Source organism: Sorangium sp. So ce394, from assembly GCF_051474665.1.
In the GTDB taxonomy this organism is placed as follows: domain Bacteria; phylum Myxococcota_A; class Polyangia; order Polyangiales; family Polyangiaceae; genus Sorangium; species Sorangium cellulosum_D.
In genome coordinates this window covers 11,434,663-11,550,005 of the sequence record NZ_CP150339.1, presented here as the reverse complement: position 1 = coordinate 11,550,005, position 115,343 = coordinate 11,434,663, and the positions used below count along the sequence as shown (strand labels likewise).

Annotated in this window: 88 protein-coding genes, 1 other RNA gene and 1 pseudogene (2 of these 90 only partly in view); 50 read left to right on the top strand and 40 right to left on the bottom strand. The window is 73.2% G+C overall.

The features are described 5' to 3' along the window. The 7 genes from WMF33_RS42715 to WMF33_RS42685 form a co-directional block, all read left to right on the top strand. Positions 1 to 1,022 carry the 3' portion of a hypothetical protein gene (locus WMF33_RS42715; RefSeq protein WP_437333968.1) on the top strand. The gene continues 391 nt to the left of window position 1, outside the view, so only the last 1,022 of its 1,413 coding nucleotides appear in the window; its start codon lies off the left edge, out of view; it ends in the stop codon at positions 1,020 to 1,022. Between the two features lie 211 nt (positions 1,023 to 1,233). Continuing rightward, complete coding sequence (locus WMF33_RS42710; protein WP_437333967.1) at positions 1,234 to 1,878, top strand: DUF2267 domain-containing protein; 645 nt, start codon at positions 1,234 to 1,236, stop codon at positions 1,876 to 1,878. Then, a complete protein-coding gene (locus WMF33_RS42705) occupies positions 1,878 to 2,648 on the top strand; it encodes a hypothetical protein (RefSeq protein WP_437333966.1) in 771 nt (256 codons plus the stop codon). The genes WMF33_RS42710 and WMF33_RS42705 overlap by 1 nt, the downstream gene beginning before the upstream one ends. Before the next feature lie 474 nt (positions 2,649 to 3,122). Further along, positions 3,123 to 4,148 (top strand): hypothetical protein, encoded by a 1,026-nt coding sequence (locus WMF33_RS42700; RefSeq protein WP_437333965.1) that lies wholly within the window; start codon positions 3,123 to 3,125, stop codon positions 4,146 to 4,148. 114 nt (positions 4,149 to 4,262) lie between these two features. Beyond that, positions 4,263 to 5,276, top strand: a complete 1,014-nt coding sequence (locus WMF33_RS42695) for an expansin EXLX1 family cellulose-binding protein (RefSeq protein ID WP_437333964.1) — start codon at positions 4,263 to 4,265, stop codon at positions 5,274 to 5,276. Positions 5,277 to 5,465: 189 nt separating this feature from the next. Next, positions 5,466 to 6,569, top strand: coding sequence for an alpha-hydroxy acid oxidase (locus WMF33_RS42690; protein WP_437333963.1), 1,104 nt, complete (start codon positions 5,466 to 5,468; stop codon positions 6,567 to 6,569). 258 nt (positions 6,570 to 6,827) lie between these two features. Continuing rightward, positions 6,828 to 7,742: a metallophosphoesterase gene (locus WMF33_RS42685; protein ID WP_061627196.1), complete on the top strand. Its 915-nt coding sequence runs from the start codon at positions 6,828 to 6,830 to the stop codon at positions 7,740 to 7,742. Between the two features lie 80 nt (positions 7,743 to 7,822). Here WMF33_RS42685 and WMF33_RS42680 read toward each other — a convergent pair whose 3' ends face one another. Both WMF33_RS42680 and WMF33_RS42675 read right to left on the bottom strand, forming a co-directional pair. Further along, positions 7,823 to 8,236 carry a hypothetical protein gene (locus WMF33_RS42680; RefSeq protein WP_437333962.1) on the bottom strand — a complete coding sequence of 138 codons (414 nt, stop codon included), beginning with the start codon at positions 8,234 to 8,236 and terminating at the stop codon, positions 7,823 to 7,825. 295 nt (positions 8,237 to 8,531) lie between these two features. Continuing rightward, positions 8,532 to 9,467 carry a Kazal-type serine protease inhibitor family protein gene (locus WMF33_RS42675; RefSeq protein ID WP_437333961.1) on the bottom strand — a complete coding sequence of 312 codons (936 nt, stop codon included), beginning with the start codon at positions 9,465 to 9,467 and terminating at the stop codon, positions 8,532 to 8,534. Positions 9,468 to 10,463: 996 nt separating this feature from the next. Here WMF33_RS42675 and WMF33_RS42670 point away from each other — a divergent pair. Then, a complete protein-coding gene (locus WMF33_RS42670) occupies positions 10,464 to 11,690 on the top strand; it encodes an ROK family protein (RefSeq protein WP_437333960.1) in 1,227 nt (408 codons plus the stop codon). Positions 11,691 to 11,860: 170 nt separating this feature from the next. Here the strand turns inward: WMF33_RS42670 and WMF33_RS42665 are convergent, their stop codons facing one another. Together WMF33_RS42665 and WMF33_RS42660 are read right to left on the bottom strand one after the other, a co-directional pair. After that, complete coding sequence (locus WMF33_RS42665; RefSeq protein WP_061627192.1) at positions 11,861 to 12,289, bottom strand: hypothetical protein; 429 nt, start codon at positions 12,287 to 12,289, stop codon at positions 11,861 to 11,863. Positions 12,290 to 12,306: 17 nt separating this feature from the next. Further along, positions 12,307 to 13,086, bottom strand: coding sequence for a helix-turn-helix domain-containing protein (locus tag WMF33_RS42660; RefSeq protein ID WP_437333959.1), 780 nt, complete (start codon positions 13,084 to 13,086; stop codon positions 12,307 to 12,309). A 371-nt stretch (positions 13,087 to 13,457) separates the two neighbouring features. Between WMF33_RS42660 and WMF33_RS42655 the strand changes: the two genes are divergently transcribed. The 3 genes from WMF33_RS42655 (at position 13,458) to WMF33_RS42645 (ending at position 16,279) form a co-directional block, all read left to right on the top strand. Beyond that, complete coding sequence (locus WMF33_RS42655; protein WP_437333958.1) at positions 13,458 to 14,477, top strand: hypothetical protein; 1,020 nt, start codon at positions 13,458 to 13,460, stop codon at positions 14,475 to 14,477. Between the two features lie 182 nt (positions 14,478 to 14,659). Continuing rightward, positions 14,660 to 14,839 (top strand): heavy-metal-associated domain-containing protein, encoded by a 180-nt coding sequence (locus WMF33_RS42650; protein ID WP_020740710.1) that lies wholly within the window; start codon positions 14,660 to 14,662, stop codon positions 14,837 to 14,839. 45 nt (positions 14,840 to 14,884) lie between these two features. Further along, on the top strand, positions 14,885 to 16,279 hold the full coding sequence (locus WMF33_RS42645) for a GH1 family beta-glucosidase (protein ID WP_437333957.1): 1,395 nt from the start codon (positions 14,885 to 14,887) through the stop codon (positions 16,277 to 16,279). 190 nt (positions 16,280 to 16,469) lie between these two features. Here the strand turns inward: WMF33_RS42645 and WMF33_RS42640 are convergent, their stop codons facing one another. Continuing rightward, the gene (locus tag WMF33_RS42640) at positions 16,470 to 16,778 is read right to left on the bottom strand and encodes a hypothetical protein (protein WP_061623993.1); all 309 of its coding nucleotides are present in this window, start codon (positions 16,776 to 16,778) and stop codon (positions 16,470 to 16,472) included. A gap of 199 nt (positions 16,779 to 16,977) precedes the next feature. Beyond that, on the bottom strand, positions 16,978 to 19,158 hold the full coding sequence (locus WMF33_RS42635) for a protein kinase domain-containing protein (RefSeq protein WP_437333956.1): 2,181 nt from the start codon (positions 19,156 to 19,158) through the stop codon (positions 16,978 to 16,980). 290 nt (positions 19,159 to 19,448) lie between these two features. On the opposite strand from WMF33_RS42635, the gene argS reads away from it, so the two are divergent. Next, entirely contained in the window at positions 19,449 to 21,182 is a 1,734-nt protein-coding gene (gene argS, locus WMF33_RS42630) for an arginine--tRNA ligase (RefSeq protein ID WP_437333955.1), read from the top strand. 683 nt (positions 21,183 to 21,865) lie between these two features. After that, the gene (locus WMF33_RS42625; RefSeq protein WP_437333954.1) at positions 21,866 to 23,098 is read left to right on the top strand and encodes a choice-of-anchor L domain-containing protein; all 1,233 of its coding nucleotides are present in this window, start codon (positions 21,866 to 21,868) and stop codon (positions 23,096 to 23,098) included. An 81-nt stretch (positions 23,099 to 23,179) separates the two neighbouring features. Here the strand turns inward: WMF33_RS42625 and WMF33_RS42620 are convergent, their stop codons facing one another. Further along, entirely contained in the window at positions 23,180 to 23,422 is a 243-nt protein-coding gene (locus WMF33_RS42620; RefSeq protein WP_061626082.1) for a hypothetical protein, read from the bottom strand. A 708-nt stretch (positions 23,423 to 24,130) separates the two neighbouring features. Beyond that, entirely contained in the window at positions 24,131 to 24,508 is a 378-nt protein-coding gene (locus tag WMF33_RS42615) for a hypothetical protein (protein ID WP_437333953.1), read from the bottom strand. Positions 24,509 to 24,776: 268 nt separating this feature from the next. Here WMF33_RS42615 and WMF33_RS42610 point away from each other — a divergent pair, with 268 nt between their 5' ends. The 3 genes from WMF33_RS42610 to WMF33_RS42600 all read left to right on the top strand — a co-directional run bounded on the left by WMF33_RS42610 (position 24,777) and on the right by WMF33_RS42600 (position 28,652). Continuing rightward, positions 24,777 to 26,603, top strand: a complete 1,827-nt coding sequence (locus tag WMF33_RS42610) for an ABC transporter ATP-binding protein (RefSeq protein WP_437333952.1) — start codon at positions 24,777 to 24,779, stop codon at positions 26,601 to 26,603. 56 nt (positions 26,604 to 26,659) lie between these two features. Next, positions 26,660 to 27,112, top strand: coding sequence for a helix-turn-helix domain-containing protein (locus tag WMF33_RS42605; protein ID WP_061623626.1), 453 nt, complete (start codon positions 26,660 to 26,662; stop codon positions 27,110 to 27,112). Positions 27,113 to 27,380: 268 nt separating this feature from the next. Beyond that, positions 27,381 to 28,652 carry a serine/threonine protein kinase gene (locus tag WMF33_RS42600; protein WP_437333951.1) on the top strand — a complete coding sequence of 424 codons (1,272 nt, stop codon included), beginning with the start codon at positions 27,381 to 27,383 and terminating at the stop codon, positions 28,650 to 28,652. 363 nt (positions 28,653 to 29,015) lie between these two features. On the opposite strand, the gene orn is transcribed toward WMF33_RS42600, so the two are convergent. Beyond that, the gene (gene orn, locus WMF33_RS42595) at positions 29,016 to 29,579 is read right to left on the bottom strand and encodes an oligoribonuclease (protein ID WP_437333950.1); all 564 of its coding nucleotides are present in this window, start codon (positions 29,577 to 29,579) and stop codon (positions 29,016 to 29,018) included. Positions 29,580 to 29,700: 121 nt separating this feature from the next. On the opposite strand from orn, the gene WMF33_RS42590 reads away from it, so the two are divergent. Together WMF33_RS42590 and WMF33_RS42585 are read left to right on the top strand one after the other, a co-directional pair. Continuing rightward, positions 29,701 to 30,933, top strand: a complete 1,233-nt coding sequence (locus tag WMF33_RS42590) for an acetyl-CoA C-acetyltransferase (protein ID WP_437333949.1) — start codon at positions 29,701 to 29,703, stop codon at positions 30,931 to 30,933. Beyond that, entirely contained in the window at positions 30,930 to 32,048 is a 1,119-nt protein-coding gene (locus tag WMF33_RS42585; RefSeq protein ID WP_437333948.1) for a cation diffusion facilitator family transporter, read from the top strand. The genes WMF33_RS42590 and WMF33_RS42585 overlap by 4 nt, the downstream gene beginning before the upstream one ends. Before the next feature lie 14 nt (positions 32,049 to 32,062). Here WMF33_RS42585 and WMF33_RS42580 read toward each other — a convergent pair whose 3' ends face one another. The 6 genes from WMF33_RS42580 to WMF33_RS42555 all read right to left on the bottom strand — a co-directional run bounded on the left by WMF33_RS42580 (position 32,063) and on the right by WMF33_RS42555 (position 40,119). Beyond that, entirely contained in the window at positions 32,063 to 33,577 is a 1,515-nt protein-coding gene (locus WMF33_RS42580) for a glycine betaine ABC transporter substrate-binding protein (protein WP_437333947.1), read from the bottom strand. Beyond that, positions 33,574 to 34,347 (bottom strand): ABC transporter ATP-binding protein, encoded by a 774-nt coding sequence (locus WMF33_RS42575; RefSeq protein WP_020740695.1) that lies wholly within the window; start codon positions 34,345 to 34,347, stop codon positions 33,574 to 33,576. The genes WMF33_RS42580 and WMF33_RS42575 overlap by 4 nt, the downstream gene beginning before the upstream one ends. Positions 34,348 to 34,417: 70 nt before the next feature. Beyond that, positions 34,418 to 35,992, bottom strand: coding sequence for a hypothetical protein (locus tag WMF33_RS42570; RefSeq protein ID WP_437333946.1), 1,575 nt, complete (start codon positions 35,990 to 35,992; stop codon positions 34,418 to 34,420). Continuing rightward, positions 35,950 to 36,333 (bottom strand): hypothetical protein, encoded by a 384-nt coding sequence (locus tag WMF33_RS42565; protein WP_061627831.1) that lies wholly within the window; start codon positions 36,331 to 36,333, stop codon positions 35,950 to 35,952. The genes WMF33_RS42570 and WMF33_RS42565 overlap by 43 nt, the downstream gene beginning before the upstream one ends. Beyond that, positions 36,333 to 38,804, bottom strand: a complete 2,472-nt coding sequence (locus WMF33_RS42560) for an Hsp70 family protein (protein ID WP_437333945.1) — start codon at positions 38,802 to 38,804, stop codon at positions 36,333 to 36,335. Before WMF33_RS42560 ends, WMF33_RS42565 begins: the two co-directional genes overlap by 1 nt. A 157-nt stretch (positions 38,805 to 38,961) precedes the next feature. Next, on the bottom strand, positions 38,962 to 40,119 hold the full coding sequence (locus tag WMF33_RS42555) for a CAP domain-containing protein (RefSeq protein ID WP_437333944.1): 1,158 nt from the start codon (positions 40,117 to 40,119) through the stop codon (positions 38,962 to 38,964). Between the two features lie 196 nt (positions 40,120 to 40,315). Here WMF33_RS42555 and WMF33_RS42550 point away from each other — a divergent pair, with 196 nt between their 5' ends. From WMF33_RS42550 to WMF33_RS42515, 8 genes are all read left to right on the top strand, one after another. Next, positions 40,316 to 41,791 carry an MlaD family protein gene (locus WMF33_RS42550; protein ID WP_061625132.1) on the top strand — a complete coding sequence of 492 codons (1,476 nt, stop codon included), beginning with the start codon at positions 40,316 to 40,318 and terminating at the stop codon, positions 41,789 to 41,791. Between the two features lie 90 nt (positions 41,792 to 41,881). Continuing rightward, on the top strand, positions 41,882 to 43,552 hold the full coding sequence (locus WMF33_RS42545; protein ID WP_437333943.1) for a multiheme c-type cytochrome: 1,671 nt from the start codon (positions 41,882 to 41,884) through the stop codon (positions 43,550 to 43,552). A gap of 188 nt (positions 43,553 to 43,740) precedes the next feature. Further along, the gene (locus tag WMF33_RS42540) at positions 43,741 to 44,646 is read left to right on the top strand and encodes an alpha/beta fold hydrolase (RefSeq protein WP_437333942.1); all 906 of its coding nucleotides are present in this window, start codon (positions 43,741 to 43,743) and stop codon (positions 44,644 to 44,646) included. Between the two features lie 321 nt (positions 44,647 to 44,967). Beyond that, complete coding sequence (locus WMF33_RS42535; RefSeq protein WP_437333941.1) at positions 44,968 to 45,564, top strand: RNA polymerase sigma factor; 597 nt, start codon at positions 44,968 to 44,970, stop codon at positions 45,562 to 45,564. A 2-nt stretch (positions 45,565 to 45,566) separates the two neighbouring features. Further along, positions 45,567 to 46,097 (top strand): hypothetical protein, encoded by a 531-nt coding sequence (locus tag WMF33_RS42530; RefSeq protein WP_437333940.1) that lies wholly within the window; start codon positions 45,567 to 45,569, stop codon positions 46,095 to 46,097. After that, a complete protein-coding gene (locus WMF33_RS42525) occupies positions 46,097 to 47,434 on the top strand; it encodes a hypothetical protein (RefSeq protein ID WP_437333939.1) in 1,338 nt (445 codons plus the stop codon). Before WMF33_RS42530 ends, WMF33_RS42525 begins: the two co-directional genes overlap by 1 nt. Positions 47,435 to 47,507: 73 nt before the next feature. Further along, a complete protein-coding gene (locus WMF33_RS42520) occupies positions 47,508 to 48,683 on the top strand; it encodes an ATP-binding protein (RefSeq protein WP_437333938.1) in 1,176 nt (391 codons plus the stop codon). Continuing rightward, positions 48,680 to 51,247, top strand: a complete 2,568-nt coding sequence (locus WMF33_RS42515; protein ID WP_437333937.1) for an NACHT domain-containing protein — start codon at positions 48,680 to 48,682, stop codon at positions 51,245 to 51,247. The genes WMF33_RS42520 and WMF33_RS42515 overlap by 4 nt, the downstream gene beginning before the upstream one ends. A gap of 13 nt (positions 51,248 to 51,260) precedes the next feature. Here the strand turns inward: WMF33_RS42515 and WMF33_RS42510 are convergent, their stop codons facing one another. The 3 genes from WMF33_RS42510 to WMF33_RS42500 all read right to left on the bottom strand — a co-directional run bounded on the left by WMF33_RS42510 (position 51,261) and on the right by WMF33_RS42500 (position 55,737). After that, positions 51,261 to 53,261 (bottom strand): hypothetical protein, encoded by a 2,001-nt coding sequence (locus tag WMF33_RS42510; protein WP_437333936.1) that lies wholly within the window; start codon positions 53,259 to 53,261, stop codon positions 51,261 to 51,263. Between the two features lie 185 nt (positions 53,262 to 53,446). Next, positions 53,447 to 54,061, bottom strand: coding sequence for a hypothetical protein (locus tag WMF33_RS42505; RefSeq protein WP_061621764.1), 615 nt, complete (start codon positions 54,059 to 54,061; stop codon positions 53,447 to 53,449). A gap of 71 nt (positions 54,062 to 54,132) precedes the next feature. Further along, on the bottom strand, positions 54,133 to 55,737 hold the full coding sequence (locus WMF33_RS42500) for an AMP-binding protein (protein ID WP_437333935.1): 1,605 nt from the start codon (positions 55,735 to 55,737) through the stop codon (positions 54,133 to 54,135). A 62-nt stretch (positions 55,738 to 55,799) separates the two neighbouring features. On the opposite strand from WMF33_RS42500, the gene WMF33_RS42495 reads away from it, so the two are divergent. Together WMF33_RS42495 and WMF33_RS42490 are read left to right on the top strand one after the other, a co-directional pair. Then, positions 55,800 to 56,579, top strand: a complete 780-nt coding sequence (locus WMF33_RS42495; protein ID WP_437333934.1) for a biopolymer transporter ExbD — start codon at positions 55,800 to 55,802, stop codon at positions 56,577 to 56,579. Between the two features lie 779 nt (positions 56,580 to 57,358). After that, positions 57,359 to 58,285, top strand: a complete 927-nt coding sequence (locus WMF33_RS42490) for a hypothetical protein (RefSeq protein WP_437333933.1) — start codon at positions 57,359 to 57,361, stop codon at positions 58,283 to 58,285. A gap of 91 nt (positions 58,286 to 58,376) precedes the next feature. On the opposite strand, the gene WMF33_RS42485 is transcribed toward WMF33_RS42490, so the two are convergent. The 10 genes from WMF33_RS42485 to WMF33_RS42440 form a co-directional block, all read right to left on the bottom strand. Next, entirely contained in the window at positions 58,377 to 58,946 is a 570-nt protein-coding gene (locus tag WMF33_RS42485) for a DUF2085 domain-containing protein (protein WP_061623273.1), read from the bottom strand. A gap of 1 nt (position 58,947) precedes the next feature. Then, positions 58,948 to 60,027 carry a uracil-DNA glycosylase gene (locus WMF33_RS42480; RefSeq protein ID WP_437333932.1) on the bottom strand — a complete coding sequence of 360 codons (1,080 nt, stop codon included), beginning with the start codon at positions 60,025 to 60,027 and terminating at the stop codon, positions 58,948 to 58,950. Between the two features lie 10 nt (positions 60,028 to 60,037). Next, a complete protein-coding gene (trxB, locus tag WMF33_RS42475; protein WP_020740678.1) occupies positions 60,038 to 60,997 on the bottom strand; it encodes a thioredoxin-disulfide reductase in 960 nt (319 codons plus the stop codon). Positions 60,998 to 61,139: 142 nt separating this feature from the next. Further along, on the bottom strand, positions 61,140 to 62,702 hold the full coding sequence (locus WMF33_RS42470) for an OmpP1/FadL family transporter (protein ID WP_437333931.1): 1,563 nt from the start codon (positions 62,700 to 62,702) through the stop codon (positions 61,140 to 61,142). 34 nt (positions 62,703 to 62,736) lie between these two features. Further along, positions 62,737 to 64,497 carry an MXAN_5187 family protein gene (locus WMF33_RS42465; protein WP_437333930.1) on the bottom strand — a complete coding sequence of 587 codons (1,761 nt, stop codon included), beginning with the start codon at positions 64,495 to 64,497 and terminating at the stop codon, positions 62,737 to 62,739. 3 nt (positions 64,498 to 64,500) lie between these two features. Continuing rightward, positions 64,501 to 65,343 carry a hypothetical protein gene (locus WMF33_RS42460; RefSeq protein WP_437333929.1) on the bottom strand — a complete coding sequence of 281 codons (843 nt, stop codon included), beginning with the start codon at positions 65,341 to 65,343 and terminating at the stop codon, positions 64,501 to 64,503. Positions 65,344 to 65,800: 457 nt separating this feature from the next. After that, a non-coding RNA gene (ssrS, locus tag WMF33_RS42455) (6S RNA) lies at positions 65,801 to 65,993 on the bottom strand. A 302-nt stretch (positions 65,994 to 66,295) separates the two neighbouring features. After that, entirely contained in the window at positions 66,296 to 67,153 is an 858-nt protein-coding gene (locus WMF33_RS42450; protein ID WP_437333928.1) for an inositol monophosphatase family protein, read from the bottom strand. Next, positions 67,150 to 68,637: a UDP-N-acetylmuramate--L-alanine ligase gene (locus tag WMF33_RS42445; RefSeq protein ID WP_437333927.1), complete on the bottom strand. Its 1,488-nt coding sequence runs from the start codon at positions 68,635 to 68,637 to the stop codon at positions 67,150 to 67,152. Before WMF33_RS42445 ends, WMF33_RS42450 begins: the two co-directional genes overlap by 4 nt. Positions 68,638 to 68,800: 163 nt before the next feature. Then, complete coding sequence (locus WMF33_RS42440; RefSeq protein ID WP_437333926.1) at positions 68,801 to 69,460, bottom strand: ComEA family DNA-binding protein; 660 nt, start codon at positions 69,458 to 69,460, stop codon at positions 68,801 to 68,803. A gap of 389 nt (positions 69,461 to 69,849) precedes the next feature. Here WMF33_RS42440 and WMF33_RS42435 point away from each other — a divergent pair, with 389 nt between their 5' ends. Then, positions 69,850 to 70,950: a DUF362 domain-containing protein gene (locus tag WMF33_RS42435; RefSeq protein WP_020740671.1), complete on the top strand. Its 1,101-nt coding sequence runs from the start codon at positions 69,850 to 69,852 to the stop codon at positions 70,948 to 70,950. Between the two features lie 190 nt (positions 70,951 to 71,140). Continuing rightward, the gene (locus WMF33_RS42430; protein ID WP_437333925.1) at positions 71,141 to 71,770 is read left to right on the top strand and encodes a hypothetical protein; all 630 of its coding nucleotides are present in this window, start codon (positions 71,141 to 71,143) and stop codon (positions 71,768 to 71,770) included. Positions 71,771 to 71,825: 55 nt separating this feature from the next. Here WMF33_RS42430 and WMF33_RS42425 read toward each other — a convergent pair whose 3' ends face one another. The 3 genes from WMF33_RS42425 to WMF33_RS42415 form a co-directional block, all read right to left on the bottom strand. Beyond that, positions 71,826 to 73,049, bottom strand: coding sequence for a serine/threonine-protein kinase (locus WMF33_RS42425; RefSeq protein WP_437333924.1), 1,224 nt, complete (start codon positions 73,047 to 73,049; stop codon positions 71,826 to 71,828). A 310-nt stretch (positions 73,050 to 73,359) separates the two neighbouring features. Next, the gene (locus tag WMF33_RS42420) at positions 73,360 to 75,087 is read right to left on the bottom strand and encodes an acyl-CoA dehydrogenase family protein (RefSeq protein ID WP_437333923.1); all 1,728 of its coding nucleotides are present in this window, start codon (positions 75,085 to 75,087) and stop codon (positions 73,360 to 73,362) included. Positions 75,088 to 75,143: 56 nt separating this feature from the next. After that, positions 75,144 to 77,000 carry an HDIG domain-containing metalloprotein gene (locus WMF33_RS42415; RefSeq protein WP_437333922.1) on the bottom strand — a complete coding sequence of 619 codons (1,857 nt, stop codon included), beginning with the start codon at positions 76,998 to 77,000 and terminating at the stop codon, positions 75,144 to 75,146. A gap of 357 nt (positions 77,001 to 77,357) precedes the next feature. Here WMF33_RS42415 and folP point away from each other — a divergent pair, with 357 nt between their 5' ends. From folP to WMF33_RS42400, 3 genes are read left to right on the top strand one after another with little or no spacing between them, the layout of a single operon-like run. Further along, complete coding sequence (gene folP, locus WMF33_RS42410; protein ID WP_437333921.1) at positions 77,358 to 78,332, top strand: dihydropteroate synthase; 975 nt, start codon at positions 77,358 to 77,360, stop codon at positions 78,330 to 78,332. Next, a complete protein-coding gene (gene cdaA, locus WMF33_RS42405) occupies positions 78,325 to 79,653 on the top strand; it encodes a diadenylate cyclase CdaA (protein ID WP_437333920.1) in 1,329 nt (442 codons plus the stop codon). Before folP ends, cdaA begins: the two co-directional genes overlap by 8 nt. Continuing rightward, the gene (locus WMF33_RS42400) at positions 79,650 to 80,588 is read left to right on the top strand and encodes a CdaR family protein (protein ID WP_437333919.1); all 939 of its coding nucleotides are present in this window, start codon (positions 79,650 to 79,652) and stop codon (positions 80,586 to 80,588) included. Before cdaA ends, WMF33_RS42400 begins: the two co-directional genes overlap by 4 nt. Here WMF33_RS42400 and WMF33_RS42395 read toward each other — a convergent pair. Continuing rightward, positions 80,572 to 81,657 (bottom strand): BMP family lipoprotein, encoded by a 1,086-nt coding sequence (locus WMF33_RS42395; protein ID WP_437333918.1) that lies wholly within the window; start codon positions 81,655 to 81,657, stop codon positions 80,572 to 80,574. The two genes, WMF33_RS42400 and WMF33_RS42395, sit on opposite strands and share 17 nt — an antisense overlap. Positions 81,658 to 81,692: 35 nt before the next feature. Then, positions 81,693 to 82,181 (bottom strand): nitrate reductase associated protein, encoded by a 489-nt coding sequence (locus tag WMF33_RS42390; RefSeq protein ID WP_020740663.1) that lies wholly within the window; start codon positions 82,179 to 82,181, stop codon positions 81,693 to 81,695. A 112-nt stretch (positions 82,182 to 82,293) separates the two neighbouring features. On the opposite strand from WMF33_RS42390, the gene WMF33_RS42385 reads away from it, so the two are divergent. From WMF33_RS42385 to WMF33_RS42375, 3 genes are all read left to right on the top strand, one after another. Beyond that, positions 82,294 to 82,998, top strand: a complete 705-nt coding sequence (locus tag WMF33_RS42385; protein ID WP_437333917.1) for a hypothetical protein — start codon at positions 82,294 to 82,296, stop codon at positions 82,996 to 82,998. Positions 82,999 to 83,917: 919 nt separating this feature from the next. Continuing rightward, positions 83,918 to 85,168: a serine hydrolase domain-containing protein gene (locus tag WMF33_RS42380; RefSeq protein ID WP_437333916.1), complete on the top strand. Its 1,251-nt coding sequence runs from the start codon at positions 83,918 to 83,920 to the stop codon at positions 85,166 to 85,168. Positions 85,169 to 86,256: 1,088 nt separating this feature from the next. Beyond that, entirely contained in the window at positions 86,257 to 87,582 is a 1,326-nt protein-coding gene (locus WMF33_RS42375; protein ID WP_437333915.1) for a carbohydrate porin, read from the top strand. Between the two features lie 90 nt (positions 87,583 to 87,672). Here the strand turns inward: WMF33_RS42375 and WMF33_RS42370 are convergent, their stop codons facing one another. Then, entirely contained in the window at positions 87,673 to 88,470 is a 798-nt protein-coding gene (locus WMF33_RS42370; RefSeq protein WP_061623802.1) for a UPF0158 family protein, read from the bottom strand. Positions 88,471 to 88,747: 277 nt separating this feature from the next. After that, positions 88,748 to 90,259 (bottom strand): glycerol kinase GlpK, encoded by a 1,512-nt coding sequence (gene glpK / locus WMF33_RS42365; RefSeq protein ID WP_437333914.1) that lies wholly within the window; start codon positions 90,257 to 90,259, stop codon positions 88,748 to 88,750. Between the two features lie 238 nt (positions 90,260 to 90,497). Here glpK and WMF33_RS42360 point away from each other — a divergent pair, with 238 nt between their 5' ends. The 10 genes from WMF33_RS42360 (at position 90,498) to WMF33_RS42315 (ending at position 105,202) form a co-directional block, all read left to right on the top strand. Then, positions 90,498 to 92,420, top strand: a complete 1,923-nt coding sequence (locus tag WMF33_RS42360; RefSeq protein ID WP_437333913.1) for an adenylate/guanylate cyclase domain-containing protein — start codon at positions 90,498 to 90,500, stop codon at positions 92,418 to 92,420. A gap of 143 nt (positions 92,421 to 92,563) precedes the next feature. Then, positions 92,564 to 93,517 carry an acetyl-CoA carboxylase carboxyltransferase subunit alpha gene (locus WMF33_RS42355; protein ID WP_437333912.1) on the top strand — a complete coding sequence of 318 codons (954 nt, stop codon included), beginning with the start codon at positions 92,564 to 92,566 and terminating at the stop codon, positions 93,515 to 93,517. 74 nt (positions 93,518 to 93,591) lie between these two features. Further along, complete coding sequence (locus WMF33_RS42350; protein WP_437333911.1) at positions 93,592 to 93,993, top strand: hypothetical protein; 402 nt, start codon at positions 93,592 to 93,594, stop codon at positions 93,991 to 93,993. After that, positions 93,990 to 95,003 carry a Gfo/Idh/MocA family protein gene (locus WMF33_RS42345; protein WP_437333910.1) on the top strand — a complete coding sequence of 338 codons (1,014 nt, stop codon included), beginning with the start codon at positions 93,990 to 93,992 and terminating at the stop codon, positions 95,001 to 95,003. The genes WMF33_RS42350 and WMF33_RS42345 overlap by 4 nt, the downstream gene beginning before the upstream one ends. A 213-nt stretch (positions 95,004 to 95,216) precedes the next feature. Beyond that, a complete protein-coding gene (locus WMF33_RS42340; RefSeq protein WP_437333909.1) occupies positions 95,217 to 95,573 on the top strand; it encodes a gamma-butyrobetaine hydroxylase-like domain-containing protein in 357 nt (118 codons plus the stop codon). Then, on the top strand, positions 95,570 to 96,355 hold the full coding sequence (gene yihA, locus WMF33_RS42335; protein WP_437333908.1) for a ribosome biogenesis GTP-binding protein YihA/YsxC: 786 nt from the start codon (positions 95,570 to 95,572) through the stop codon (positions 96,353 to 96,355). The genes WMF33_RS42340 and yihA overlap by 4 nt, the downstream gene beginning before the upstream one ends. A 210-nt stretch (positions 96,356 to 96,565) precedes the next feature. Beyond that, entirely contained in the window at positions 96,566 to 99,151 is a 2,586-nt protein-coding gene (locus WMF33_RS42330; protein ID WP_437333907.1) for an NADH-quinone oxidoreductase subunit L, read from the top strand. A 7-nt stretch (positions 99,152 to 99,158) separates the two neighbouring features. Next, positions 99,159 to 101,417 carry a complex I subunit 4 family protein gene (locus tag WMF33_RS42325; RefSeq protein ID WP_437333906.1) on the top strand — a complete coding sequence of 753 codons (2,259 nt, stop codon included), beginning with the start codon at positions 99,159 to 99,161 and terminating at the stop codon, positions 101,415 to 101,417. A gap of 3 nt (positions 101,418 to 101,420) precedes the next feature. Continuing rightward, positions 101,421 to 102,941 (top strand): NADH-quinone oxidoreductase subunit N, encoded by a 1,521-nt coding sequence (locus tag WMF33_RS42320; protein ID WP_437333905.1) that lies wholly within the window; start codon positions 101,421 to 101,423, stop codon positions 102,939 to 102,941. 110 nt (positions 102,942 to 103,051) lie between these two features. Continuing rightward, the gene (locus tag WMF33_RS42315; RefSeq protein ID WP_437333904.1) at positions 103,052 to 105,202 is read left to right on the top strand and encodes a beta-galactosidase; all 2,151 of its coding nucleotides are present in this window, start codon (positions 103,052 to 103,054) and stop codon (positions 105,200 to 105,202) included. 681 nt (positions 105,203 to 105,883) lie between these two features. Here the strand turns inward: WMF33_RS42315 and WMF33_RS42310 are convergent. From WMF33_RS42310 to WMF33_RS42300, 3 genes and pseudogenes are all read right to left on the bottom strand, one after another. Beyond that, positions 105,884 to 106,975, bottom strand: a pseudogene (locus WMF33_RS42310) (recombinase family protein); the annotation flags it as partial. A 296-nt stretch (positions 106,976 to 107,271) separates the two neighbouring features. After that, on the bottom strand, positions 107,272 to 107,619 hold the full coding sequence (locus WMF33_RS42305) for a four helix bundle protein (RefSeq protein WP_437333903.1): 348 nt from the start codon (positions 107,617 to 107,619) through the stop codon (positions 107,272 to 107,274). Between the two features lie 241 nt (positions 107,620 to 107,860). After that, positions 107,861 to 108,301 carry a TM2 domain-containing protein gene (locus WMF33_RS42300; RefSeq protein WP_437333902.1) on the bottom strand — a complete coding sequence of 147 codons (441 nt, stop codon included), beginning with the start codon at positions 108,299 to 108,301 and terminating at the stop codon, positions 107,861 to 107,863. Positions 108,302 to 108,839: 538 nt separating this feature from the next. On the opposite strand from WMF33_RS42300, the gene WMF33_RS42295 reads away from it, so the two are divergent. Then, positions 108,840 to 109,964, top strand: a complete 1,125-nt coding sequence (locus tag WMF33_RS42295; RefSeq protein ID WP_437333901.1) for an AI-2E family transporter — start codon at positions 108,840 to 108,842, stop codon at positions 109,962 to 109,964. 27 nt (positions 109,965 to 109,991) lie between these two features. Here WMF33_RS42295 and WMF33_RS42290 read toward each other — a convergent pair whose 3' ends face one another. Together WMF33_RS42290 and mrtC are read right to left on the bottom strand one after the other, a co-directional pair. Beyond that, positions 109,992 to 110,741 (bottom strand): HAD family hydrolase, encoded by a 750-nt coding sequence (locus WMF33_RS42290; protein ID WP_437333900.1) that lies wholly within the window; start codon positions 110,739 to 110,741, stop codon positions 109,992 to 109,994. Continuing rightward, positions 110,738 to 111,541 (bottom strand): myxosortase MrtC, encoded by an 804-nt coding sequence (gene mrtC, locus WMF33_RS42285; RefSeq protein WP_437333899.1) that lies wholly within the window; start codon positions 111,539 to 111,541, stop codon positions 110,738 to 110,740. The genes WMF33_RS42290 and mrtC overlap by 4 nt, the downstream gene beginning before the upstream one ends. A 189-nt stretch (positions 111,542 to 111,730) precedes the next feature. Here mrtC and WMF33_RS42280 point away from each other — a divergent pair, with 189 nt between their 5' ends. The 3 genes from WMF33_RS42280 to WMF33_RS42270 all read left to right on the top strand — a co-directional run. Further along, positions 111,731 to 113,227 carry an extensin family protein gene (locus WMF33_RS42280; protein ID WP_437333898.1) on the top strand — a complete coding sequence of 499 codons (1,497 nt, stop codon included), beginning with the start codon at positions 111,731 to 111,733 and terminating at the stop codon, positions 113,225 to 113,227. Positions 113,228 to 113,412: 185 nt separating this feature from the next. Beyond that, positions 113,413 to 114,414 (top strand): serine/threonine-protein kinase, encoded by a 1,002-nt coding sequence (locus WMF33_RS42275; protein WP_437333897.1) that lies wholly within the window; start codon positions 113,413 to 113,415, stop codon positions 114,412 to 114,414. Then, on the top strand, positions 114,411 to 115,343 hold the 5' portion of the coding sequence (locus tag WMF33_RS42270; protein WP_437333896.1) for a serine/threonine-protein kinase. It continues 549 nt past the right edge of the window; only the first 933 of its 1,482 coding nucleotides appear in the window; the start codon lies at positions 114,411 to 114,413; the stop codon falls past the right edge of the window. Before WMF33_RS42275 ends, WMF33_RS42270 begins: the two co-directional genes overlap by 4 nt.

Here is a 115,343-nt window from a genome sequence, read left to right as displayed (position 1 = left end):
CGCTCGACGTCGTCTTCAACCCGAGCGGCACGTCGGTCTACGTCAGCGGCGACGACGCCTCGCTGCGCGAGTACACGCTGGAGAGCGGCGAGATCATCCACAAGGCGTCGGTGCCGGCGCAGGGCGATCACATCCGGCTCCTGTTCGATCGCTACGTCGCGGTGCTGCGGCACGAGGATGCCGCGCGGATCCCGGTGATGGACACGACGGCGTGGGACCGCGATCCGGTGCTGCTCGACGTCGGCCGGACGCCGGGCGACATCGTGGCGCTCCCGGATGGCCGGACGGTGGTCGCGGCGACGACGGACACGAAGCGGGTGACGAAGTTCGAGCTGCCGACGGGGGTGCGGCTCGCGAACATCACGCTCCCGCACGCGACGGGGCAGCTGTTTTTGGTGCAGGCCGAGGGGCGCCCCTACATCGCGGCGCTCGGCGCGCTGACGCACGCCGGCCGCCCGGCGGGCGCCTGGATCGACCTGTTCGACCCGAGCGAGTCGCCGTTCGGCGCCACGCGGCGGAGCATCGCGGTCGGGCGCGAGCCGCGCGAGGGCGACATCACGCTGGACGGGGGCGCCGTGTTCTTCCCGGATCGGCTGTCCAACACGGCGATCCTGCTGAGCGTCGCCGGGGTGACCGAGACGCGGAAGGCGCCCGTCGGCGTCGGTCCGACGGCGGGCTTCCTGCTCCACGAGGATCGGTACGGCATCACGCTCAACGCCGACGCGCGGACGGCGAGCGTCATCGACCTCTCGACGATGGCGGTGAAGAGCACGCTGCAGCTCAGCGGGGTCCCGCGGACGGGGGTGACGTCGCCGGATCGGAAGACGCTCTTCGTGGCGCTCGGCGGGACGCAGTGGCCGCCGTCCGGCAGCGGGGTCGCGGTCATCGCGGGGGATCCGCCGAGGGTCGTCGCGTCGCTGCCCACCGGCAAGGGCGCGTGCGCGGTGGCGGTCTCGAAGGACGGCGCGCGGGCGGTGGTCGCGTCGTACTGGGACCGGTCGATCACGGTGCTCGAGCAGTAGGTCGGCCGGGCGCATCACGAGAGACGGAGGACGGTGTCTCCGTCCCAGCCGAGAGCCGCTCCAGATCCCGCTCCCGATCCGGAGCGCCGGCGAGCTGATGTGGATGTTCGGCTCGGGCTCAGCTCGCCGCTGCCCCTCCCGGGCTCGCGTCGGGGGACCAGTCCCGCCGTGGCACGGACATCACAAGATCACGCCACGAGGGAGGTGCATCATGGACTACGAGCGCTTCGTCGAGGAGGTGCAGCGCCGCGCCGGCTTCGAGGGCCGCGACGAGGCCGAGCGCGCGATCGCGGTGACCGCGCGGACGCTGGGCGAGCGGCTGCTGGAGCAGGAGGCGGTCGCGGTCGCGGGCGGGCTGCCGGGGCCGGTCGCCGCCGCGGTGCGCGGCGCGGCGTACCAGGGCGATTTCGATCGCGATGAGCTCTACGACCGGGTTGCCCGTCGCGAGGGCGCGCCGCGCCGCTTCGGCATGGAGCACGCCCAGGCCGTGTGCCAGGTGATCGGGGAGGCGCTGCCCGAGGCCGAGCGCCTGAGGCTCCAGCGGCACCTGCCGGACTGGGCGGACCTCTTCACGCCGCGCGCGGCCGGAGCGCCCCCGCCGCGGCCGGTGCACGCACCGGCGCCGCCGGAGGTCGGTCATGGCTCGACGCTCGCCACGGGAAGGCCCGGAAGCCGTCACCCCCTGAGCGAGGCGCACCCCGCGACGGCGCACGCGGGGTCGGTCGCCCGATCGGACGAGCCGCACGCGGAGACCAAGCTGTCGAGCAGCCGGGGGCTGACGCAGGAGCGCCTCGGGGACACGCTGGCGGAGGGGCGGCCCGGCCCCGAGCGTCCGGTCAGCGAGACGCAGCGCTGATGACCCCGCCTGGCTGGGAAACAGGCTTGTTGCTGTTGTGTTTCTCAATCCATCCAGATGTTCTCGAGTCCTCGGGTGAAAACCGAGCCCGGCTCGTCCGCGTCTGCCCATTCGATTTCATCATCCATGACTATCTCGGCGTCGATTCGCTCTTGAATGACGAGGACGTCGATGCGCCGCCGCAGCCGGCGGTGGACTTCCCTGCGCTGGTCGTCATCGGCCCGGGGCGCCCTGAGACGGTGCTCGACGCCTACCGCTGCGAGCCGGTGCAGCCAGGCGTCTACCGCGCCGTGCCGGGCCTTTCGATGCGCGTGGTGGTGCTCGCGGAGCTGCCCCGGACGCGGGCGACGCTGCTCCTGCGGCTGCTCGGCTCGGGCCGCCTCCTGCGCGAGGCGCTGGCCGATCTCGCGGCGCTGCCGGACGATGCCTGGGAGAAGAGCATCGTCAAGCCGCTGCTGGTACACTTCCGGCTCGGAGGACAGGAGCCGGCGACCGACAAGGAGGACGAGGTGAGCGCAGAGATCCGGGCGTGGTTCGAGGATTATGAGAGGAAGCTTCGCGCCGAGGAGCGGAAGGAAGGCCGCAACGAGGGCCGTGCCGAGGAAGCGGCGCGCGCCGTGCTGACGGCGCTCCGGGTTCGCGGCATCGCCGTGCCGGACGTGGCGCGGGAGCGCATCCTGGCCGAGAAGAATCCGGAGATCCTGGAACGGTGGCTGGAGCGTGCCATCGTCGCCGCGTCGCTCGCCGAGGTGCTCGACGACCTGAGCTGAGCGAAGTTGGCCAGGCAAGGGTCTCTTCGGAGATAGCTTCTGCATGCGCACAGGGAACGTCCTGGCCCTGCTCGGAGTCTGGCTGCGGCGATGAGCTGCCCGTCCCCGCGTTCGTGCGCAATCGTGTTGGCAGCGCTCGCCGCCTGTCGTGGTGGCTCGGGTGCGCCGGGCGCCGCGCCGGCGCCGGATGCGGGCGCTGCCGCCACATCGCCCTCCGTCGCGCCTACCGCGAGCGCGGCGTCCGCAGGGATCGCCGCGCCGCTGGACGCAGGGACGCCGGACGCCGCAGCCTCCGACGGAGCAGCCCCCGACGGAGCAGCCCCCGACGGAGCAGCCCCCGACGCCGCAGCACCGGACGCGGCAGCCGCAGCGCCCGGCGCGGGCTGCAAGCTCCGGCGCGGCCCCCTCTCGCTCTCGCTCCGCGGGCCGGCCCTGCTCTGGACCCCGGACGACGCGGCTCGCGCGGATTTCCGCGTGATCTTCAACCGCGACGGCGTGGCGCAGCACGTCGCGCCGGCGCTCGGCCCGCTCGCCGTGCCGGCGTCCAGCGGGCTCGCCGCCCCGGGCTCGCCGCCCCGGGAGGCCGCGCCCGACGCCGGCGCCGCTGACGCCGGCGCCGCCGGCGGAGAGCCGGCGCGCGCCTCCTGGCCGGCGTGCGCAGTGGCCTCGCGGTTCGTGTTCTGCATGGATCACGGCGGCACCATCCGGAGGACCCCGCTGTGGGGAGGCGAGGGGCCGCCCATCGGCGCCGGGCGCCGCGGCACCGGGATCTCCGCCATCCCGCTGCCCGGAGGGCACACGCTCCTCGCCTTCCTCTCGGACCGGAAGACGAGCGAGGGCGCCGTGACCCAGGCCTTCGCGGTGCTCGACGACAAGCCCGCCGTGCCGCTCTCCGAGGAGGGCAGCGGCGCCACCTTCGTCGCGCTGTCGCCGTGGAAGGGCGGCGCGCTCGCGATGTACATCGACGCGCGCTCGGCGTTGACGCCGGTGCACGCCCGCACGGTCGGGGTCACGCCGGAGGGCAAGCTCGAGCTCGGGCCCGACGCGGTGCTCTTCGTCGGCGACGCAGGCGAGTCGCGCATGGGCGGCGCGCTCGCGATCGGCGCCGACGGGCCGGCCTTCGCGCTCCTCCCGGCGTCCAAGGACATGTCGGCGTTCGGCATGGCGGCGATCCGCATCGACCAGGCGCCGCGCGACGACATGCCGGCCGTCTGGTCGCTCTACCCCAACGGGCTGAGCCCCGCGCCGATCGCGGCCACACAGGGCGTCTCGCCGATCCGCGTGGCCCGGGTCCGGCCGACCGCGCGCGAGCCCGGATCGCCGCACGCGCTCGAGCTCGGCCAGCTCGACGCCGAAGGGCGGTTTCAGCCGCGCTGCCTCGCGGTGGAGGGCAAATCGTTCAAGCACGTCGCCGTCGAGGCGGATCGCGACGGATCGCTGTGGATCGCATACACGACGGGCGCCGGCACCTTCATCGAGCAGCGCGCCGTGGGGCCGTGAAACCCGTAGCCGTATTTGCAGCGCCGACGCGCTGTTGCGCGATTGGCCCTCCTGGCGTAATCCAGTCGCGTTGATTCGCGGATCCACCCCTATCATAAACCTTAAGGAGCCTAGATGAAGCTGGATTACGTGCCCACGGGCATTTTATGGCCGCTCTTGTCGCTGATCGCGCTCGGCGTTGCGGGCTGCGGCGACGACGGGAATGGCGACGCTGGCGGTACGGAGAGCACCTCGACCGCGAGCGCCACCGGCGGGGAGGGCGGCGCGGGCGCGGCCGGCTCGGGGGGCGCGAGCGGCGCGACGACGGGCGCCGGCGCTGGCCCGGGCAGCTCCACGACGACCGGCGCCACCTCGACGAGCAGCGGCGATCCCAGCAACACGACCGCCGCCACCACCACCGCCACCACGGGCGCGGGCGGCGCGTCGGTGAGCTGCGACTATCCCGCGGAGCACGCGAACGGATCCATCACCTTCTACACGCTCGACATGGGCTCGACCGAGGTGAACTGCAGCTACCAGATCACGGGGCGGAACCCGGACGTCGTCGCGCACGTGCCGTTCGGCGGAGGCCAGTACTTCGCCGCCATGAACACCGAGGATTACAACAGCGCGGGGATGTGCGGCGCGTGCGTGGAGGTCTCCCGCGACGACGGCCGCAAGGTGCAGGCCATGGTCGTGGACCAGTGTCCGATCGCCACGAACCCGAAGTGCGTGAGGGGCCACATCGATCTCAGCAAGAACGCCTTTCTCAAGATCGGCGAAGAGCGCGAGGGGTACCTCGGGACCACCAACGGCGGCGCGGCGGGGAAGATCTCCTGGCGGTACATCCCGTGCCCGACGACGACCCCCGTCACCTTCCGCCTCAAGGACGCGACCAACAAGTACTGGAACGAGATCCTCGTCGAGGGGCACGCGCACCCGATCGAGAAGGTCGAGGTGGAGATCAACGGCACGTGGCAGACGGCCACGCGGCAGTCGTACAACTATTTCGTCGTCGGCGACGGGGACATGGGGAATGCGCCGTACCATGTCCGCGCCACCGACATCAACGGCTCCACCGTGGAAGCGATGCTCGAGCTCAAGGGCGGGGAACAGCCCGCGAGCGCTCAGTTCCCCGCCTGCAACTGACCGATCGCGCCGCCGGGCCGCCGCTCGAGGGCGGCCGCCCGGAGGCCCCGTGGTGGACGCGCCCCGCGTGCAGCGCGGCGTGGATCGCGTCGCGCAGCGCGTTCGCCTGTTCGTGCTTGAGCGTCGCTCCTGGTAAGGTGGCCGCCGCCCGCGGCCAGGATGCGTCGCCGCGCTTTTCAGGAGAACGCCGTGCAAGAGCCTCGCCCCGCCCCGTCGCTGCTCACCGTCGACGACTTCGAGCGCGCAGCGCGCGCCCGCCTGTCCAAGATGGCCTATGACTACTACCGATCCGGCGCCGACGAGGGCAGGACGCTCCGGGAGAACCGCAACGCGTTCCGGCGTCTCCAGATTCACTATCGCGTTCTCGTCGACGTGGCCGAGCGGGACATGAGCGTGACCCTGCTCGGCACCACCGTCCCGTTCCCCATCCTCGTCGCGCCGACCGCCTATCAGCGCCTCGCGCACCCCGACGGCGAGATCGCCTCTTCGCGGGCGGCCTCCGAGCTCGGCACCATCTTCACGCTCTCCACCCTCTCGACGACGAGCCTCGAGACCGTCGCCGAGGCCTCGCCGGGGCCGAAGTGGTTCCAGCTCTACGTCCACAAGGACCGAGGCCTCACGCGCGCGCTCGTTGAGCGGGCCGAGTCCGCGGGCTACCGGGCGCTGATGCTCACCGTCGACACGCCGCTCCTCGGCCGGCGGATCGCGGACGTGCGCAACGGCTTCGCGCTCCCCGAGGGGCTCGTGATGGCGAACCTCCTCGACGTCGCCGCGGCGGCCCCCGCCTCGGAGCGGGGCTCCCTGCTCGCGGCCTACGTCGCCTCGCGACACGACGCCTCGCTCACGTGGCGCGATGTCGAGTGGCTCGGCTCGATCACGAAGCTCCCCATCCTGCTCAAGGGCATTGTCCGGCCCGACGACGCGGTCCGCGCCCTCGGGGCCGGCGCGGCCGGCGTCGTCGTCTCCAACCACGGCGCGCGGCAGCTCGACGGCGCCCCCGCGACGATCGAGGTGCTCCCGGCCGTCGCCGACGCGGTCGCCGGGCGGTGCCTGGTGCTGATGGACGGCGGTGTCCGGTGGGGTACGGACGTGCTCAAGGCGATCGCGCTCGGCGCCCGCGCGGTGCTGGTCGGGCGGCCAGTCCTGTGGGGACTCGCCGCGCTCGGCGGCGAGGGGGTCGCGCGCGTGCTCGGGGGCTTGCGCGATGAGCTGTCGATGGCCATGGCGCTCGCCGGCTGTCCCACCCTGGCTTCCATCGATCGCGACCTGATTCGCCGGGCTCAGGCCCGATGAGGGATGCCGAGTCGCACGGGCGCGGAGTTTTCCAAGATCAGCGCTGCCGGGCGCTGTAGCGCGCGCTCGTCAGATTGCTGCGCTCCCCGGCATCAAGGCGTCTTCGACGAAAGAAAAGGTGGCGGCCACTCGACCTCACCCGTACACTCGGCGGCCGTGAGCGGTGCAGTACCTGCGAGGGAGCGGTGGCGGGGGCTCTTCCGGCGAGGCGCTGGCGCCTCGGGTGGGGGGCCGGGCTCCGAGGGAGCGGACACGACCATGGGGATTCGCCTCCGGCGCTTCGCCGGGCCGGCGGCTTACCTCGAGCAGGTGTCGTCGCTTCGCATTGCTCACCTGACCGACCAGCACGTCGGCCGGGTGACGTCGGTGCGGGTGCAGCGCGCGGCCGTGGCGCTGACGAACCTGCAGCGGCCCGATCTCGTCGTGCTCACGGGCGACTTCGTGTGTCACAGCCAGCTCTACCTCGATCAGCTGGAAGAGGTGGTGCGCGGCTTCGAGGCGCCGGTCATCGCCGTGCTGGGGAATCACGATCACTGGTCGGGCGCGGACGCGGTGAAGCGCGCGCTCGAGCGGGGCGGCGCCGCGGTGCTCTGCAACGCGAGCACGGTGATCACGCTGGGCCACGAGCGGCTCCAGGTGGTGGGGCTCGACGACGCCTATACCGGCCACGCGTCGCGCGAGAAGGCGGTGAAGGGGATGCGGCGCGATCTGCCGACCCTGGGGCTCTCGCACATCGCCGAGGAGGCGGACGGCCTCTGGCGCCACGGCATCCCGCTCGTGCTCTCCGGCCACACGCACGCGGGCCAGGTGACGGTCGCGCGCCTGAACGAGCTCTCGATCGGCAAGATCGCGGGGCACCGGTACATCCACGGGCTCTACGGGACGCGCAAGCGGGGCGAGCCCGGCCAGGGGGCGGTCTACGTGGGGGCGGGGATCGGCGCGGCGGTGATGCCGCTGCGGCTCGGCGAGCGCGGCCAGCGCGAGGTCGCGATCTTCGAGCTGGGCAGCGAGCCGGGGTCGTTCGACGAGCACCACGCCGAGCAGCTGCCGCTCCGTGGGCGCAAGCCGTCGCCGGAGCTCGTGGCGAGCCGGGCGGCGCGGGTGGCGAGGAACCGGGAACGGCGCGCGCGGGCGCACCGGCACGGCGAGGGGAGCGCGGGGGGACAGCCCTAGGTCGCACCGGGCTGGCCCGGCCCCCCTCTCCCGCGGCTACGGTTGGGGCGGGGGAGAGGTTTGCGGCGGCTCGCGCGGCGTCAGCTCGGGTAGAGCGCGCGGCCCAGCGCGGCCTCGAACGCGGCGCGATCGTGGTAGATGTCGATGCCGCCGGCGGCGAGCTTCGCGAGCCAGACGCCCAGGGTCACGATCTTGGTGCCGACGAGCACGTGCTGGAGCACCGAGCCGCTCTCGCGCGCGGCGCGGAGGTACTCGACCATGCGGACACGGACGATCGAATCGTAGCCGGTCATCCGCGTGCAATCGATGAACTCGTCGATGTGCCCGTGGAGCGCCATGGCGTGCAACGTGGGCTTGACGAGGCCGGGGACGAGCGATGCGTCGATGTGCCCCGCGAGACGGTAGTAGATGAGATGGCGCCCCGGATACGAGATCTCGATGCTGCCTCGCTCGGACTCATGGCGGACATCGACGGGAAGCGGCGATACGAGCATGTCGTTCTCCTGCGCTTCGCGCCCCCAGAGAGCCAGGAAATGGACGTCGAGCGCTGTACCCAATCTACGCCGCGCATGCCGCGCGCGCGAGCGCCAAGGAACACATGCCCCCGCCGAACGAGGCGACGACGCGCCGATCGGACAGGCAGATAGAAATGGGGCTGGAAAAATTCAGATTGCCTGGAGCGCGGCCCCGGGCGGCGCGGGCGCGTGCCGCTTGGCCGCGCCGTCGCGGGGCGGCGTCAGGGGGCCCGCGGCGCCGCCGGGGCGGGCAGGGGCGAGGCGCCGGGGGCGATCACTCGACGGGCGGGCTGTCGCACGCGCCCCGCGCGTCGACGGAAATGCCGCTCGCGGCGGCGACGCACGCATTGGAGTACGTCTGGCCGTCGCAGCCGCACACGGGCGCGAGCTCCTTCGTGCAGACCTCCGGCTTCTCCGCGCAGGTGCCGGCCGCGTCGGCGCGCCCGCAGATCGCGTCGGGCGCGTACTTGCAGTAGAGGCCGTCCCCGCAGACGCGCAGCCCGCCGAGGGTGAAGCCGCCGCAGCTCTCGCCGAGACCCACCACCGTGGGGCCGCACTCCCCGAGGCTCCTCACCGAGACGCCGGCCGTCGCCGCGACACAGTCGTTGCCGTACGTCAGGCCGTCGCAGCCGCAGACCGGGTCGTAATCCTGCCTGCACACCTCGGGCACGAACTCGCACGTGCCGCTGCGGTCGTAAGCGCCGCAGTTCGCCTCGGGGGCGAAGTCGCAATACAGTCCCTCCGCGCAGCGGATGCCCGCGATGCCGGCGCACATCTCGCCCGGCTGCGCGACGGGCGAGCAGACGTCGGCGCCGCAGGAGAGCCGGAGCTCCACCTCGACGGGCGCCCGCGGCGCGAGGACCTGCACGACGTACGACCCGGTGCCCCGGCTCTCCCACGTCGCGAGGGCCTGCCCCCGGCCGTCCCTGAGCCGCCGGATGTGCCTCAGCCTCCCTTCGCTCGTGACCTCGTGGAGCCTGAAGTCGACCGCGGCGCTCCGGCCCCCGGCGATCGGCTGCAGCTCGAGCGTGAGCGTCCTGCCCGGATGGCTCGTGAAGTGCGCGTAGACCGACCGCTCCCGGTCGACCGTGAAACGGTTCTCGTGATCGAAATACACGGGGACGACCGCCACGTCGCTCAGCCTGAGCGCGCCCTCCGCTGTCCCGGTCTCCTCTAGATCCGCGCCCTCGGCACCGTCGGATGATGCCATGCAGCCAGCGAGCGTTACAGCGAGAACAGCTCCCAGAACATCTACCATCTTCATGATCGTGCACACTCCTCGTGAAGAGACACGCCCAGCGCTCCGGGCGTCTCCTCGGAAATGCGAATCGCGCGCGAGCGGCAGCGCCAGCGCAGCCGCCGGGCGAGCCGCCTCGGCTGCCCTCTCAGGCAGGCGGTCGCCAGGACCCCATCGAGGACCCGTCAATCGCCCCTGAAAAAGCGCGCCGAGCCGCCTCGCGCGACGGCCCCCATGCGCGACGCGCCTCGCCGCGATGTCGCCCTATCCTCCATGCCGTCGAGTCCTCGCCCGACCTGGGGCGGTAGTGCGTCTGTATGTCCGCACGCCAGCGCCTTGACGATCGCTCTCCCTCACTCATCCACGTCGTCAGCTCTCATCGACTCAACGTCTGCTCGCCTCCCGCGTGGGCCGTTTGCAATCAGCGTTCCCCGCGAGAAGAGATGAGTCCGCTCGCCGCCGATTTCTGCGGCGTCACGGCACGGCGGAGCGCGGCGGTCGTCGGGTCCGGGGAGGGCCGGGCGGGGCGGACGGCGAGAAGACCGCGCGCACCCCCTGTTCCCACCTCACACGCGGGGATGAGGCGTTACGCCACACAGGGGGCGCTCATCGTACGATCGCATCCCGCGCTGCGGGGCAGTTTGCTACGCGGAAGACCTGGAGGGGGCACCCGCGACGCATGCCCGATCTCAGCAAGTGTGATGATGACATAACGGCTCCGGCGATCCGCCGGCGCCCCGGGGTGTGGAGCGCAGTGGCGCGCGGCGAGCGAGGGAGGAAACCAAGGGAAGTGAGCGGGAGGAGAGGGGGAGGGCAGGGGAGGAGAGGGACGCGGGGCGCGAGGGGAGGCCAGGTGCGGTCAGCGCGCGGGTTGCCCGGCGGCGGCGCGCCGCGCGCGCTTCGTGGCGGCGCGGTGGTGACGCCCCTTGCTTTCACTGCGCGAGAACGGCTAAGTCTCGGTCTGCTCGAATGGCCCGTGCGAACGACAAGACGGCTAGCAACCGCACCCCTCGGGAGCTGAACCGCTCCCTCGTCCTCGATCTCGTGCAGGAACACGGGCCGATTTCCCGCACGAACCTCGCGCGGTTGAGCGGCCTGACCAAGCCGACGGTCTCGGCCATCATCGAGGAGCTGCTCGAGAACGGCAGCGTCCGCGATGTCGGGACCGAGTCGCGCGGCGGGCGGCCGGCGCGGCTCCTCGAGTTCAACGATGACAGCGCGGCGTACCTGGGCATCGAGATCGGCGTCGAGCAGACGACCGTCGCCGTGGCCGACGCGCGCGGGCGGCTGCGGGCGCGCCTCGACCAGCCGACCGTCCTCCGCGATCCGCAGCGGACGGTCCGCGACGTGGCCGAGCTGCTGCCGAAGGTGCTGCAGCTGAGCGGGGTGCCGCGGAAGCGGCTGCGCGGCGCCTGCGCCATCGTGCCTGGGCTCATCGAGCGGCCGAGCGGGGTGTGCGTGCTCGCGCCCAACCTGGGCTGGGAGCGGTTCCCGCTGCGCGCGGAGCTCAGCCGCGCGCTGCGCATGCAGGTGCCCGTGTACAACCTGCCTCAGGCGGCGGCGGTGGCGGAGGGGGAGCTCGGCGCCGCGCGAGGACAGGTGTCGTACGTGTGGATCTACGTCGGGCTCGGCGTGGGCGCGGGCCTCGTCGTCGACGGGCGCCTGTTCTTCGGGATGCAGGGGTACAGCGGTGAGATCGGCCACTGCCGCGTCGCTGACGACGGCCCGCCTTGCGGCTGCGGTCGCCGGGGCTGTCTGGAGACGTTCGCCTCGGTCATGGCGCTCCGGCGCGCCGCCGAGGTCGCGTCGGCGCGCTCTCCCGAGCTGGCCGCGCTCCCCCGGCCGCACGCGGTCGGCGCCGTCGCGGGCGCGGCGCTCGCCGGCGACGAGAGCGCCCGCGCGATCTTCCACGAGGCGGGCGTGCGGCTCGCGCGCGGCATCGGGGTCTTGCTGAACCTGCTCAACCCGCAGCTCGTCGTGCTGGGCGGCGAGCTGCTCGCCGCGCCCGACATCCTGCTCGAAGGCGTGCGCGAGGAGCTGCCGCGCCACGCCGTCCGCGCGGGCGCGGTGCCGGTGGTCGCCTCTCCGCTCGGCAGCGAGGCCGGCCTGCTCGGCGCCGTCCTGCTCGCGCGCGAGGGCGCGGTGCGCTCGCTCCGCCTCGTGCCCGACGGCGTGCTCCAGGACAGCGCGCCGTAGCGCCGGGGCTCCACGGGGGGAAGAGAGCTGGAGCCAGAGAGGCGCGGAGGACACAGAGGGAGAGAAAAGGAGAGATAATATTTTCTGCTCCCCAGCTCTCTCTATCTCTCTTCCTCTGTGCTCTCTGTGGTTCCAATCCTCTTCATTCGTCTCCCCCACACGTGGCGTCGCTACGCGGGCGAGGCGCGCTCCACGCGGGCCGGGCTGCCCGCGGGGGGCGCCGATCCGGGGCGGCGCTCGGCGAAGAGCGGCGCGAAGGCGTGTCGATCGTGCCACGTGAGCGCGCCGAGCAGGCCGAGCAGGATGACGGCGTTGATGCCGGCGCGGGGGTCGAGCAGCAGGTGGAACAGCGCGATGTTCACCACGACCGGCCAGAGCAGCGCGAGCGCGAGGGGGCGGCGGCGGTCGAGCAGGAGCAGGACCGCGGCGGTGATCTCCACGGCCTTCACGGCATAGACGTAGCCGCTGTCGAGCAGCAGCTGGACGAACGGGTGGAGCGGCTCGGGGACCGGCACGACGCGCACGAATCCGTTGATGCCGCCGAGCAGGACGATGAGACCGAGGGCGACGCGGGCCGCGCCGACAGCGCGAGGGGGCATGGGTCCTCCTTGAGGGTTCAGAGGACCACGATGGGCCCGGCCGAGGCCGGCGCTTGTACGAAGTGGCTGCGCGCCACGGAGCCCGGCGTGCGGCCCAGCGTGGCCGCGACGGCGCGCGCCAGGTGCGCCTGGTCGTGGAAGCCGCCGGCGAGCGCCGCCCGGGCCGGCGCGGCGCCGTCGACGAGCGCCCGGACGGCGGACATGACGCGCAGGAAGGTCACGTAGTCGCGCAGCGGGTGGCCGAAGGCGTCGTGAAACAGGTGCGAGAGCCGCGAGCGCGAGAGCCCCTCGGCCGCGGCGAGCGGGCCCAGCGTGGGGCGGGCCGGCGCCTGCTCCGCGAGGCGATGCATGGCGCGCAGCACGCGGCGGTCGCACGGCGGGCCGCCCGGCGCGAACGCCCGGGCGCACGCGCGCATGAGCTCGCGCGCCGCCGCGTGGTCGAGCCGTCCGCGGAGCACGTCGCGCGCCGCCGCGCGCACCCGATCGGCCTGCGCCCCCTCGAGGATCAGCGCCCGCCCTCGGGCGGCCGCCTGCGCGCCGGCGCCGAGCCCGTCGGGCGGCAGGAACACCGTGACCGTCGCGCCCGGCGCGCCGACGGAATGGGCGACCCCGGCGCCGGTGAGCACGGGCGCGCGCACCCCGAACGGCCGCCCGCCCCCGACGTCGACCTCGAGCGGACCGTCGACGGGCACCATCAGCTTGACGAGGTGGAGCGCGTGGCGGCGCGTCGCCCCGGCGCCCTCGACGATGTGCACACCGCCGTGGCCGACAAGCGCCGTGTGCTCGCGCGCGGTCACGCGCAGCAGCGAACCACTCCGGCGCGGGCGGCGCAAGCGCGGAGCCGCGGAGCGCCGCCGCGAGCAGCCGAATCCGAAATGGGACGAGACGCACGCCCGTAATCACGTTGGCGTCGGCGCCGGCGCCGGCGCCGGCGTCTCGATGCCGGGTTGATCGAACGTGTCGAAAACTGTCGTCAGGACTGGCAGACCTGTGCCGGGTCCGAGTAGGATCGTCGCGAGTTGGAAGCGACATCACGGCGGATTGGGGCCGCCGGGGTGTCGGCGCCATGGCCTCGTGCCGGAGGACTGGACGCATGATCAGGTTCCTTAAGCATTCCGTTGTCAGCTCCATATTTCTCATCTTCGTGGCGGTTTCTTCCTGCGAGCGAATGAGCCAGATGGGAGGGCGCTGCGAATCGACGGCCGATTGTGAGTCGGACACCCAGTACGCGCCCGGCACGGAGTGCACGGACAACGAGTGCACGTGCGTCCAGGAGGGGCACACGCTGTGCTGCGCGCCCGAGGACACGGCGCCCGATTGCTTTCTCGCCTGCAGGCCGTGCAGCGAGTGCCAGGAGGGCTGGTTCAGCTGCGCGCCGGGGACGGCCGGGACGGCGTGCGACAACGACGCGAAGTGCGCCGGGCCGCCGGACCCGCGCTGCGGCGCCGGGCGGTGCGTGGACCGGGTGTGCCAGCTGGAGATCTACCCGGGCCCGCTGCCCTCCCAGGTGCGCGGCGACTGCGCTCAGCTGGAGTGCACGCACGAGGGAAAGGTCGTCTCCAAGCCGGATCCGGCCGACTTCTACAACGACGGCAACCTGTGCACCTCCGATGTCTGCTCGGCGGAGAACAGGCCTGTCAACGTGCCTTTCGACAACGGGATCAGCCTCATGGATCTCTACTCGGTCGACCAGATCTGCTACGAGGCGCAGCCGTTCGACTGCATCGTCGAGGACGACCAGTGCGGGAGCCGGCGCATCTGCGTCCCGACCGTGGGCGCGCAGCACGGCGGGGGCTTCTGCGCGCCGAGCCACTGCATCAACCTGCGGCGCGACCCGGACGAGGCCGACGTGGACTGCGGCGGCATCTGCAGGCGGCCGTGCGAGGACGGGTCGCGCTGCTCCGTCCCGCAGGACTGCATCTCCGGGGTGTGCCTCGGGGACCCGAAGACGTGCCAGAGGCCGTCGAGCTCGGACGGCGTGCGGAACGGCTCCGAGACCGGCGTCGACTGCGGCGGTCCGTGGGCGCCCTGTCCGCCGGGCGGGGGCTGCGCGACGGGCGCGGACTGCGAGACCGGCGTCTGCTGGGCGAGCGTGTGCGAGGAGCCGACGTGCATCGACGGCGTGCGGAACGGCGGCGAGCTCGGCGTCGACTGCGGCGGGCCGGCGTGCCCGGAGTGCCCGCGGTGACGCGGCGCGGTCGCTCGACGCAGCGGGGCCGCTCGGGGCTGCAAGGTCGCTCGACGCCGCAAGGCCGCTCGACGCTGCGCGGCCGCTTGACGCTGCGCGGTTGCTTGACGCTGCGCGGCTTCGTTGACGCTGGTGCCTGGTGGGGGCATAGGGGGGAGGTGCGCAGACTCGCTATCGAAGGAATGTCCTGCGGCCACTGCGTTCGGGCGGTCTCGAAGGCGCTCGCGAAGGTCCCCGGCGTCACGCGGGTGTGCGAGGTGAGCCTCGAGCGCGGAGAGGCGATCGTCGAGGGGAGCGCGACGGCCGAAGCGCTCGTGGCGGCCGTGCGCGAGGAGGGCTACGAGGCGCGCGAGGCTGGTTGACGTCGCGGTGCGGCGCTCGGCCGCGTTTGGTATGGTGCGGCCACCATGACGCGATCACCAAGCGAAGAGGCACCGAGCGAAAAGGGCTTTCCGGAAGGGTTCCTGTGGGGCGCCGCGGCGGCGTCGTACCAGATCGAGGGCGCCGCGGACGAGGACGGCAAGGGGCCGTCCGTGTGGGACATGTTCTGCAAGAAGCCGGACGCGATCTGGAACGGCCAGACCGGCGATGTCGCGTGCGACCACTACCACCGGTACCGGGAGGACGTGGCCCTCATGCGCGATATCGGCCTCCGCGCTTACCGACTCAGCATCTCGTGGCCGCGCGTCTTGCCGGAGGGCACGGGCGCCGTCAACGAGCGCGGCCTCGCGTTCTACGATCGGCTGGTGGACGCGCTGCTCGAGGCGGGGGTCGCGCCCCACGTCACGCTGTTCCACTGGGACTTCCCGCTCGCGCTCTACCACAAGGGCGGCTGGCTGAACCGCGACAGCGCCGACTGGTTCGCCGAGTACACGGGCGTCGTGGTCAAGAAGCTCGGCGATCGGGTGAAGGACTGGATGACGCTCAACGAACCGCAGGTGTTCGCCGGCGCCGGTCACTACGAGGGGCGCCACGCGCCCGGGGACCGGCTGCGCTTCGCCGAGGTCCTGCGCGTGTGCCACCACGTCCTGCTCGCGCACGGCAAGTCGGTGCAGGCCATCCGCGCGGCGAGCCCGGGGAAGTGCAACGTCTATTATGCGCCGGTCGCGCAGGTGAAATACCCCGCCAGCGCGTCACTCGAGGATCTGGAGGCCGCGCGCGCGGCGACGTGGTCGGTCAGCGCCCGCACCACGTGGACCAACACGTGGTGGATGGATCCCGTGTTCTTCGGCAGGTACCCCGAGGACGGGCTCCGCCTGTTCGCGAGCGAGCTGCCCGAGATCCGGGGCGGCGACATGGAGATCATCGCGCAGCCGGTCGAGTTCTGCGGCGTGAACGTCTACTGGGGAGTCCCGGTGCGCGCCGGGGCGAACGGCGGCGCCGAGGTCGTCCCGCACCCGGTGGGACACCCGATCACGGCCTTCGAGTGGTCCGTCACCCCCGAGTGCCTCTACTGGGGGCCGAGGTTCTTTTACGAGCGCTACAAGCGCCCCATCGTGATCACCGAAAATGGGCTGTCCACCCGGGACTGGATCTCGCTCGACGGGAAGGTGCACGACCCCCAGCGCATCGACTTCATGGCGCGCCACCTGATCGAGCTCCGCCGGGCCATCGCCGAGGGCGCCGTCGTGAACGGCTACTTTCACTGGTCGATCCTGGACAACTTCGAGTGGGCCCACGGCTACAAGCACCGCTTCGGCCTCGTCTTCGTCGACTACCCGACGGGCAAGCGCGTGCTCAAGGACTCGGCGCACTGGTATCGAGAGGTCATCGCCTCGAACGGCGCGACCCTCGGGGGCTGAGCGGGCCGCACCCCGGCGCCTCCCCGGGAGGCGCCGGTCCTGGTGACGTTCCTCCGGAGAGAGCCTCCCAGGAGAGCGGTAAAGCAGGAAGGACGTTCATCCTTTCTTCCTGCTCACCGCCTTCCCGTCCTTGCCTGGCCACCGCCGGCCGCGCGTCGCGAGGGGAGCCCGCGGCCGCGGCGGCGCGGGCTCAGGAGGCGATCGGCTCGTCGCCGTCCTCTTCGTCTTCGTCGTCGAGCGCCTCGTCGTCTCCGGTCGCCAGGTCGTACCCGTGCGGATCGAACTCGTCGAACATGGCCTGCAGGCGCTCGGTCAGCGAGTCCCACGTGTCCGGCGGCTCGCCCGCCTGGCGATCGCGCTCCGCGAGGGCGAGCGCGGCGGCGACCGTCGCGGTCAGCGGGCGCGCGTCCTGGAGCACCGCGACCTTCGAGGTGTCGCCGCTGCACGCGTACGCCAGCAGGTAGGCCCTGTAGATCTCCTCATTTGTCTTGTCGCTCATTCCTCTTCCCTGTTCTCGTCGTCCGCGCGCCGTTCGCCGCCGTGCTCGGGCCTGCTCAGCGCTCGGGACCGCGGGCGCGAGCGTAGCCCATCTCCCGGCCGTCGGGGGTGGCCCGTGTCCGCCGGGAGCCCGGGCCCTCGGGGAGCGGCGGGACGGGCGCCGGCGGAGCGGCGCAGCGCGGGCGCAGCGGCGCAGCGGATCAGTAGCGCAGCCGGTCGCGCAGCGAGCGCACCGCGCGCTCGAGCCCCGCGTGGTGGTGGAAGCAGCATTGCCCGATGCGCGGCTGGCACTGCGACGAGCGGAGCATCTCCAGGAACACGAGCGCGCGCGCGTCCCCCTCGAGCGCCGCCCGCTCGAAGAGCGCCTGCTTGCGCCGGCAGGGGGCCTCGCGCAGCTCCACGGCGATGCGCAGCGGGGCGCTCGCGCGCTCCAGCACCTCGGGGCGGCGGAGCAGCGCGGCCGCGCGCTTTCCGCCCTGTGTGCCGCCGTAGCCGCTCACGATCTCGTAGGCGATGTCGAGGCCCTCCTGGCCGAGGCGGCTCTCCAGCGCCTCGAAGATCGGGTCCGCGCGGCCGTCGGGCCGGTACGAGCTCTTCACCGCGACGGCGGCCGCGGCCGTCATCACGTCGCGCTGCTCGAAGGCGGCGCGATCCTTGTCGAGCAGCACGAAGAGCGCGCTCTCCGCGTCCTCCCATCGCTTCGCCCGGACCGCCCCCACGAGCCGCTCCCGCTCGGCCGGGAGCTCCGCGCCCTCGAGCGGCGCCGGCCCGGCGAGCGCCGCGACGTCGGCCGACGCCGCCCCGGAGCCGGCCGGCGCGGGGGCCGAGGCGCTCGCGGTCGGCGCCGCGGACGGGGCCGGCGGGGGCGCGCCGAGGGGCTCAGGCACCCGGGTGGCCGGCGCCGCGGCGGCCGGCGCGTGCATGGCGGCGGTCGCCTCCTGGAGCTCCGGGTCGGCGACCGCCGGCGCCGGGGCGCCCGCGACCGCCGGCGCGCCCGCGGGCAAGCGGCGGAGGAGCACCGCGCCGCCCGCGGCGCCGGCGGCGACCAGCGCGGCCACCGCGATGAGCCAGCCCCGGGCGCGCCTCCGCGGCCGTGGCCGGCGCTCCGCCGTTCCGCGCGCCGCGTGCGCCTCGTGGGCCGCGTTCCCGCGCGCCTCGTCCCCGCGCTCCGCGAGCGGCGCGCCGGACGCCGCCATCGCGGCGCCGCCGGCCGCGCCGTCGAGGGCTGCGGCCCCGCCGGCGGCTGCGGCCCCGCCAGCGGCCGCGGCCCCGCCGCGCGCTGCGCCTTCGAGCGCCGCGGCTCGGTCGTGCCGCGCCGGCGGTTCGGGCGGCGTGGCGGCCTGAAGCGCGCGCAGCGGGTCGCCGAGGGACCACGACCCGCTCGAGAGCGGCTCTTTCCACGGGAGGAGGCCGAGGGCCTCGGACCGCGGCACGGCGGCGTCGAGCGCGGCGAGCAGCGCGCGCGCGCTGGCGGGGCGCGCCGCCGGGTCCTTGCGCAGGAGGCGCATCACGAGCGCCTCCAGCTCGCGCGGCACCTCCACGCCCGGAGCGCGCAGCCGGAGCGGCGGCGGCGCGGTCTCGCATTGATCGCGGAAGAGCTCGACGGGCACGATCGAGTCGAACGGGTGCTTGCCCGCGAGCATCTCGTAGAGGATGAGCCCGAGGGCGTACAGGTCGGAGCGCTCGTCGACGTGCTCCATGCCCTGCGCCGCCTCCGGCGCCATGTACGCGAGCGTGCCGAAGACCATGCCGCTCAGCGTGATGCGCATGGGCTCGGGCCGCTCCTCGCCGCCGTGCGCGGTCGTCGTGGCGAGGCGCTCCAGCGGGACCTTCGCGAACCCGAAGTCGATGAGCTTCACGGCGTCGGTGCCGTGCTCGACCATGACGTTGCGCGGCTTCAGATCGCGGTGGATGACCCCGCGCTCGTGCGCCGCGGCGAGCGCCGCCGCGATCTGCCGCGCGAGCTCGGCGGCGCGCGGGGCGGGCACCGGGCCCTTCTTGATGATGCGATCGAGCGTCGTCCCGCGGACGTGCTCCAGCACGAGGAACCGGGAGCCGTCGGGGAGCGTGCCGAAGTCGGTCGCCGACGCGATGTTCGGGTGCTGGATGTGCGCGCCCGCGATCGCCTCGCGCTCGAAGCGCGCGGTGAGCTCCGGCGAGCCCTGCGCCGCGGGCAGGAGGATCTTCACGGCCAGCCACTTGCGCAGGAGCAGGTGCTCGGCCTTGTAGACCGCGCCCATCCCGCCGGTCGCGACGAGCTCCACGATCCGGTACCGGTCCGAGATGACCGTCCCGACCATCTGGGCGGCCGCGCTCTCCGCGGGCGCGTCGCTCGCGGCGGGCTTCGGATCGCCGGGGGCAGGGGGCAGGGAGGCGCTCACGGGAGGCGTGAACTGTCCGGCCTAGCCCGATTTTTGTCAAAGGGGGATCGCCGCCGCGCGCCGCGCCGGCGCGCGCGCACGGAGGCCCGTTTTCCTCGGTGGATCCGCGGGTCGCCGCGCAATCGGCGCGCTGCCGCGCGCGGCGGCGCGAGCGCCCGGCCGAGACGGCCGCGCCGGGGCGCGCGCCGCGGGCGGCGGCGCGCGGTTCGGCGCGCGGTTCGGCGCGCTGTTTGGCCATGGAGCGCCGGCTTCCTATTGAATTGGCCGCGGGGCCGGGCCAAGGATGCGCCATGGCCGATCCCGTCCACGCCCTTTCCCGCGCTTTCCAGGAGGCGATCACCGCCGCGTTCGGCGCCGAGCACGCCGGAGCCGATCCCTCCCTGCGCCGCTCCAGCCACGCCGATTACCAGGCGAACGCCGCGATGGCGCTCGGCAAGCGCCTGGGCAGGCCGCCGCGCGAGGTCGCGGCGGCGATCGTGGGGGCGCTGCAGCTCGGCGGGATTTGCCGGAAGGTGGAGATCGCCGGCCCCGGGTTCGTGAACCTGACGCTCGAGGACGCCTACCTGACGCGCGAGCTCGCCGACACGGCGAGCGGCGGGCGGCTCGGGATCGCGCCCGCGGCGCAGCCCGAGACGGTGATCGTCGATTACTCGGGCCCGAACGCCGCGAAGGAGATGCACGTCGGCCACCTGCGCAGCACGATCATCGGCGACGCGCTCGCGCGCGTGCTCGAGGCGCTCGGCCACCGGGTGATCCGCCAGAACCACCTGGGCGACTGGGGCACGCCGTTCGGCATGCTGATCGAGCACATGCTCGATCTCGGCGAGGCGGCCGCCTCGCAGGAGCTCTCGGTCGGCGATCTCGACGCGTTCTACAGGCAGGCGCGCGCCAAATTCGACGGGGATCCGGCGTTCGCCGAGCGCTCTCGCCGGCGGGTCGTGCGGCTCCAGGGCGGGGACGAGCAGACGCTCGGGCTGTGGCGGCAGCTGGTGCGCGAGTCGACGCGCTACTTCGAGTCGGTCTACCGCCGGCTCGGCGTGACCCTGACCGAGGCCGATTTCGCGGGCGAGAGCTTCTACAACCCGATGCTGCTCGACGTGCTCGCGGAGCTCGGCGAGAAGGGGCTGGCGCGCGAGAGCGAGGGGGCGCTCTGCGTCTTTCCGGCGGGCTTCACGGGCAAGGGCGGCGAGCCGCTGCCGCTCATCGTGCGCAAGCAGGATGGGGGCTACGGCTACGCCACGACGGATCTGGCGGCGATCCGCCACCGGCTCACGACGGTCGGCGCGCAGCGGCTCATCTACGTGGTCGGCGCGCCGCAGAGCCAGCATTTCGCGATGGTCTTCGCGACGGCGCGGGAGGCGGGCTGGCTCAGGCCGCCGGCGCGGGCCGAGCACGTGGCGTTCGGGTCGGTGCTCGGGGCCGACAAGAAGATGTTCAAGACGAGGAGCGGCGACACGGTGAAGCTGTCGGATCTGCTCGACGAGGCCGTGGAGCGCGCGACCAAGGTGGTGCTGGAGAAGAACCCGGAGCTCGACGCCGAGGCCGCGGGCGCGGTGGCGCGGGCGGTCGGCGTGGGGGCGGTGAAGTATGCGGATCTCTCGAGCGATCGGATCAAGGATTACGTGTTCGACTGGGATCGCATGCTGGCGTTCGAGGGGAACACGGCGCCCTACCTGATGTATGCGCACGCGCGCATCCGGTCGATCTTCCGGAAGGCGGGGGTGGAGTCGCCGCGCGGGGTGGGGATCACGGTGGGCGAGCCGGCGGAGCGGGCGCTCGCGCTGGAGCTGCTCCGGTTCGGCGCCGTGCTCGAGGACGTGGCGGCCACGCTCGAGCCGCATCGGCTGTGCGGTTACCTGTTCGAGCTCGCCGGGTCGTTCACGACCTTCTACGAGCGCTGTCCGGTGCTGCGGGCCGAGAGCGAGGAGGTGCGCCGCTCGCGGCTCGCGCTGTGCGATCTCACGGCGGAGGTGCTGGCGAAGGGCCTCGGCCTGCTCGGGATCGAGGCCCCGGAGCGGATGTAGCGCGCCCGGGGGCGGGCGGGTTACCCGCCGGGGGGGAAGCCGACCGGGGTTGGGGGGGAGCGGCTGACCCGGCCGAGGTTGGGCTGAGGCCGACCTGACCGGGGTTGGCCCGACCCGGCGGAGGCCGACCCGACCGGGGTTGAGGTTGACCCGACCGGGTTGGGCTGAAGCCGAGCCGACCGAGGTTGAGGCCGACCCGACCGGGGTTGGGCCGACCTGACCGGGGTTGAGGTTGACCCGACCGGGGTTGAGGCCGACCTGACCGTGGGCCGACCTGACCGGGGTTGGGCCGACTCGACCGGGGTTGAGGTTGAGCCGACCGGGGTTGAGGTTGACCCGACCGGGGTTGACGCCGATCCGACCGGGGTTGGGCTGAAGCCGAGCCGACCGAGGTTGAGGCCGACCCCGAGGTTGAGGCCGACCCCGACCGTGGTTGAGGTCGCCCGGCCGAGGTTGGGCCGAGCCGACCGAGGTTGAGGCCGACCCCGACCGTGGTTGAGGTCGCCCGGCCGAGGTTGGGCCGAGCCGACCGAGGTTGAGGCCGACCCAACGGCCGACCCGACCGAGGTTGAGGCCGTCCGAGGTTGAGACCGCCCGAGGCCGTCCGGTCGTTGTGAGCGCCCGATCCGACCCGGATTGCGTGCAGGCCCGGGCTCGATCCTGTCCCCATGGCAAAGTGCAGTATGACTGATCGCCAGCTCGCTCCCCCCGTCCCCGGCGTCGCCGCCATGACGGCGCTCCTCGTCGCGCTCGGGTGCTCGGCCGTCGGTGGCTCCCCCGCGCCGGGCGGCGCGGACGACGGGCCCGCGCAGCCCCCGGACACCGGCGGCGAGGACGGCTCCGGCGGGCTCGATGCGCCCGGCGCGCCCGGCTCGGGCAGCGGCGGCGCCGGCCCCGTCACCGACCCCAACGCGGACAGCGACGGAGACGGCTTCACGCCCGCCGCCGGCGACTGCAACGACGCCGACGCCAACGTGAACCCCGGCGCCATCGAGGTCGAGGTCACCGAGCCCGACGCGAGCGGCCACATCCCCGCGCCCGCCGACGAGGACTGCGACGGCGCCATCGACAACGTCGCACCCCCCTGCGACGACGGCCTCTCGCTCGAGGACTTCGACCCGGCGAACGGCGCCCGGGCGATCGACCTCTGCGCGTTCGCCTCCCGCGACGACCGCCGCTGGGGCGTGCTCTCCGCGAGGTACGTCCGCGGGGACGGCTCGCCCGCGGCGCGGTCGCCCGCCGTCGGCCTCTTCGACGGGTTCGGGCCCAACGTGCGCGTGCAGGGCGGCGCGCGCCTGCTCGCGCTCTCGACGGGGCGCGCCCGCCTGCCGGACCACCCGAACGCCTGCCGGTCCGAGAGCTGCTCGAGCTACGGCCCCGGCGCCGCGCCCCCCGGGTTCCCCCAGGACAACCCCGACTGCCCTCCCTCCGACTTCATCAACGACGACATCGGCCTCGAGGTCGTCCTCCGCGCCCCGCAGAACGCGACCGGCTACGAGTTCCTCTTCAAGTTCTATACGTACGAATATCCGGAGTGGGTCTGCGAGGACTTCAACGATCAATTCGTCGCGCTGGCCACGCCGGCGCCTCCCGGGTCGTACAACGGCAATCTCTCGTTCGACGGCGAGGGCAGGCCGGTCAGCGTCAATATCGCGTTCTTCGATGTCTGCGACGGATGTCCGCTCGGATCGAGCGAGCTCGTCGGGACGGGCTTCAGCCCGCGCCGCGACGGCGGCACCCGGTGGCTGAAGACCCGGGCGCCGGTGCGCGGCGGCGAGGAGATCTCGCTCCGGTTCATCCTCTTCGACACCGGCGACGATCGCTTCGACTCCACCGCGCTCATCGACGGATTCCGCTGGATCGCGACCGGCGGCACCGTGAGCGTGGAGACCACGCCCGCCGTCGATCCCCGCTGAAGCCGGAGGCGCTCCCCGGCCGCGCGCGCACCTGGCTGCGCCGCGAGCGCGCGCTCCGGCCGCCTCGCCCCGCTCCTCGCGCTACCGGCAGCTCCGGCACTCCCCGCCGCAGTCCACGTCGAGCTCGCTTCCGTTCATGACCCCGTCGTCGCACGACGGCTCCTGGCAGACACGCTCCCTGCACACGCCGGACCCGCAGTTCTCGCCGGCGACGCACCCCTCGCCCGCGGCGCAGAGCGGGCACGAGCGCGTGCCGCAGTCGACGCCGGTCTCGAAGCCGTTCGCCACGCCGTCCACGCACGTCGGGGCCTGGCACGCTCCCAAACGACAGACGCCCTCCTTGCAGTCGATTCCCGTCTCGCAGGAGGCCCCTAAGCGACAAGGCTCGCACGAGCCGCCGCAGTCGGTGTCGGTCTCACCTTCATGACCATCCTTGATCCCATTGCTGCAATGCGGCGGGATACAAGTGTTCTCGGTGCAGGTCCACCCCTCGGGGCATTCGTTGCAATCCCACATCATGACGGCACCATCCTCCCCGCACGAAAGGAAAAAAGTCGCCGTCAGCCCCAATGCAGTGACGCGTCGAAGCATGGTGCTCGCTCTTCTGGTAGTTGATGGTCCGGTAACGACGACAGTACATCAAGCACGGCCGGCAAGGGCACCGATCTGGCCGTTTACGCGCGGATTTCTAGCATTCCGGACTGCTGGTCCAGATTGTCAAAGAATCGACATGAGGGGATTCTCCGGCGGCGCGAGGGCCCCGATCCGACGCGCGGAGATGGGACATACGGAGATGGGACGTGCAGAGTAAGGCGAGGGGAGGGAGCTCATCGGCGCGCGGGGGGCCGCCGCACCGGCCGTTCTCTACGGATTCGACAGGAGCCCATCGCTCGATGGCTCCGAGGGCGCGCGGCCGACAGGACCGCTCGAAGCGCCCCGGCTGGGGGAGTGAGGGTGAGAGGGGCTCTGCGACGGCGCCTGGCTCGGCGGCCGGACGGCGCGCTTCTTCGTCAGCGGCGCGGCGCGCCGCGCTCAGGGGCGGGCGGGGGCGCGCCGCGCTGCGACGAAGGAGCGCACGCTGAGGGTGACGTAGCCCGCGGAGAGCACGGCCATCAGGGACTGCGCGATGACGGCCGCCGGGCGCTCCACGTCGCCGCCCGAGAGCAGGGCCGGCAGCTGGGGCAGGCCGCGGGCGGAGCCGAGGACGCCGAGGACGCCGACGAGCGCCGACGCGTGCATGGCGTGCATGCGGTACTTCTCCTGACGCGCGAGCACGCCGAGCCCGATCGAGACCACCCCGAAGCCGGCAGGGATGAGCGCCGTCGGCGCCCTCGTGGCCGCGAAGCCGCCGACGCCGAGCGCCGTGAGCAGCGCTCCGTAGCCTATCGTCGTAGTGGACATGCTCGACATGCACAGCCTCCTTGTTCGGAGCCCCCGGGATACCGCGCCCGGGGCGCGCCCGCCACCGCGGCCGCCCGCGCGCGTGCCCCGCGGCGCGCGTGCCCCGCGGCGCGGGTGACCTGAGGCGCGAGCGCCGCCGCCGAGCGCGCGCCGGGCGCGTCCCCGCCCCGGCGAGGCCGGCGGAGCTCGCTGCGCCGCGCGTCCCTCCCACGCCCGCGCGCGCCCTCGCGGGCGCCTGCGCGGGCAGCGCGCGGCGGCGTGGTTAGAATCCGCCCTCATGCTCGGCCTCTCCCGCCTGCGGGACAGCTTTGCCTACACCCCGCGCACGCTCCAGCTCGTCTGGCGCTCGTCGAAGGCGGCCACCCTCGCGCTCGCCGCGCTCACGCTGGCGGCGGCGGTGCTGCCGCTCGGGGTCGCCTACGTGGGAAAGGCGATCATGGACGCGGTGGTCGCCCGCGAGGAGCGCGCGGCGCTCGTGTGGGTCTCGGTCGAGCTCGGCCTCGTCGCCGCGCTCGCGCTCGCGCAGCGCGGGCTCTCGCTGGCGCGACAGCTGCTCGGCGCCCGGCTCTCCATCGACATCCACGCGATGATCCTCGGGAAGGCGCTCTCGCTGGAGCTCCGCCACTTCGAAGACCCCGAGTTCTACGATCAGCTCACCCGCGCGCGGCGCGAGGCGTCGTCGCGCCCCGCGTCGGTCGTGACCGAGAGCTTCTCCCTCGTGCAGAACCTGATCACGCTCGCCGGGTACGCCGCCTTGCTCGTCGGGTTCAGCGGCTTCGCGGTGCTCGCGCTCGTGCTCGCGGCCGTCCCCGCCACGGTCGCCGAGGCGCGCTTCTCCGGCGCGGCGTTCCGCCTCCGCAACTGGCGCTCTCCCGAGGCCCGCCGGCTCAACTACCTCGAGTACGTGCTCGCCAACGACGGCCACGCCAAGGAGGTGAAGCTCTTCGGGCTCGGGCCGATGTTCCTCGATCGCTACAAGGCGCTCGCCGCGTCGTTTTACCGGGAGGACAGCGCCCTCGCCGTCCGCCGCGCCGGGTGGTCCTATGCCCTGTCGCTCCTCGGGACCGCCGCGTTCTACGGCTGCTATGCCGCCATGGCGGCCTCCGCCGCGGCGGGGCGCCTCTCGCTCGGCGAGATGGTCCTTTACGTCGCCGCCTTCCGGCAGGGCCAGCAGGCGTTCCAGGCCGTCCTCGGCGGCATCGGCGGCATGTACGAGCACAACCTCTACATGTCGAATCTCTTTCAGTATTTGAGCATCCCGACCAGCGCGCCGCCCGCGCTGCCGGCCGGCGAGGCGCCCGCGTTGACGAACGGCGGCGCGCCCGCGGCGCCCGCCGACCGCGCGCTCGACAGGGGCGTGCGGTTCGAGGGCGTGGGCTACCGGTATCCTGGCCAGTCGCGCTGGGCGCTCCGGGGCATCGATCTCCACATCCCGAGCGGGCAGAGCCTGGCGCTCGTCGGGCACAACGGCGCCGGCAAGACGACGTTCATCAAGCTGCTCACGCGGCTTTACGAGCCCACCGAGGGGCGCATCCTGCTCGACGGCAAGGATCTCCGCGCCTGGGATCTCGACGACCTCCGCCGGAGGATCGGTGTCGTGTTCCAGGACTTCAACCAATACCAGCTCACGCTGCGCGAGAACATCGGGCTCGGCAGCCTCGATCACCTCGGCGACGAGCCGCGCATCGCGCGCGCGGTCTCCGAGGGCGGCGCCGACGAGGTCGTGACCGCGGTGCCGGGGGGCCTCGACGCGCAGCTCGGGCGCTGGTTCAAGGACGGCGTCGAGCTGAGCGGCGGGCAGTGGCAGAAGATCGCGCTCGCGCGGGCGTTCATGCGCGAGCAGGCCGACATCCTCGTGCTCGACGAGCCGACCGCCGCGCTCGACGCCGAGGCCGAGCACGCGGTCTTCCAGCGGTTCCGGTCGCTGTCCAAGGGGCGGACGACGATCGTCATCTCGCACCGCTTCCCGACCGTGCGCATGGCCGATCGCATCGTCGTCCTCGACGGCGGGCGCATCGTCGAGGAGGGCACCCACGACGCGCTCGTCGCCCGCGGCCAGCGTTATGCCCGCATGTTCGCGCTGCAGGCCGAAGGATACCTGTAGCGCGCCCGGCTCCTTCTCGGCGGCTCAGGCGAGCTCTGCCTGCTAGGCTCGCGCTCATGCGCGACACGCTCCCCAGGGAGGTCGGTCAGGCGATCCGCATCCTCCGGTTGCTCCGCGGGCTCAGCATGCAGGAGTTCGCCGAGCGGGCGCAGCTCTCGGCCACCTACCTGCGGCAGGTGGAGCGCGGCGAGCGGGATCTCGGGCTCGGCGCGCTCGGCCTCATCGCGCAGGGGCTCCAGTGCGATCCGCGCCTGCTCCTGCCCGGCGACGGGCGCAGCCCGGTCGCGTCCGTCGTGGCAGAGCTCTTTGACCAGGCGCAGGAGACGCTCCAGAACGCGATCCTCTTTCTGCTCATGGAGCCTGACGATTCGCCCAGGAAGCAAGCAATGCTCGCCCTGGCCAGCGAGGATCCGGAGCGCTCTCGCGCGGCGGCTCCGCCCAAGTCGCGCCCGCCGGAGCGCGCCGTTTCAGGGCGCACCCCGCCGTCGAGCCGTCGTTCCGGAAAGTGAGCGCGCCGTCTCGCTCGCTCCGTGATCCCCGGTCCGCCCGGGCGACGGCTTCCGCGCGCACGAGACCTCTGTTACCCTCGCGCCAACCGATGTTCCCCGAGCCGTGTCCGGGGGTGTCATGGACTCGAACCTCGTGCCGGAGGTCCGACGCAGTGAACAGAATTTCGTGGGCTGATCGAACATCGCAGATCGCGCTTCGCTCTGCTGTCTTCCCGCGCGGAGGGGTGGAAACCGCCGCGCTCCTCGGGGGGCTCGCGGCGGAGGGCCCATGGTGATCTTGGGCCAGGAGCTCGCCGGGTACACCATCGTCGCCAGCCTCGACTCTCCGGCTCCGGCCGAGGCCTACCGCGCGCTCGACGCGGACGGCCGCGAGGTCACGCTGTATGTCCAGGAGGATGTCGCCCTCGACCCGGAGGCGTTCCGCGGCGAGCTCGATCGGCTCCTCTCGCTGTCTCCGGCGATGCACGGCACCGTGCCTGTCATCGCCGGCGGCATGGAGGGCACGACCGGGTGGATCGCCGCCCGGCCGAGCGACGATCCCTCGGTGGAGGATCTGCTGCCCCGGCTCCGCTCCGTCGCCTACGAGCTCGCGGTCGACGTCGCGCGGACGCTCGGCGCGGCGCACGCGCTGGGCCTCGCGCACGGGGATGTCGGCCCGCATACGGTGGTGATCACCGGCCAGGGGGCCGCCGTCCTGCGGGCGTTCGGGCTGCACCGGCTGTTCGGGGCGCCCGCGGATCCCGTGGCGGACGCGGCGCGGTACCGGGCGCCGGAGCTCTTCGACGCGCGCGCGATCGATCCGCGCACGGACGTCTACGGGCTCGGGATGCTGCTGTACTGCGTCCTCGGGGGCCGGCGCCCGTTCGAGGGGCGCGACGACCTGGAGGCGTGCGCGCTGGACGAGGTGCCGCCGCCGCTCCAGGGCGTGCCGCCCCAGGTGCGCGAGGCGCTCTCGCGGGCGCTCGCCAAGGATCCGGACGCGCGCTTCCAGACCGTCCAGGAGCTCATGACCGCCGTGCGGCCGCTGCTCCTCACGGACTCGGCGCCCCTCGCCGGCGGGGCTCCGCGGCCGCCCGAGCCGCCGCCCGACACCGAGCGGAGCGCGCCCGCCCCGGCGTCGCGCAACACGCTGCCCACCGGCACCCTCCCCCCCGAGGCGATGCGGCACCCCTCGGTCCAGGTCGCCGCCCCGCGCCGGCGCCGCAGCGCCCTCCGGGCCGCCGGGGTGTTCCTGGTCGTCGCCCTGACGAGCGCTGCCATCGCGGTACCGCTGAGCTGGTACTTCGCCCGCCGCGGTGCGCCATCCCCGCGACCGGCCGATCCTCCGGCTCACGTGAGCGATGTGGAGCACAGCGCGACGCTGGCCCCGCCGGTGAGCTGCGACCCGGGCGTGCCCGAGGCGGTGAGCCCGGCCGTCGAGAGGCCGACCCTGAGGTCCCGGGCGACGCGCCGCGCCGGGCCCGCCTCCATGGCCGCGACCCCGGCCGTGGACTCCCGCCGCAGCCCCGATCAGCGGTGGTACGGCGACCAGCTCTTCTGAGGCGATCCGCTGCCCCGCTGGCAAACGACACCCCGGCGGATTGGGGCCGCCGGGGCGTCCGCGCCGCAGACCTCGTGCCGGAGGCCTGGACGCATGGCTAGCCTACTAAATGCATTCCCTCGATCGATCCATTTTTCTCGCGACGCCGACATTTTTCTTCTCATTGCCAGCAGCGCGGCGTCTTCGCCCGAGGGAGCAGACCTCGACGTCCGGTCGAGCGCGCGGCTCGCCCTGGGGTGGAGGGGGGGTGGACGGAGCGCGCTCCGGGGTTGAGCGCGTGGGGGGAGCGCCGGGCGGGGAGGCGAGCGGGGCTGCCGCGAGCTCGGGGCTCGCCCTCGAGCGCGCCTCGGGTCGGCGTGCCGCTCAGCGCGTCCCGGTGCCCGGGAGCGGCTGGAACACGTTCGCCCGGTACCACCGGAGCTCCTCGATCGACTCGCGGATGTCGTCGAGCGCGCGGTGGATCTCGCGCTTCTTCGGCGCGGCGCGCGTCGGATACCAGCGGCGCACGAGCTCCTTGAGGGTGGAGACGTCCACGATGCGGTAGTGCAGGAAAGAGAGGAGGTCCGGCATGTAGCGCTGCAGGAAGGCGCGGTCCTTCCAGACCGAGTTGCCGCACAGCACGGCCGTGCCCTTGTCGCAGTGCGCCTCGAGGAACGCGCGCGTCTCGGACTCCGCGTCGCCGACGGAGAGCGTGGAGGCGCGGATGCGCGCGAGGAGCCCCGAGCGCTCGTGGAGATCGCGGACGAAGTCGCTCATCCCCGCGAGGACGTCCTCGGGCTGGTGGATGACGAGGCACGGCCCCTCGGCGACGACGGTGAGATCGGGCTCCGTGACGATGGTCGCGATCTCCACGATCGCGCACGAGCTCTCGTCGAGCCCCGTCATCTCGAGATCGACCCACACCATGCGCTGCGACCGGTCCGTCATCGGCGGCGAGCATAGCCGATCCGCGCCGGTTCAGGGCCACCGAGACCCGGCGCGAGCGGGCTGCCCCGGGAACGGGCGGTATGCTAAGGCAGGGCCGGACACCGAGCGCGGGAGGCCTGTCATGCGAGACGTTTTCATCGTGGATGCCGTTCGCACGCCGCGCGGGCGCGGCAAGGCAGGCAAGGGGGCGCTCTCGGGCGTGCACCCCCAGGAGCTCCTCGCGCAGACGCTCAACCGCCTCGCCGAGAGGACCGGGATCCGCAAGGACGACGTGGAGGACGTCGTCGTCGGGTGCGTGACCCAGGCGGGCGAGCAGGGGGCGTGCGTCGCGCGCACCGCCATCCTCGCGGCCGGCTGGCCGGACGGCGTGACCGGCGTGACCGTCAACCGCTTCTGCGGCTCGGGCGCGCAGGCGGTGAACTTCGCGGCCATGGGCGTCATGTCCGGCCAGCAGGAGGTCGCCGTCGGCGGGGGCGTCGAGAGCATGTCGCGCGTGCCGATGGGCTCGGACGGCGCGCCCCTCGACGGCAACAACCTCGCCCTCCGCAAGAAGCTGGCGATGGTGCCGCAGGGCATCTCGGCGGACCTCATCGCGACGATCGAGGGCTTCTCGCGCGAGGACGTCGACCGCTTCGCGCTGGACAGCCAGCACAAGGCCGAGCGGGCCGCGCGCGAGGGGCGGTTCGCGAAGAGCCTGTTCACGGTCGTCGATCTCGACGGAAAGCCGCTGCTCGACCGCGACGAGCACCCGCGCGCCGGGGCCACGATGGAGGCGCTCGCGAAGCTCGAGCCGGCGTTCGCCGGCCTCGGCTCGACCCCGATGGGCCCCGCCGGCGAGACCGTGGACGAGCTGGCGCGCGTGCGGTACCCGCAGGTGGCGTCGATCGAGCACGTCCACACGGCGGGCAACTCGAGCGGCATCGTGGACGGCGCGGCGGTGGTGCTGCTCGCGTCGGGCGACTACGTGAAGGCGCACGGGCTCAGGCCGCGGGCGCGGCTCCGCGCCACGGCGACGGCCGGGGCGGAGCCGGTGATCATGCTGACGGCGCCGGCGCCGGCGTCGGAGCGGGCGCTCAAGAAGGCGGGCATGCAGGCGCGCGACGTCGATCTCTGGGAGATCAACGAGGCGTTCGCCGCGGTGCCGCTGCAGACGGCGCGCAAGCTCGGCGTCGACCTCGACCGCGTCAACGTGAACGGCGGCGCGATCGCGCTCGGGCACCCGCTCGGCGCGACCGGGGCGTGCCTGATCGGCACGGCGCTCGACGAGCTCGAGCGCGCCGATAAGGCGACCGCGCTGATCACGCTGTGCATCGGCGGAGGGATGGGCGTGGCGACCATCATCGAGCGGGTGTGAGCCGCGCCGGCGCCGCGATGGGGGTGCCCGACGATCACGGGAGCGGCGCCCATGAGCACCCGCACCGGGGCGACGCTCCGCCCGGCGAGCCGCGCGCGCACGACCCTCACGGCGCGCCCGGCCACGACCATGATCACGACCACGATCACGATCACGGCGACCCGCGGCACCACGACCACCATCACGACCACCGGCGCGCGCCGCTCCGGCGGCTCCTCGCGGCGTTCGCGCTCACGGCGTCGTTCCTGGTCGTCGAGGCGGCGGTCGGGTGGTGGTCGAAGAGCCTCGCCCTGCTGGCCGACGCGGGGCACATGCTCGCCGACGCCGCGGCGCTCGGGCTCGCCATCATCGCGCAGCGCATCGCGGCGCAGGCGCGGACGCGCGCGCGGACGTACGGCTACCGGCGCGCCGAGGTGCTCGCGGCGTTCGCCAACGGCATCGCGCTGGCGCTGACGGCGATCTGGATCTTCATCGAGGCGGTCCACAGGTGGCGCGCGCCGCAGGCGGTGCACGCCGAGGCGCTGGCGATCACCGCCTCGCTGGGGCTGCTCGTGAACGTGGCCTCGGCGCTGCTGCTCTCGACCGGCGAGCGCGGGCACAACATCAACACGCGGGCCGCGCTGGCGCACGTGCTGTCGGACGCGCTCGGCTCGGTCGGCGCCATCGTGGCCGGCGTGCTCATCCTCGCCTTCGGCTGGACCCGGGCCGACCCGGTGATCAGCGCGGCCATCGGCACGCTCGTGCTCTGGGGCGGCTGGCGGCTCGTGCGCGACACGTCGCGCGTGCTGATGGAGGGCAGCCCCATCGAGATCGACCTCGCCCACGTCGAGGACACGATCCGGAGCGTGCCCGGCGTGCTCGACTTCCACGACCTGCACGTCTGGTCGATCTCCGACGGCTTCAACGTGCTCACGGTGCACGTGGTGCTCGCCAGGGGGTACCACGGGACGGACGTGGCCGCGGCCGTGGGCCGGCGGCTGCGCGAGCGGCACGCGCTCGACCACTGCACGATCCAGCCCGAGCCGCTCCACGAAGAGCGCCTCGTCACGCTCCGGCGCCCGGGCGCCGGGTCGCCGCGCGGCGACCGGCCCGCCGGCGACCCGAGCGGCGCGTAGCCGGGCGCGGCCCGTCAGAGCTCCCGCAGCAGCGCCTCGGCGACCTCCGCGGGGGACTTTCCCCGCTCGTCGACGGCGACGTTGAGCTCCCGCATCCGCTCCGCGCCGATCTTGCCCTCCAGCCCCCGCAGCGCCTCGATCACCTCCGGGTGCTCCCGCGCGAGCCGCGCGCTCGCGAGGACGACGGCGTCGTAGGGCGGGATCGCCCGCCGGTCGTCCTCGAGCACGCGCAGGTCGAACGACACGATCCGCCCGTCCGTCGAGAAGGCGCTGATGACGTCCACCTCGCCCTCCCTCACGGCCTCGTACATGAGCGACGGGTCCATGCTGCGCTGCCTCGCGAACGCGATCCCGTAGCGCTGCTCGACCGTCTTCCACTCGGCGCGCTCGAAGAACTCGTAGTCTCCCCCGATCGACATCGATCGCGCCGCGGGCACGAGATCGCTGATGGTCCGCACGCCGAGCCGCTCCGCGCGCTCGCGTCGCAGCGCGAGCGCGTAGGTGTTCTCGAAGCCGAGCGCGGCGGCGACCACGATCCCGTGCTCCTCGAGCAGGTACCGCGTGACGCCGCGGAGCACCTCGCCCCGGTCGGCCGGGGCGTCGCCCCGCTTCATGACCGCCGTCCAGAGCGTCCCGGAGTATTCCACGTACGCGTCGATCTGGCCCGTCCTCAGCGCGTCGAACGCCACCGTCGACCCGAGCGACTCCACCGCCTCGGTGGGCAGCCCCGTCTCCTGCGCGATCTTCCCCGCGAGGACGCGGCTCAGGATGTACTGCTCGGTGAAGGTCTTCGATCCGATCGCGATCCGCCGCGCGCCGCCCCCGAGCGCCCCCCGGGCGAAGCCGGCCGCGGCGATGGCGTAGAGCAGCGCGAACGCGCCGATCGCCGCGGCCACGAGGCCCCGGCGGCGCCGGCGGAGGCCGATCTCGAGCGCCCGCACCGTGCCGTCCAGCACCAGCGCCAGCGCCGCCGCCGCCGCGCACCCGACGAGCACGGCCGCCGTGTTGCGCGTCTGCAGCCCGCTGAAGATGTAGTTGCCGAGGCTCTCCGCGCCGATGGGCGTCGAGAGCGTCGCGGTCCCCACCGTCCACACCGCGGCCGTCCTGATGCCGGCGACGATCACCGGCATGGCGAGCGGCAGCTCCACGCGCCGGAGCCGCTGGCCCGGCGTCATGCCGACGCCCTCGGCCGCCTCGATCAGGGCCGGATCGACGCTGGAGAGGCCCACCACCGTGTTCCGGAGGACCGGGAGCACGCTGTAGAGCACGAGCCCGATCAGCGCCGGCACGTAGCCGATGCTCGCGGCGCCGATCGCGGCGAGCGCGGGCACCATGAACGCGAGCAGCGCGAGGCTCGGCACGGTCTGGATGACGCTCGCGACGGCGAGCACCGGCTGCTCGAGCCGGCGCGCGCGCGAGACCAGCACGCCGAGCGGCACGCTGACGCCCGTCCCCACGAGGAGCGCGACGAGCGTGAGCTCGAGGTGCGCGAGGAGGCGCCCGGGGAGCAGGGCGAGCTGCTCGTTCACGGCCGGCGCTCCCCCTCCCGGAGCAGCGCGTCGATGACCGCCGCCTGCCGCTTCGGCGTCCCGACGAGCTGCGCCACGTACTCGTCCGCGGGCGCGGTCATGAGCTCCCGCGGCGTCCCCACCTGCGCGAGCCGCCCGCCCTGCATCACGGCGATGCGGTCGCCGAGCAGGAGGGCCTCGACGAGGTCGTGGGTCACGAAGATCGCGGTCAGGCCGAGCCGGCGCCGGATCGCCAGGAACGACTGCTGGAGCCGGTCGCGCGTCAGCGGATCGAGCGCCCCGAACGGCTCGTCGAGGAGCATCACCCGGGGCTCGGCGGCGAGCGCGCGCGCGACCCCGACCCGCTGCTGCTGGCCGCCCGAGAGCTCGTCGGGGCGGCGGTCGCGCACGGCCGCCGGATCGAGCTCGCAGAGCTCGAGGAGCGCGTCGACGCGCGCCCGGATGCGCGCCGCGTCCCAGCCGAGCAGCGACGGGGTGACGCCGATGTTCTCCGCCACGGTCAGGTGCGGGAACAGCCCGAGCCGCTGGAAGACGTAGCCGATGCGCCGGCGCAGCGCGTGCGGCGGCTCGCCGGTGATGTCCTTGCCGCCGATCCGGATCGCGCCCGACGTGGGCTCGATGAGGCGGTTCACCATCTTGAGCGTGGTCGTCTTGCCCGAGCCCGAGCCGCCGAGGAGGACGAGGAGCTCGCCCTCCTCGACGCGCAGCGAGACCCCGTCGACCGCGATCGCGCCGGCGTAGCGCTTCGTGACCCGGTCGAGCTCGATCATGCGGCCGGCTCGGAGGGATCCGGACGAACCGCCTCCGCCCCGGCGCGCGGCGCGGGCGCGCTCTCCCGCGTCATACCCCGCACCCGACGTTGCCGCGCTGGAGCCCGGCGAGGCGAGCGTCCTCGAGCGCCTCGGCCTCGGCGAGGAGCCACCGGAACATCGCGTTCGCGATCGCCCGCTCCTTGCGCGCGTTGAACAGCCAGACGGCCGCGTGGCAGACGTCGGCGTGCACCTTGGGGAACGCGAGGCGGCGGAACTCCGCGCCGGCGAGCGCCGCCGCGGCCTCGTACTGCGCGCGCAGCGAGATCCACTCGCGCCACTCCGACAGCGCCGGCAGCTCGCGCTTCTCGTCGACGCGGCGGCGGAGGGCGTCGCACGCGAGCTCCACCTCGGCCAGGAGCTCGTCCCGGAGGCGCCGGCGCGTGCGGCCGATCGTCCCGCCGAGATCGTCCCACGCCTCGCGCGGCACGCGCGCCGCCCGCAGCGCCGCCGCGAGGTCCTCCTCGACCGCGCGCGAGAGCGGGCCGAGCGCCGCCTGCGCGCCCGAGGCGCCGAGCAGCTGCGCGCGCTCGCGGAGCTCGGCCTGGGCGCGCTCGTCGTCGAGCGCCGCGTCCCACGCGCCGCCCAGCCGCCGGAGATCGTCGCCCGAGACCTTGCCGCGCGGCCGGAGCAGCATCGTCGCGTGGAGCAGCACCGCGCGGCTCCACAGGTCGCCCTCGGCGATCTTGGCGGCGCACGGCTCGGGCTCCTCCGGCTGCGGGGGCGGCGCGCCCTCGCCGGCGGCCAGGGCGCGGCGCACGAGCGGGAGCGTGGCGCGCCGATGGGGCGCGGCGAGCCAGCGGAGCCAGAGCTCGAGCGCGCCCGGCGCGGGCGCCTCCCCGAGCAGCCGCGCGGCGACGGCGCCGAGCAGCGCAAGCGCCCGGCCGCCCCCCTCCCGCGCGCGCTCGAGCACGGCCGGCCAGTCGCCGCGCGAGGCCGCCTCGGCGGCGAGCCACCCGGCGGCGACGCGGCGGGCCTCGCGGGGGCAGGCGCGCTCGTCCAGGCCGGCGACGCTGTCGAAGAGCGCCCGCGCGCCCTCCACGTCCCCGCGGTGCGCCGCGAGCATCGCGCCGGCGGCGATCCCCGCGCCGCGGAGCGGAACGGCGCTCGTCGACGACGGCGCGGGCCCCGCCCCCGCGCGCTCGATCCGCTCGCCGACCCAGGCCTCCACCGCGGCGCCCGGCCTCCGCGCGCGGCAGAGCGCCCACGCGGCCGCGAGCGCCGCGCCGCCGCGCCGGTCGGCGCGCCATGTCCAGTCCGACAGCCACGCGACGAAGTACGCGGCGCGCGGCAGCCCGAGCGGAATGAGCACGCCGCGCGCGACGAGCCACGGCGCGAGGAGGAGCGCGAGCGGCGCGAGCAGCAGCGCGCACCAGAGCTGGCCCACGGCGAGGCCGAGCGCGAGGACGCACGCGACCGGCACGAGGACGATGGTCATCGGGATGCGCCAGCTGCCCGAGCCGAGCACGAGCTCGCGCCACGACGCCTCGGGCCGGGCCTTCCGCGCGACCGCCACGCCGATCGCCCGCAGCGCGATCGCGATGCACAGGGCGGCGCCCCAGCTCACCGCGCCCTCCAGCCGAGCGCCGACAGCGCGTCCGGCCACGGCGCGCGCGGATCCTCGCCGGGCGGCTCCGGCGGCGGCAGCTCGCCGAGGTCGTCGTCGAGGTCGTCCCTGGGCGGCGGCCTCGGGTCGAGCCGCGCCCAGACCTCGTGGGCGAGGCGCCGCTCCGGGTCGCGGAGGGCGGCCATGGCCTGGCGCACCTTGTCGGCGGTCCGCGCTCCGGGGCCGACCGGCGTCGGGTAGGTCGCCGCGCTCGCGAGCTTGAGCTCGAGCATCCCGAGCAGCTTCTGCCCCTCGCGCTCGATCTCCGCGCGGCTCGCGGTCGGCCGCAGGCCGAGCACGTAGAACGGGTTGTCGCGGATGCGGCCGAGCGCGCCGTCCATCAGCGCACCCCCGACTCGTGGCCGAGCCTGCGCTTCTGCGCGTCGACCGGCAGGAGGCGCCAGATCTCCTCGGTGATCGCCCGCAGCGCGGCGGTGTCGCCGCGCTCCGCCGCGCCGCGCCCGTCGCGCACGAGCTTCTGCGCGCGGACCAGATCCGACGCCTGGTGCGCCTCGGAGGCGGCGTCCTCGAACATCCACACCCACGCCTTCGGGTGCCGCTGGAACGCCGCGCTGCTCAGGTTGCGGACGAGGCGGAGCTGCCGCTGGAGCTCGACCTGGTTCTTCTCGGCGCGCGCCCGCGAGACGCCCTGCGCGGCCTCTTCGAGGAGCGCCTTCTCGGTGCTCGACCCGAGCTGCGAGATCCACACCGACGCGTTCGCCACGGCGGCCTGGGCCTCGGCCTCGAGCTCCGGCCAGCGCTTGTCGGCCTCGGCCTGCTCGAGCAGCACGTCGAGCTCGAGCAGCGCGCGCCGCGCCTTCTGCCCGGCGTCGGCGTCGCCGCCGCGCGCCGCGGCCGCGTCGCGCTCCACCTCGACGAGCGCGCACTCGACGTAGGTGACCTTGCCGAGCGCGTGCGGCGCGTTCCGGCGCAGGGCGCTCTCGCGCACCGAGGCGAGCCGCTCGCGCATGGCCGCGAGCGAGGCGTCGAGCACCTCGGGCGCCGCCTCGGGGACGAGCAGGTGCGCGACCCGCTCGAACACGAGCCCCTGCGACGGGATCAGCGCGCGTGCCGACAGGTGCCCGCCCCGATCGAGCTCGAGCGTGAGCTCGATCGCCGCGCCCGCGGGCAGGGCCTGGGTGAGCCCGCTCCCGTCGATCTCGAGGGTCCCGACCACGCGGCAGAGGTGGGCGACGTCGAGCTCGCCCTGCACGATGGGGATCTTCAGCACGCACGCGCTGGAGCCCTTCGGGACGCTCTCCACGCTGTGGTGCACGAACGTCCGCCGGGCCGGCAGCGGCGCGCCCCGCTCGAAGTAGACCCGCACCGAGTTGTCCGCGAGCGCGACCCCGACGGTGCGCGACAGCGGCGGATCGCTGATCGTGAGCCCCTGGACGATGGTGATCGACCGCGGGTGCACCGGCACCCGCGCGCCGCCGGCCGCGGTCGCCTCGACGCGGAACACGTTCGGCCGGCGCGGGAGCAGGTCGACGGTGACCACGAACGCCCCCTCGGCGTCGAGCGGCGCCTCGGCGCTCGTCCAGCCGTCGCCCTCGCGCGCGAGCCGGACCCGCTCGGGCGCGGGCCCCGGCCCCTCCACGACGCGGCCCACCACGTGGGGCGTGAGGTCGCTCGACATCGCCGGGTACTGGAGCCAGAGCCGGCGGCCCTCCTCCTTGGCCCCCTCGGCCTGCCCGCGCCCGGACGTCCGCGCGTCGAGCCCGGCGGTCGCCGCGTAGATGGCGGCCCCCTGCGCGACGAGGGTCATCGGGTCGAGCCCCTCGCCGAACGGCGCGCCCAGCGCGTCCCGGACGCGCGCCCGCAGCGCCGGCATCACGGTCGGTCCGCCCACGAGCACGACGCGCGCGAGCTGCGACCGGTCGAGGCCGTGCGCCGCGAGGAGCCGCCGGCAGACCTCGATCGAGCGGTCGATGATCGGCGCGCAGAGCGCGTCGAGCGTGGGCCGCGCGAGGACCAGATCGACGTCGACGTGCGCGCCGTCCACCTCGAACGCCCCGGGGATCGCGAGCGCCGCCTCGTCGGCGCGGGTGAGCTCGATCTTGACCTCCTCGACCGCGAGCTTGAGCTTGCGGAGCGCGGCCGCGTGCCGCGGGTCGGCCCGGCTCACGGTGACGCCCTGGGTGCGCGCGATCTCGGCGAGCGCCCAGTCGACGATGGCCCAGTCGAAGTCGCGCCCGCCGAGGAAGTTGTCGCCGTCGTGCCCGACGACGCGGAGCAGCCCGTCGCGCGTCTCGAGCAGCGAGGCGTCGAAGGTCCCGCCGCCGAGGTCGTAGACGAGCCAGCTGCCGGTGGGCTCCTCGGCCGTCCAGCCGGCCGCGAGCGCCGAGGCCACCGGCTCCTGGATGAGCTCGACCCGCTCGAACCCCGCGAGCCGCGCCGCCTCCGACGTCGCCGCGCTCTGGGGCAGCTCGAAGAGCGCGGGCACCGAGATCACCGCCGAGGCGGGCAGGGCCCCGAGGTGCTCGGCGACGTCGGCGCGGAGCGAGCGGAGCACCTCGGCGGCGAGCTCCTCGGGCTTTTTCGTCACCTTCGCCGCGGCGAACTCGATCGGCTGGGCCGTCCCCATCAGCCGCTTGAACTCCGCGCGGGTGTTCTGCGGGTCGCTCTCGAGGAACCGGCGCGCGCGCGCGCCGACCGTGGTCGTCCCGCGCGCGTCGATCCGCACCACGCTCGGGGTGAGCGTCGCGCCCTGGGAGTTCCTGACGAGGGTGACCTTCTCGCCGTCGAAGGCGGCCGCGGTCGAGTTCGTGGTGCCGAGGTCGATGCCTACGTAAAGCGGGCGTGCAGCCATCGGTGCAAGGATACACGCGCGGCACGGTGGCCGCCCGGGCGAGCCGCAGGCGCCGGCGCGGCGGTGAAGAGGCCGAGCGCCGGCTCGCGGACGCGCTGGCGGAGCTCGAGCGGCTCCGGCGAGAGTACCGGCGGCGCCTGACGCCTGACGTCCGCGGTCACCCCGCGAACAGCTGCGTCACCCAGACCCGGCCGCTCGGGTCGCGCACGACGGCCACGCCGGTCCTTCCGTAGCGCCGGTCGAGCAGGTTGCCCCGGTGCGACGGGCTCGCCCAGATCGCGCGGTGCGCGCCCTCGGTCGTGCTCGAGCTGGCCACGTTCTCCCCCGCGATCGTCGCCCGGTAGCCCGCCGCCTTGAGGCGCACCGCCGGGTCGCCCGAGCCCACGTCGTGGCCCACCATCTTCGCCTTGATCATCTCCTCGGAGTGCGCCCGCGCCAGCGCGGTGAGCGCCGCGTCGCGCGCGAGCGCCGGCAGGCGCTCCGAGGCCCGCGCGGCGTTCATCATCCGCAGCATCGCGTCCTCGTCGCCCTGCGCCCCCTTCGCGGCCTCCTCGCCGGGCGCGGTCGCGCGGACGTACCGGCCCGGCGGGGCGCTCCCCGCGAAGATCATCGCCTCCAGCACGGGCCTTGGCCCGGTCGACACCGTGGCCAGCACCTGCACCAGCCAGCTCCCCGGCTGGTCGACCGCGAAGCTCGAGCGGAGCCGCGCGCCCGACAGCGAGCTCAGCACCGTCTTGGGCGCGCCCCGCGGCCCCAGCAGCACCACCTTCACCGCGCTCGCCGGCACCCGCATCGTCCCTTCGAGGGTCACCCACTGCCCCACGCGCGCCGTCGTCGGCAGCGGCGACAGATCCGCGAGCGCGTCCACCCCGACCGCGGCCACGATCACCGTCCCATCCGGCTTCTTCGCCTGGGCCACCCCACATCGCCGCACCCCGAGCGTGGTCCAGCCCGCGATCCACCCGTCGAGCCGCGCCCCGACCTCGTCCGGCGCCAGCCCTCGGCCGGAGATCGACCAGCCCCTCGGCCAGGCGTGCGGCGCGCCCGCGGCGCGCAGCGTGAAGGCGAGCTCGTCGGGCGGCATGATCTCCCCTCCCTGGAGCTGCCGCTCGACGTTGCGCCGGGCGACGGCGGCGAGCGCCGCGTCCGCGCTCCCGCAGCGCGCCGCGAGCGCGGCGACGTCCGGCGCGAGGGCCGCGGGCGGCTGCGGCGATCGCGTCGCCGCCTCCCACGTGAGCGCCGGCGGCTCCGCGGCTGCCGCCCCGGCGAAGGTGAGCGCCGCGACGAACACCCCTCTGGCCCACCACGACCGCATACGCCTCGGCTAGCAGGTTTCCGGGCCTGGCGCCCGTCTCCGGCCGCCCGCGTGCGGCGCGCGCCCGACCCCCGCGCGCGCCGCTTCGCACCGGACGCGGCGCGCCACGCGCCACGCGCCACGCGCCACCCGTCGCGTCGGGGAGAAAGCCGCGCGGTCCCGCGGTCGGCTCGTGCTACCGTGGCCCTCGCGCAGGATGGCTGAGGTCTCCAAGGCCGCGAAGGTCGGCGTCATGACGATCGTGCTCGCAGGCGCGGCCTACGGCGGCTACCGCTTCGTCTCGCGCGACGTGGGCGGCGGGAACGGCTACCGCGTCTGGGCCACGCTGCCGGACGCCATCGGCGTGTCCCCGCAATCGCGGGTGATGATCTCGGGCATCCAGGTCGGCGTCGTCGACAAGATCTCGCTCTACAACGGCCAGGCGCGCATCGACATCAAGATGAGCCCCGACGTCCCGCTCTACGAGGACGCGGCCATCGGCAAGCGCGCCACGAGCCTCATCGGCGAGTCGTTCGTCGTGCTCTCGCCCGGCACCGAGGGCAAGCCGCGCATCCCCGACGAGGGGCGGGTCCTCTATTACATCGATGAGCCGACGATCCAGTCGATGCAGGGGCAGGTCGCCGAGATCCTGAAGGACGTCAAGACCGTCACCGAGACGCTGAAGAACACCGTCGGCTCCGAGACCGGGCAGGAGCGGCTCGCGCAGATCCTCGACAACCTCGCGGACGTCACCGAGCAGATGAACGCGACCGTCCGCGAGAACCGCGCGGGCGTCACGCAGACGATCAACAACATCAACCAGATCACGGGCGAGTCGGGCCCGCGCCTGCGGGAGATCCTCCGCAACGTCGAGCAGGTGACCCGCGACATCCGCACGATGACGGCCGCGGCCGAGGTGCCCGGCCAGCAGGGCGGGCAGCCCGGCGAGCTCCGGCGCGCCGCCGAGCGGGTGGGGCGCGCGACCGAGAACCTCGAGTCGGCGCTGAAGCACGTGGACAGCATCGCCGCGCGCGTCGACCGCGGGGAGGGGACGCTCGGCCGCCTCACCAAGGACGAGACGCTGATCAACGAGGTCGAGACGGTCGTCGAGGACGTCGGCGAGCTCGTCGGCGGGATCAGCCGCTTCCAGACGGTGGTCGGGCTCCGGACCGACTACAACTTCCTGGCCAACACCATCAAGAGCTACGTCGAGCTCCGGCTCCAGCCGACCGAGGACAAGTACTACGTCGTCGAGCTGGTGAACGATCCGCGCGGCAAGACGGACTTCCAGCAGATCGACGTCGACACGACCAACATCAACGACCCGGCGCACTACCGCGAGGTCCGCACGATCACGACGAACGCCTTCCGCTTCTCGTTCCAGTTCGCGAAGCGGCTCGGCCCGTTCACGGGCCGGTTCGGCATCAAGGAGTCGACGGGGGGCCTCGGCCTCGATCTCCACCTGCTCGACGACCGGTTCGAGCTCCGGCAGGACCTCTTCGGCTTCGGCGAGGAGCTGTCGCCGCGCTGGCGCGTCGCGCTCGCGTACGAGTTCATCCGCAAGCTGTGGCTGCTCGGCGGCATGGACGACATCCTGAACACCGATCGCCGGGATTACTTCATCGGCCTGCAGCTCCGGTTCAACGACGCCGACCTGAAGACGGTCCTGCCCTTCGCTCCGTCGAGCTTCTGAGCGTCCCCGGCGCCCGCGCCGGCGCCTCGACACCGGCGCCTCGGCGCGGCCTCCGCTCATGCGCCCGAGCCCGTGTGCTATAGCGCGGGCATGAAGCGCTCGCTTCTTCGCGGAGTGCGTCGGGGGTACGCGCTCTTGATCCCTTTCCTCGCGATCGCCGCGGCGGCCGGCGCGGCGGCCTGCCAGGGGTGCAAGGTCCCCGAGCAGGGCGCCGCGAGCGCGGAGGCGGACGCCGACGCGGGCGCGACCCGGCCGACGGTGCGGCTCTACGTGCTCAGCACCGTGGCCGGCGCGCTGGAGCCGTGCGGCTGCACGAAGGACCAGCTCGGGGGCATCGACCACCTCGCCGCCCTGATCGAGGGCCAGCGCGGCGAGGCGCCGGCTCGCCTCGTGGTCGGCGCCGGGCCGCTGCTGTTCATGGAGCCGGAGGTGAAGCCGGAGCGCCGCACCCAGGACGCCTGGAAGGCCGAGGCGATGGCGCTGGCGGCGAAGGAGATCGGGCTCGCGGCGTGGGCGCCGGGCGAGAACGACTGGGCGCTCGGCGCCGAGGCGCTCGCGAAGTACCAGGAGCAGTCCGGGGCGGCCGTGCTCGCCAAGAACCTCGAGGGCGCGCAGGGCGTCCGGGGCGTCGTGGTGCGCGACGTCTCCGGCGTGAAGGTGGGCCTCATCGGCGTGAGCGACCCGAAGGGCCTCGCCGGCGCCTATCCCGACGGCGTCAAGGCCGGCTCGACGGTCGAGGCGGTGAAGGCGGGCGTCGAGGAGGCGAAGAAGCAGGGCGCGACGGTGTTCGTGGGGCTCGCCGCCTTGCCGCGGGGCGAGGCGCTGCGGCTCGCCGACAACGCGCCGGAGCTGCACGTGCTCGTGCTGGGCAAGCCCAGCGAGCGCGGGGACGTCAACGACGGCCCGAAGCCGCCGGTGCTCATCGGGACGACGCTGGTCGTCGAGACGCCGAACCACCTCCAGTCGGTGGCGGTCGTGGATCTCTTCGTCCGCGGCAAGGGCGACGGCCCGCTCGTGTTCGCCGACGCGGGCGGCGTCGCCAAGGCCGACGAGCTCATCAGCCTGTCGGCGCGGATCCGGGAGCTCGAGATCCGCCTCAACGGCTGGGAGGGCAGCAAGACGGTCTCCGCGAAGGACATCGCCGATCGGAAGGCCGATCTGGAGAAGCTCCGGGCGGAGAAGGCGAAGCTCGAGTCGGCGGAGACGAAGGTGACCGGCAGCTTCTTCCGCTACAGCGCGGTGGAGGTGCGCGAGAAGCTCGGCGCCGACAAGGACGTCGCCGGGCAGCTCCTCGCCTATTACAAGCGGGTCAACGCCCACAACAAGGAGGCGTTCGCGGATCGCGTCCCCGAGCCGCCGGCGAAGGGCGAGGCCAGCTACATCGGCATCGACGCCTGCACGAACTGCCACGACGAGGAGCGCAAGGTCTTCGACGGCACCGCGCACGCGCGGGCCTACGCGACGCTGCAGCAGGATTTCAAGGAGTACAACCTCGACTGCGTGAGCTGTCACGTGACCGGCTACGGCAAGCCGGGCGGCTCCACGGTGACGCACAACGCCTCCCTCCAGAACGTGCAGTGCGAGGAGTGTCACGGCCCGGGCTCGCTGCACGCGAAGGATCCCGAGAAGAAGGGGCTCATCGTGCTCGCGCCCTCGCCCGAGAGCTGCGTCACGCAGTGCCACCACCCGCCGCACGTCGAGGGGTTCGAGCCCATGGCCAAGATGCAGCTCATCCTCGGGCCCGGGCACGGCCGGGACTGACGCAGGTGCCGGGGTCGGGGCTGACGCCGGCCCGGGCGCAGCCCTGGTGCTGACGCCGGCCCGGGCGCAGCCCCGGCGCTGACGCCGGCCCGGCGACGGCCGGTGCCGACGCACGGGCGGGCGCGCGGCGGCGCCCCTCGGGGCTGCGGCATTTCCGCGCCGTATCGTTCGCGCTACGGGGAGCGCCCGTGACGAATGTCCACGCCGTCGTCTCCCGCCTGGGCCCGGCCGAGCGCGCGATCCTCGCGGAGCTCGCCGCCGGCGAGCCGCCGTTCGCGGTGCACCGCCGCGCCGCGCTGAGCTCGACGCTCCGCTACCTGGAGGGCGGCCGCGGCGCGCCGGTGGTCCTCCTGCACGGCCGCGGCAACGCCGCGACGACGTGGTTCCCGCTGCTCCCCGAGCTCGCGCGCCGCCACCGCGTCATCGCCGTGGATCTGCCGGGCTTCGGCCACGCCTCGTCGCCGCCGTTCGAGGGCGGGGGCTTCGAGGAGGGCCTCCGCTTCTTCGCCGATCCGGTCGAGGAGCTCCTGCTCGAGCTGGATCTCGGCGACGCCGCGCTCGTCGGCCACTCGCTCGGCGGGCTGGTCGCGGCGGAGATCGCGCTCCGCAGGCGCGCGCGCCCGCGGAAGCTCGTGCTCATCGGCGCGATGGGGGTCGGGTCGGTCATGACCGCCTGGAGCCGCGCCTACTTCCGCGCCCCGCCGGAGCGCCTGATGCGGGTGCTCGGCAAGGCGCTCTTCCGCCGCGTCCGCCCCCCGCAGCCCACGCCGCGCGGCGAGCGCCTCGCGGCGTTGCACGGCGAGCTCTACGCCGTGCCCGACGGCCGGGTCGCCCCTGTCGCCGCGTTCAACGCGCTCTTCCCCGCGGTCGGCCCCGTGCCCCATCGCCTCTCGCGGCTCGGCGAGATCGAGGCGGAGACGCTGGTGCTCTGGGGCGAGCGCGACGACGTGTTCCCGGCGCCGCTCGGCATCGCCGCGGCCGCCGCGATCCCCCGCGCCACGCTGCGCCTCGTGCCGCTCGGCCACGCGCCCCACCTGGAGGACCCGGCGCTGGTCGTTCCCGAGCTCCTCGAGTTCCTTGCGCCCGGAGGCTAGGACAGCCGTCCAGGAACCGAGGGTGGCCGTCCAGGAACCGAGGGCGGCCGTCCAGGAACCGGGGGCGGCCGTCCAGGAACCGAGGGCGGCCGTCCAGGAACCGGGGGCGGCCGTCCAGGAACCGAGGGCGGCCGTCCAGGAACCGAGGGCGGCCGTCCAGGAACCGAGGGCGGCCGTCCAGGAACCGAGGGCGGCCGTCCAGGAACCGAGAAGGGGCTCGGTCGGGCCGCGGCGGCCCTCGGCCATCTCGATGCCGCTGGCGCGTTCTCGACCGGCCCGTGAAATTTGGGGGAGGGCTCGCGCGAACTGTCTGGGTCCAGCATGATTCCAGTGGCCACGCCGCCGTATCCCCAAGCGTCCGACGGGCTCCCCGCGGCGTCGCTTGTGACGGTGGGGGCGTCTCTCGACGAGACCGCCGCCCTGCGGCCGGTGGTGCGCGCGGCGATCGCCTGCGTGCTCGGGGAGCGGTCCGATCACCCCGACGTCGAGGATTGCACCCACGAGGCGCTCGCCCGGGCCCTCGAGGGGCGCAGCCGCCTGCGCGACGGCGAGCCGCTGCGCCCGTGGGTGCTCGGGATCGCGCGCCACGTGGCGCTCGACGTGCTGCGCCGCCGCCGCCGCACGCGGCGCGCCGAGGCGCTCCCGGAGGCGAGCGCCGAGGAGCAGCGCGAGCTCATCGACTCGGTCGAGGACCCGGCGCCCGGGCCCGAGGAGCGCGCCGCCCAGACCGAGCGCGCCCGCCGGATCGAGCTGGCCCTGCAGAAGCTGGCCGAACCCCAGCGCCGCGCGCTCCTGGCCTTCCACGTCGAAGGCCTCAACTACCAGCAGATATCGCGCCGGCTCGACATCCCGCTCGGGACGGTGGCGACGTGGATCGCGCGAGGCAGGCGCTGCCTGGCCGAGGCGCTCGGAGAGTGACGATGCAAGACGACGACAGGCTCGCGCCCGACCTCGTGTGGCAGTCCAACGGTCACCTCACCGAGATAGCGCTCTGCGCGCTGGGCGACGGCGAGGGGGCCCTCCTGCCCGAGGGCGCGCTCGAGCATGCCGCGCGCTGCCAGAGCTGCTCCTCGGAGCTCGGCCAGGCGGCGCTCCTGTCGCTCCGCGCGGGGGAGCTCCTGCGCGCGCAGGCGGCGCACGGCGGCGCGAGGGAGACCGCCGCGCCGCGCGCGCCGCTGCCGGTCCCGGCGCTCGCGTTCGCCCTGGCGATCTCGGCGCTCGGCGCGGCGCCGTCGCTCGTGGCCGGGGCGGGCGGCCTGCGGGAGAGCTGGGCGGGGCTCTGGCACGCCTGCTCGGTGGTGGTGAGGGTCGGCTGCGCCGTCGCCGGGAGCGGGGCCCTGTCCGGCTGGCTCACGGCGCTGCCGTGGCTCTCGGCGGCCTTGCTCGTGCTCGTGGGGGCCTATGTCGCGTGGACCAGGGGAAAGCAGCTCTCGCTGAACGGAGGGATCTGATGCGCACCGTCTCGACTCGTCTCGTCTCCTCGCGCCTCGCCGCCGCCGCGCTGGGCGCGGCGCTGGGGGCCTCGGCCAGCGGCGCGGCCACGGCGGAGATCCTCCGCAAGGGGGCATGGCCAGACGTCGAGCCGAAGGTGAGCGTCGAGGTGAGCAACGAGCCGCGCAACGAGGCGCTCAAGCGCGTCGCCCAGGCGGCCGGGTGGAGCCTCGTGCTCAACGTGCCGCCCGGCGACGCCGTCGATCTCCACGTCCAGGACCAGCCGGCGGACCGGGTGCTGGAGCTCCTGCTCGCCGACGGGAGCTACGTCGCGACCCGCGACGGCGACCTGATCGCGATCGCCCCGGCCCCGGCGGCGCCGTACCCGGCCCCGGCGGCGCCGGCCCCGGAGAAGCCCGCGGCCGGGTCCCCGGCGGCGCCCTCGCCCGCGGCGTCGCCCGACGACGCCGAGGACGAGGACGCCGAGGAGGCGCGGCCCTCGTCGCGCGGCCGGGATCGGTTCGTGACCGGCGGGAGCCTCCGGATCGAGAAGGGCGAGGTGGTCAACGACGTGTCGGTGATCGGCGGCTCGCTCGACGTGTGGGGCACCGTCACCGGCGACATCGACGTGATGGGCGGCTCCACGCACATCCACGAGGGCGCGCGCGTGCGCGGCGATGTATCGACGGTGGGCGGCCCGCTCACCGTGGCCGACGGCGCCAGCATCGACGGCGACGTCGACGTCGTGGGCGGCCCGCTCCGGCGGGGCGAGCGCGCGCGCATCCGCGGCGACGTGAACAACGACGCGAACCCGATGGGCGGCGACGGATCGAGCGCGAAGGGCGCGTCCACGCTCGCGCGCAAGGCCGGCAACGCGGTGACGCGCACGGCCTTCCTGTTCGCGTTCGGCGCGGTGATGCTGGCGCTCTGGCCGCGGCGCATGGAGGCGCTCAAGGTCGAGATCGCCGCCCGGCCGATGCGATCGTTCGCGCTCGGCGCGGTGGGCGTCCTCGGCGCCGTCGCGGTCGCCGCCGCCCTGTGCGTCACGCTGATCGGCATCCCGTTCGCGGTGATCGGCCTGCTGCTCGCCGTCGTCGCCGTGGTCGCGGGCGGCTGCGCCGTGCTCGAGACCGCGGGGGCGGGGCTCTTCGGTCACCGCACCAGGAACCCCTACGCGCACCTCGCCATCGGCTGCCTCGGCCTGCTGCTCGTCAGCGGGATCCCCTACGTCGGCGGCGCGCTCTGCGCGGCCGTCGCGCTGATCGGCGCCGGCGCGCTCGTCGCCACCCGGCTCGCGGGGCTCCTCCGGCCGAGGCCGCGGGAGGGGGCGGGGGGCCCCTACCGCACGGCGCCTTGAGCTGGCTTCGCCCGTCTCGGACGGCGCGAGCGCCGATGTACCTCCGCTGAAGGCTGCGCGCTAGCATCGCGCCGTGACCTCCGACCCGATCGAGAAGAGGCTGCGGCTCGGCGAGGACTCGGTGACCGAGTTCAAGCGGATCGAGGCCCCCGGCAAGGCGCCGAAGGACCTCGCCGAGACGATCGCGGCCTTCGCCAACGCGCTGGGCGGTCAGATCTTCCTCGGGGTCGAGGACGACGGCACGCCGACGGGGGTCGGCACGATGAAGGAGGCCGACACGCTGATGCTGTCGGTGGTTCAGGCGTGCCAGACCGTCGTCCATCCGGCCATCTGGTGCCCGATCACGAAGGTCGACGTCTCAGGCAAGCTGCTGCTCGTCGTCGACGTGCCGGCGTCCAGCCCGGACAGGCCTTACCGCGCGAAGCATGTTTACTGGATCCGCGACGGGAGCATGACGCGTGAGGCGACGCGCCATGAGCTCGTTCGCATGCTCCAGTCGCAGAACGCCTACCATGACGAGAGCGTCGTCCATGGGGCGACGATGGCGGATCTCGATCTGGCCGTCGTCGACGACCTCTTGCGTTCGGTCTACGACCCGAGCGCACCTGCCCAGCGGAACCGTTACCTGCGTGCGCTGAAGTGCGTGGATCCTGGCGAGACGCCGACCGTGGCCGGCCTCCTGCTCTTCGGCCGCGAGCCCGAGCGATGGTTCGTCGATGCCAGGATCTCTGCGGTCTGCTTCGCCGGCACCGGGATGTCGACGGAGCTCGTCGATCGACAAGAGATCACCGGACACCTCCTCAAGCAGATCGAGAGCGCCGCAGCGTTCCTGGAGCGCTACACACCCGCGCCGGCGCTCATCCAGCGCTGGGAGCGGATCGAGCGCGGCGTGCCGCAGACGGCGCTGCGCGAGGCGCTCCTCAACGCCGTCGCCCACCGGGATTACCGCGCCGCGTCCCAGATCCGGATCCTCGCCTTCCAGGATCGGGTCGAGATCATCAATCCTGGCGTGCTCCTGAATCACCTGACGCTCGACAGCATCCAGGTCGGGGGCATCAGCCAGCGCAGGAACCCGGTGCTCGCCTCGGTGCTCGCGCGCGCTCGTCGCGGGGAGAGCCTCGGGATGGGGATCCCGGAGATGGTCGCGCAGATGCGCGCGCGAGGGTTGCCGCCGCCGGAGTTCGATCTGCAGGGAGGACACTTCCGGGTGGTGCTGCGCGTGGCGCCCTCCCCCGAGGCGCGTGCATGAACGATCGGCGCGACGCAGGCTCGCCGTGGTGGGAGGCGCTCCGGAGCGGCGCCGTGGTCGAGCTTGCGCTTGTCCGGATCGATCTCGTCGGGCCGTCCTTCCCCTGGAAGGAGCTGCCGGACAGCGGGTACCTGCAGCGTCGCGTGCGGTACACCGCCGGCGTCGAGTACCTCGCGCGCGGGCTCGGGGCGATCCAGCCGCTCGCGTGGAGCGAGGACGCCGCCATGCTCGTGCTCGGCGCTGCGTCCGGCGAGGCGCTGGCCACGCTCGCTTTTCGCGCCTTGAAAGAGCTCTGGGAGCGCGTGCACATCGATCTCCAGCTCTCGGCGCGCCTCGTGGCGCATCTCGTCCGGTCGCCGTGGGCCCGCGAGCTCGTCGATGACGCCGAGAGGGTGCTGCGCGGCTGGATGGCGGCGATCCCGCCTGGCGCAGCCGCGCTGAGCGAGGACCTGGCGCTCGCCCTCCCGCCGCCGGACGCGCGGGAGCTCACGCCGTGCGGCCTCGTGCTCGAGGGGGCGCCCTCCTACATCTTCCCCCAGAGCGCAGCTCGCGGCGCGCCGCCGGCGACGCAGCGCGACCAGGCATGGGCGGCGCTCCGTGGCTACGCGCAGAGCCCGGAGCTGCGGCGCATCCGTTACGTCGGCTTCCATCTCCGGAGGAGCGAGCCGCCGAGCCTGGACCTCCGCGATGTCTTCGTGTCTCCGCGGCTCGACGTCAGCTCGCCGCGCACGAGCGCCACGGAGCGGAGCGCGCGAGGGATCGAGGGCGGGAGCTCCGAGCCGTCCGGCGAGCGGGTGCGCCTCGCTCGCCATCCCATGGGCGAGGGCTTCGAGGAGCTGTTCGCGAGGCACCGGCATCTCGTCCTCCTCGGCGATCCCGGCTCGGGGAAAACGACGCTGCTCCGGTGGCTCGCGATCACGGCGGCGGCGGGTCGCTTCGTGCTGGCGTCGGAGAGCGGCGCTGCCGAACGCCTCCTCCCGCTGCCTGTCAGCGTCGGCCAGCTCGCGGAGCTGCGTCGGTGCGCCGAGCGGCGGGAGGTGTCTGTCGTCGAAGCGCTCGGTCGTTACTTTCACGAGCGCGGCGCTGGCGACGAGGCGATGGTGCGCGAGGCGCTGACCCGCGAGCTTCTGGCAGGCCGCTGCCTCGTGCTGCTCGACGGGCTCGACGAGGTCCGCTCGACCGAGCGCGACGAGCTCCAGCGGTGGCTCGCCTCGTTCGCGGCGGCTCATCCGCGGAACCGGTTCGTCGTCACCTCGCGGATCGTCGGGTATGCAGGGTTCGATCTGCCCGGGCGCGTGGAGGCGACGCTCCGGCCGTTCGATCGAGAGCAGGTCGAGCGCTACGTGAGCGCCTGGCACCGGGCCTATGTGCGATGGAAGGGGCCGGAGGACGCGGCCTCCTCCACGGACGAGGCCGACGCGATGGCGGGGAAGCTCCTCGCCGCCATCGACGCCAGCCCGAGGCTCGGCGCGCTCGCGGGCAACCCGTTCCTCCTCTCGGCGCTCGCGTCGATTCACCGCGCGGAAGGTCGCCTGCCGCGCCACCGGGTCCAGGCGTACGCCATGATTTCACGCACGCTCTGCGAGACGTGGGCTGCGGCGCGCCGCCTCTCGGCCAGCGGCGCGTCGGACGCCTCCATGGCGTACGAAGAGGAGGCCCTGCCCATCCTCGGGAAGCTCGCGCTGGCGATGCACGAGCGCTATCCGGCCGGGGTCGCGCCGGAGCCCTTCGTGGTGGAGGCGCTGAGCGAGGCGCTCGGCGCGCAAGCGGGGGTCTCCGGAGAAGAAGGTCTCCTCGCGGCGCGCCGTTTCCTGGAGAAGTCGGGGCGTGAGCTGGGCCTCTTGATGGAGCGCGGAGCGCAAGCGTGGGGGTTCATGCACCTCACCTTCCAGGAGTTCTTCGCGGCCGCCGGGCTCCACGCGATGGAGCGGTTCGAGGAGGTGGCGCTGGCGCGTCTCTTCGATGCCCGCTGGAGCGAGGTGATCCGGCTCGGCGTGGGCTACATGGCGCTCGAGCAGAAGCGACCCGCGGCGGCGCGCGGGTTCGTCGAGCGGGTCCTGTCGTGGGAAGAGCCGGAGCCGCGGCGGTGGGTGACGAGCGTCCTGCGCAAGCAGGTGCCCATCGCGACGCTGCTCGCCGCGGAGGCGGGCGAGGCGTTGCCGGCGGCGCTGCAGGAGCATGTGGCGGCCGCGATGGCGGCGTGGGTCGTCGAGCCGCCGTCGTTCGATGCACCTCGGGAGTTCCTGCGGGAGCTCGCGGTGACCGAGCTCGGCGGGCGCGTCGCCGAGGCGCTTCTCAAGTGGCTCGAGGACGAGAGCCCCGCGCGCCGTTCGATGGCCGCGCTGGCGCTCGGCGAGCTGCGCTCGAGCGCAGCCGTGGAGCGGCTGATGTCGCTGCTCGCCGACGCCGACGCGACCGTGCGCGACTTCGCCGGCCTAGCCCTCGGGAGCATCGGAGGCGACGATGTCGAGCGACAGCTCGAAGCGCTCGCCGAGTCCGGCCCGCCGGAGAGCAAGAAAAGCGACCGCGACACGCCGTCAGGCTCGCCCAGCGCGCCGCCTTGATGCCCTGCGCCGCTCAGTGCACGCCGCCGACGAGCCACGCCTGCGCCGGGACGAGCACCTCTTCGGGGGAGCCTCCTCCCTGCGACGCCGGGCCGGTCGCGGTGCCGTCGCCCATGGGCGTCATGCGGAACCCGTGATCGCCGAAGACGAGCAGCAGGGTCCGCGGCGGCAGGCTGGCCATGAACCGCGCGACAACGTCGGCGACCTCCTCCGCGATGGCCTCGATCCGCTCGGCGAACGGCGGCCCCGCGGCGCGCAGGCGCGCCTCCACGAGATCGAGCTTCATCAGCTCGCGCGACCCGACCCGCTCGCGCCGCAGGGTCGCCACCGCGCGGCCGCGGGCGATGGCGGGCTCCGCCTCGCTCGGGGGCATCGTCTCGCGGAGCCCGTCCGGCCCGCGGGCGAGCAGCGAGATCTGCGCCGTCGTGGTGGGCGGCAGCGCCGCCCAGAGCAGCGAGCGCTCCACCAGGATCGCCCGATCCATCATGATCTCCTTCAGGTGGGCGGCGACGCGCTCGCCGAGGTCGAAGCGCATCGCGTCCACGAGCAGGAGCTTCACCCCGCGCGCCCCGTTGAGGCGGGCGATGCGGGCGGCGATGTCCGGGGCGTCGAACACCATGGGCGGCCGCTTGCCGGTCACGCGCAGCGCCGAGAACGCCTCGCGGTAGCTGTGCTCGAAGCTGGTCCTCCAGCTGTCGACGACGCCGCGCACGGCCGCGTCCGTCTCGCCCGCGAGCGTCGCGCCGAGGAGCGGCGTGTAGTGGGTCGCGAACAGCTGCTCGATGACCCGGACCGGCTTCGGGCCGCGGGCGTTGTCGAGCTCGACGGCGAGCGCTCGCCACTCGGCCGCGCTGAGGATGCGGTTGCGCGGCGCCTTCCGCTCCCTGCGCGTCGGCGGCAGCGCGTCGTTGTCCGCGTGGGCGGCCTCGGCGACCGGCGCAGCGGGCGCGATGGGCGCGGCGGGCGCGATCGGCGCGGCCTCGTGCGCGGCTCGCGGCGGCCTGAGCGTGGTCCCCGCGCCCTCGATCGCAGCGCCAGGGTTGGCGGGCGGCGCGCCCGGATCGGCGGGCGCCACGGCCGGGTCGACGCTGGCCAGGGCCATCGCCAGCGTCTCGTTCGCGGCGGGCGGCGAGCCCGCTCCCTGCGCCGGCGCGGCCCCCAGGCCTCTCCCGGGGGCGAGGACGGCCGCCGGTGCGTCCGGGCGGCGGATCCTCGACGAGCGGGGGGGCAGCACGCCGCGCGGCCTCGCCTCGGTCCGCCCCTCGGCGGCGGCGGGCGACGCGGGCGCTGCGGGCGGCTCGGAGGCCGTCGGCTCGGCCGGGAGCGCCTCGTCCGGGGCGGGCGCGGCGGCGCTCGGCTGCGTCGGCCGGATGGGCCGCTCCGGCTCACGCGCGGCGAGGCCGCGCTCCGGCTCGCGTGCGGCGAGGCCGCGCTCCGGCTCGCGCGCGGCGAGGCCGCGCGCCTGCGCGCGAATGTGGGAGGCGGCGCCGTGCCCCTCGGGCGCGTTCCTCTCGACGAGGTCCGCGAGGGGCACCGGCGCGAGCACCTGCGCGGACCTGTCGACCTCATCGAACACGAGGGCGACGGGCGCCTCGCGCGCCGCGCCGAGCCACGCGAGGAGCGTCGCGCTGTCCTCCGGGTGGAGCGCGCCCCGCGCGCCGCCCGCGAGCCGCGGCAGGCCGACGGCGAGCCCCGCGGCGCCGAGCGCCCTCGCGCGGAAGACCTGGTCGGCGATCACCGCCTCGAGCGGGGCGCCTTCCTGGACCCGCGGCGGCAGCGCGCCGCGCATGGCCAGCGCGAGCTCTACGGCCTCGTCGAGCGCGGCGCGGAGCTGCCCGTCCTGCGCCGCCGGGGCGCTCGCCCAGAGGAAGCGCCGCGCCCTGAGCTCGCGCTCGGCGCCTTCGCCCTGCCCGCTTGCGGCGAAGCGGGCCAGTCCGGACGGGGGCACAGGGGGGGACGGCGGTCGGCCCTCCTCGGAGGCAACGTCGAGGCGGGAGACAGGATCGAGGCGCATCGCGCGGCAACCTCGCAGAACTCACCGAAACGGGCCAAGTTTCGGCGATCGGGCGGCGATGGGACGGCAATCGGGCGGCGACCGGGCGGCGACCGGGCGGCGACCGGGCGGCGACCGGGCGGCGACCGGGCGGCGATCGATGCGCGGAGGCGGCGGGCGCCCCCCCTCCGCGGCGGGGCGCGGGGTCAGCCGGACTCGCGCGCGGTCTCGGCCATGAGCGCGAGCAGGGCGCAGGCGATGGCGAACCGGGCGTCGATCCTCCCCTGGTTCATCGACAGGTCGAGCGTGAACTCCTTGACGAAGAACCGGAACACCTGGGTCACCTTCGCGACCTCCTGCTGGTGCAGCTCGATGTGCCACTTGCCGACGAGGAGCGGGAACATGCGGCGGAGCAGCGCGGCGCCGTCCTCCTGCATCAGCCCGACCGGCTGATCCGCGGGATCGAGGATGTCCCACGTATCGCGGACGATCGATTTGAGGCCGCGCGAGCGGATGGTCCCGACCCGCTCGCCGGTGCGCGCGTCGAGGACGTCCAGGCACCGGTTCAGGGCGACGACCTGCCGCGACCGGATGGTGAGCAGCGGCTGCGACTCCGACTCATCGGCGAAGAGGGTGAACTCCTGGCGCAGCTTGAGCAGCGGGTGCTTGACGAAGCACACGAGGGTGCCGTCGGGCGCATAGACGTGGAACTTGCGGCCGAGCAGCGACCAGAAGGGCCGCTTGATGGTGTAGGTGGGGTGCGCGAACGGCTGAACCGCGAGGCCGCCGTACGCGGCCGGGCCGAAGGGGGCAGTCTGCATCGGGCCGAGTAGGCCGGAGCGGAGCGGCTCGGTCAAGCACGTCCGCCGCGCGGCTCGGGCGGCTCTCGCCGTCACCCCGCGCGCGGGTCCCTCCCTCCGGAGCCGCCCGCAGCGATCGCCTTCACGAGCTCCGGCTTGACGACCTTGCCCATCGCGTTGCGCGGCAGGCTCGGTACGACGAGCGACTCGCGCGGGACCTTGTAGGGCGCGAGCCGCTCCTTCGCCCAGGCGCGGAGCGGTCCGGTCGCGCACTCCGCCTCTCGCCCCGGCGCGGCGACGACGACCGCGACGACGCGCTCGCCCCACGCCTCGTCCGGGACGCCGATCACCGCGACCTCGGCGATCGCGCCGTGCTCCCGCAGCGCCTCCTCGATCTCGAGGGCCGACAGCTTGTACCCGCCGCTCTTGAGGATATCGACCGAGGTCCGCCCGAGGAGCCGGAAGCACCCGTCGCTGGAGCGCTCCGCGACGTCGCCCGTGCGGAACCAGCCGTCCTGGAAGGCGGCGGCGGTGGCGTCCTCGCGCCCGAGGTAGCCCTTGAAGACGCTCGGCCCGCGGATCCAGAGCTCGCCCCGCGCGACCGCGGCGCCGCCGGGCCGCGCCGGCGCCTCGCCCGGCGCCCACTCCGACGCGTTGCCCGCGTCGTCGGTGATGCGGGCCTCGACGGTCGGCAGCGGGGAGCCGACCCAGCCCGCCCGCCGGCCGCCCGGATCGAGCGGGTTGCTCAGCCCGACGCCGATCTCGGTCATCCCGAAGCGCTCGAGCGGGATCGCGCCGGTGAGGTCGCGCCAGCGCTCGGCCAGCGTCACCGGCAGCGCCGCCGAGCCGCTCGTCGCGAGCCGTAGGGCCCGCGCCCCCGCGGCGAAGCCGGGCGCGCCGCCGCGGTCGATCTGCTCGAACAGCCGCTGGTACATGGTGGGCACCGCCATGAACGCCGTGACGGAGCCGCGCGCGATCTCGGCGGCGACGCGCTCGGCGTCGAAGCGCGGCAGCATCCTCGTCGCGCTGCCCGCGAGCAGCGACGTCGTGAGCGCGATGACGACGCCGTGGAGGTGGTGCAGCGGCAGCGCGTGCAGCAGCGCGTCGTGCTCGGAGAAGCCCCAGGCCGCGCGCAGGAGCTCCGCCTGCACGGCCAGGTTGCGGTGCGTGAGGAGCGCCCCCTTCGGCTTGCCGGTCGTGCCGCTCGTGTAGAGCAAGAGCGCCGGATCGTCCGCGGCGATGTCGGAGAGCGCCCCCTCCGGCCCCGGGGCGGCGCGCTCGAGGTCCTCCACGCGGAGCACCGAGCGGCCCTGCGCGATCGGGGCGGCCACCCCGGCGAGCTCGTCGCCGACGAGGATCCGCCGCACGCCGGCGTCGCTCGCGAGCCATGCGAGCTCTGCCGGCGGGTACAGGGCCGACAGCGGCAGCGCGATCCCGCCGGCGAGGAGGACGCCGAGGAAGGCCGAGACCCACGCCGCGCCGGGCGGCACGAGGAGCAGGATCCGCTCCCCCTCGAGGGAGCTCGGGCCCGCGAGCGCGTCGGCGCCGCGCCGCCCGCCGTCGGCGAGCAGCGCGCCGCGGACGCGGAGGGCTCGCTCGGTGAGCGCCGCGAAGGAGGTCTGCCCCCGGTCGTCCTCGACGGCGGTTCGGGCGGACGATCCGAGCTGAGCGAGCCGTTCCACGAGCGGGGAAGCCATCGCGCGAACTCTCGCACAGCGAAGGTGCGCGGAGCCAGGCCGGTTGGTTACACTGCCGCGCCATGCGAGCTTCCTGCCTCTGTTCCGGCGTCTTGCCCCGCCTCGCGGCCGTCGCCGGTCTGACCCTGGCCGCGGCGGCGTGCGAGAGCGCGCCGAAGCCGCCCGAGCCCGGCCCCGCCGCCACCGCGGCTCCGGTCGCCGAGGCGCCCGCCGAGCCGCCGAAGCCGAAGGGCATGCCCGAGCTGCTCGTCGACTCGATGGGCCCCTACATCGGCGGCCAGCGCGTGGACCTCTCGCAGAAGGACGGCGCGGAGAAGCTCTCGAAGGTGATCCGCGCGCTGCCGATCGAGGGCAAGCCGGTCACGCTGCTCGCCGAGAAGAAGGCGAAGCCGAGCGCGGTGGCCGCCGTCGTGACGGAGCTCGGCGCGGCCGGCGCGCCGACGGTGCTCATCAAGACCGACGGCCGCGACGACCTCCCGAAGGAGATCACGGTGGTCCCGGAGGGGCGCGTGTCGAAGCCCCCCGCGTGCGCCGTCAGCGCGATGGTGCTGAAGGACCTCGCGACCGCGATCTGGCCGTTCGGCGGCGGCATGGGCAAGCGCCAGCGCAAGGGGCTCGCCGGCCCGGATCTGTCGCACACCGGCGAGCAGCTCACGAAGGACATCGCCGCGTGCAGCGCGTCGGTGGCGTTCTTCTCGGCGGACGACGAGGTGCCGTGGGAGATGGCGCACAACCTGGCGGGCACGATCCTCGGCTCCGACGCGAAGAAGAAGCTCGCGACGCTCGTCCTGCTCCGCGCTGCCCCGGTCGCGGGGCGGCCGGTGCAGCTCGGTGGAGGCTGACGTGCGCTGCGCCGGGGGCGCCGTCGCCCTGGATCGCCGCCCCCTCAGGGGCGCGTCCGCCGAGAGGGGCGTCCCGCGCGCCCGGCGCGTGCCGTTGCGAGCAAGCTGTCGATTTCTCGTCGGACGAGACGCCGTGTGCTCATGTCGAGCGCGGGGGTGGCCGGATGGGGCCACGCGGCACGATCCGGCACACGGGATGGCGCTGCGAGCGCACGGAAACCGCGGGCGGGCGCTCGCCGTTGGGGCCGGCCTGGATCATGAATAGGGCGAGTCGCAGATCCCCTGCGCCATCGGGGGCGTGACGATCACGGGAGGATGGTTCGGACATGTCGAAGCGACTTCTTGCATCGGCCCGCGCGAACAGGGGCCGCAGCCTCCGTCCTCGGGCTTCTCAGCCCCGCATGTCGGCGGCGCCTGAGGGGCCGGCGCTCGCGACGCAGGACTCGACGCGGCCGCCGGCGAGCGACCAGGACGTCGCCGGGGCGGCCGCGGACCTCTCCGATGCTCCTGAGGGGGCAGCCGACGCCGGCGCGGCCGCTGTGCCCCCGGCCGTCGAGGCGCCTGCCGCGTTGCCGGCAGCGCGGGAGGCCGCTGCTCCGCTGGTCGCGGAGGCGCCCGCCGCTCGCGCGTCCGTGGAGGCGCCCGCTCGCGCGTCCGTGGAGGCGCCCGCTCGCGCGGCCGTGGAGGCGCCCGCTGCTTCGCGGGTCTCCGAAGCGCCGGCCCCGTCGAGCCGCGTGGGCGACGCGGCGCCTCGCAAGGTGCAGGATTCCGAGCCGCCGATGCCGCAGCAGCGAGCCGGCGCCTCGGAGCAACCGGCAGCCGCCGCGTCCTCGTCCGAGGAGCCGGCGCCGGACTCGGACGCGCTCGATCTGATCGACCCTTCCTCGCCGACGGCGGCGTTCTTCCGGCGCGAGGAGGAGTCGTTCCCGCCGCTCACCGAAGCGGCCAGCGATCCCGACGACCACGCCGACGAGCGCCTCGTGGTGGTGCATCAGCTGTCGCCCGAGACGCTCGCCCGCCGGGCGCGCCTTCGCCGGATCGTCGCGGCGGTCGCGGGGCTCGCCGGGGTGATCTCCGTCGCGGTGGTCGCCAAGTCGGTGGTCGCGAGCAAGCCGTCCGCGCCTGCGCCGATCGCGATGGTGGCGCCCGTGTCGAAGCCGGCGCACGCGCAGGCGAAGCTCGTGGCCGTGGCGGGGAATCCTTCCCCTGCACGGGAGACCGCGCCAGCGCCGGCGGGGCCGGCACCCGCCGCCGCGAAGGGGGCGGAGGCCGCTCCGGATCCGCTGAAGGAGGCGGAGAAGGCTGCCGCGGAGAAGGCCGAGGCGGAGAAGGCTGCCGCAGAGCAGGCCGAGGCGGAGAAGGCCGCGGCGGCAGAGGCGGAGAGGCTCGCGGCGGCAGAGGCGGAGAAGGCCGCTGCTGCTGAGGCGGAGAAGGCCGCGGCGCCCGCGGCCAACGCCGAGGACGCAAGCAAGCTGAAGAAGGAAGCGCTGAGCTTCCTCAACCGCGGCAGGTACAAGGACGCGATCGAGGCGTCGCGCGCGGCGATCGCGGCCGATCCGACCGACGCGCTGCCCTATCTCTACCTGGGCTCGGCGCTCCAGGACACGGGCAAGTGGAAGGACGGCGTCGCGGCGTACAGCGAGTGTGTTCGCCATGCGACGAAGGGCCCCGTGCACGAGTGCAGGGCCATGGGCGGTCGCAAGTAGCGCGCACCCTGGGCGACGAGCGCGCTGCGCACGGCCCGGGCGACCAGCGCGCCGTGCGCAGCCCGGGCGCCGTTCGGGGGCGAGCTTGCGCTCAGCCCGGACGGCGAGCGAGCTGCGCGAGGAACCCCGCGGTCACGGCGTAGCCGAAGGCCAGGCCCGTGGCGAGGCGGGTGGCATGCCAGGGGGGGCGCAGCCCGAGGTCCTGGGTCGCCACGTCGAGCGCCATCAACGCGCTGAGGGCGATGAGGATCGGCCGCCACGCCGACATCGTCAGCCGAGGCCGCGCGATCGCGGCGCCCGCCGCGACGCCGGCGAAGATGCCGGCGCAGCGGCTGCAGAGCGGCATCACGACGCCCTCGAGCGCGAGCGACCGCTCCGGCATGCGGTGGCACAGCGGCGCGAAGAGGCGATCGAGCGCGGCGCCGAGCCCTCCGAGCGGCAGGGTGCTCCGCGCCAGGAGGATGCACCAGGGCAGGGCGCCGACGAGCGCCAGCGCGCAGCGCACCGCCGAGAGCCGCGGCGACGGCTCGGCCGCGGTCGAGCCACCGGAGGGCCGCGCCGCAGCGCCGTCGAGCCCGGCGGAGGGCGCCTGCGCCGCGGCGCCGGCGCTTGCGGGCGCCTGCGCCGCCGAGGTCTCGCGCCCGGAGGCGCACGCAGTCACGTCAGCCCCGGTCGGGCGCGCTCTTGCCGAGGTGGCGCATCACCTCTTTCAGGTCGCTCCAGACCTCTCGCTTCGCGCCCGGCTGGCGCAGCAGGTAGGCCGGATGGAACGTGGGCATGATCGGGATCGAGCCCTTATAGAGCTTCCACGTCCCGCGGAGCTTCGTGATCCCCTCGGTCGTGCCGATCAGCCCCTGCACCGCGGTGGCGCCGAGCGCGACGATCACCTTCGGCTTGATCAGCGCGAGCTGGGACGCGAGGTAGGGGCTGCAGGCCGCCATCTCGGCGGGCTCCGGCTTCCGGTTCTTCGGCGGCCGGCACTTCACGATGTTGCAGATGTAGACGCCGTCGCGGTGGTACCCCATCGCCGCGATCATCTTGTCGAGCAGCTGCCCCGCCGGGCCGACGAACGGCTCCCCCTGCTGATCCTCTTCTGCCCCTGGCCCCTCGCCGACGAACACGATCTCGGAGAGCGGGTCGCCGCGCGAGAACACCGTGTGGGTGCGGCCCTCGTGGAGCGGGCACTTCTGGCAGGTGCGGACCTCTTCCGCGATGAGCGAGAGCCGCGCCAAGCGCTCCTCGGGCGCGTCCGGCTGCGCTGCCGCGATCGCGCGCGCAGCCGGTTCGGCGCGGGGCGCCGCCGCGGCGCTCACGGCAGGGCGGGGGGACGGCTCGGGAGCCCGCGGCGGCTGCACCGGCGCCCGCGCCGGCTGCGCCTCGGCGGCGCGCTGCTCGGGGTGCGGCGGGGAGGCGAAGGCGGCGCGCTGCTCCGGATGCGCCGGGGCGGCGCCGCCGGCGCTGCGCTGCGCTGCCGGCGCGAAGGCCGCGCCCGCTGGCGGCGCGAAGGCCGCGCCGCCGCCACCACGCGGCGCCGCCGGCGCGGGCGCGTCCAGCCCGGCGAAGCCCCGGTCCGGCCGCCGAGCGGCCGGCGGACCGCCTTCCGAGGACGACGCGCCCAGCGCCTCGTGGAGCGCCGAAGGGTCGCCCGGCAGCCCGTCCGCGCCGGTCATCGCGTGCCATTCCAGGAACGCCCGGACCGAGGCGGTCAGATCGGCGAGCTCTTCGCGCAGCGCGTCCACCATCGCCGTCCCTTCAGTGGCCGCCCTGCTGCGCGAGCCAGCGCTCCGCGTCGAGCGCGGCCATGCAGCCCGTGCCGGCGGCCGTCACGGCCTGGCGGTAGTTCCAGTCCTGCACGTCGCCCGCGGCGAAGACGCCGGGGATGTTCGTGCGCGTCGAGCCCGGCACCGTCTTCAGGTAGCCGTTCGGGTGCGTCTCGAGCTGCCCCACGAAGAGATCCGTCATCGGCGTGTGGCCGATCGCGACGAACATCGCCGCCGCCGGCACGAGGTGGCTGTCGCCGGTCCTGAGGTTCTTGACGCGGACGCCGGTCACCATGTCGGCCTTCACGTCGAGCACCTCCTCCACGACGTGGCTGTAGAGGATCTTGATCTTCGGGTTCTCGACCACGCGCTGGACCATCGCCTTCGACGCCCGGAACTCGTCGCGGCGGTGCACCAGCGTGACGCTGCTGCAGAGCCCGGACAGGTACGAGGCCTCCTCCATCGCCGTGTCGCCGCCGCCGACGACCACGACGTCCTGGCCGCGGAAGAGCGCGCCGTCGCAGACGGCGCAGGCGCTGACGCCCTTGTTCTTGAGCTTCTCCTCGCTCTCGAGGCCGAGGTAGTTGGCGCGCGCGCCCGTCGCGATCACCACCGCCTTCGCCAGGTAGAGCGTGTCCTCCACCCACACCTTGAACGGGTGGCCCGTGAGCTCGACCTTGGTCACGTCCGCGGTCACGATCTCCGTGCCCTGATGCGCGGCCTGGTCGCGAAAGCGCTGCATCAGCTCCTGGCCGGTGATCTTCTCGGGGAAGCCGGGGTAGTTCTCCACGTCGGTCGTGAACATGAGCTGGCCCCCCGGGATCAGGCCGCCGGCGCTGAAGCCCTCGATGAGGAGCGGCTTCAGGTTGGCGCGCGCCGCGTAGATGGCGGCGGTGAGCCCGGCAGGACCGGAGCCGATGATGACCAGGTTACGGACGTTCGATTCACTCATGGTGGAGCCATCTTATAGGCGCGACCGCCTTCCGCGTCGACCGCCCGGCGCGCCGCCGCGCCCCCGTCGCGCCGCATTGGGCCGCGGCCGCGCCGCATTGCGCCGCGCCCCCCGCCGCTTCCACGCGCGATCGGCCGCCCGCTCAGAAGCGCATCGTTCCGCTCAGACCGAACTCGTCCAGGCTGCTCTCGAAGCGGCCGCCGTTCACGCTCTGGATGCTGCGGTAGCCGCTCGGCACGGCGCCGGAGACGGCCTTGATGCGCCCCTTCCCGCCGTTGTCCAGCGGGCCGAAGGACGTGTGCTGAAACGCCGCCGAAATGTCGACCGGGCCGATGCGCGCGGTCACGCCGGCCCCGACGCCGACCCGATAGCCGAGGTGGAAATCGAGGTTCAGATCGGCGTCGTCCTGCCCCTTCTGCTCGAAGAAGCCGCCGGCCCTCAGCGCGAGGAGATTTTGGAGCACGACGAAATCGCCGCCGAGCCGGACTCCCAAGACGTCGCGCCAGCGGTGCGGGACGTCGGCGTTGGGCGGCACCGTGCCCACGACCGTGCCGCGCACCGGGATGCCCTCGCGAAACCGCACCTCGATCGCGTCGACCGCGCTGTTGTTGGCCCAGGTGAAGTCGAGCTCCACGTCGAAGAGATCGTCGATCATCGGGTCGCGGGTGCGCGGCGCGGCGGCGGTGGGCTGCGCGGGCCGCAGGGCGAAGGCGCGCGGCCGGTGGTACCGGAGGCCGAGCTTCGCCTCCATCGGGATCGGCATCCTGAGCTCGCCCGCGCCCCGCGCCTCGGTGACGTTGCACCCGGGCGCCTCGCCCCTGCACGGGTCCTCGTTCTTCACCCCCGCCGGCGTCCAGTAGCGCGACTCGACGGTCAGGTCGGTCTTCGCGCGCACCGCGTCCTGCCACTTGAACCACGCGCCCAGATCGAGGTGCGCCGTCGCCGCCCAGCGCGCGCCGAGGACGAAGCCCGGGACGAAGAGATCCTCCGCCTCCGCGCGCGTGCGCAGATCGCCGTGCGCGTTGAAGTCGTCGCCGCCCGCGGCCGAGGTCGCCTCGGCGAAGTTGACGAAGTCGATGACCGCCGCGCCCCAGATGAAGCCGGCGCCGATCGAGACCCCCTCCGTCGGCGTGAAGCCGACCGAGAGCGTCGGCATCAGCATCAGGGCGTCGAGCGACACGAGCAGGTACCGCTGGGGCGACGGCTGCGTCATCTCGCCGAAGCTCGGGTGCGTGTACGGGAGCGACTCGGGCCAGGACCGCGCGCCGACGCCGTGCGGGCCGAGCGCCGCGACGCCGACGGCGAGCGCGTCGCTCACGCGGAAGGTCGCGGCGAGCTGGGGGTTCGGGAAGATGCCGCCCTCGGCGCACACCTCCGGGTCCGGGCCCCCCTCGCTGCCGGGCGCCGGGATCGCCGTCGTCGTGCTCGGCGGGACGGGGCGCCCGTCGGGGCCGAGGCGCGTGAAGCACTGCGCCTGGTGGATGAAGTGGACGCCGCCGTGCACGCTGCTCCGCTGCGCGGCGAGCCCCGCCGGGTTGAAGTAGGCCGCGAGCGGATCGTCGGCCCGCGCGACCCACGCCCCGCCGCGGCCGAGCTGGAGCACCCCGATGTCAGGCGAGTCGAGCCCCGACGACGCGCGCGCCGCGCCGGCGGCCACCATCGCAGCGAACGCGGCGCCCGCGGCGCCGGCAGCTCCTCGTCTCATGGTCTCCGTCTCCGCGCGGGCGATCCCCGGCGGGTCACTTCACCGGCGACGCCTTGAGCGCCGCCTTGCCGTCCTTCACGTAGACCGTGAAGCGCACCCGCGAGCAGTTGTGGCGCGCCACGAGCGCGTCCTTGTTGCGCTGCAGCGTCCCCTTGAACTTCTCGAAGGTGAGGGCGTTCGTGGGCTCCCCGCACTGCTGCTTGACCGACAGGAACTCCTCGTAGACGGCGTTCCACTCGGCGAGCTCGTCCGGGTCCCCCGCGCCGTCCTGCCGCGCGGCCGGGGCCTCCGGGGCGCTCGTCGCCTCGGCGACGGGGGGCGCCGGGGCGGGCGCGCCCGGCGCCTTGGGCGGCGGCGGCGGCGGGCGCCGCGGCGGCGGGAGCCCGGGGGCGCCCGTCGGGCCGCGCGGGGAGAGCGCGATGTTCGCGTCCGAGATCTCCTCGACCGCCTCGACCGGCTCCTCGGAGTCGCGGGCGGGCGGGGGGTTGCTGAGCGGGTGCGAGCCGGGCCGCCGCGTCGGGCCGCGCGGGCTCACCATCGGCTTCGGGTACGACGGGCGCGAATCGGGGCGCGGCTCGCCGGGGCCGAGCGGCACCGAGAACGCGCTCATCGCCGGCTGCGCCGGGATCGGGCCGAGCACCTGCTCGAGGTCGGCGGCCTTCCTGGGCGCGCCGCCCTTCGCGGCCACCTTCTCGACGCCGTCGTTGATGTCGGCCGCGATCTTCCGGTACGCGCCGCGGAACCGGCTCGGCGCCAGCACGTCGACCTCGCCCTTCGCGAAGCGCGCCGCCTCGTTGCGGAAGACGTGGAGCGGCCGCGTGTGCTCCAGGAACGAGAAGGCCAGCCCGATCGCGGCCAGGACGAGGGTGCCGGCCAGGAGCAGCAGCGTGGGCACCTGGCTCTTGTCGTCGTTGTTCGCCTTGTCGAGGAAGTTGAGCGGCGAGTCGACCGACGCCGCGAGGCGGCCGACCGCGTAGCCGGCGCCCAGCTCCCACGCCTCGCCGGGCAGCCGCGCGTAGACGACGCCGAGGTGCTTGCCGATGACGCGCACCTCGGAGCGCCCCTTCTCGATGTAGTCCTTGTTGTCGTCGAGCAGCTTCAGATCCTGCGTGATCTGGTCGAGGTTCGCCTTGTCGAACCCCTCGGGCGCGCCGGAGGCGACGCGCGCCCCCTCGGCGTAGAAGCCCACGGCGGCGCCGGTGCGCTTCGTGACCGCGCGGGCGAAGGTGTCGTCGATGATCTTGGCGCCGATCACGGCCCCGACCGGCTCGCCGTTGACGTCCTGCTCGACGGGGCGCGCGACGACGCGGAGGATGCGGCCCTTCCAGACCCACGCGTCGTCGCGGATCCAGCCGTGGAGGGCGTCGGCGACGAGCGGGTAGCCGCCGAGCTCCCAGTCCTCGCGGTGCTCGAAGTCCACCGACGCGACGACCCGGCCGGCCGCGTCGACGGCCCACACGTGGTCGAACTTCAGCTCCGGGGGCACCTCGGCGACCGCGCTGCGCAGCGCGGTGCGGGCCTTCTCGCGCTGCTCGGCGCCCGGCTTGGGGTCGGCCGACGACTTGGCGAGCGCCGTCCGCAGGGCCGGGTTCAGCGCGACGCGGATGAGCGCGCTCGATCGTTTTCGGGCGTCGTCGTTGAGGAACCACTCGACGGCGCTGGAGTCGGCGCTGAGCGCCTCGCTCATCGCGCGGTGGCTCGAGCGGTTGTAGAGCTGGGCGGCGACGAAGAGGACGAAGATCGCGGCGCCGAGCGCGAGCGCGAGCACCCCGTACCAGAAGCGCGACAGCAGCATGGCCTACTTTCCTGCCTCCGCGCTCGGCCCACCGGCCTCGCCGACGACGACGGGCTCCTTGAGGAGCTGCTGGTCCGGCCCCGGCTTGACGACGGCCTCGACGGTCTTTCCGACCGGCTCGCCGTTGAAGTAGCCCTGGAGCATGTACGTGCCGGCCTCGACCTCCAGGGCGAAGTTCCCCTGACGATCCGGGTAGGCGCTCGCCACGGCCTTCGGCTCGACGACGATCCACGACCGGATGCTCGGGGCGAGCTGGTCGCGGATCTCGTACTTGCCCGGCCCTGGCGGCGTCCAGGCGCGGGTCTTTGCGGCGGCGATCTCGACCGGCGGCAGCGCCTTGTTGCCGACGTCGTAGATCTTGTGCGGGAACGGATCGTGGTTCTCGAACTGGATCTGCTGGCCCGGGGCGACGACGACGGTCACGGGCGAGGTGCGGCCGCCCGAGATGACGACGGTCCGCGGCGTCTTTTGCGGCTCGCCCTTCTCGCCGAGCGCGACGACGCACAGCTCCTTCGGCATGTAGCCGACGAGCGCGCGGACGTCGGCGCGGACGGTCGGGGAGGGCTCGCGGAACGTGTACCGGTTCGCCTTCGGGTCCTTGGCCTCGTTCCAGACCGGGTTCAGGAGCTTGGGCATGCCCGTGGTCCTGCCCTTGAGCGTCACCGCGGCCAGGGCCGCCCCGGGCGCCATGAGGATCGCGAGCGTCAGGGCCAGGCGCCGTGCGAGGCGCGCGCGGCCGGGGGCGCGGCGCCCGAGGTGGCTCGACGACCCAAACCGCGCTGCGCCGGCGAGCGGGCGCCGCTCGTCGTGCTGCGCTCCTGCAGATCGAGGGGATCTCGTGTCCATCGCAGGGCCGAAGCTACCGGAAGGGGGATGAGAACGGAAACAAAAGCCGGGCCGCGGTCCGCGTGATGGCACCGCGCGCCCCGCGCCCCGCGTCGCGCTGCTCCGCCGCACACCGGCGTCCGCCGCACACCGGCGCCGCCTGCGCGCTGGCCCGGACCGACGCGCGCCCCGCGCTGCGCGCCGGCCTAGACCGACGCCGGCCCGCGCGGCGTGCGCCGGCCTGGACCGACGCGCGTCCTGTGCGGCGCGCGCGCCCGGCCTGGACCGACGCCGGCGCGCGCGGCGCGCAGCACGGGGCCCCCGCATCCCGTTGCGCGCCGCACGGCGCCTGGGCGGGCGGCGTGCGTCACCTGCGACGCCGCGGTGCGGCGACCGCTGGGCACCTGTCGCGGGCACAGCGGATGTCGCGCGCACAAAAGAACTGCGGGCCGCATGAACGGCCCGCAGAGGAGAGATGTTCCGTACCGCCGAGGACGTGGGCAGAAGGACTTGAACCCCTAGCATAGCTGCTAGGTGGGAGCCTAAGTACCGCTTCAGGCTTCCCGGTGAATGGTTCCGGGCCTAGCTCACCACGGTATCGTTGTTGGCTCCCTGGTTCTCGCTTACTCGGGATTCAATCGTCCAGCGCCTCACGAAGTCGGCAGAGGGAACGACCATAGGATAGTTCCGTGGGCGGCCCCGTCAACCGCTGCTCCGCACGGTTCTCACGTTTTGCGTCGCGTGCTTCCGTCGGTTGCGGCCGTTGGTCGGTTGTGGCCGTTGGTGGTCGCGTCGGTTGCGTCGGTCGCGTCGGTTGCGCCGGTCGCGTCGGTTGCGTCGGTTGCGTCGGTCGCGTGGCCGCGTGCGTCTCGCGCTCACGCCGCGACGCTCGTGCGCGAGCGCCCGACGCCCTACGGATGGTCCTGAGCCGGCTGTCGAGCGACCTGGCGACCGAGCGGGCTGGCGAGCCGGGCTAGGTGAAGAGCGCGATGATGGGGTCGTGGACCAGGCCGTTCGACGCCACGATGTTTCCGACGTGGTAGTCCGGTGGACCGCCGTCGAGCGCGGTGATCACGCCGCCCGCGCCGCGCACGATCGCGCTCCCGGCGGCCACGTCCCAGGAATGGAGCCGGCGCTCCCAGTAGGCGTCGTACGTCCCGTCGGCGACCATGCAGAGATCGATCGCCGCGCTGCCGCAGCGCCGCACGGCCTGCGCTTTGCGCTTGACGGCCATGAAGGCGTCGAAGTTGTTGTCCGGAGCCCGGTCGCGCACCGTCGGAAAGCCGGTCGCCACCATCGCGTGCGCCAGCGACGCCGTGGCGCTGACCGCGCAGCGCTCGCCGTTGCGGCGCGCCTCGCCGGCGACCCCCGGCGCCTCCGGCGAGGCGCCGAGCGGCGCTGGCTCGCGCGGCCTGAAGCCCGTCCAGCGGAGCCCGAGCATGGGCGCGACCACGGCGCCGGCGACGGGCGTGTCGTCGTCCATCAGGCCGACGGAGACGCACCAGAACGGGTGGCCGTGGACGAAGTTCGTCGTGCCGTCGAGCGGATCGACGTACCAGACGAGCCCGCCGCGCGGCTCCGCGGCGCGCGCGGCGCCCTGCTCCTCGCCGACCACGGCGATGCCCGGCGTGAGCGCGCCGAGCCGCGCGACGAGCAGGTCCTCGCTCGCCCGGTCGAACTGGGTCACGAGATCGTGCGGCCCCTTCTCCTCCACGCGCAGGCCGCGCGGGCCCGCGCGGAACCCGGCCTGCACGAGCGCCGCGGCCTCCTCGGCGACGCGCAGCGCGATCCCGGAGAGCTCGAGCAGCTCCGCTGATCCGCGCCCGCTCATCGCGACCTCGTCGACAGCGCGCCGCGGAGCTTGTCGTAGATGCCGCCGAACGCCCCGTTGGACAGGAGCGCGACCGTGTCGCCCTCCTGCGCGTCGCGCGCGATCGCGGCGACGATCGCGTCCACCGAGGCCGCCGCCTCGGCGCGCTTGCCCGCCTGCGCGAGGTCGCGCACCAGCCGGTCGAGATCGAGCCGCTCGGCCGCGGCGATGTCCGGCCGCCCGAGCGGCGCGAGCACCACGCGGTCGGCCGCGTCGAAGGCGCGCGCGTAGGGCTCCTGGTGCAGGGCGCGGCACGCCGTCGCGCTGCGCGGCTCGAACACCGCCCACAGCGCGCCGCTCGGGTGCCTGGACCGGAGCGCGCGCAGCGTCTCGTCCACGGCGGTCGGGTGGTGCGCGAAGTCGTCGTAGACGCGGACGCCGCGCGCCTCGAACAGGAGATCCTGCCGGCGCCGCACGCCCTCGAAGCTGGCGAGCGCCGCGGTCACGGTCGAGAGCGGCACGCCGAAGCCCTGCGCCGCGGCCGCGATCGCCGCGACGGCGTTGCGCACGTTGTGGTGCCCCGGCATCTTCAGGGCGAGGCGCCCCGCCATCACGCCGCCAGCGTACAGATCGAACGACTGGCCGTCGGCGCCGGCCTCTGCGGGCGCGGCGAGCCAGTGCGGCGGCTTTCCGTGCGTGTCGTCGCCCTCGAGCGCGAACCACGCGACCTCGGCGCGCGCCGACCGCGACACCACCTCGACGACCCGCGGATCGTGCGCGGCCGCCACGACGAGCCCCGTCTCCGGGATCCGCTCGACGAACCCGCGGAACGCCGCCTCGTACGACGCGGCGTCGGGGTAGATGTCGATGTGGTCGTGCTCGATCGACGTGACGATGCCGACCTCGGGCCGGTAGTGCCAGAACTTCGGCGTCTTCTCGAAGAAGGCGGTGTCGTACTCGTCGCCCTCGACGACGAACGGCGTCCGGCGGCGATCGGCGCCTGCCTCGTTGAGGAGCGGCAGGCCGCGCCGGTCGCTCGCCGCGGCGGCGCTCTGGGGCAGCCGGAAGCTCGCCTCGAAGTTCTTCGGAAGCCCGCCGATGAGGAAGCCGGGGTCCCTGCCGGCCTCGTGGAGGAGCCACGCGCACATCGAGCTGGTCGTCGTCTTGCCGTGCGTACCGGCGACGACGAGCGGGGAGCGGCCGGCGAGCATGTGGTCCGCGAGCGCGTGCGCCATCGTGGTCACCCGCATGCCGCCGTCGATCGCCGCGCGCGCCTCGGGGTTCGTCGGGCGGCAGACGTTGCCGATCACGACGAGGTCCGGCCGCGGATCGAGGTGCGCGGGGTCGAACCCGGTCATCAGCCGAATGCCCCACCGCTCGAGGGCCGGTCCCATGGGCGGGTAAAAGGAGACGTCGGAGCCCGAGACCTCGTGTCCCGCGGCCTTGAAGAGCCCCGCCAGCGCACCCATGCCGGTGCCCGCGACGGCGACGAAGTGGACGTGCATCGCGGCGCAGTGTGCCCGAGCGCCCTCGGAGGGCAAGGGGCCTCCCGCGCGAGAGCCCGCCGCGCTCACCGGTCATGGCGCCTCCCGCTCTGCACGACGCGACCGAGGCGCGGCGCGCCCGAGACGAGACATTCGAGCGCAGTCTGGCGATGGGAACTTCGATTCAGGGAGGATCGATCGAGGGAGGATCGATGAGCACGAGCGGCCGCAGCCGCTTCAGCGACCGCCGGCCGAGCCCCTTCACCCGGAGCAGATCGTCGACCTTCCGGAAGCGCTTCATCTTGGCGCGGAGCGCCAGGATCGCCGCCGCCTTCGCCGGACCGATGCCCGGAAGGCGCATGAGGTCCGCCTCGGTCGCGAGGTTCAGCACGACCTTTCCGTCTGCTGTCACGCCGCCTCCCGCCGGGGCGCCCGCCCCGCCATCGCCGGGCGGCGCCGCCGCCGCATCGCCGGGCGGAGCCGGCGCCGCTGCGACCCCCGCATCGGCGACAGGCTCGGCCGTGGCCTGGGGTGGCGGGCTTCCTCCGGCGGCGCCGAACGGCGCCGGGTCGCCGGCGGCCATCGCCAGGCCGGCGGACGGGTCTGCCTTCCGGTCCGGGAGCAGGCTCTGCGCGTGGCCGGAGCCCACGAGCGCCAGCGCGAAGAACCCCGCGACGTACGCCACGACCTTGCCGCCCAGCGCGGTCCAGGCCGAGTCCCTCAACGCTGCCAGCGCCCGCTCCCGCCACGGGCGACGCACCTCGTCGTCCTGCCCTGGATGGGCGTCCTGCCCTGCATCGGCCCGCCCGCCGGGCGAGCCCGTCCCTTTCGATGTCGCTTGCATCGCTCTGCGCCTCCTTCTCGTGCAAAGGACGTCGCCCTCCGCGCACGCGAGCGGCGTTCGTCTCCTCGGCGGCGCCGCCAAGCGAGCGGCATGCCGGCGCGCGATCCCCTGAAAAAAACCGGGCGAATGGCGCGCGACCGGCGCTCGCCGGCCTGGCGCCGCCATGGCGGAGGCGCGCTCGCCGGTCGAGCTCGCTCCCGACGGAGGCCGCCCGGGCAGCCCGCGCCCCGCGGGTGGAGGCCCGGGCGCCGCCGTCCGGGAGGCCGGCGCGCCCGGGGCCGGGGCCGGGCGTCGTGTCTCGAGCGCGAAGCTCGGCTACCATCAGCGCTCCGGGCGCCCGGCGACCCGGCGGCATCCACCCCGCCGCAAGGCGCTCACCACGAGGTCTTATGCCCTACGATCCCCGTCGCTTCGTTGATCCCGGCCCCGCGGGGCGCTCGCGCCGAGCCTTCCTCGGCGGCCTCGCCGCCGGCACCGCGGGCGCCGTGCTCCTCGGCCCGCACGCCGCGCTCGCGGACGCGCCGCCGAGCCTCGCGGCCAAGCCGCCCCCCGGCTTCACGCCGCTCTCCATCCCAGGGAAGATCGTGAAGGTCACGAAGTCGAACTCGCTGCAGCCGAACGGCCTCTGGCCCGAGGCGGCCGCGGCGAAGGCGATGCTCGAGCGGGCCATGGCGGAGCTCACCGGGAAGAGCGATCTCGGCGCCGCGTTCGGCCGCTTCGTCCACAAGGACGACCGCGTGGCGATCAAGGCCAACGGGATCGCCGGCCAGAAGGGCGCGACCATGGCCACCAACAAGGAGCTCGTGCTCGAGATCGTGCGCGGGGTCATCGCGGCCGGCGTCCCCGCGGAGAACGTCATGATCTTCGAGCAGTACCCGTCCTTCCTCGCCGGCACCCGCTGCGCCGACCGGACGGCCAAGCCGGCCGCCGAGTTCCCGGCCGGGATCCGCGCCGCGGTGCACGAGAACAAGGACGCGGTGATGCCGAGCATCTCGGTCTGCGGCATCCCCACCAAGTTCGTCCGCCCCTTCACCGAGGCGACCGCGGTGATCAACGTCTCGCTGATCAAGGACCACTCGATCTGCGGCTACACCGGCTGTCTCAAGAACATCACCCACGGCGCGACGATCAACCCGCACTCCTTCCACGAGCACACCGCGAGCCCGCAGATCGCCGAGCTCTACGCTCAGGACGTGGTGAAGAGCCGCGTCCGGCTGCACATCACGGACGGCTTCAAGCTCATCTACGATCAGGGGCCGCTCGACAAGAACCCGAAGCGGCGCGTCCTGCACGAGTCGGTGTACGCAACGACCGATCCGGTCGCCATGGATGTGATCGGCTGGGGCGTTGTCGAGGGCTGGCGCAAGGAGAACGGGCTGCCCACGCTCAAAGAGGCGAGCCGGGAGCCCTCGTACATCCGCATCGCGGGCGAGCTCGGGCTGGGCATCTTCGACAAGAATAAAATTTCGATGCGCGAGGTCCGATTGTAGCGGCGCCGCGGGATTCGCTCGCGGGGCTGCCGTCGCTGAGAACCGCTTGCCGAGGCTCGTGTTGCCCATGCCCTGCTCCAGGCCGACTGCGCGCTCTTCCACCGGTCGGAGGGCCGCGTCGGCGGCCCCTCTCCTCGCGTGCCTCGCGGCCGCCGCCTGCAGCAGCACCCCCCCGTCGAGGCCGCCCGGGTTGCCCCCGACGCCGGCGTCGGTCACCCGCGAGAACCCGGGCGGCGACGCCGCCGACCCCGAGCGGGCCGCGCTCGAGCGGTTGCTGGCCGAGCCCTGGGGGAGCCGGCGAGACCGCTTCAACACGCTCGACGTGCCGCTGGTCGACGGGAAGAGCTGGCGCCGCGTGCGGATCTGGAGCCACCCGACGCGCGCGACGTTCCGGTACGGCGACGAGCACTACGCCGCGCTGTCGGTCCTCTACACGAGCACCTCGGGGCCGAGCGACCCCGACAGCTGCCTCGACGAGTTCTGGGCGAAGCACGCGCCGCTCGCCGACGGCTACGGCGTGCGGCTCGGGGAGGCGCAGATCATCCGGACGACGCAGGAGATCGACGGCGAGGTGCGGCCGCTCGTGTTCAAGGTCCTCGACGGCAGCATCGCGTCGGTGTTCGCCAGCGACGACTACGCCGGAGCCGTCGCCGCCTACGAGTCGTGGCCGGGGACGTGCCTCGTGTCCGTGCTGGCCGTGAAGGCGACCGAGCACCCCGAGCTCGCGCGGCGGGTGCGCGATCGCTGGATCGACGAGGGCGCCCCGAAGCTGCGGTGGATCTCCGGCCTCTCCGACGCGCCGAAGACCGAAGCGCGGTAGGCCCTGCCGGCGGGCTGCTGCGCGGCCGCCGGTCTGCGCGCGGCGCCGCGCCCGTTCACGGGTCCATCGACGTCGGGCTCTCCGCGGGCTCCGTCGACCACGGCGCGCCCTGGGCCATGCTGTGGCACACGACGGAAGCGGCCGCGAGGAGCAGCGCGATCGCTACCAGCCAGGGGAGCCGCAGCGGCGGCAGGACACGGCTGTCCAGCACGACCTCGCTCTGCCGGTCGTCCGAGGCGGGGCCTCCGGCGTCGCCCGTCGCCGGCGCGCCGCCGAGATCGTTCGCTGGGGTCGCCAGCATGGCGGCCATGGTCGTCTGATCCATGGCGTAGCGCGGCGGGGCCGCGGGCCCGCCCAGCGCGCCTCGCTTCACGATGGCGCTCCGCTCGTACGGCGACGAGCTCGCGGGCAGCGGCTCCCGGGAGGCCTGCGCGTGCGCGGGGAAGAGCGCGGAGAACGCTTCCATCATCTCCCTGCCCGACTGGAACCGCGCGTCGGGCTCGAACGCGAAGGCCCGGGAGAAGAACGCGTCGACCCCGGTCGGGAGCTCCGGCGCGAGCTCGGACGCCTTGGGGAACGAGGTCTGGCAGATGTGCCGGACGAGCTCGTTGATGTTGGCGCCGGCGAAAGGGCACTGGCCGGTGATCGCGCGGTAGAGGATCACCGCCATGGACCAGAGATCGCTGCGGTAATCGACCTGCCTGGGCGCCATGGTCTGCTCGGGGCTCATGTACCGAGGGGTCCCGAGGACCATGCCCGTCTTGGTGATCCGGTCGCGCGAGCAAGACGACTTCGCGACGCCGAAGTCGAGCACCTTGATCAGCTCATCGCCGCCCGAGCACGTGATGAAGATGTTCCCCGGCTTCAGGTCCCGGTGGATCACCCCCGCGGCGTGGATCGCGTCGAGGGCCTTGCCGAGCTGCGTGAACAGGACCGTCGCCTGCGCGAGCGGGAGCTTCTGATCCCGTTCGAGGCGGCGGTTCAAGTCCTCCCCCTCGAGGTACTCCATGACGATGAACGCGCAGCCGCGATCGACGCCGTAATCGTAAGTCTCGATGACGTAGGGGCTCCGGACGCGCGCGGAGGCGCGCGCCTCGCGCTCGAAGCGGGCGATCAGCTCGGGCTCGGTGGCCGCGAAGCTCCGGATGAACTTGATGACCACCCGGCGCCGGAGCTTGATGTCGAAGCCCAGCCACAGGTCCCCCATGCCCCCGCCCCCGAGCCGGCGCTCGAGGCGATACTTCTCCATGACGGCCCGACCTTCAGCAGTCTCCTTCATGGCTCCGCACCTGCTACCCAATGCCCTAGCCTGGGACAAGTGATCACCTGATTCCTGTCGAAGGGTCTACGCCAGTACTACTCCCGTTGATTGTATCGCAATCCGTCCATGCCGTGCGGTGAAAACTTCCGGAAATGGAGCGTGTCATTCTGACTCGCTCGGCGCGCTCGGGCGGTCATCGGGTCATCGAGCCATCGAGGCGCAGCGCGCGACACGCCTGATCCGCGTGGGCGCAGGAGATGTGGGGCGCTCATCTCCCTCGAGGTGACTCCATGGTACTCGATGTCAGCCGAGGTGCGCCGGGATGCGATCAGAGAATATCGAACGGGTAGGCGCGATCCGCATAGGCTCGCACCGCGATGGCCTTGCGCAGCTCGTCGTCGTTCTTCTGGAAGTCCGAAACATGCTCCCTGAGCCGCTTCTGCGCCATGCCGACGAACACGGTTGTGAGATCGATCTCACGACGCGCACCTTCCTCGCCGCGCCGCTCGATGGCCCGGGTCGTGCGTGAGATGCACGCGGCCATACAGTAGAGGTCGATGGCCATCTCCGCGATCCGGCGCTGCGCATACTGCATCTCGGCGATCTCGCGCCCGTGCTTCCGGAGCATGTCCTCGCTGTGCGTGGCGAGCTCTGCCGTGTAGTCCTCGAAGATGACCGCCTCCCGGCTGAGCAGCGGGTGCGCCTTCGACATCCGCTCGCGCCCGAGCACCGACTTCGCCTTGCGGATCGCGAAGTCGCTGAGCAGCCCGAAGCCCTTGATGGGCTCTCGCATCGCCTTCGCCACGTCCGCGAGCGCCTTGCCCGGGCCGCTCATCCCGGAGAGCGCCATGAAACAGCGCAGGATCTCGTTCGTCCCCTCGAAGATCATGTTGATCCGCGCGTCGCGCAGGTGCCGCTCGTAGGGGTAGTCCTGCATGTAGCCGATGCCGGCCGCGATCTGGAGCGTCTCGTTGACCACGAACCACAGGGTCTCGCTCCCCATGACCTTGCAGATCGCGCTCTCGATCGAGAAGTCCGGGACCTTGGCGTCGACGAGGCTCGCCGTCAGGTAGGTGATGGACTCGAGCGCGTACGTGTGCGCCAGCATCGTCGCGATCTTGTCCTTGATGAGCCCGAAATCGCCGATGCTCCGGCCGAACGCGCGCCGCTCCTGGACCCGGTCGAGCGCCAGGCGGATCAGCGTGTTGCAGGCGCCCACGCACCCCGCCGAGAGCCCGAGCCGCCCGTTGTTGAGCACCTCGACGGCCACCTTGAAGCCCTTGCCGACCTCGCCGAGCACGTTCTCGCTCGGCACCTTCACGTCGTCGAAGAAGAGCTCCGTCGTCGACGAGCCCCGGATCCCGAGCTTGTGCTCGTTCGGCCCGTTCTTCACGCCCATGCCCCGCTCGACGATGAAGGCCGTGAGCTTCGGCTTCTTCCCCTCCTCGAGGGCGGAGGTCCGGGCGAACACCGTGAAGACGTCGGCGAAGCCGCCGTTCGTGATCCAGATCTTCGACCCGTTCAGCGTGTAGTACGAGCCGTCGGCCGACACCTCGGCGCGCGTCCGGATCGCCGCTGCGTCCGAGCCGGCGCCCGGCTCCGTCAGCGCGAAGGCGGCTATCCACTCGCCGGTCGCGAGCTTCGGGAGGTAGCGCTGCTTCTGCTCCTCCGTCCCGAAGAGCTGGATCGCCTTGAAGCCGATCGACTGGTGCGCGCCGAGCGTGACGGCGATGGACGCGTCGAGCCCGCCGACCTCCTGCATGACGCGCGTGTACGCCATGTTGCTCAGGTTGACGCCGCCGTGGTCGGCCGGGATCTGCAGGCCCATCAGCCCGAGCTTCTTCATCTCGGCCAAGAGGCCGGGATCGATCGCGTGCTCTCGATCGATCTTCGCGCTGTCGACGCTCGACCCGAAGAACCTGCGCACGCTGTCGAGGATCATCGACGTCGTCTCCCGGTCCTCGGCGGGCATCTCGGGGTACGGGAAGATGATGTCCTCGGCGATGATGCCGTGGAAGAGGGCCTTCATGAAGCTCTGCTCGATCGTCGGGGGCATCGGACCGTCCTTTCCAGGGGCAGGCCGCCGCGCCTCCGCGCGAACGCGCGGCCTGCTCAGTGCGTCTTCTTCGGCGTCCGCACGGACTCCGCCGGGCTCTCGTCCTTCGCGGCGCCCCCGGCGTCGTCCCTGACCGCCGGCGCCGCCGCGGCCGCGCCCCGCGCGGTCGAGGCGGGCGGCGGGGCGGCGCTCCCGTCACGCCCCACCGCGCCGGACGGCGGCACCGGCGTGGGCGTGGCGGGGCGCACGGGGTGCGGCGTGGCCGTCGGGGGCGCGGGCGTGTGCCCGGCGCGATCGGCCTCCCGCTGCCACGGGTACTTGATGCGCCCGTGGTACATGTTGACCAGCGTCGACGCCATCCGGGTCGTCATGATGCGCAGGTCCTCGATCGTCAGCCCGGATTGATCGAGCTGGCCGGACGCGAGCTTCGAGAACATCACGCGCTGGATCATCTCCTCGAACTTCTTGTGCTCGGGCGGCCAGATGGTCCGCGACGCCGCCTCGATGGAGTCGACGAGCATCAGGATCGCCGTCTCCTTCGTCTGCGGCTTCATGCCGGGGTAACGGAAGTGCTCCTGCGTGAGCTCCTTCGGATTCCCCTGCTCGACGCACTTGTGCCAGAAGTACTCGACGACCTGCGTGCCGTGGTGGGTGTACGCGAACTCCACCACGGGCTCGGGGATGTTGCCCTCCCGCAGGATCTTCGTGCCCATCACGACGTGCGCCATGATGGCGTCGGCGCTCACCTCCGGATCGAGATCCTCGTGCGGCGAGCGCTCGCCGTGCGCGAGGTTCTCGATGAAGTACTTGGGCTGCACCGTCTTGCCGAGGTCGTGGTAGTAGGCGCCCACGCGCGTCAGCAGGGCGTCGGCGCCGATCGCCGCGGCCGACGCCTCGGCGAGGTTCGCCATCGCGCGCGCGTGCTCCCAGCTGCCCGGCGCCTCGGCCGCCATCTTCTTGAGCAGCGGCTGCTCCAGATCGGTGAGGTCGAGCAGCTTGTCGCGGGGCACGTGCCCCATCGCCCGCTCGGCCGGCTCCCTGAGGCTCCGCCCGAGCACGCCGACGAGCAGCCCCCCGCCGATGCAGGCCAGCACGTTCGACCCGAGCCAGAGCTTCAGATCCGAGACCAGGTCGAAGCTGCCCTCGAACAGCACGGTCAGCGCGACGAACCCGATCGCGCCGGCGAGGCCCGCGAGGCTGCCCGCGACGAGCAGCTGCCGCGAGCCCTTGCGCTTGAAGAAGAACATCGTCGCGGCGATGCCGCGCACGAGCAGCACCGACAGGAGGACCACGTCGAACCGGAGCAGCGACGCGGCGATGAACGCGACGCCCACCTCGACGAGGAACGCGGTCCGCCGATCGAAGGCGATCGCCACCCAGAGCGGGAGCGCGGCGACGGGCATCCAGAACTCGGGCAGCGCCGTGAAGAGCAAGAGGAGCTTCGCGACGACGAGCGAGGCCGTCATCAGGACGAACATGCCCACCTGCGTCCGGAGCAGCCGCACCCGGTTCTGCCCGAAGCGGCGCAGGTAGACCGTCAGCATCAGGCAGACGATGAGATAGATGACGTACATGCTCGCGACGCGCGCGCCGAGCCCGGGCCGGCGCATGCGCCGCACCGTCTCGTACGCCATCGCGGCGTTGTGATCCTCGTTCTGCTCCGACAGCACCGTGCCGCGCGGCACGATCACGCGCGCGTGCTCGTAGGAGAGCGAGAAGCTCCCGTCGTGCGTGTCGCGCACGATCCGCGGACCGTACGGGACGCGCAGCGTCACGGGCGCAGGCTTGCCCATCTCGGGCGCGAGCGACGGGATCAAGAGCTCGCCCACGCCGAGCACGGCGAAGAACGCCGCGAACAGGACGCTCAAGACGAAGCCGGCGAGGGGACCTGCTCGGATACGCGTGCGCAGCATGGAACCGCTCGGTCTCGTCCGCTGGATGCAGCCTGAGAAACGGTTGACGGGGCACGCTCGCGCGTGATCCCGCCGCCACCGGACGGCCGCTGGCGGCCGCCGATGTCAAGGTGTAGCCGCGACCCTAGCAAAGAAGCGTGGCCGAGTCAGCGGCGCGCGGAGCGCCGGCGTTGGACGGCGCGTAGCCGCCGAATGCTCGCGCCGGCGCGCCGTCCAACGCCGGCGCGCGCCCGCTGGCCACGACGGCGACGCCGGAGCGCGGCGCCGGACCACCCTCACGATGTTCCAACTGCTCCTGGAAAACATCGGTTCGAGCAGACAATTGCCGTTCGGCGCAAAAGTTGCTACCCACAGGAAATGTCCCCGCTGCGCATGCTGCTCGAACGCCGCAGGAGCGTGGTGATCATGGGGGTGCTGAACCGCACGCCGGACTCCTTCTCCGACGGCGGTCGCTTCGCGGATGAAGATACGGCTCTCGCGCAGATCGATGCGATGCTCTCCGAGGGGGCGGACATGATCGACATCGGCGCGGAATCCACGCGGCCGGGTGCGCAGCCCGCGCCGGACGACGAGCAGATCGCGCGCATCGGCGGGAGCGTCCGCGGCGCGGTGAGGAGGGGGGCCGTCGTCTCCATCGACACGACCTCTCCCGTCGTCGCGGCGCGCGCGCTCGACGACGGCGCGGCGGTGGTCAACACGATCTCGCTCGACAGCGCGGCTGAGCTCGGCGCGCTCTGCGCGCGCCGCGGGGCGTCGCTCGTGCTCATGCACAGCCGCGGCTCGATGTCGTCGATGGCCGGCTTCTCCGCCTATCCCGACGACGCCTACGGCGACGTCGTCGCCGACGTGGCGCGCGAGTGGTCGAGCGCCGCGGAGCGGGCGCTCGAGGCGGGCCTGCCGAGGGGCGAGCTCGTCCTCGACCCGGGCCTCGGCTTCGCCAAGAACGCGCGGCAGTCGCTCGAGCTGTGCGCGAGGCTCGACGAGCTGTGCGCCCTCGGCTTCCCGGTGCTCGTCGGGCCGAGCCGCAAGTCGTTCCTCGCGCGCGCCGCGGCGGCCGAGGCCGCCGAGCGGGGCGATGGCGCGGGCGCCGCGCTCGCGCCGCCCTCGGAGCGCCTCGGCGGCACCGTCGCGGCCGCGCTCGCGTGCGCCGCGCGCGGCGCCGCGGCGGTGCGCGTCCACGACGTCCGCGCCGTCCGACAGGCGCTCGACGTGATGCGCGCGATCGATCGCGTGAACGACCGCGTGAACGACCGCGCGAACGACCGCGCGGGCCCGCGCGAGCGGCGCGGCGCCGGGGCTCCCCTCACCCAGGGGGCGCGCGGCGATGGTTGAGGGGTTCCTCCGCCTCTTCTCGGCGCGGCCGGTGACGCAGATCGTCCGGGACCTCGTCGACATCTTCATCGTCGCGTACGTCGTCTATCGCGCGCTGCTCGTGCTGCGCGGCACCCGCGCGATGCAGATGGGCCTCGGGCTCGGCATCGTCTTCCTCATCTACCTCGGGGCGAAGATCTTCGGCCTGACGACGCTCCTCAACCTCCTCTCGTGGCTCCTCTCGTCGATCATCCTCATCGTGGTCGTCGTCTTCCAGAACGACATCCGCCGCGCCCTCATCCGCGTGGGCGGCAGCAACTGGTTCACGAGCGGCCGCGAGCAGCAGTCGCGCGTCATCGACGAGGTCGTGGCGGCCGCGACCGAGCTCGCCCGCCACCGCATGGGCGCGATCATCGCCTTCGAGCAGGACGCGAACGTGCTGGAGTTCGTCAAGAGCGACGGCATCCACATCGACTCCGTGGTGACCCGGGAGCTGCTCGTCTCGCTCTTCGTCCCCGAGTCGGTGAACAAGCTGCACGACGGCGCGGTGCTGATCCGCGATCTCAAGATCGCGCGCGCCGGCGTCTTCTTCCCGATGCCGGAGACCAAGATCCTCGACGCGAGCCTCGGCTCCCGGCACCGCGCCGCGCTCGGCATCACCGAGGAGACCGACGCGGTCGTGGTCGTGGTCAGCGAGGAGCGCGGCACGATCAGCTTCTGCTTCAGCGGCAACATCGTCTCGAACCTGGACGGCCAGTCGCTGCGGCACGCGCTGCTCGGGCTCTTCGGCCGCTCGTCGCGCCGGCGGCGCTTCGCGAAGAAGGTCGCCCAGAGCGGCCGCACGAGCCTCCCGGCGCCGCCGGCGCGCAGCCCCGCGGTGAGCCCCACGCCGGTCGCCGCCGCGCCGGGCCACGAGCCCGGCAAGCCCGCCGCCGTCGCGGCGAAGCCCGCGCCGATCGAGGCCAAGCCCGCGGCGCCGGTCACGAAGACGTCGTCGATGATCAAGCCGCCCGCCGAGGCCGAGGCGCGGCCGATGGCGCGGATGTCGACCTCCACGCCGATGCGCTCGGGCGCCGAGGCGCGCGCCGCGGCGGGGTCGAGCGCCGACCTCCGCGCCGCGGTGGGGACGGGCGCCGAAGCGCGGAGCCCGGGCGCCACCTCCACCACGCAGGACGTGGAGCGCCCGTCCGAGCGCGGCCGGCCGGCGCTGGTCGACGCCACCGCCGCCGCGACGGACTCTCCGGTCCCGTCGCAGCGCACCTTCGTTCCGACGGGGCAGGTCGCGACGACCGCCGCGTCCAAGGGGAGCGCGGAGGGGGTCCCTCCGCGAGATGAGCCATGACGCTGGCCGGCATCCGCGAGGCGCTCCGCTCGGCGCTGCTCGACAACCTTGGCCTCAAGCTGCTCTCGATCACGTTCGCGCTGTGCCTCTACGCCTTTATCCACGGCGCGGAGAACGCCCAGCGCACGCTGATGCTCAGCGTCGTCCTGATCCTCCCGCCCGAGTCGAGCCACCGGCAGCTCATGACCCAGGTCACGGACGCGGTGGCGGTGACGGTGCGGGGCCCCCGGACCCAGCTCGACGACCTCCGCTCGGAGAGCCTCGGGACGCTGCGGCTCGACCTCCGGGACGGCGCGAAGACGCGCATCGATCTCGACTCCTCGATGTTCCACATGCCGGCGGGGCTGGTCGTCGATCAGATCTACCCGTCGACGATCGAGCTCCGCTGGGACGACGTGGTCACGCGGTCCATCCCGGTGCACGTGCCGCGCACGGGGGACACCGCGCAGGGATTCCTCGTGAAGGGGATGATCTCGGTCGAGCCGCCGTCGGTGAGCGCCCGCGGCCCGCGCTCGGTGGTCGACGTGATGCAGCTCGCGCGCACCGCGCCGTTCGACATCAGCGGGCTCACGGAGGGCACGTACCAGCGGCAGCTCGCCCTCGAGCGGCCGCCGAAGCTCGTGACGTACGACGTCGACAGCGTGATGGCGACGCTCGAGATCGGGCGCGAGCTCGCCACGCGCACCTTCGACCGCAGGGTCGAGGTCGTCGGGATCCCGCGCGCCACGGTCTCGCCCGCCGTGGTGCAGGTGAGGATCACGGGGACGCCGGAGGACGTGGGCGCCGTCAACCCCGACTCCATCGTGGCCCGCGTCGAGCCCAAGGCGGCGAACCTCGATCTGAGCCAGCCGGGCAGCGATTTCCTCGACGTGCTCGTCGACGTCCCGCGCGTCACCGCTGAGGTCAACCCCGCGAAGGTCATGGTGAAGTGGTGAGCGCGCCGCGCCTTCGCCCCGCCGCGGCGGGCGTCGGCGCGGGCGGCACCTCGAGCTCGCCCCGCGCGATCTGCGCCGCGAGCGCGGCGGCCCGCGCCCTCGCCGCGGCCGGGATCCCCGCCGCGTGCGGGCCTTCGCTCACGTAGCCGACGCCGCCCTCGGCCAGGCCGAACGACGCGATCCCACCCTCGAAGCGGCCCTCGACGAGCGCGCGGATCGCCTCGAAGACCGCCACGTCGGCGCGCTTGATCATGCTGGTGAGCACCGTCCCCGGCATCTCGTCGTGCTGGTCTCGATCGACGCCGATCGCCTTGACCCCCATGTCGCGCGCCGCCTCGAACACGCCGTGGCCCGTCGCCCCGGAGACGTGGAAGAGGACGTCGGCGCCCGCCGCGACCTGGCTCACCGCGAGCGCCTTGCCCTTGACCGGATCGCGGAACGCGTCGGGCGTCGTCCCCGCGTAAGCGACGCTGACGCCGCACGCGGCGCAGACCTCTCGCACGCCCGCGCGGTAGCCCGCCTCGAACCTGTGGACGAGCGGCATGTCCATGCCGCCGATGAAGCCGACGCGCCCCGTCGCCGTCGTGAGCCCGGCGATGGCGCCGACCAGGAAGGCCCCTTCCTCCTCGCGGAAGGTGAGGCCGGCGAGGTTCTCGGGCAGGGCGCGGCCGGGCACGGCCGCGAAATCGAGGCACGCGAAGCGGGTCGCCGGGAAGGCGCGCGCGACGACCTCCACGTCGGTCGAGAAGATGAAGCCCACGCCGATCACCAGATCGAAGCCGCGCGCCGCGAACAGCCGCATCGCCGCCTCGCGGTCCTCGGCGCCGCTCGGCTCGAGCACCTCGGTGGTGACGCCGAGCTCGCGCGCGGCGCGGGCGAGCCCGAGGTCGGCCGCGTCGTTGAAGCTCCTGTCCCCGCGCCCGCCGACGTCGAACACGAGGCCCACGCGGATCGCGGCGCGCGGGCCGCCCCCTCGAGGCGGCTCGCCGCGGGCGGGGAGGAGCAGCGACAGGGCGGCGAGCGCCGCGACGGCGGCGGTGACACGTCGGAGGGACAGCGCGGCGGGCATGGGCTCGAGCGGCGACGGCGGCGCCGCTCGGCCGCTCAGCCGGGCGTCGCCTCGCTGCCGTCGCCCCGGGAGAGCCCGAGCTCGCCGAGCAGCGCCCGCAGCTTCTCGGGCCCGCGCTTCGGATCGGCAAGCTTGACGATCGCGTAGCGCTCCTCTTCGGTCAGGGCCGCCAGCCGGCCGAGCGCGGCGCCGTCGAGCGCGCCGTCCGGGCCGAGCCGCTCGCGCAGCCGCGCGACGACGCTCTCCGGATCCCAGGCGGAGCGGCGCACCGGCGCGCCCGCGAGCGGGGTGAGGTCGACCCCGGCGCGCGCCGCGAAGCCGCGGAGCACCTCGGCGTAGACGGCGAGGTCCTCGTCCGTATCGACCGGCAGGTGACACAGGGCGAGCCGCTCCGCGCGCGACAGCGCCTGCCACCCCGCGAGCGAGATCTTGAGCTCCGCGAGGTCGAGCTTCCGCCGCACCGAGAGCGGCACACAGTCGAGCGAGGCGTGGACCTCGCCCTCGAGCGCGAACTGCCTGTACATACCTTCCTCCTATAGCCGCGCGTCGATCGTTCCGCGAGCCGCGGCGCGCGCCTGGCCGCCGGCCGCGGCGCGCGCCTGGGACACACGCCGCGGTTTGCGCTAGCCTGCCGCCGTGCGCCGACTCGGGCTCCTCACGACGCTGACCGCGCTGCTCGCGCTCGCGTCGCCGGTCCGGAGCGCCCGCGGCCAGGACGCCGGCGTCCCGGCGCCGGCGCCCATGCTGCTCGACCGCGTCGTCGTGCGCTGGCACGCGCCGGAGACGGGCGGCGTGCGCCGCCCGCAGTTCGTCTTCGAGCGGGAGCTCGCCTTCCAGGCGCGCATCGAGGCGCTCGCCGACCCCGACGCGGAGCCCGGGCTCTACCGGGACCGGCACGTCCGCGCCGCGCTCGATCGGCACATCGCCGAGACGCTGCTCGCCAGCCTGCCGATCTCGCCGGCGCCGACGTCGGCGGAGGTCGCGCAGCGGGCCGAGGCGGCCCGGTTCTCGCTGGAGCAGCGCGCCCGCGGCCGCGCGCGCCTCCTCGCCGCGGCGGCCGCCGAGGGGGTGAGCTCCGACGAGCTGGACGCGCTGCTGCGCCGACAGGCGCGCGCGAGCCTGTACCTGGACCGCATGGTCGCGCCGATGCTTGAGCCCAGCGAGTTCGAGCTCAAGCTCGTCCTGCGCTCCGGCGCCACGCCGTTCAAGGATCAGCGCTACGAGGACGTCGCCCCGGCGCTGAAGCGCTGGTACGTCGCGCAGCGGCTCGCCCACGCGCTCGACACCTACTACCAGAGCGCGCGCGCCCGGGTCTCCTTGAGCGTCGTGCCCGCGCGCTGAGCGCGCGCCGGGCGGCGGAGGAAACGCGCGTCGCGAGGCGCGCGAACGAAGAGCGCCGCGCGCCTCACGCATCGCCAGGCGCCGGCCCTCCGGCGCCTCCGCCTCAGGAAAACCCCCTTCGCGTGGTCTCCGCGTTGCGCCGGCGCAACGTGCCTATACCGACGTGTGTCCGCCCGCTTTCTGCGACCCATGGCGCCCGCCAGAGCGCCCATCGGCGCCTGCGGTGCGACGCGGAACGACGCGGAACTACGCTGCTCGAGGCGCGGAAGAGGTCGAAGAGGTCGAAGAGATAACGCAGGTGGATTCTATCTCTTGATATTGAAGGACATCGAAGCGATACTGCAGCGTCGCCTGGTGTTCACTCCAGGCAACTTGGAGCGCGGGCGCTTCCGTGCTGATCGCGCGGGAGGGGGGTCCAGTGCGCCGTATCCGTAGGGGTGTTCGCTGGGGCTACATGCCGGCGATCGGCGTTGGAGGACGCGTTCCAGGAGCGATGAGATAGAGCACGAGACCCTGGCCGTGCGCCGCTCGTGAGCCGCCGGAGAGCGCGATCGCGCCGGCGCGGCGCCGCGCCGGGCCGACGGCGATGTCGCGAGCGACCTTTGCGGCGGGGTCGATCCCGGGCGTGGGTGCGCTCGGGGGAGCCACCCGACGAGCGGGCTGAGCAGGCCTCCTCGCCGGGCGTCTCCGGGATCGCGCCGCGAACCGGCGCACAGGCCTCGATGTCGGGGCGCGGCGCCGTCGCGTCGCGCTCGCGCGCGGCGCTCTGTGATCCGGGGTGCCGCGGCCGTGACCTCGTGTGCGGGAGAGGCGGTGGGAGAGCGCGCGCCCGCCGCTCGGCGGCGAGCATCGTGAGGAGACCTCGCAAGGAGCTGTTCACATGGAACCCGGAGAACGTTCGTTTCATCGCAGGCATCTGTTGCGCGGACTCGGCGGCATCGCGACGCTCACCGCGGTCGCTCCCGCGGTGCTCGGCAGCGCGTCCGCCGGCGCGACGACGTCGGCCGTGCTCGCCACCGGCTTTCCGGAGATGGTGGGCATGAGCTCGGAGCGGATCGACGATGTCTTCGCGCGCGTGCAGCGCCGCGTGAACGACGGCCTCTTCCCGGGCGCGACCGCGCTCGTCGCGCGGCGCGGCGTCATCGTGGGTCACCGGGCGTTCGGCAACAAGGTCGCCGGCTGCAGCGAGCCGGTCACGCTCGACACGATGTTCGATGTCCTCTCCATCACGAAGGTGCTGGCGACCGCCACGGCGATCCTGGTGCTCGTCGAGCAGGGCAAGCTCCAGCTCTCCGACCGCGTGGCGTCGTACCTCCCGCGCTTCGCCGCGAACGGGAAGTCGGGCGTCACCGTCCTCGATATGCTCCGGTACTCGGCCGGGCTGCCCATGGACCACCAGCTCCTCGACGCGCCGGACGACGAGGCCGCGTGGCAGGCCATGGCCGAGACGCCGCTCGAGGTCGCGCCGGGATCGCCGGTGCTCTACAGCGATCTCACCTACCGCCTGCTCGGCCGGCTGGTCGAGGTCGCCTCCGGCACGGATCTGAGCACCTTCGCGCACGCGCACATCTGGGGCCCGCTCGGCATGCACGACACGATGTTCAACCCGCCGGCGGAGCTCGCGCCGCGCATCGCGGCGACCGGGACCTCGGCGCGCCGCGGTCGCCTCGTGCGCGGCGAGGTGCAGGACGAGCAGGACTTCGCGCTCGGCGGGATCACGGGCTGCGACGGCGTGTTCACCACGGCGATGGACATCGCCATCTTCTGCCAGATGATCATGGGCTCCGGCTGCTACGGCGGCGCGCGGGTGCTCACCCCGGAGTCGGTCCGCGTCATGACGCGGAACCAGACGCCTCGGGTCACCGCCGCGGCGACGGACACCTCGCCCCTCAACAACCTCCTGCTCGCGCCGAAGGGCCTCGGTTGGGAGATCTGGACGCCGCGCTTCTCGAACGGCGGAACGCGGCTGTCCCCAGGCTCCTTCGGCAAGGCGGGCGGGACCGGCACGTTCGTGTGGATCGACCCGGCGCGCGAGCTCTTCGGGATCCTCTTGACGAATCACGGCCTGCCGGAGCCCTTCGACGAGATCGGTTGGAACCGGCTGCTCGACAGCACCGGCGTGGCGGAGTTCTTCGACGGGGTGATCGCCGCCGTCGCCGACGAGCGCTGAGCCGCCGCTGGCCCTCGCCGGCCAGCGATCCGCGTCCATGCGTCTCGCGCGGCGGGATCGTGCCTGTCGTCCGAGCGCCGCGCCCGCCCGCGGCGAGAACATGACGTGTCTCGCGGCGACCGCGTAACGCCCTTCCTGGACATGAACGTGTCCACCTCGCGGTGCACGGCAGTCGAGACTGCCCCGCTCGCGATCTGCGTCGAGCGTGACGCCGCGACAACGCATTGCGTTATACCGCGTACCCGGAGCGGGCCTCTCCCGCGGCCGCGTCGCCCTGCGCGCGCGCGCAGGGGTTCTCGCGGGCGCGACGGGCGCGGCGCGCGCGATCGTCAATGACGCTCCTCGGACGGGAGGGCGCGCCGGGGCACAACGCAGGAGAGCGAGACGCGCCCCGCAGGCGATGCCCCGCTCGCCTTGAGACGAAAACCCGAGTTCGAGGTCCCGAAACAATCCGCGCCGCGTCGCGCGCTCTGGCGACGCCGCCGCAGCACGGAAACCGCGCCCCCCGCGGCTCGCGAGCGCAGCCTCGCAGTCGCGTCGCGCGCGCGCGCCGAGCACTCCCGGTAACGCGCCAGGCGTCGCGTGGATTCTTTTGGCTGCACTTCATCCGGATCGAGCTGTTTTGGCGCAATGCGTCATCCTGCGCCTCGGCTCGTGGCCAGGGGAAACGGTTAAGGTTCGTTAAGACAAGTGATTTCGGTCACTTAATCTTGACGCGTCGCAGAAGGCAACAAACTGCTGAGGGTGCTTCGGAGACCTTTGACATGAACAGAACGTTCCTGTTAACTGTGCCCCCCGCGAGCCCCACGTGTGTGGCGGCGGGCGGCTCTGTCGCACAGAGCCATCCTTAGATTCTCTTGACAGGCCGCTTCCTCTGCCGCTCTGGCCATCTGGCCGAATCACCTCCCCATCACCCCAAGCACACTCCAAGAAATGGATAGGAGCGTCGTTCGATGACATCACTTAAGAGAGACAGGTCGTCGGTTCCCAGCATGCGAATCGCGGGTCGGCGCGCCGCAGTCCGAGCCCTCGGGCTGGTTTCCGTCTCCGCCATTTGCCTCACGGCGGCGCCGAAGTCGGCCCACGCCGTGGGAAGCGAGAACTTCGAGTGGCACTGGTACTCACGCCTCGGCATGGCGTGGTCGCTCTACGGGCAGAAGGCCCAGGGGCAGTCGATGAACCTGCTCGGGTTCGGCATCGGCGGCCGCTACGAGGAGGATGACTACTCCGAGCCGTCGTTCGTCGCCCACGTGGTGAAGGGCGCGACGCCGCAGGACTTCTTCGTGAAGTCCGAGATGACGTTCGCCATCTGGCGGCAGTGGGGCGGGCAGTTCATGCAGCCTGCCTCGAACGACGGCCAGGCGATCACGCTCCAGTTCAACCAGGCCTACATCGAGGCCGGCAACTTCGCGGTCCCGGGGCTCAGCGTCTGGGGCGGCGCGCGCTTCTTCCGCGAGCAGTACGCGCCCATCGGCGACTACTTCTACCTCGACGACCTCAGCGGCCAGGGCGGCGGCATCACGTACGAGAACCTGAAGCTCGCCATCCTCGGCTACCGTCGGTCGTCGACCGACCAGGCCTCGTTCCCCGTCTACAACTTCGACAACGGGGTCGAGCGCTTCCGCACCATCTTCGCCGGTAACTACAAGTTCGAGTTCGGCGGCGAGGCCAAGCACCACGTCAAGGTCCACGGCGAGTTCCACGTCCTCCCGGCCGCGACGCGGGGGCCGGACCAGGACGCGCCCGACAACGGCAAGGGCGACTTCGGCGGCGTCATCGGCGCGAAGCTCCACCTCGGGCTCGGCCAGGGCAACTGGAGCGACACGGCCGTGCGCTTCGGCACCGGCATCGCCAACGGCGCCGCCGGCGGCGCGAAGACGTACCAGACCTGGGGCGCTCCGAACGACGAGGGCACCTACTCGGGCTCCTTCGGCATCGAGGCCGTCGAGCACCTCGGCTTCCGGATCGGCGACGTCGCCGCCCTGGAAGGCCTCGCCACCTTCCACTACACGAAGGGCGCGGCCGACGCCGACGGCGCCGCGGCAGCCGGGCTGGCCGACAAGCAGATGGACTTCTCGGTCCAGGCGAACGCCGCGATCTTCGCCCACAAGATCTTCCACCCCGTCGTCGAGGCGTCGTTCCAGGGGCGGAAGGACGGCGACGGCGACCTCGGGACCGCGATCAAGCTGTCCGTCGTCCCGACCCTCGTGCCGACGGGCGAGCTGAGCACCGGCGCGCGGCCGCACTTCAAGCTCATCTACACGGCTGCCATCTACAACGAGGCGGCGGTCCTGCAGAACATGTCGCCCTACATCCGCGCCTTCGGCCTCCGCGACGAGTCGGATCCGGCGAACTTCCGGGCCCGCTCGACCGTCGGCCACTACATCGGCGCGCGCACCGACTGGTACTTCTAGACCGCTCGGCGATCGAAGCCGCCGCTCCCCTCCGTTCCCATCTCCAGGCCAGCGCCCCGGCGCCGCGATCGCGGCGCCGGCGGCGCGCCCTCACGCCGTGTCGCTGCGCGACTCGCTCGCGATCTCCTGCGAGGCGGGCCCGGACTCCTCGTCCGCCGGACCCTGGGCCTCGTGGTAGTGGTGCGCGAACGACCGCGCCGCGCGGCGCGCCTTCAGGAACTCCGCGAACGCCGTCAGCGTGTCGAGATCCCGCGGGCCGAGCGCCTCCGCGATGTCGCGGAGGTTCTTGCGCAGGCTCTCCACGCTCTTGCCGCGGCGGGGCTCCCGCACCTCCTCGCGCTCGCGCTCGCGCTCGCGCGGCGGCGGCTCGACGGCGGGCGCCACGGGCGCGGCGGCCTCCGGGCGGGCCGGCACCTCCGGCACCCAGAGCGGGCGGGGGACCGGGTTCAGCGCGTGGGCGCTCAGCCACGCCTCCATGAAGATCCGCAGCCGCTCGCTCCGGAAGGCGAACCAGCGCTCCCGCTCCGGGCCGTAGGACATCAGCACATCCTTGAAACGCCGGAACGCGCCCTTGCCGTCGATCGCCTGGCTGAGCTTCGCCTGGAGCTCCATGTCTTCCACCATCGGGATGTAGCGCTCCATCCACCGGTACTGCTCGCGGGAGCTCACGGGATCGATCCGGAGGTAGTTGGCATCGGCCGCGATGCGCGCGTGCATCTGAGGATCGGCCACGCCGTCGACCACGCGCAGCACGTCGCCCGTGCCGAGGTGCAGGTACGAGTGCACCTCTGGGGCGTTGTTCTCGAAGGCGTCCTCCAGCGCCTCCCAGTCGATCGGGATGTCGCGAACGGCCGTCCCGCCGGCTGAAGCATTCTCGGTAGTCGGCATGTCCTCCTCGTCTCCATCGAAAGCAGCGAGGCGGCGGTGGGCTGGCCGCGCGCCTCGGTTCAAGTGCACCAAGTTTGAACGGAAATGCGCCGTCGTCATAGCACTCTACGCTGGTTGGGGGCTTCTGGGCCTAACTCTCGCAACCTAGGGTTGATTCCTTGATCCGGAAGCCCGTTCGGCCGCCGAGCCGGCGGCGCGATGACGGCTCGGGAGCGAGCTTCGGAAGACCTGGTTCAAGCGGAAAACAGCGTGGAAATTCAGGGGAATCGGGGCGCGATCAGCCGCGCTGCGAGCGCGCGCGCGCCACCGCGTCGGCCCAGCGGCGGAGGTGGGACGCGCGATCCTCCTCGGTCATCGCGACCTGGAAGCTCTGCCCGACACGGGACATGCGGGCCGAGTCCTCCTTCGTCCGGAAGAGGCCGGCGCCGACGCCGGCGAGCATTGCGGCCCCGCGCGCCGTCGTCTCCAGGTCGGTGGGGCGCTCGATAGCGACGTTCGCCACGTCCGCCTGGAACTGCATGAGCAGGTCGTTCGCGGCGGCGCCGCCGTCCACGCGCATCCGGCGCACCGGGTGGCCCAGGTCGTCGGCCATCGCCCGCACGAGATCCGTCACGGAGAGCGCGATTCCCTCGAGCGTCGCGCGGGCGAGGTGCGCCGCGGTCGTGCCGCGCGTCACCCCGACGATGATCCCGCGGGCGTCCGGATCCCAGTAGGGCGCGCCGAGGCCGGAGAGCGCCGGGACGAACGTGACGCCCTCGCTGGAGGGCACGCCGCGGGCGAGCGCCTCGACGTCCGCCGCGCTCTTGATGACGCCCAGGCCGTCGCGGAGCCACTGCACCGCGGCCCCGGCGATAAAGGCGCTTCCCTCGAGCGCAAAGACCACCTCGGAGCCGATCTTCCAGCCCACGGAGGTGAGCAGGCCGAAGCGGCTCCGGAGCGGGCGATCGCCGATGTTGGCGAGCACGAAGGCGCCGGTGCCATAGGTGCACTTGGCGTCGCCCGTCGCGAAGCAGGCCTGGCCGAAGAGGGCCGCCTGCTGATCGCCGGCGATGCCGGCGATCGGGATGCCGTCCGGCAGGTGAGGGAAGCCGCGAGTCGCGGCGATGCGGCCCGCCGACCCGACGATCTCGGGCAGCAGCGGGCGCGGGATCCGCAGCATCGCGAGCATCGCGTCGTCCCAGCTGAGCGACGCGAGGCTCATGAGCAGGGTGCGCGACGCGTTGGTGACGTCGGTCGCGTGCACCGGAGCGCCGCCGGCCACGTCGCCCGAGAGGCGCCAGACGAGGAAGCTGTCGATCGTGCCGAAGCAGAGCTCGCCGCGCTCGGCGCGCGCGCGCGCGCCGGGCACGTTGTCGAGGATCCACTCGAGCTTCGTGCCGCTGAAGTACGGGTCGAGCACGAGGCCGGTCGTATCCTCGACCGCCTGCTCGTGGCCCGCGGCGCGCAGCTCGGCGCAGCGCGGCGCCGTGCGCCGGTCCTGCCACACGATCGCGCGGTGGATCGGCCTTCCGGTCGCGCGCTCCCAGACGAGCGTCGTCTCGCGCTGGTTCGTGATGCCGATGGCCTTGATCGCGCTGCCCGCCACGCCGGCCGCCTTGAGCGTCTCGCCCACGGCGTCCCGAACGCTCTGCCAGATCTCCTCCGGGTCGTGCTCGACGAGCCCGGGCTCCGGGAAATGCTGGCGAAACTCGCGCGTCGCGCGGCCCAGCGTCGCGCCCGCCGTGTCCATGAGGAGGGATGTCGTGCCGGTGGTGCCCTGATCGATCGCGAGGAGGTACGCGGAATCCATGCGGCCGACTAACGCGGCGGCCCGTGGGCGCATAGCCGTTCCAGGCGACACTTCCACACGGATCCCGATTCTGTGTTCTGTACAGATGATCAGTGGTCGCCGCGGGGGCCGCCCGGGGCGATCGCGCCGGGCGCGGGCGCGTCCCCGCGGATCAGCGCGGTCGCTTTCCCCGGCCTGTCCAGGACTCCGGCCGGAAAGATTGTCGGTCCGTGCTCGGCTGGGTAATCTCCCAGAACCGATGGCCCGCCTCATCCTGCAGACCGCCGAGGGCCAGCAGGCGATCGAGCTGCGGCCCGTGAACTCGCTGGGGCGCCACCCGAACAATTCCATCCAGCTGCTCGACAAGATCGTCTCGAAGGAGCACTGCATCATCGAGCAGCGGGGCGATCATTTCGTCCTGCGCGATCTCGGGAGCCTGAACGGCACGTTCATCAACAGCGAGCGTGTCCGGGGCGAAGCGCCGCTCAAGCACGGGGACGAGATCGCCCTGGGGTCCACGCGAGGCCGCTTCGACGATCCGGGCGCGCCGGTCGCCCCGCCGCTCGTGCCGGGCTGGCCTCCCGCGGTGAACCACCAGGGCGCGGCGCCGGCGCCCGGGTACGGACACCCGCCGCGCGAGGGCGCCTACCCGGCGCCGCAGCAGCCGCAGTACCCGCGCCAGCAGCCGCCGCAGCAGGCGGGGGCGCTGTCGGGCACGCCGGCGGCGCCGCCGGTGGCGCGGCAGCCGCCGTACGTGCCGCCGCCGCTGGTCGCCGGGCCGGGCGGGACCGCGCCGCTGCCGGGGCGCTCGGGGGCGCACGGCGGCTCGTACGTCGCGCAGGGCACCCGCATCGACGTGAACGATCAGGCCCGGCAGATCGGCACGCAGATCGCCGCGGTCGACAAGGGGTTCCTGGCGTTCGACCGGATCGCGAACGACATGAACCAGCTGCGCGCCGACTACGAGCGGCTGCGCCTGTCGCACGAGCTGTCCCGCGAGATCGCCGCCGAGCGCGACACGACGAAGCTGCTCGAGAAGATCCTCACGAGCGTCTTCAAGTTCATCCGCGCCGACCGCGGGGTGATCTTCCTGCGCAACGAGAGCGGCGAGCTCACGCCGCAGGCCATGCAGCGGCGCGACGGGACGACGGCGCCGATCAGCGTGTCCTCGACGATCCTGAACCACGTGGTGCACGAGCGCGCCGCGGTGCTGACCCACGACGCGGCGATGGACTTCGCGGCGTCGAAGGGCAAGAGCATGATCCTGAACCGGATAAGCTCGGCCATCGTCGCCCCCCTCGTGGCCCCGCTGCAGCACAACAACGAGGTGCTCGGCGTGCTCTGGCTCGACTCGGAGACGCTCGCGCAGTTCCAGCCCAAGGACCTCGAGCTCGTGACCGCCATCGCCTACCAGGCGGCGATGTTCATCGAGATCAACATCCTCGGGAAGAAGATCGAGAACGAGATCGTCACGCGCGAGCAGCTGCGCCGGCTGCTCTCGCCGAACATCGCCGAGCGCGTGCTGAGCGGCCAGCTCGCCGTGAAGCAGGGCGGCCAGCACGTCGAGGAGTGCACCGTCTTCAACAGCGACATCCGCGGCTTCACGCGCATGGCCGAGAGCAAGAAGCCCGAGGAGCTCGTCGTCATGCTGAACGAGTACTTCGAGCGGATGGTCGACACGATCTTCCAGTTCGAGGGCACGCTCGACAAGTTCATGGGCGACGGGATCATGGCGCTCTGGGGCGCGCCGGTCGCCCACCGGGACGATGCGGTCCGCAGCGTGGAGTGCGCGCTGAAGATGGGCGAGGTGCTCGGCGAGTTCAACCGCGAGCGGCTCCAGCGCGACGAGCAGCCGCTCGCGGTCGGCATCGGGATCCACACCGGGCCGCTCGTCGCCGGGTACATCGGCAGCTCGAAGGCGCTCAGCTACACGGTGATCGGCGACGTGGCGAACACGTCGGCGCGGCTCTGCTCGATCGCGCTGGCCGGCCAGATCGTGATCAGCGAGACCACGTACGCGCAGCTCGGCGGCCGGTTCGAGACCGAGGAGCTCCAGCCCGCCAAGGTCAAGGGCAAGGACAAGCCGATCCCGATCTACAACGTGATCCGGAGCCGGCCGATGGCGCAGGTCCCGGCGAACGCCTTCGCCAACGTCGAGCCGACCAACTCCGCGCAGGAGTGAGCGCGATGACGCGGCGCCTCCGCCCCGGGCGGAGGTCGAGCGCGTCGTCGCGGGGGCGCGACGCGCTCGACGCGCTCGACGCGCTGCGCTGCGGCAGCACAGCGCCGTAGCCGTCCGCCCGCTGCAGCGTTAGGGTCCGCGCCGTGGCTGCTTCGATTCTACCTTTTGAGAAACCTGTCGCAGAGCTGATCGAGAAGGTGCGGGAGCTGCGGTCGCTCGCCGCGGCCGATCCGCGCTTCGAGCCGGAGCTCGCGCAGCTCGAGGACAACACGGGCCGGCTGGCGCGCGAGATCTTCGCGGGCCTCACGCCGATGCAGAAGGTGCTGCTCTCGCGGCACGCGAACCGGCCGTACACGCTCGACTACGTGAAGCGGCTCTTCACGGACTGGGTCGAGCTGAAGGGCGATCGGCGCTTCGCCGACGACTGCTCGATCGTCGGCGGGCTCGCGACGTACCACGGGCGGAGCGTCGTGGTGGTGGGCCACCAGAAGGGGCGCGGCGCGAAGGAGAACGTGAAGCGCAACTTCGGGATGCCGCACCCGGAGGGCTACCGGAAGGCCATCCGGCTCTACGAGATGGCGGACCGGTTCGGGCTCCCGATCCTGACGTTCATCGACACGATGGGGGCGTACCCGGGCATCGGCGCCGAGGAGCGCGGCCAGAGCGAGGCGATCGGCGCCGCGCTCGCCGCGATGGCGCGGGTCGGGGTGCCGATCGTGGCGACCGTCATCGGCGAGGGGGGCTCGGGCGGCGCGCTGGCGCTCGGCGTCGCGAACCGCGTGCTGGTGCTCGAGTTCAGCTGCTACTCGGTCATCTCGCCCGAGGGCTGCGCGGCCATCCTCTGGAAGGACGGGGCCCGCGCCGACGAGGCCGCGGCGCGGCTCAAGATCACCGCGCCGGATCTCCTGCAGCTCGGCGTCGTCGACACCGTCGTCGAGGAGCCGACCGGCGGCGCGCACCAGGACCACGACGACGCCGCGGCGCGGCTCGACAAGGCGCTCTGGGCGACGCTCACGTCGATGGACGGGCTCAGCCCGGAGGAGCTCGTGGACGACCGGTACCGCAGGTTCCGCGGGCTCGGGTCGTTCGTGGGCTAGGCGGCTCGAGGCGGCGCGCCGCCCGGGCGCTACGGCTGGCCCTCCCCGGGCGCCGGGGCTATACGCCATCGCGGATGGACTACGGCAAGGCGACGCGGACGCTGCTGCTCGTGGGCACCAGCGCCGTCGCCGCCGGCGCGGTCCTCTGGGTTCAGTCGCGGTTCAACGCCTCGGATCGCAGGGCGGCGCTCGGCATCGTGCAGCAGTACCGGGCGCAGGACGGCCGGAGCGTGCCGGAGGCGATCGGCGCGCGGCACCCGGGCAAGCCGCCCGTCTGGAGCACCGCCACCGAGTCGGCCTGCTTCCAGCACGTCCGCGTGCGCGCGACGATCGAGGGAGAGCCGCGCGCGGCGTACGACTTCCTCGTCGACATCAACGGGCCGTCGATCCACCCGGGCAACCGCGACGGCGAGGCGATCCTCGGCGAGCTCGGGCGTCCGCCGGCCGAGTCCGCCGCCGCGCCGGGGGCGCCGTGAGCGTCCGCGTCGCGCTGCTCGGCTGCGGGCGGTGGGGGGAGAAGCTCCTCCGCGCGCTGTCGGAGAACGCGCGGGCGCGCGTCGTCGCGGTGGCGGACGTCGACCGCGGCCGCCTCGCGCGGGCGCGCGCGCTCGCCCCGCGGGCGCGGCTCGTGCGCACGCTCGACGAGGCGCTGGCCGCGCGCGTGGACGCGGTGGTCGTCGCGACGCCCGCGGCGAGCCACGCCGAGCTCGCGCTGCGCGCGCTCGAGGCCGGCGCCGACGTGTTCGTGGAGAAGCCGCTGGCCCTCTCCGCGGCGCAGGCGGATCGCTGCGCCGCGCGCGCGGCGGCGCTCGGCCGGGTCGGCATGGTCGGCCACCTGCTCCGCTACCACCCCTCGGTGGTGCACCTCGTCGCGCTCGCGCGCGAGCGCCGCCTCGGCGATCTCGTGAGCTTCAGCGCGGCGCGCCTCTCGACGGGTGGCGCCGGCGGCGGGGCCCGCTCGGCGCTCTGGACGCTCGGGCCGCACGACCTCTCGGTGCTGTCGGCACTCGACCCGAGCCCGCTCGTCGAGGCGCGGGCCCACCTCTCGCCGGGCGGCGAGCACGTCACGCTGTCGGCGCGCCTCGAGAGCGGCCTCACCGCGCAGATCGAGCTCTGCTCGTCGAGCCCGACCAAGGAGCGGCGGCTGCGGCTCGCCGGCAGCGCGCGCGTCGCGCTCTTCGACGACGTGCGCGCGCCCGACCGGCTGGCGCTGCTCGACGCGCGCGGCGCCGCGGCGGGCGCGCTGCTCGGCGAGCGCGCCGATCGCGCCGAGCGCGACGCGCTCGCGCGCGTCGTCGAAGAGCGCGAGGTCGAGGTGCCGTGGCGCGAGCCGCTCTCGGTGGAGATCGAGCACTTCCTCCGCTGCGTCGAGGACCGCGCGCCGCCGCTGACGCCGCTCGACGAGGGCGCCGCGGTGGTGCGGGTCCTCGAGCGCGTCGAGGCGACGCTCGCGCCGGTCGAGGCGCGGGCGGCCGCGGCGGGGTAGCCGCGGCCGGCGCGCGCCCAGTGATCGCCGGGCGATCGCCGGCGCCGCGCTCGGGAGGGCGCGGCGAGGCCCGGCGGCCGAGTCCGGCGGCATCGCCGGAACAGCCCCGGAACAGGCGAGGCCAGCGGGGACGTCGCGAACACGGGCGCGGCGCATTTTGCGACGAGCTGAGCCCCGCCGCGCTTTGCAGCGCCGGATCGGCGTGGTACTGCCGTGCGCCGGAAGGGTACGATGCCGCAGGATCCGAAGCTCACACCCACGCAGGTCAAGGCGCCGCACGGCGCGCGGGTGATGGAGATCCACTGGGCCGACGGCCACCGCAGCGTCCTCCCGCACGAGATCCTGCGCGGGTACTGCCCGTGCGCGAACTGCCAGGGGCACGGCGGCACGATCAACTTCGTGCCCGGGGGCGATCTGGACGTCCGCGAGATCGAGCAGGTCGGCAACTACGCGCTCCAGTTCACCTGGGGAGACCGGCACGACTCGGGCATCTACACGTTCCGGTACCTGCGCTCGCTCTGCCAGTGCGACGAGTGCAAGCCGCAATTCCAGCCGCCCCGCTCCAAGTGACCGCCCGCCGCCCGCCCAAGCCTCAAGCAGCTCCCCCGCCGGCGCGCGCCGAGCGGCAGCTCGATCCGTTCCAGATCATCGACGCCTCCTTCGTCGCCGGCGCGGCGTCGCTCGCGTCGCTCCCGCCGCCCGTCAGCGCGGAGGTGGCGTTCGCGGGGCGCTCGAACGTCGGCAAGTCGAGCCTCATCAACACGCTGGTCGAGCGCAAAGGGCTCGTCCGGACGAGCTCGAACCCGGGCTCGACGCGGCAGATCAACCTCTACGAGGCCCGGGCGCGCGACGGCGTGGTGTTCCAGCTCGTGGATCTGCCGGGGTACGGCTTCACCCGGCGCTCGAAGGCCGAGCAGGCGGCGTGGGCGTCGCTGATCGAGGGCTACCTGCGCGGGCGCATCACGCTCGCCGCGGTGCTGCTCCTGGTCGACGCGCGGAGGGGGCTCGAGGAGGACGACCTCGAGCTCGTCCGCTTCGTCGAGGCGTCGCGCGACGTGGCGCGCCGGCCCGTGGAGCTGCTCCTCGTGGCGACGAAGATCGACAAGGTTCCCCGCTCGTCGGTGCGGCGCGCGCTGGATCAGGTGTCCGCCGCGGCGCCGCGTGCGGCGAGCGGCGCGCTCCGCCGCGCGGTGGGCTTCTCGTCGATCACCGGAGAGGGCAGGCGGGAGCTGTGGCTCGCGATCCGGCGCGCGACGCTGCTCGGCAGCGCCGCGCCGCAGAGCAGCGGCGCCGCGCCGCAGAGCAGCGGCGCCGCGGGCGGCGACGAGCAGCGGGGGGCGACCGACGGCTGACCTCGCAGCGGTGCGAGGCGCGCGGAGGAGCGGCGTATCTCGCCCCAACGGGGGGCCGATGGAGGTATAGACCCGCCGTCTGATCCTCCATGAACGTGCGGCTCCTCCGGCTTCGCGGGGGAGTCACCAGAGCCGAACGTTCCGCTGTCGCGCCGCGTCTCGCCGTGCAGGGCGCGCGAAAGCCCACGTTCTCACCGGCTGCCCCCAACGATGCCCGACTACTCCGGCCAGGTCACGCACGTCCACGCGTCGCTGACGCCGCTCTGGTGGATCCCGCTCCTGCCGCTGCTCGGCGCGGCGACGAACGCGCTCTTCGGCCGCGCGCTGCAGCGGAGCGCGTTCGGCCGCGATCTGTCGAAGCGGCTCCACATCGGGAGCTTCGGCGTCACGCTCGTCGCCGTGGGCGCGATGCTGGGCGCCTTCGCCCTCGGGCTCGCGAACTTCGTGGCGCTCGCCGGGCTCGAGCCGGAGGAGCGCGCGCTCTACAGCTTCGCCTGGCAGATGGTGCGCATCGGGTCGCTCGACGCGAACTTCGCGTTCGTGATGGACCCGCTGAGCGGCCTCATGACGCTGATCATCACCGGCGTCGGCGCGCTCATCCACGTCTATGCCGCGTCGTACATGGAGGCCGAGCCCTCGTACTGGCGGTTCTTCACGTACCTGAACCTCTTCGTCTTCGCGATGTTGCTCCTCGTCCTCGGGGACAACTTCATCGTGATGTTCTTCGGCTGGGAGGGCGTCGGCCTCTGCAGCTACCTGCTCATCGGGTTCTGGTACCGCGACTACGGGAAGGCCTCCGCCGGCATGAAGGCCTTCGTCGTGAACCGGATCGGCGATTTCGGCTTCGTGTGCGGCCTCGCGCTCCTCTTCTGGGGCCTCGGCGCCAGGTGGCTCGACGACGGCAGGTACCTGTCCGATTACCGCGCGCGCTTCATCGCGGTGGCCGCGGAGGCGCGCGGCGACGGCGGCGCCGCCGCCGGGACGAGCGACGCGCCCGCGAGCAAGCCCGGCGAGCGCCGGGCGCCGCGCGCCGGCGCCAAGGGCTACCTCACCTTTACCGGCCACCCCGGCGCGCGCGTGTACCTCGGGATCGCCGACGCCGCGCAGCTCGCGTCGAACCCGCGGCCGTTCGGCGTGTCGCCCTTCATTCGGAAGGAGATCGACGCCGGGGCGCACTCCGTGGTGATCGTGCCGGGCGACGGCGCCGTGATCGGGGGCGACGGCGTCGAGATCGCCGCGATCGAGCGGATGCGCGTCGAGCCGGGCAAGGAGGTCGTGCTGGCGACCGTGGGCTCGACGGTCACCTTCCGCGAGATCCACGACCAGCTCGTGATCAAGGACGCGGGCGGCAAGGCGTTCCTCAAGGAGGCGCTCGCGTCGAAGACGGTGTGGGGCGTCTCGCTGGTCACGCTGGCCTGCCTCTTCCTGTTCGTCGGCGCGGCGGGCAAGAGCGCGCAGATCCCGCTCTACGTCTGGCTGCCCGACGCGATGGCCGGCCCGACGCCCGTCTCCGCGCTGATCCACGCCGCCACCATGGTCACGGCCGGCGTCTACATGATCGCCCGCCTCAGCTCCCTGTTCTCGCTGAGCCCGGTCGCGGGCGGGGTCGTCGCGCTGATCGGGGCCTCGACGGCGCTCTTCGCGGCCACGATCGGCTTCTTCCAGTACGACATCAAGAAGGTGCTCGCCTACAGCACGGTGAGCCAGCTCGGCTTCATGTTCATCGGGGTCGGCGTGGGGGCGTACTGGGCCGCCGTGTTCCACCTGATGACGCACGCCTTCTTCAAGGCGTGCCTCTTTCTCGGCTCCGGCTCGGTGATCCACGGGATGCACGCGGTGGAGCACGACGAGGCCGCGGCGCAGGACATGCGCAACATGGGCGGCCTCCGCCGCGTCATGCCGCTCACGGCGCGGACGTACCAGGTCGCGTGCCTCGCCATCACCGCCGCGCCGATCCCGTTCTTCGCCGGCTTCTGGTCCAAGGACGAGATCCTCTGGAAGGCGTTCGGGACCGAGAACACCGGCCCGATCCCGGGGCTGCTCATCTACGGGATGGGGCTCGCGGCGGCGCTCTGCACCTCGTTCTACATGTGGCGGAGCTACTACCTGACGTTCGAGGGGCCGCACGCCCGCAAGGAGATCAAGACGAAGGTCCACGAGTCGCCGCCGGCGATCACCTGGGTGCTCGCGGCGCTGGCGGTGCTGTCGGCGCTCGCGGGCGCGGTGTTCGGCTTCTCCAGCCACTTCGTCGGCGGCCACGGCGAGCCCCTGCTCGAGGCGTGGCTCCATCCGGTGTTCGCCCACGCGGACGTCTCGTTCCAGCGCCACGGGCTCGGGCTCGAGCTCGCGCTCATGGCGCTCTCGGTCGGCGGCGCGATCTTCGCCTTCTCGCGCGCCCGCGCCCGCTACGGCGAGCGGCGCTCGGCGCGCTGGGCGGAGGAGGAGCGGCGGCTCCCGGGGTATCGGCTCCTCTCGAACCGGTACTACGTCGACGAGATCTACGACGCGACGGTGGTGCGCGCCGCCCTCTCGCTGCGCCTCTTCTTCGCCGAGATGGACCGGTGGATCGTCGACGGCATCGTCAACGCGGTCGCGGTCCTGACCCGGGCCGCGGCTTGGGTCACGGGCGCCATCGACAGGTACCTCGTCGACGGGGTCGTGAACCTCGTCGCCGAGGGCACGCTGAGCGCGGGCGCGAAGCTCCGCACCCTGCAGACGGGGCGCATCCAGAGCTACGTCTACTTCCTCCTGGGCGGCGTCGCCTTGATCAGCATCGTTCATTACTTCCTGCGGTGAACGGCGGATGTCGAACCTCTCCTTCGTCAACACGCGCCGCGGCGTCGCCCTCGCGACCCCGGTGAGGTCCACCTCGATGAAGCTCCTGATCTCCCTGCTGGCCGCGCTCTCCGTCGTGCTCGGCGCGGCGTGGCCCGCGGCGGCGCAGGCCCTCGATGCTCCGCCGCCGGCGCTCGAGCCGCGCGGCCAGATCGCGCTGCGCGCCGAGGCGCCCGGCGCGCCGGTCGAGCTCGCGGCGAGCGGGCCGGACTACGCCGGCTCGTTCACGATCGAGAACCGCGGCGACGGCCCCCTGAAGGTGACGCGGGTGATCGTGCGCACGTCGCCCGAGGACCCGCGCGTCCCGCCGGGCGTGAGCGCGGAGCTCGAGGGCGGCGGCACCGCGGCGACCCTCCCGCCGGGCGCGAGCCGGAAGGTCGTGGTCCGGTGGAGGACCGAGGGCGTGCGCGCGCGCGAGCTCTACGGGCACGTCGTCGTCGAGTCGGACGCGGTCGCGGCCGGCGCGGCCGGCGTGCTGGAGACACCGCGGACCCTGGCGATGGGCATCCACGCGGAGCGCGGGCGCGGCCTCGGCTTCGTCGGCGACCACATCCTGTCGATCCTGACGTTCCTGCCGCTGCTCGGCGTGGTCGCGGTCTTCGTCGCGCACCTCCTGCGCTACAAGGACGACCGCAAGCTCCGGCTGCTGACCGTCGTGCTGATGGGCGTGAACCTCGTGCTCGCGGGGTGGCTCTACGCCCAGTTCGACCGGAGCTTCACGCGGGCCGACGGCAACGACGGCTACCAGTTCATCGAGCACGGCGTGTGGATCCGCTCGCTGAACGTCGAGTACTTCGTCGGCGTCGACGGCGTGTCGATCTCGATGGTCCTCCTGACGGCGCTGATCTCGTTCGTGGGCGCGCTCGCGAGCTACAGCGTCCACGATCAGCTCAAGGGCTACTTCGCCATGTACAACCTCCTCGTCACGGGGATGTTCGGCGTGTTCATCGCCCTCGACCTGTTCCTCTTCTTCGTCTTCTGGGAGGTGATGCTCCTGCCGATGTACTTCCTCATCGGCATCTGGGGCGGCCCGCGGCGCGAGTACGCGGCGATCAAGTTCTTCCTCTACACGCTGGCCGGCAGCGTCTTCATGCTGCTCGCGTTCATCTGGTTCTACCTGAACGCCGGCCACACCTACCTCGTCGACGGCCAGGCGACCGAGCGCATCTTCTCCATCCCGGAGCTCTCGCGCGTCGCCTGGGCTGCGCAGGGGCTCGAGATCCTCGGCGTCGCCGCGGTGAAGGTGGTCTGGATCTGGCTCTTCCTCGGGTTCGCCATCAAGATCCCGATGTTCCCGTTCCACACCTGGCTGCCGGACGCCCACGTGGAGGCGCCCACGGCGATCAGCGTGATCCTCGCGGGGGTGCTCCTCAAGATGGGCACCTACGGCATCCTCCGCATCAACTTCACGCTGCTGCCCGAGGCGACGCAGTGGGCCGCGCCGGCGATGGCGGCGTTCGGGGTGATCAACATCCTCTACGGCGCCTTCTGCGCCATGGCGCAGAGCGACCTGAAGAAGCTCGTGGCCTACTCCTCCGTGAGCCACATGGGCTTCGCGCTGCTCGCGCTCGGCGCGATGACGCCCCAGGGCATCCAGGCGTGCCTCGTGCAGATGTTCAACCACGGCCTGATCACCGCGATGCTCTTCACCCTGGTCGGCGTGGTCTACGACCGCGTGCACACGCGCGACATCGACAAGTTCGGCGGCCTCGCCTCGGAGATGCCGCTCTACACGGCGTTCGTGGGCTTCGCGTTCATGGCGTCGCTCGGCCTGCCCGGCCTGTCCGGCTTCTGGGGCGAGGCGATGACGTTCATCGGCGCCTTCGCGCGCTACCGCGCCCTCACGATCCTCGCCGCCATCGGCGTCATCATCACCGCGGCCTACCACCTCTGGGCGCTCCAGCGGATGTTCCTCGGCACGTTCCGCGCGTCGTGGCGGCAGAGCAAGTACCTCGAGCCGTTCGGCGGGAAGTTCCCGGAGATCAACGGGCGAGAGCTCGCGTCGATCGCGCCGCTCGCGGCGCTGGTCCTCCTCCTCGGCTTCTGGCCGCGCCCGCTCCTCAGCCTCATCGACCGCGGGGCCCTCGAGGTGCACCGCCTCGTCGACAGGCCGGGGCCGTCCCAGATCGCCGGCGCGCCCGGCGTGGACAGCGGCGCGTCGGTCCGCGCGGCCGCCCCGGGGGAGGGCGGCGCGGCGGGCCGACGAGCTCTCGCCAGCGCCAGATAAGCCGTGGAAACGCGCACCTTCGACAACGTCGCGAGCCTCCCGTACTTCGCGCCGGAGCTCGTCCTCATCGCCGCCGCCCTGCTGCTCGTCGTGTGGGACCTCGCGTCGCCGGCGCGCCTCAAGATCGCCGGCCTCGTCGTCATCAGCCTCGCCGCGCTCGGCGCGTCGGGCGGGATGGGCGCCTACTTCCTGGCGACGGGCGCCGGGCCCCACGAGCTCTTCTACGGGATGCTCGCGTTCGATCGCTTCTCCAACCTGTTCCGCGTGATCTTCGCCTTCGTCACCGCGGCGATCGTCCTCTTCGCGGTGCCCCCGAGCGGGCCGGGGGCCGCGCCCGAGCTCCGGCGCGACGTGGGCGAGCTCTTCACGCTGATCCTCGTGCTCTCGCTGGGCATGAACCTCATGGCGGCGAGCCGCCACCTGCTGCTCATCTACCTGTCGCTCGAGCTCGTCAGCGTGATCAGCTTCGTGCTGGCGGGCTTCAAGATCGGCGACGCGCGATCGAGCGAGGGGGCGCTCAAGTACGTCATCTTCGGCGGGGTCGCGTCGGGGATCATGCTCTACGGGATGAGCTGGATCTTCGGCATCACCGCGTCGATGCACCTCGGCGAGTGCGCGGCCCGGATCGCCGCGCTCACGGCGCAGCAGGGCAAGGTGCCGGAGGCCGTCTTCGTCGGCACGGCCTGCATGCTCGCGGGCTTCGGCTACAAGATCAGCGCGGCCCCGTTCCACATGTGGACGCCGGACGTGTACGAGGGCGCGCCGACCCCGGTGACCGCGTTCCTCTCGGTCGGGCCCAAGGCCGCCGGCTTCGCGGTGCTGGTCCGCTTCTTCTCGGACGCGCTCGGCGCCGGGAGCGCGCCGCCCGGCGTCGCGACGCCGTGGCCGGTGCTCGCCGGGTGCCTCGCGATGGCGACCATGACCGTCGGCAACCTGTCGGCGCTCGGGCAGGAGAACGTGAAGCGCATGCTCGCCTACTCGAGCATCGCGCACGCCGGTTACATGCTGCTCGGCTTCGCCGTGTTCAGCGACGCCGGCGTCGCCGCGATCGCGTTCTACATCGTCACGTACTGCTTCATGAACCTCGGCGCGTTCATGGTGGTGATGGCCGTGGCCGAGCAGAGCGGCGGGGACGAGACGCTCTCCGCCTTCCGGGGGCTCGGGCGCCGCGCGCCGCTCGTCGCCGCGGCGATGGCCGTGTTCCTGGTCTCGCTCACCGGCCTGCCCCCGATGGCGGGCTTCGTCGGCAAGTTCTATCTCTTCTCGGCGCTGCTCACCGCCGGCGGCCCGTGGCGCTGGGTGATGGCGATCGTCGGCGTGGTGAACAGCGTGATCTCGCTCTTCTATTACGCGCGCGTCCTCCGCGCGATGTACCTGGAGCAGGGCGAGCGCGCCGAGCCCGCGGCCGTGCGGCCGCTGCTCGGCGCGACGGCGTGCGCGCTCGCGGTTCCGACCGTGCTGCTCGGCGTCTACTGGGCGCCCGTTTACGACTTCGTGGCGCGCTCGCTGACGATGCTGCGCTGAGCCCCGCGCGGTCGAGCGAGCGCGCGGCCGCCCTCCTCGACCGGCGCGCGCTCGCCCGATCGCACGCGGCGGTATCGATCTCCCTGCGATCCTTGCTAGTGTGCGCGCGCGTGGCCACGACGCAGGACGCGAGCTCTCCAGAGGAACGTTTCACGCGGGGGGTGCGCCTCGTCCCAGGCGGCCTGGACATCGGCGGCAAGCTGGTCCCGCTGTACGCCGGCACCCTGCATTACTGGCGGCTCGACCCGTCGGACTGGCGCGCCTGCCTCGAGGCCACGCGCGCGCTCGGCGTTCACCTGATCGACATCTACGTGCCTTGGGCCGTTCACGAGACCGGTCCGGGCCAGTTCGATTTCGGCCAGCTCGACGTGCGCCGCGACGTCGGCGCCTTTCTCCGCCTCGCGCACGACCTCGGCTTCTACGTCATCGCCCGCCCGGGCCCGCACATCAACGCGGAGCTCACCTGCTTCGGCATCCCCGAGCGCGTCATCTGGGATCCGAGCTGCCAGGCCCGCTCCCCGCGGAACAACCCGGTCGTGCTCCCGATGCTCCCCTACGGGTTCCCGGTCCCGAGCTACGCGAGCAACGCGTTCCACGACGAGGTCGCTCGTTACTTCCACGCGCTCGCCCCGGTGCTCAAGCCGCACCTCTATCCGGACGGGCCGATCGTGCTCTTCCAGATCGACAACGAGGGCGCGCTCTACTTCCGCGACGGCGCGTACGACCAGGACTACCACCCCGACGCGATCTCCCTGTACCGCGACTTCCTGCGCGAGAAGTACCGCACGATCGAGGCGCTCCAGCGCGCGTACGCGCGGCGGGCGGAGCCCGCGCCCGAGGGCGCCGCGGCCGAGGACGCCGGCGCCGCGCTCCTGCGCGCCGTCGCCCGCGAGCGCGCTCCGGCCGAGGAGGGCGACCTGCGGTTCGCCACGATCACGCCGCCGGTCGCGTTCGACGCCGAGGCGCCGGCCGATCTCGCGCGCCACCTCGACTGGAGCGAGTTCCACGAGCACCTCCTCGAGGTCGCGATGGGCCGCTTCGCGAAGGCGCTCGCCGCGGCCGGCCTCGACGGCTTGCCGACGATGCACAACTTCCCGATGGGCCAGGACGCGACGCCGCTCAACCCGGCGCGCATCTCGCGCGTCGTCGACCTCGTCGGCCTCGACTACTACAGCGTCGCGAGCCCGAGCAGCCGCCAGATCATCGCTCGCCGGACGAGCGAGCTCGCCGTGCGCTGCGAGGCGCTCTCCCTGCCGCCGTTCGCGTGCGAGATGGGCGCCGGCTTCCCGCCGTTCTTCCCGCCGCTCGAGGAGCGCGACAGCATCTTCGTGATGATGGCCGCGCTCGCGTACGGGCTGCGCGGGTACAACATCTACATGGCGGTCGAGCGCGATCGCTGGATCGGCGCGCCGATCGATCCGCACGGCCGCCCGCGCCCGTTCGCCGCCTTCTGGCGGAAGCTCGCCGCGGCCCTCGAGGCCACGAGGTTCCACGCGCTGCGCCGCCGCGCGCCGGTGCGCATCGTCACGCCGCGCACCGAGCGCCGGCTCACCCGGGTGATGCACGCCTTCGGCCCGCTCACCGGTGCGTTCTTCTCGATCATGAACTTCGGGCCGCGCGACCGTTGCCTCGAGGACGACGTGGGTCTCGGCTACCCGCTCGGGGTGGAGCCCGACACGTTCGTGCGCGCGTTCGAGGAGGCGCTCGACGCGCGCGGCGTCCCTTATGCGCACGTGGGGGGCGAGGATCGCGACATCTCGCTCGCCGGGGCGCGCTGGGTCATCTGCGCGACCTCGGGCGGCCTGAGCCCGGATCTGTTCGCGCGGCTCGAGGCGACGGCGGGGCAGGGGACGCTGATCACGCTGGGCCCGCGCGAGCCGGCCTTCGACGGCGCGTTCCGCGCGCTCCCGCAGCCTTACGATCTGCGGCGGCTCCTTGCCCCCGGGCAGAACTTGCCTGCGCTCCTCCAGGACAACCCCGCCGCGGCGGACTCCGCGGTGTCGCGCGCCATCGACGCGCTCGGCCTACCGACGTTCGCGTGCGATCCGGACAGCGTGTTCGCCACGCTGCACGAGGACGCGTCCGGCGCGCCGCGGGTGCTCTTCCTGTTGAACCCCGGCGACGCCGACGTGGTCGCGCGGGTCACCGTGAGCGCGGCGCGCGCGCGCGACGTGCTGGACGACGCGCACTTCGAGGCGAGGCGAGGGGCGCTGGAGGTGCGGCTCGTTCCGCGCTCGGTGCGGATGCTGGCGCTGGAGTGATGGCGTGAGGGAGCGAGGCTGACCGTTTCGGTGATTCGGGCGGCGCGCGCTGAGAGGCCCGCTCGCCGTCTCCCGCCTCGCCGTCTCGCCGTCTCCCGTCTCCCGTCCTCGTCCTTCGTGCGCGTGCGCGTGCGCGTGACCACGCGGACACGGTCGACAAAGCTTACCCTTCGGCCTGTCCGTACGGTGGCGCGCGTCGCCGTGCCCGCCCGCCCCACTACCGTGGAGGTCTAGCGGCACGATGTAGTGCACGCGCAGCATCGTGGTCGTCACCTCGACCTTCTCTACGAGCAGTTCCACGATCGCTCGGCGATCTTCCCAGGTGCAGCGCTCCAGCCCTCGGCGCAGCCGCTCCTTCAGCTGCCGGAGCTCGTCGACGACCTCTCGCTGCTGCAGCGCACGCCGCTGGTCGTGCTGCCCTTGCGCGAGCCGTGCCTCGCACTGCTGCTTGCTTTCGTCGAGTCGGTCTCGGCGTGCTCGAAGCTCGTCGAGCGTGATCGCTCCGGCTTGGTAAGCGTCCACCAGCCGGCTGATCGCTCCCTCCATGGCTCGCGCTTCGCGCACGAGACGTCGGCGCTCCCGCTCGTACGCCTCCAGCATCGTGTGGGCCTTATCGCGCTGCGCGTCGAGCTGGGCCGCTAGCTGCTCGGGCTCCTGGAGCCAGCGCTCCAGGTCTTGCCAGAGCACTTGCTCGACGTCCTCGGCGCGCAGCGAGGGGCGCGGGCACGGGGCGGCGTCACGCCCGTTGAACCGATCCCGCCCGCCGCAAGTGTAGTACCGGTACTCGCCGCGCCCGCCGGAATCCGTGGCGCGTCCCCACAGCGTTCGGCCACATTCAGTACAGATCAGCAGCCCCCGCAGCAGATAGGGGCGCTTAACCTGCCCCGCCGTACGCTGCCGGTTGTCGCGCAAGCGCTGCTGCACCGTGGCAAACAGCTCCGGGTCGACGAGCGCCGGCACGCTCGCACCGATCCACTGCTCTTCCGGCCGGCGCCGGAAGGACGACTTGCGCCGGCGGCGGTAGTGGCGCCGATCGCGCGGGCGCCGCGGTTCAGCGGCCTCGTACTTCTGGTGATGGGCACAGCCCACGTACACACGGTTGCGCAGCAGCCCCCCGATCGTGCTCGTCTGCCATGGCCGACCCTTGCGGCTCGCGGTCCCTTGCTCCTCGAGCCGCTGCGCAACGTGCCGCAAGGGCAGGCCCTCGTAGCCTACCCACGCGAAAATCTGGCGTACCACCGACGCTTCGCACTCCTCGACCACCACCGTGCCTGGCTGATGCCGAGCTCCCGGCAGGTATCGGTAGCCGTACGGAGGATTGGCCCACCCCGGCGGCGCGCCCGAGCGTGCCCGATGCAGCATGCCACGGCGGGTCCGGTCGAGGATCTTGGCGCGCTCGTACTCGGCGAAGACCCCGCGCATCGACAGCGCCATCCGCTCCTCGTCGGTGCGCGCAGCCCCGCCGTGGATGAAGATGAGCTCAACGCCCTTGCGCGTGAGCTCGTCAAGCACAATTTGCTGATCAACGAAGCGCCGCGCCAACCGATCCGCGTCATACATCACGACGGCGTCGAGCTGCTCCTGCGCTACGGCGTCGCGCAACGCGTCGAGCCCTGGGCGCCGAAGCGTCTCGCCCGACCAGCCATCGTCGAGGTAGCGGTGCTCCGGGTCGATCGTCGCTCCCATCGCCGCAACATGGTGGTCAATGGCCGCGACCTGCGACTCGATCGTGCGCTCTTGCTCCTGCCGGCCTGTCGAGACCCGTGCATACATCCCTATCGTGCTCATGTCCCCCTCCGCTGACGCCCGCCTCGCTGGCGCGACGGAGCAACCGCTCGACCACGAGCGCCATCCGCTCGCCCGCCGCTCGTTGCCCCACGCTCCGGCGCTCGATCTTCCACTCCTTCCCCTGATGTCTTCGCTGTCCCACCCGCAAGCCTGGAGCCCGCGAAGCGCGAGCGACGGCCCAGGAACGGAACGGCGAGCTGCCTCATCCAGTGCAGCCCGAGTTTGTCGACCGTGTCCGCGTGCGCGTGCGCGTGCGCGTGCGCGACCATGTCGTCATATGCTCACCCGCGGCACATTCTCGTGAGCATAGCGACGATTCGAGCCAGCAAGCTCTTCGCATCTTCCGCTTCAGCAGGCGCCAGATAGCCCGCCACGCGACACACGTCCATCAGCGCGCCGCATTCCATCGCGGAGCCACGGGCAATTGCGTAGAAGCGCGCTCGGTCAGGCTTCGCGGGTTTTCCTGAGCCTTCTGCGATGTTTAGTGGCACCGAGATGGCTGCGCGTTTGAGTTGCTCACGAAGCTCTCGCTCTCCACGAGGCAGATACGTGACGAGACGAAGTGCGAAGGTCAAGAACTCGATGGAACGGTGATAGACGTCCAGGTTTTCGTGATCGAGGAGAGCCATGCTTGCGAGATCGTCGCGGGTGCCGGCTCAGTTGCGTGGAAACGGATGACTCTGGGCAGAGAGGGATGAACGGAGCGCGCACGCGCACGCGCACGAAAGACGAGCACGGGGACGGGGGACGGGGGACGGGGGACGGGGGACGGGGGACGGGGGACGGGGGACGGGGGACGGGGGACGGGGGACGGATAGACTCCGCCAGCTTCAGCGACGGGCTGTTCTCCTCCGCTCAGGTGCAGTCGCCTCAGCGGTCGAACTTCAGCGAGTTGCCCTCGGCGTCGCGGAACCGCCCCATTCCGATCATCAGCATGTCGATCAGCGACCAGATGCCGAGTCCACCGCACGTCAAGAGCTTGGCGATGCCGAGCCCGGTCTGTCCCAGATAGAAGCGATCGGCGCCCAGGCTCCCCAGGAAATACGAGAGCAAGAAGACCGTGGACTGGCTCTTGGTCGGGTAACCGACGGGCGCGTCGCGCTTGAGCACGAGGCCCTGGGCATCACGCATCGATCCGGTGCCGATCAGGATCAGATCGATGAGGGTCCAGAAGCCGAAGCCGCCGCACGTGAACAGCTTCAGGAGGCCGAGCCCGGTCTGCCCGAGGTAAAGGCGGTCGGCGCCGAAGATCCCGAGAAACGCCGCGAGCAGGAAGGCAGTCGCCTGATCCTTGTCGGAGTAGAGCTGCATCGCTCCCGGCGGGGGCGGCCCGCCGCCGTACGCGGGCGGCGGCCCCCAGCCGCCTGCGGGCGGCCCGCCCTGTCCTCCTCCGGGCGGCGCACCCCATCCCGCGCCCGGCGCCGGATATCCCCCACCCGGCGGCGGGTATCCCCCGCCCGGCGGCGGAGATCCCCCACCCAGCGGCGCAACTCCCCCACCCGCAGGCGGGTATCCCCCTCCCGCCGGCGCACCGCCGCCCGGCGCCACTCCCTGGCCGCCAGGCGGGCTCGACCCCCAGCCGCCGCCGTTCCCCCAGCCCCCGCCGCCGTTTCCCCAGCTTCCGCCCCCGGGCGGAACCCCGCCACCGCTCGTGCTCATCTTGCTTCCTCCAGCTGACGCGGCGGTGAAGGCGCCGTCGCCTCCGCGGTCGTCGGCCGAGCTTGACTGTATCCCGGAATCGCCGCGCTGCGCTCGCGGAACGCGGAAATCGCTGGTGGTCGCCGGAGGCCCACCCTACCTTGGCCCCGGAGGCCGCTGAACGCGGCACAACGAGCAAGCGCACCCGGCGATGAACCAAGATACCCAGTCGGATCGATGGCTGTCGTTCGCCCTCCGCGCGGGGCTCGTCGCGCTGTTCTTCTGGATGGTGAAGGGGCTGCTCGTCCCCGTCCTGCTCGGCGGCCTCGTCGCGCTCCTCGTCTCGCCGCTCCAGCGCCGCCTCTCGCCGCGACTCGGCCGCTTCCGCCAGTTCGCGCCCGCGATCTCCACCGTCGGCGTGGTGATCCTCGTGTGCATCCCGCTCGCCGTGATCATCATCGAGGCATCCGCCTCGATCAGCCGCTTCTTCGCGCGGGACTGGTCCAGCACCATCGAGCGCGTCCAGGGCCTCCTGAACGACGGCCGGCTGACGGGGCTCATCAACAGGGCAGGCCTGTCCGGAGACGACATCCGCACGTACGTGAGCAACCTGTTCCAGCGGGTGGGCAGCTCGATGGCGAGCTTCGCGGGCGGCATGGTCGCCGCGGTGCCGCAGACGATCGTCGACGCCTTCCTGTTCATCGTGGCGCTCTACTACCTGCTCCGCGACGGCGGCCTCTTGCTGCGCTGGCTGCTCACGCAGTCGCCGTTCAGGAACGAGGAGACCGACGTCCTCTTCGCCTCGATCCAGGACACGGTGCACGGCGCCGTCCTCGGCCTGCTCGCGACGGCGGCCGTCCAGGGGACGCTGACGACCGTCGCGCTCTTCGTCTGCAAGGTGCCGGGCGCGTTCCTCCTCGGCCTCCTCGCCACGCTGCTCTCGCTCGTCCCCATGATCGGCACCACGCCGGTGACGGTAGGGGCGGCGATCTACCTGTTCGTCATCGGGCGCATCGGCGCCGGCATCGGCATGTGCGCCGCGGCCGTCCTCGTCGGGCTCTCGGACAACGTGATCAGGCCGTGGGTCCAGAGCTCGCACGGCGGGATGCACCCGCTCATCGCCCTGCTCGCCATCTTCGGCGGGCTCGAGCTGTTCGGCGCGGCAGGCATCTTCATCGGTCCGGTCGTCGCCGCGATCGTCCTGTGGGCGGTCAACACCCGCTCGAGCCTCTCCCGCGCGAGCCTGCCGGTGGGGCCGCTCTCGTCGCGGCCGCCGCCTTCGTTCGGCTCGCCCACCTCGCGGCCGCCGCCGGGCTCTCGACCGCCGCCCGCGTGAGGCGCCCGCGCGCCGCGGCCGGCGCGCTCACCAGCGCTCGATTCGGTAGCCCCGCCGCTCGGCGACCCGGCGCAGCCGGGGATCGGGGTTGACGGCGATCGGCTCCGCCACGAGCTCGAGGAGCGGCAGATCGCTGATGCTGTCCGTGTAGAACGTCGCGTCCTCCAGCCGGAAGCCCTGCGCCTCGGCCAGCGCCCGCGCGCGCGCGACCTTGCCCTCCCCGAGGCAGAGCGGGGGCGCAGCGCGGCCCGTGAAGTGCCCGCGCTCGTCGATCTCGAGCTCGCTCGCGACGAGGTGCTCGATCCCGAGCCGCCTGGCCAGCGGGCGCGCGGTGTAGGGCCACGCGCCGGTCACGATGGCGCACAGGTCTCCGGCCGCTCGATGCCGCCGCACGGCCTCGCGCCCCCCGTCCGCGATGTGCGGCTCGACGTGGAGCCGGAACCAGTCGTCGCAGCGGGCCGCGAGGACGGTCTCGGGCACGCCCCGGAGCGCGAGCAGCGCGCGCTCGGCGACCTTCTCGGCGTCGAGCACGCCGAGCGTGTATTGCCCGACCCAGTACAGGGTCCGCAGGAGATCGCGCGCGGTCGCCTCGCCGATCTGGCGCTGGTACTTCACGTAGAGGCTCGCGGTCTCCTTGCGCAGCAGCGTGCGATCCATGTCGAACAGCGCCGCGCGCCGGCGCGCGACGCGGCCGTCCCGCGGCGCGGCGCCGTCCTGCCCCGCCCGGCCGCCGCCGCGCGGGGAGCCCGGCGCCGTGTCGTCGGACGAGGTGCTCACGGCGCGTGAACGTAGCCGTTCGCGAGGGTGAGCGAGAAGAGGTTGCAGGCCGCGTGGAACAGGAGCGGCGCCCCGATGCCGCCGGTGCGGGCCCGCAGCCACCCGAAGACGAGCGCGGGGAAGAAGACGGCGAGCCGCGCGGGGTGCAGGATCGTGAGCACGTGGCCGAGCGCGAAGATCGCCGAGGAGATGAGCCACGCCGGGCCGAGCGGCGCGCCGAGGACGCGGACGCGCGGCGGGAAGACGCGGTCGAGGGCGCTCTGGAGGTAGCCGCGGAAGAACGCCTCCTCGGGCAGCGCGACCACGAGGAGCTGCGCGGCGATCTCGTCGGCGGAGGGTGGGCGCAGCACGAACGGCGAGGTCACGCCCCAGTACAGCCGGTAGCCGAGCCAGAACGGCGGGAAGACGATCGCGGCGACCAGGGCGGCCCAGGAGACGGCGCGGAGCGCGGCGTGGGCGAGTCGCGCTGCCGAGAGCGGCGCGGGCTCGAGGACGCCCCCCAGGGACAGGCCGTGGGCGCGGATCGTCGCCTCGTCGTACCGCAGCACGAGCCAGTACGTCGCGGCGAGGAACGCGAGGCCCACGAGCGTGCCGGCGTAGCTCTTCGGCGCCGCGTAGGACGCCGCCGTCACGGCGGCGGTCGTGATGGCGGCGGCGAGGAGCGCGCGCGCGGCGGTCGGCTCGGGCGGCCGCGGGCGCTCGCCGTGGAGCGCGCCCGCGTCGGCCGGCGCGCCGGGCGTCTCGGCGCCGGCTCGGGGGTGCGCGTCGCGGCTCGGTTCGAAGGGCGTCGGTGGTTGCAAAGGGGTGTTCGTCGCGGAGGGGATGCGCGCGGGGATCGCGCCGTTCTGGGCGCTGCGCGCCCAGCGTAACCGCGAGCACGGCGCTGCGCGACGGTCAGCGCGGCGGCGCCGCGATCACGCTGCTGCTCACCGGTCCAGCCGTCGCCGTTTTTTCGCCTTCCTGCCCGGTCACGTTAGAGTGCGGCCGCTGTGGCGTTTTCCCGACTTCGCTGTCTGCTGAAGCCGCTGGTGGGCGCGCTGCTCGCGTCCGTCGCGACGCTCGATCCTGCGCCCGCGCTGGCCGCGTCGCCGTTCCTCGTGACGCCGGAGGCGAGCGTCGCCGAGGCCTCCCCGGCGTACCGCTACGCCAACATGACGGACGACGAGGCGCTGGCCGAGCTGGATCGCCGGAAGATCCTGTACCTCAGGGTGGATCACGCGCCCGGGGTGCGCGCGCCGATCCGGCTCACGGGCCGGCTGAACGGCGTGTACTACCATTCCGTGCTCCCGCCCGAGCAGCGCGTGACGAGCATGTTCGAGATCCTGGACGCGCGCCTCGCGCTCGCCCTCGACGATTTCGCGGCCGTGCTCATGCGGCACGATATCGACGAGGTCGTCCATTACACGATGTATCGACCCAACGTGCCGATGCCGGGCCGCGAGCGGGGAGACCACGAGGGGGAGCACGCGCACGGGGCCGTCGAGGCGAAGGCCGCGGACGGCGACGCTCGCAAGGAATCGACGATGCCCGCGCCTCCGGTCGAGCTGGGCAAGAAGGGCGCGCTCGATGGGACGTCGAAGGCGCCCGAGGAGCGCCCGCGACGCATGAAGGAGAAGGGCGCGGCGGAGGCCGGCGCGAAGGACAAGGGCGCGGCGGAGGCCGGCGCGAAGGACAAGGGCGCGGCGGAGGCCGGCGCGAAGGACAAGGCCGCGGCGGGGGTCGGCGCGAAGGACAAGGGCGCGGCGGAGGCCGGCGCGAAGGACAAGGGCGCGGCGGAGGCCGGCGCGAAGGACAAGGGCGCGGCGGAGGCCGGCGCGAAGGACAAGGGCGCGGCGGAGGCCGGCGCGAAGGACAAGGGCGCGGCGGAGCCCCCTCGAAACGCCGCGTCGAGCCCGCCGGACACCCAGGGGCGGACGACCGCGGCGCGCAGCGCGCCGGCCACGGCGGCCGGCAAGGCAGGAACGCGACGCTCTGCGCGCCGCAAGCCCGCAGCGTCCCGGGCCACGGCGTCCGCGACCAAGCGCCGCGGCGACGTGGCGCTGCGCAGCGACGCAGGCCAGAAGCCCCGCAGCGACGCGGGCCAGAAGCCCCGCGGCGACGTGGCGCTGCGCAGCGACGCCGGCCAGAAGCCCCGCGGCGACGTGGCGCTGCGCAGCGACGCCGGCCAGAAGCCCCGCGGCGCGTGGGCTCCGCCCGGCACGCGTCACCCGGCCGGCCTGGCCATCGACGTCGGCGCGCTCAAGAAGCGCGACGGCACCTGGATCAGCGTCGCGCGTCATTTCCACGGCCGCATCGGGGACAAGACCTGCGGCGAGGGGGCGCCCCAGCCCGAGCTCCCCGAGGCCCGCGAGCTCCGGTCGATCGTGTGCGAGGCGGCGGATCTCGGAATTTTTACATACGTGCTGACGCCCAATTACAACGCGCCGCACGCCGACCATTACCATATGGAGATCAAGCCGGGCGTCCGGTGGTTCCTCTATCACTGAGCGCGCCCCGCGCCCCTGTACAGCCCTGAACGGCGCCCCGCGCCCACTGCACATCCGTTGATTGCGCGTTTTTTGGTGAGCTGAGCTGTTTGTCCGCGCAACTCCCGCCGCGAGAGCGACGATTCCCTTCCCGAACGAAGGCGCCGGCGCTCCGCCGCGCGCCCCCGCAAGGGAGGTCGACGGACATGGTGCAAAAGCGAGAAGGACAGCCGCTCCCGGGGACTTCGTACCGCCTGCTCCAGAGGATCGGGGCAGGCTCGTGCTCCGAGGTCTTCGAGGTGACGGGGCGCCGCGGTCAGCTGCGCGCGCTCAAGCTGCTCCGCGCCATGCACGAGGGGGCGAGCGAGGTCGGCGCGCGCCTCGTCCAGGAGGGGCGCGCGCTCTCGACGCTGAGCCACCCGAACGTCGTGAAGGTCGAGGAGGTCGGCGTGACGAGCGACGGCCGTCCCTTCCTCGTCATGCCGCGCCTCTTCGGCGAGACGCTGCGCGAGCGGCTCGACGCGCGCGGGCCGCTCGCGATCCCCGCCGCCGTGCGCATCGCCATCCAGGTGCTCGGCGGGCTCGCCGCGGCGCACCGCGCCGGCATCATCCACCGCGACATCAAGCCGGCCAACGTCTTCCTCGCGCAGGTGAGCGGCGCCGAGCAGGGAGCGGCCGATCTGGAGAGCGGGCCCTCCGCGCCCGAGGCCGAGCACGCGGTGCTGATCGACTTCGGCATCGCGAAGGTGACCCGCGAAGGGCTCGGGCCGCCGACGGGCTCGAACGTCCTCGGCACGCCGCGCTACCTGTCGCCCGAGCAGATCCGGGGCGAGGATGTCGACGCGCGCACCGACGTGTACGCGGTGGGGCTCCTGCTGTTCGAGGCGATCACCGGGCGAGGGCCGTTTCCGGTGGTCGACTCGATGGCGGTGATGCGGGCGCACCTGAGCACGCCGGCGCCGCGGCTCCGCTCGCTCCTCTGGGTCCCTCCGGCGCTCGACCACGCGGTCGCGCGCGCCCTCGAGAAGGACCCGGGGCTCCGCTGGCAGACGGCGGACGCGATGGCCGCCGCGCTCGCGGAGGCGCAGGGAGAAGACGGCGGCCGGGAGACGGCCGCGCCCGACGGCGCGGGGCAGGCCGCGCCATCTGGCGGCGCGCGCGGCGCGCGCGGCGCGCGGGCGCAGCTCGCGGACGGAGGGGCGCGATGACCGGCGCGACCGCCGACGGGCGCACGCTCCTGTACGCGCCCGGCGCTCTGCGCGCGCCGCAGGCTCCTCGCGCGCGGCCGCCGCGCGCGCTGGGCGAGGTCGAGCTGTCCGCGGACGCGCGGCCGCTGCGCGCGCTGGGCGAGGTCGAGCTGTCCGCCGACGCGCGGCTGCTGCGCGCGCTGGGCGAGGTCGAGCCGTCCGAAGGCGCGCGGCTGCTGCGCGCGCTCGCCGAGGTCGAGCCGTCCGAGGACGCGCGGCCGCTGCGCGCGCTCGCCGAGGGCGAGCCGATCCACGGCACGCCGTACGTCGTGGTGCGCCTGCTCGGACAGGGCGGCATGGGCGAGGTGTACGAGGTCGAGCACCGCGAGCTCGGCCGCCGGTTCGCGGTGAAGCTGCTGCACCGCTGCCACGCCGGCCGCAGCGATCTCTCGGCGCGCATGCGCGCCGAGGCGCGCGCGATCGCCCGCCTGCGCCACCGGAGCTTGCCCGAGGTGTTCGATCTCGGCACCACCCGAGGCGGCCGCCCCTACTTCGCCATGGAGCTCCTCGAAGGGCGCGACCTCAGGACCGAGCTCGCGCGCCTCGGCGTGGTCGCGGTCCCGACCGCGCTCGGCCTGGTCCAACAGGCCCTCTCGGCCCTGTCGCTCGCGCACGCGGCCGGCATCGTCCACCGCGACCTCAAGCTCGAGAACCTGTTCTTGTGCGACGACGGCACGCTCAAGGTCCTCGACTTCGGCGTCGCCAAGCTCCTCCACGCGGGCGCCTCGCTGACCGCCCCGGACGCGGTCATCGGCACGCCGAGGACGATGGCGCCCGAGCAGTGCGCCTCCCTGCCGATCGATCCGCGCGCCGACATCTATGCGATGGGCCTCGTCCTTTACGAGCTCGTCGCCGGGCGAGGCCCGTTCGACGAGCTGCACGGCCGCCGC

Excerpts from the sequence above, each read along its gene's own strand:
- WMF33_RS42370 (WP_061623802.1), bottom strand. The coding sequence starts at position 88,470 with ATGCCGACTACCGAGAATGCTTCAGCCGGCGGGACGGCCGTTCGCGAC.
- WMF33_RS42675 (WP_437333961.1), bottom strand. The coding sequence starts at position 9,467 with ATGGCATCATCCGACGGTGCCGAGGGCGCGGATCTAGAGGAGACCGGG.
- WMF33_RS42535 (WP_437333941.1), top strand. The coding sequence starts at position 44,968 with ATGATTCCAGTGGCCACGCCGCCGTATCCCCAAGCGTCCGACGGGCTC.
- WMF33_RS42425 (WP_437333924.1), bottom strand. The coding sequence starts at position 73,049 with ATGAAGGAGACTGCTGAAGGTCGGGCCGTCATGGAGAAGTATCGCCTC.
- WMF33_RS42275 (WP_437333897.1), top strand. The coding sequence starts at position 113,413 with ATGGTGCAAAAGCGAGAAGGACAGCCGCTCCCGGGGACTTCGTACCGC.
- WMF33_RS42400 (WP_437333919.1), top strand. The coding sequence starts at position 79,650 with ATGACGCTGGCCGGCATCCGCGAGGCGCTCCGCTCGGCGCTGCTCGAC.
- WMF33_RS42390 (WP_020740663.1), bottom strand. The coding sequence starts at position 82,181 with ATGTACAGGCAGTTCGCGCTCGAGGGCGAGGTCCACGCCTCGCTCGAC.
- WMF33_RS42440 (WP_437333926.1), bottom strand. The coding sequence starts at position 69,460 with ATGCAAGCGACATCGAAAGGGACGGGCTCGCCCGGCGGGCGGGCCGAT.
- WMF33_RS42470 (WP_437333931.1), bottom strand. The coding sequence starts at position 62,702 with ATGAGACGAGGAGCTGCCGGCGCCGCGGGCGCCGCGTTCGCTGCGATG.
- WMF33_RS42685 (WP_061627196.1), top strand. The coding sequence starts at position 6,828 with ATGGGGATTCGCCTCCGGCGCTTCGCCGGGCCGGCGGCTTACCTCGAG.
- WMF33_RS42545 (WP_437333943.1), top strand. The coding sequence starts at position 41,882 with ATGAAGCGCTCGCTTCTTCGCGGAGTGCGTCGGGGGTACGCGCTCTTG.
- WMF33_RS42705 (WP_437333966.1), top strand. The coding sequence starts at position 1,878 with ATGACCCCGCCTGGCTGGGAAACAGGCTTGTTGCTGTTGTGTTTCTCA.
- WMF33_RS42600 (WP_437333951.1), top strand. The coding sequence starts at position 27,381 with ATGGTGATCTTGGGCCAGGAGCTCGCCGGGTACACCATCGTCGCCAGC.
- WMF33_RS42710 (WP_437333967.1), top strand. The coding sequence starts at position 1,234 with ATGGACTACGAGCGCTTCGTCGAGGAGGTGCAGCGCCGCGCCGGCTTC.
- WMF33_RS42495 (WP_437333934.1), top strand. The coding sequence starts at position 55,800 with ATGCGAGCTTCCTGCCTCTGTTCCGGCGTCTTGCCCCGCCTCGCGGCC.
- WMF33_RS42465 (WP_437333930.1), bottom strand. The coding sequence starts at position 64,497 with ATGCTGCTGTCGCGCTTCTGGTACGGGGTGCTCGCGCTCGCGCTCGGC.
- WMF33_RS42445 (WP_437333927.1), bottom strand. The coding sequence starts at position 68,637 with ATGCACGTCCACTTCGTCGCCGTCGCGGGCACCGGCATGGGTGCGCTG.
- WMF33_RS42695 (WP_437333964.1), top strand. The coding sequence starts at position 4,263 with ATGAAGCTGGATTACGTGCCCACGGGCATTTTATGGCCGCTCTTGTCG.
- WMF33_RS42505 (WP_061621764.1), bottom strand. The coding sequence starts at position 54,061 with ATGCAGACTGCCCCCTTCGGCCCGGCCGCGTACGGCGGCCTCGCGGTT.
- WMF33_RS42515 (WP_437333937.1), top strand. The coding sequence starts at position 48,680 with ATGAACGATCGGCGCGACGCAGGCTCGCCGTGGTGGGAGGCGCTCCGG.
- WMF33_RS42305 (WP_437333903.1), bottom strand. The coding sequence starts at position 107,619 with ATGGCTCTCCTCGATCACGAAAACCTGGACGTCTATCACCGTTCCATC.
- WMF33_RS42530 (WP_437333940.1), top strand. The coding sequence starts at position 45,567 with ATGCAAGACGACGACAGGCTCGCGCCCGACCTCGTGTGGCAGTCCAAC.
- WMF33_RS42670 (WP_437333960.1), top strand. The coding sequence starts at position 10,464 with ATGGCCCGTGCGAACGACAAGACGGCTAGCAACCGCACCCCTCGGGAG.
- cdaA (WP_437333920.1), top strand. The coding sequence starts at position 78,325 with ATGGTTGAGGGGTTCCTCCGCCTCTTCTCGGCGCGGCCGGTGACGCAG.
- WMF33_RS42610 (WP_437333952.1), top strand. The coding sequence starts at position 24,777 with ATGCTCGGCCTCTCCCGCCTGCGGGACAGCTTTGCCTACACCCCGCGC.
- WMF33_RS42500 (WP_437333935.1), bottom strand. The coding sequence starts at position 55,737 with ATGGCTTCCCCGCTCGTGGAACGGCTCGCTCAGCTCGGATCGTCCGCC.
- WMF33_RS42415 (WP_437333922.1), bottom strand. The coding sequence starts at position 77,000 with ATGCTGCGCACGCGTATCCGAGCAGGTCCCCTCGCCGGCTTCGTCTTG.
- WMF33_RS42590 (WP_437333949.1), top strand. The coding sequence starts at position 29,701 with ATGCGAGACGTTTTCATCGTGGATGCCGTTCGCACGCCGCGCGGGCGC.
- argS (WP_437333955.1), top strand. The coding sequence starts at position 19,449 with ATGGCCGATCCCGTCCACGCCCTTTCCCGCGCTTTCCAGGAGGCGATC.
- folP (WP_437333921.1), top strand. The coding sequence starts at position 77,358 with ATGTCCCCGCTGCGCATGCTGCTCGAACGCCGCAGGAGCGTGGTGATC.
- WMF33_RS42650 (WP_020740710.1), top strand. The coding sequence starts at position 14,660 with ATGTCCTGCGGCCACTGCGTTCGGGCGGTCTCGAAGGCGCTCGCGAAG.
- WMF33_RS42480 (WP_437333932.1), bottom strand. The coding sequence starts at position 60,027 with ATGGTGGACGCGCTGCGCGAAGAGCTCGCCGATCTGACCGCCTCGGTC.
- WMF33_RS42615 (WP_437333953.1), bottom strand. The coding sequence starts at position 24,508 with ATGTCGAGCATGTCCACTACGACGATAGGCTACGGAGCGCTGCTCACG.
- WMF33_RS42575 (WP_020740695.1), bottom strand. The coding sequence starts at position 34,347 with ATGATCGAGCTCGACCGGGTCACGAAGCGCTACGCCGGCGCGATCGCG.
- WMF33_RS42490 (WP_437333933.1), top strand. The coding sequence starts at position 57,359 with ATGCCGCAGCAGCGAGCCGGCGCCTCGGAGCAACCGGCAGCCGCCGCG.
- WMF33_RS42565 (WP_061627831.1), bottom strand. The coding sequence starts at position 36,333 with ATGGACGGCGCGCTCGGCCGCATCCGCGACAACCCGTTCTACGTGCTC.
- WMF33_RS42300 (WP_437333902.1), bottom strand. The coding sequence starts at position 108,301 with ATGCAGCTCTACTCCGACAAGGATCAGGCGACTGCCTTCCTGCTCGCG.
- trxB (WP_020740678.1), bottom strand. The coding sequence starts at position 60,997 with ATGAGTGAATCGAACGTCCGTAACCTGGTCATCATCGGCTCCGGTCCT.
- WMF33_RS42605 (WP_061623626.1), top strand. The coding sequence starts at position 26,660 with ATGCGCGACACGCTCCCCAGGGAGGTCGGTCAGGCGATCCGCATCCTC.
- WMF33_RS42555 (WP_437333944.1), bottom strand. The coding sequence starts at position 40,119 with ATGCGGTCGTGGTGGGCCAGAGGGGTGTTCGTCGCGGCGCTCACCTTC.
- orn (WP_437333950.1), bottom strand. The coding sequence starts at position 29,579 with ATGACGGACCGGTCGCAGCGCATGGTGTGGGTCGATCTCGAGATGACG.
- WMF33_RS42655 (WP_437333958.1), top strand. The coding sequence starts at position 13,458 with ATGAGCCAGATGGGAGGGCGCTGCGAATCGACGGCCGATTGTGAGTCG.
- WMF33_RS42295 (WP_437333901.1), top strand. The coding sequence starts at position 108,840 with ATGAACCAAGATACCCAGTCGGATCGATGGCTGTCGTTCGCCCTCCGC.
- glpK (WP_437333914.1), bottom strand. The coding sequence starts at position 90,259 with ATGGATTCCGCGTACCTCCTCGCGATCGATCAGGGCACCACCGGCACG.
- WMF33_RS42625 (WP_437333954.1), top strand. The coding sequence starts at position 21,866 with ATGACTGATCGCCAGCTCGCTCCCCCCGTCCCCGGCGTCGCCGCCATG.
- WMF33_RS42550 (WP_061625132.1), top strand. The coding sequence starts at position 40,316 with ATGGCTGAGGTCTCCAAGGCCGCGAAGGTCGGCGTCATGACGATCGTG.
- WMF33_RS42460 (WP_437333929.1), bottom strand. The coding sequence starts at position 65,343 with ATGGACACGAGATCCCCTCGATCTGCAGGAGCGCAGCACGACGAGCGG.
- WMF33_RS42645 (WP_437333957.1), top strand. The coding sequence starts at position 14,885 with ATGACGCGATCACCAAGCGAAGAGGCACCGAGCGAAAAGGGCTTTCCG.
- WMF33_RS42680 (WP_437333962.1), bottom strand. The coding sequence starts at position 8,236 with ATGCTCGTATCGCCGCTTCCCGTCGATGTCCGCCATGAGTCCGAGCGA.
- WMF33_RS42325 (WP_437333906.1), top strand. The coding sequence starts at position 99,159 with ATGTCGAACCTCTCCTTCGTCAACACGCGCCGCGGCGTCGCCCTCGCG.
- WMF33_RS42640 (WP_061623993.1), bottom strand. The coding sequence starts at position 16,778 with ATGAGCGACAAGACAAATGAGGAGATCTACAGGGCCTACCTGCTGGCG.
- WMF33_RS42560 (WP_437333945.1), bottom strand. The coding sequence starts at position 38,804 with ATGGCTGCACGCCCGCTTTACGTAGGCATCGACCTCGGCACCACGAAC.
- WMF33_RS42350 (WP_437333911.1), top strand. The coding sequence starts at position 93,592 with ATGGACTACGGCAAGGCGACGCGGACGCTGCTGCTCGTGGGCACCAGC.
- WMF33_RS42435 (WP_020740671.1), top strand. The coding sequence starts at position 69,850 with ATGCCCTACGATCCCCGTCGCTTCGTTGATCCCGGCCCCGCGGGGCGC.
- WMF33_RS42360 (WP_437333913.1), top strand. The coding sequence starts at position 90,498 with ATGGCCCGCCTCATCCTGCAGACCGCCGAGGGCCAGCAGGCGATCGAG.
- WMF33_RS42395 (WP_437333918.1), bottom strand. The coding sequence starts at position 81,657 with ATGCCCGCCGCGCTGTCCCTCCGACGTGTCACCGCCGCCGTCGCGGCG.
- WMF33_RS42450 (WP_437333928.1), bottom strand. The coding sequence starts at position 67,153 with ATGAGCGGGCGCGGATCAGCGGAGCTGCTCGAGCTCTCCGGGATCGCG.
- WMF33_RS42510 (WP_437333936.1), bottom strand. The coding sequence starts at position 53,261 with ATGCGCCTCGATCCTGTCTCCCGCCTCGACGTTGCCTCCGAGGAGGGC.
- WMF33_RS42420 (WP_437333923.1), bottom strand. The coding sequence starts at position 75,087 with ATGCCCCCGACGATCGAGCAGAGCTTCATGAAGGCCCTCTTCCACGGC.
- WMF33_RS42330 (WP_437333907.1), top strand. The coding sequence starts at position 96,566 with ATGCCCGACTACTCCGGCCAGGTCACGCACGTCCACGCGTCGCTGACG.
- WMF33_RS42665 (WP_061627192.1), bottom strand. The coding sequence starts at position 12,289 with ATGCCCCCTCGCGCTGTCGGCGCGGCCCGCGTCGCCCTCGGTCTCATC.
- WMF33_RS42525 (WP_437333939.1), top strand. The coding sequence starts at position 46,097 with ATGCGCACCGTCTCGACTCGTCTCGTCTCCTCGCGCCTCGCCGCCGCC.